Below are 115,343 nucleotides of genomic sequence, written 5' to 3'. Positions count from 1 at the left end.
GAAGCTGCTGAGTGAAACCACTACACAAGGTAACACTGCGGTGCTTTTGGTTACGCACAGCCCAGAATGCGCCAGCTTTATGCAGACAAAATTGGTGTTAGACGATGGTTGTTTAAGGAACGCAGATCTAACCCCAAGAGCAGCAACGTTGTGAGTCATTCAATGAAGCAAACTGGCTTCGCTCAGAACCAGCTCACACATACCAAACTGACTCTGAATCTATTCGCGGCACACTATCGTCAATCACCATTGCAAGCCGCAGCGATTCTGATCGGCATTGTGTTAGCGGTCACCTTGTTTGTCGCAGTGCAAGCCATCAACCTCAATGCCAAGCGCAGTTATGCAGAATCTACCGAACAACTTAGCGCCCAAGCGCAGAACCTTATCATTCCACCAGCAGGGCAAAACTATTTGTCGGAATCGCTCTACTTCAGCTTAAGACAAAGCGGATTAAGCGCAGCACTGCCTGTTATAGAAGGGCGAGTAAGAGACGAGCAAGGCCGACGCTGGTCAGTTCAAGGCAGTGAGCTAATCGCCGCCCTCACTTCAAGAGCTCGCCACGCTCGCATCGACGAACAAAGCAACACTCAAACCAAAGAACCAAACATTTCCCTGTTCGACAATGCCTTACCTTTGCCGCAACTCTTAGCGGGTGAACCCATTGTGATGATGAGCCAGTCGCAACACCATAACTTGGGAGGAGTAGACACACTCACTTTGGATGAAGTGCTCACCAAAGTCGTGGTATTGCCAGATGAATGGCAGCTCGGTAGCCGAATGTTGATGGATATTGGGTTCGCTCAGCAACTGCTTAACAAGCAAGGGCAACTGAGCTACATCGCTATTTTTGACACTAAGAGCGACACGAACAGCAATACTCAGGATAAATGGCAAAGCCTTATTGGCGAGCAAGGGCAATGGATATCCAACAACCAAAGCACGGATCTCGGTTCAATTACCGATAGCTTTCACCTTAACCTCACCGCCATGAGTTTGTTGGCGTTTTTAGTTGGCCTGTTCATCGCTTACAACGGTGTGAAGTACAGTTTGCTGAAACGTAATCGGCTGTTGGTACAAATTCAACAAGCTGGGATTGCGCCAAGCATCGTATTTTCAGCTCTGTTAGTCGAGCTGACTGTTTTAGTCACACTGGGCGCGTCGCTTGGTTTCATTCTCGGCATTCAACTCAGTCATTGGCTACATCCCACCGTCGCGATAACGCTTGAGCAACTGTATGGTGCAACACTGCTTCCCGGCAAATGGCAGTGGCAATGGTTAGTGCAGGCACTGCTGCTCACGCTGGCCGCAACGCTTGTCGCGTGTTGGCAGCACTTTAAACAGCGGGTGCGACAACCCCTCTCTTCCCATGGTGGTTTCTATCAAGCGCCGGAAGCGTCTAACGAAAATCAGCTGTTTGTTATAGGGTCAATATTAACCATTGTCGCGTTAGCAGGGTTATGGCTGAGCGAACATCACCGCTTCACCATGGTATGGCTCGGTGTGTTAGTGGTGTCGATTCCATTGTATTTGCCCAAAACGCTCAGCGTGCTAGCGAACTGGAGCGAAAAACGCACCCAATCGGGGTTAATACAATATCTGTTCGCTGAGCTGCGTGAACTTATCTCCCCGCTCTCCCTTGCCATGATGGCGTTGCTTCTCGCTGTCACCGCCAATGTGGGAATGAATACCTTAGTCGGCAGCTTTGAATCCACGTTAAAGCAATGGCTTGAACAGCGCTTACATGCCGATATTTACGTTAGCCCTGCCCAAGGTGAAATCGCGAATGTGGAACGTGCGTTAGAGCAGTTTGAAAATGTTGAAAACGTTTATAAGCAATATTATGTCGACGATAACTTGCAGGGCTTACCTACTTTGCTCGGCACCAAAGACAAAGACACACTTGAGCAAACCATGGTATTTCAATCCCACCTTGATGATTTCTGGACGCGCTTTTACCAAGGTGAATTCGTGGCGATCAGTGAACCCACTGCGGTGAAGCTCGGCTTGTCCCTTGGAAACCAACTCAAGCTCGACGCTATCCAAGACAAAACACTCATCGTCGGGGCGATTTTCCACGATTACGGCTCACCGAATGGCGAAGTGTTACTTGCACCTAATTTATGGCTCGAAAGCGGGTTTACTGACTTACCCTCCAGCTTGGGAATCAAAGTTTCTGGCGACCCACAAGTGGTGTACGAACAGCTACGCCAACAACTCAATCTGCACCCAAGTCAGCTTTACGATCAAGCGCAGATCAAATCGATCGCTTTAGATATCTTCTCACAAACCTTTGCTATCACTCGGGCGCTTAATGGCGTCACTTTAATGGTGGCGGTGATAGGGTTGTTCTGCGCCTGTTTCATGTTGCTCGATGCACGCAAAGCCGCCATTGCAAGGTTGTATGCACTCGGTGTTAGTCAGCGAAAATTGATGGCGATGGTGGTCGGGCAAATCGTTGTTCTGGTCACCTTCACTCTGGTTATCACTTTACCACTCGGCGCCATGGTCGGTTATGTGTTAACGGACATCGTCACCCTGCGCGCCTTTGGTTGGAGCTTAAATTACGTATGGAATTGGAGTGACGCACTCAGCATCGCAGCCATCACCATTCTTGTGGCTGTGTTTGCGACCTTGATTCCACTGTGGCGTTTGGTCAGTAAACCCGTGGTATCCAGTTTGCAAAGTGAGGTGTTGTGATGAATCGATCAATGAGAGTTTTCGTTCTCACACTTGGCATCTTGCTCCTTTTAGGGTGTGAGGAGTCCACTCAACCATCAGCTCAAAATATGGGTTCGATACTCGGTACTGAAACACAAACCGAGAATGAAACGGCAATCGATCAAGCGCAATTTTCTCCGGTAGTAAAAGGTATCGAGATCACCTTCCCTGCCGACCATCAAGCACACCCTAATTTTCGTCATGAATGGTGGTACTTAACCGCAAACTTAATTGATGAAGACGGCAATGCGTTAGGCGTGCAGTGGACACAATTCCGCTTCGCGGCTGCACCACTGGAAAGTGGCAATAGCACTAAGGAAACTACGTGGCAAAGTCAGCAAATCTACATGGCACACAGCGCAGTCACCACTAAAGATAAGCACTACGCCGATGAAAAGTGGTCACGTGACCAAGCTGAACTGGCGGGTGTCAGCACTTCCCCATTTCGTGTCTATCTTGATGACTGGCAATGGAACTCTTCAAGCGATGATCTATTCCCCGCAACCTTGGATGCTAATTCAGATCAGTTTGGCTACTCGCTTAAGTTAACCAGCAACGCGCCTTATCAAAAGCAAGGCGTACAAGGCTACAGCACTAAAAGTAGCGATGGCAAAGTGGCTTCCTACTACTACAGCCAACCATTCATTAATGTATCGGGCGAGGTAACTATTGATGGAGTAACCCATCTGGTTTCTGGCAAAGGTTGGATAGACAGAGAATGGAGCTCTCAGTTTTTACTCGACTCGCAACAAGGTTGGGATTGGTTTGCGCTAACGCTGAGTGATGAAACCAGTTTGGTGGTATTTCAACTTCGAAACTCAACAACAGGCAAAGCCAGTTATTCCCATGCAAGGCTGATGAAACAAAATGGCTCTGGCATCGCGATTAAGCAGCAAGACATCCGCTTAACCGCTATCAAGCAAACAGAAATCGACGGACGCGATTATCCAACAGAATGGCAAGTTTCGATTCCAACTCAACAAATCGAACTGACCGTCTCGGCACTCAATCCAGAAGCAAAAATGCCACTGTCTGTACCCTATTGGGAAGGGCCAATCGTTATTGAAGGAACACACTCTGGTACGGGCTATATGGAGTTGACTGGGTACTAAGCATACCGGCACGAGCACCATTACGATCCAAAGCTTTTGCTATACCGAAAATTTTACTACCGTGGATATAACTTTGTAGATCTCGACTTAATTCATTGTTTTGTCGAGGGAAAACGTGAAACCCATCGCAATACAACCCCTATTTCAAATACAACGATGTTTAAAGAGTAATACCCTAAGAACCTTCGCTAAGGCAAAGTCATATATTTCGAGAATATTGTTATTGTGCTAATGGACACTTACTTTTCTTACAAGACAAATAACGATAAAAAGGAGTTCGCAACAAATGAAAGCATCACTTAAATTTATCACTCTTTTGATCTTAGTTATTTCAATTCTAGGATGTGAAGATAAAAACGACGTCTATGCTGACCCTCCTAGCCATCTATTAGAGCAACTAGAAGCATACTTCCCACTGTCTATTAAGTATGTAAGAAAAAATGAACAAATAGCACTAACCCAAGGTATCCCTTTACTACCTCAATACGTTGAAATTGCACATAAGATTGGCATCAAATATCCTGAAAAAATCCGCGTACATTATGCCGATTCAATTCCTTTGCCTGAAAATGAATCGTTGCTATTTCAAATGCAACGTTTGGGGCTTGACTCTCCTTACTTTACGGGTTCAACATTTGGTTATGGCATTTGGATCGCTAACAAAGCAAAAGGTGACAAATTACTACTTTCTCATGAATTGATTCATGTAAAACAAGTCGAAGATTTGGGGCTTGAAGCATTTACTAAAAAGTATTTATTGCAACTAGCCATCTTTGGTTACGTTGAAGCACCGATAGAAATCGAAGCTTATGAAAATGCAGGTAAATACTTATAGCCTTATTCATTATTAAACTACTTGTCAATCGATTCAACGCACTCCAATAGCACTTTGTAATGATTAGTTTTTTTGGTTAGAGTACTCGCATATTTTTTTGCGTATATAACGTTTACGTATATAGCTTCGTCGTATAGTTTCCACAAATTGACAAGGCATTAGGTGTTCGAGAGAATTATGAGTGACTACCAACTGACTGTGATTAGCCAAGTTTGGGTTTTATTAGCCTTCTACCCCATGGTTTCTTATCTCTACTACTTAAATTCCAGGTCGATTGCTCAATCTGCTCACGGCCTATTATCCTTAGTTGGATTTTTTTATGCTGTTGTTGCATGCGAATTTACTCAGTTTGACCCCCTGTATTATTGGTATTGGCCTATTGGTCTGTTTTTTGTCCTATCTTTGCTTTCAACAATCTACTCATTTAAAGCCTTTAAAGGGAAGAAATTAGTGCATCTCATTCATGTGGTTACCATCCTCTCGAATGTACTGACCAGTTTTGTTTCGTTAATGGCGGTAGCCCATGATTGGATATAAGCGCCAAACAAATATTTAAGATTTCGAAGGTCTTGCCACGCGACTGCTTGCCAACCCACTCGTGATATGAAAAAGCCATCACGAGGATGGCAATTTACGATTAGAGATTATGGAGGCATACCTTCATAACGCTCGTCTAAACGCTATTTAGTCAAATCGGCTTTGATCTGATCAACTTGATTCGCCAAAGAAGTATCTTGGAAATATTCACTGTGTGTTTTTCCTAAGTACAACTTCTTATATGCTACTCGTTGATCCAACTTGTCTTTAACAATAGTGCCTTGTGCCAACTTATTGTTTAACTCAAGCGCAATTACGGAGCTGTCTGAGACTATACTTCCTTTCGTATCGTAGTAACGAACTTGGCTGATATTCGCATCAAATGGGTCACAGTAAGCCGCTCCCAAATCACCATTTTCAATAATGCTGCTGTATTGTGCTTCGCTGATAGGCGTCTCTTTGTTTAGTACGAACTGGCTCCCTCGTACACACCAATTAATTCTTGTTCCAACACCTGGGAAGTATGCCGAGATCAAGTTAACTGCATAGTATGTATCTGGGGCTGACTGGTTTAATTTTGCATATCTATCAATCACCTTACCGCCAACAACTTGGAACTCAACTTTGCCATTGTCATAAGACTCAAAGAAATAGCTATTTCTAAACATCTTGCTGAAATTGACGTTATCAACAAAGCGCCCACTGTCGGATGTGAAGCTTTTCAGTTGCTGCTTGTGTTGAATACTACCTGTTGTAATGTTCGTCACTAAACCAACCACTGTGTTTTTCGCAGCGTCACTTTGCCAAGCCGTATAGTTACTTATATTTTGTTGAGGTGTGCTTGTCTTAGCATCGGCATCTACACTGTACTTGTAACTAAGCTCGGTAATGTCCTGGCCTACTTTATTGACCTTGGCATATGACTTGTAACGACGCGCTTCGCAATCTTGAAAATTTGCATCATAGTAGAAATAACTGATCCAATCTTTAGCTTCGATAGCTTCGGTGGTGTGAGCAGAGTAATCGACAATTCCGTTTGCGCCATAAACACCATAGAAACCTTTGAGATCTTTTTGCTGCTTAGATGATAGCTCTTCATTAAATTCATCGTCCCAACCAATACTGTAAATATTAAACAGGTTTAGAGACTTGATACACTCTTTGATATCAGTACTACCTATAGCATTAGCTGTATACATGACGGGACTACTATAAGAGTTTTTTGCAACGTCATCTTTTGGATCTGCAACACTTCCTGATGCCGGGGTTATGGACATTTGAGGAACTACGGTTTTAGTCTTTTTAGGTGGTGGCGCAGCGCTATCGCTACCACCACCGCATGCAGAAAGTGTTACAGCTAATACTGATATCGTTGGGATAATAAATTTCAAATGTTTCCTCGGCATTTTGAGCAAGTGATTATATAAATGATCACTCAAATACGATCAAAAAACTAAATGCTTATATAACCAAATTCAAACCATTGACGAAACAGACGTGTACGTCCGCTATCAACACCGAATTTAATCTTTTAATAACAAAAACTTAAATATAAAAAGGGAAACATCAATTATTAATACATCGGATGAAAGAAACCAATCACAACAAACGGTTCTTATACTGTTCTGGCGTCTGGTTCGCGTAACGTTTGAACATTGTGATAAATGGGCTGGCTTGGTTATAGCCCAATGTAAGAGCCACCTCTTTGACCGATTGGCCGTTTCTTAACAAGTCCATCGAGTACAGATAGCGGACACGTAATCGCCACTCTGTAAAGCTCATTCCAAGCTCCGTCTGGCAGTGGCGAGAAAGGGTTCTTTCCGTGGTGTGGACACGTTCAGCCCAATCTTTCAGTGTCACTTCATCGGTTGGGTTTTCTTCAACAGAAGCCAATATAGGCGCGAGGTACTTATTGTCGGTCGAAGGCAAGAAGTGGTGTTCAACCTCACGCTGCGCAAGTTGGTCAAGCAGTACCTGAACGAGCCTTTGGTCTTGCTCTGTTTCCGCAACATTTATCCCACGATCGCGAAAATCATCGATGATAGAAGACACAATCGGCGTGATCTTTATAAGGCTGGTTTTATCTGGCAGGTGTTGCGTGAGTTCTGGGGCGATATTTAGCGAGCAGTAGTCCAAAGGCTTACGGTTATAACTGCAGTGCATCACCCCGGCCGGTACCCAAATCGCTAGATGTGGTGGCGCTAGAAATCGAGTGCTTTCCGCTTCCATCTCTAATATACCGCCACTGATCAATTGAACCTGTCCCCATGAGTGGCTATGAACTCGGGTTTCAGTGTTCGAAAGAAACGCTTCAAAATTCATAAATACGTTGGATGGTGCCTTATCAATTGATAAGGATGGATGAAGGTTTCTGGAGTGTTTTTTCAAACTTGTCTTCCTATCGCGCCTGATGTCTTTATAAAGATACTTGTAAGTATAACGACCTGTCAAACTAGCCGCATCAACTCATTCGCCACGGAATTCACATGCATTATCTCTTACCATTTTTTACAGTCTGTATCTGGGGCGCCAATGCAATCGTCAACAAGCTTGCTGCAAGCACCATAGAACCTAGCGCGATGAGTTTTTACCGTTGGTTTTTTGCGATGTTAATTCTCACGCCTTTCTGTATTCGCCCAGTAATGAAACAGTGGGCTGTCATTAAACCAAACCTATCAAAATTAGCGTTCCTCGGCTTTTTGGGCATGGTGTTGAACCAATCTCTAGGTTATTACGCGGGCTTAACCACAACCGCTTCTAACATGGCACTGATCACTTCTTTGGTTCCATTGATCAGTGTGTTTTTAAGCGTCCCTCTGTTGCACAAGTCGATTTCTAGTTTGAGTATTGTTGGCGGTGTGTTGTCACTGTCAGGCTTAGCTCTGATGTTAGGTAAAGGCGACCCGTTATTCTTCATGCATCAAGAATTGACTCAAGGCGATGGCTATATGTTAATTGCGGCCTTTGTTTATGCTTCTTACTGTGTGTTATTGAAACGCTGGAAAATGCCAATCAGTAGCTGGGTGGTGATTTACATTCAGGGTCTGTTTGCTGTCGCGATGCTTACGCCACTTTGGCTTACCAGCGAACAGCTTTTACCACCGCAACAAGCGATCCCATTGATAGCTTACGCCGCGGTGGCCGCTTCAATTTTAGCGCCTTGGATGTGGGTGAAGGCGATTGACACGATTGGTGCTGACTCAAGCGCGATGTTTATGAATTTGATGCCAGTTATCGCGATTGTATTAGCTTCCACCTGGCTGGGCGAAAAGATTAACCAGTTCCACATCATTGGTGGTGTGATGGTGATTTCCGGTGTCATCCTTGCTCAAATCAAAAGAAAACCAAGGCTTGAGGCTCCCTTACCTCAGCAGAACTAACCCCGCTTAACCTGCGACAATGCCCCATTCCATTTTCCACTCAGTACCTGCCTCGTTAGCAGGTACTGTTGTTTATTGTCGATTTCTCGATTCATGCTCTCTGATTTTATTTTTCGTTCATGAAGCTTTTAAGTACGCTTAATAATGGTGTTTACTATTGCAATATCTCAGCAGCTCCCGTTTAATGCACTAAGTACGGTTTAATTATTCAAAGCGTTAGAATAACTCTCCAGAAAGCAGGTAACTGTTGCTCTAATCGCTCTCCTATGGTCACACGGCTCATGTAACCCAGGTCACTATGAGCCATTTAGAAACGTTATAGCAACGAAAGAACCGTCTAGTTACTTTGGTTTATACAAAAGTGAATACTTTAAAATTGATACCAATTTAGTTTTAACACCTTAACTCCCCGACAAATACAGATTATTACTGCAAAATGCATTAAAAGAATTTTCTAGCAATAATAAGAAAGGAAATATCTACGCGAAGGTTCTATACTTTCCGAACAGAAAGTGAGCTGATAAGAAAACAAATCTAACTATCGTTTTGGGATTAATTAAGATACCATCACTTTAACTAAACCAGATAAGCGACGGTTAGTTGGCTAACTCAAAAAGGTACCGACATGAGTACCACACGGCTTAGAAACACCTAGCATTCCGCTAGGTGTTTTTTTTTCAATCGATCCTTCCGCCAACTTGCTCGATAGAGTACTCCTCTGTTGGAGCGTCACGTCCACCTCCTTTAAACATCAATAGTCATCAACTCGCCATCTGTTTTAAAAAATAGTCTTGTTCGTGAGATTATCCGCTTTAATTTATGTCATCTTAAGTATATTGTTATTAGCAAGTAACGAGCATGTTATTCAGAACAATAATAATGAAGGAAGATAGATGAGCAGTCACAATAGCCGACAAGATGGTAAACGAGACGTTACTCTGCGTTTTTTAGCTGAACCCGGGGATGTGAACTTTGGTGGTAAAGTTCATGGTGGTGCCGTAATGAAATGGGTCGATTTAGCGGCTTACGCTTGTTCTGCTGGATGGAGTGGTAAGTACTGTATTACCGCTTACGCTGGTGGTATTCGATTCGTTGCTCCAATCCATGTGGGTAACCTTGTTGAAGTAAGTGCGAAGGTCATTTATACAGGTTCATCTTCTATGCACATCGCTATCGATGTTCAAGCCAGCGACCCAAAAGAACTCAACAACCGCCTAACGACTCACTGTATCGTTATTATGGTCGCTGTTGATGAAAATGGTAACCCGACTAAAGTGCCAGAATGGGTACCAGAAACATCAGAAGACATCGAATTAAGAGATTCGGCTATTCGTCTAATGAACATGCGAAAACAGATCGGTGAAGAGATGGAAGCACACGTAAAGTATCTTAAATAGGCGCCACTAGCAGATCTACCCTACAAAACCTTATTACGATGCCAGGCAGTACTTACTTGGCATTTTCAATTCCCTCTCTATACCCAAGTAAATCCGTTACACACCTAATGCTGACTATAAAGCGTGATACCCAGTCAAAAGTTAAAATGATCCGATACTTGTTCACGGATTTATTTTGACTGTAATAAAGTCGTCATTTTGCTCTGTTTAAATACCGCCAATCATAATGGATGTATTTAAATTTCTTGGAGCCACTTTTGAGCACGACATTTCCCACCCTTTGCGAATCTACACTGACGAACTTGAAGGCAGTTGAGTATCAATGGGTTAGAAGTTTGTACGTCGAAGGCTACGACACGAATGAAATTAACCACTATATCCAAGCTTGTTTTGGCGGTGATCAGACGTTTGCGGATCTGTTTCGTCGCGTAGCTCTTTATCAAGACAGCATCTATGTTTTACTTCAGCATTTAGGTTGCGCACCTTCTAGCAAAGAGTTTTAGTCTCACATCACCTCTTCCTTTTCTTCTTCCATTTTGGAAAAATTTACCACCAAATCAATAACTACCGCGAATGGCAACCACAAAACGTTAACACGAGTCTGCCTTTGTAAGCACTTTCTGTGTAATCGACCGATCCGTTGCATCCAAATTATTGAAGTATCACGCATGGAAATATTACTCATATATCAATAGAGCTACGGCCCCCTATACTGAGTGTCTGATTTGTGAGACTCGTTGATGTCTTCAATTAGAGAGATGAAACCGGAAAAATCCAGAAAAAGGTGCTTCAGTATTTAATGACTGAAAGAAACCAAAAAGACTGAGATAGAGATAGAGATAGAGATAGAGATAGAGATAGAGATAGAGATAAAAGTAGCAGGCATAAAAAAACCCAAGTAAGTACCTGGGTTAGAGTTACAAAAACCACTAATCATTAATAGCGTAAGGAACCTGATTAGTAGCCAGCTATGCGTAACCTGAGGGTTATTTTTATTACTGATCGGCGGCCAAACCAAATGATGTAATAAAAATGCCAATATAGAGCGACCTAACGGTCGCTCTTTTGTCTTTCTTATAAGGACAGCTTATCCTTTTACACCACCCGACGTCAAACCGCCAACTAACCAACGCTGAGCCAGTAAGAACACGATAGTAATCGGAAGTGCGGAAAGTACCGCCGCTGCCGCAAAGTCGCCCCATAAGTAGTTCTGAGGATATAGGTACTGCTGCATACCTACCGCTAGCGTGTAAGAGTTCACGTCCGATAATAGGATGGAAGCAACTGGTACCTCACCAACAACACCAATGAAAGATAAAATGAATACAACCGCTAGGATTGGTACTGACAGTGGTAATAGAACCAATCTGAACGCTTGCCAAGGTGTTGCGCCATCTAATGCTGCAGCTTCTTCCAAAGAGTTATCAATCGTCTCAAAGTAGCCCTTAATCGTCCAAACGTGTAATGCAATACCGCCCAAGTACGAGAAGATCAGACCGCCATGCGTATTCAAGCCTAAGAATGGGATGTATTGCCCTAATTTGTCGAACAGTGCGTAGATAGCCACTAGAGCCAATACCGCAGGGAACATTTGAAAAATCATCATCGCTTTCAGGATAGTTTCTTTACCTTTAAAGCGCATACGAGCAAATGCGTAAGCCGATGTTGTCGACAGTGTAACAATAAGAATTGACGTAATACCCGCTACTTTTATTGAGTTCCACAGCCAAGTCAGTACTGGGAATGGAGGCGGAGTAACTGAGCCATCAGCATTCGTCACTGACATACCCAGAGCCAATTTCCAGTGTTCCAAAGATGGGTTGTCTGGAATCAAGCTACCGGTTGCAAAGTTACCTTCGCGGAATGAGATAGCAATAATCATCAGTAGTGGGAAAATAATTAGCGCTAAGAAGCACCACAGCGCAATATGCGTTGCCCATACTCGGTATTTAAGGCTCTTACCTTGTACCATAGCCATTGTCGTGCTCCTTAATCTTGAGTCAATTTAGTGAAACGAAGGTTTAGTAACGCTAGGGCACCAACCAATAGGAAGATAAGCGTTGCGATTGCACTTGCTAGACCAAAGTCTTGACCACCACCGCCTTCGAATGCAATTCGGTACGTGTAGCTTACAAGCAAGTCTGTGTAACCCGCTGGCTCAGAAGTACCAATCATGTTCGGGCCACCGTTCGTCAATAGTTGAATCATGACAAAGTTATTGAAGTTAAAGGCAAACGCTGCAATCAATAGCGGTGTTAACGGTTTTATCATCAATGGAAAAGTGATTCGCTTGAAGTTATCAAGGAAGTTAGCACCATCGATTGCTGACGCTTCGTACAAATCTTCAGGAATCGCTTTTAGTAGACCCATACATAGAATCATCATGTAAGGGAAGCCTAGCCAAGTGTTAACAATCAACACCATGGTTTTCGCTAAGATCGGGTCGGAGAACCAGTTTGGGCTTATACCAAAGATACTCTCAAGCACCATGTTAATCTCACCAAAGCTCTGGTTGAATAGGCCCTTAAAGATAAGAATCGAGATAAATGCTGGTACGGCGTAAGGCAAAATTAGTAGAACACGATACACAGCACGGCCTTTCAGCTCTTCCCACTGCACAACGTTTGCCAGAACCAAACCAATTGCAAGTGTGAAGGCTACCGTACAAATGGAGAATACAACCGTCCAAATAAAGATACTGATAAACGGTTCTTTGATGCCGTCATCTTTCCATACACGTTCAAAGTTGGCCGTACCAATGTCTACAACAAATCCTGGAGAAATGGTGTTACCGATAAACTCACCTTTCTCGTCAACCGGTTGGTAGAAACCCACTTCCATGTTTGGTTTCAATATTTCGCCAGATTCATTGTTGTATAACGTTTCCCCGTCATCTTGAAGAGTGTAAAGCGGTGCAACGGCAGCAAATTTACGTAAGCCGCTCATGCGGATGTCATCACCATTTGGCAGATGGAAATCGACACCACTGATCACAGAGCGATTTTGGATGATCGCTTTGATCTTCTCTTTTTCACCTTGTACAGAGTCAATTGCAGATAGGTCCATCTCTGTTGATGTCATGCCTTCCAGAGAAAATACATCAGTTGCTAACAGCTGGTCGCCATCTTTCACAACGATCTGGTGACCGTTATCTGTTTTGTACAAAGTGAATGGGTAGCTTTCACCGCTTTGGAATGAACGGTCTAAAAGAACGGTTTGAGTACGCTCTAGAGAGAGCTGGTTTTTTGCGCTGTAGTTAGTAAACGCAAGCCCTACGGTATATGCCAGTGGGAAAAGAATGAATAAGATCATTCCGGCAATACCGGGGTAAATATAACGGTGGGCGTAAGTTTTCTTACTACCAAAAATGTAAAGAGCCAAAGCCGTTAAAATCACAGTAAGCAGCGCAAATGCGAGCTCACCGCGAGAATACATTAAAATTGTAGCGTAGCCATTAATTAAGCCAACACTACCAAGCAACCCCCATTTGATGAAGACGCTTTTACTGCCTGGAAGGCTTGATGGTGCCGGGATCGCATCTGAACCTTGAACTGACTGCATAGAGGAACCTGCTAACGAGATATAAAAATAGAAAAGTAAGGAGAGGTTGCCCCCTCCTTAAAAGGTAGTGCTTGGTTGTTACTTAGTCATTCGAGCTTCAGCACCTTTTAGTGCTTGCTCTACTGATTGACGGCTATCAACTACGTTGCCAATAGCTTCTTCCATGCTGTACCAGAATGTTGTGAACTGAGGGATGTTAGGCATGATTTCGCCGTTCATCGCGTTATCCATTGTTGCTGCAATACGAGTGTCGCTGTCTAGTTGACGTTGGAAAGAGTTAAGAGCAACAGCGCCTAGTGGCTTGTCGTCGTTCAAGCTCTTCATACCTTCATCAGTTAGTAGGTAGTTTTCCATAAACTCAACGGCTAGATCACGGTTTGGAGAAGCGGTGCTGATACCACCAGCCCATACACCAACGAATGGCTTAGACGCTTTACCGTTGAACTTAGGCAATGTTGCTACGCCGTAATCTACGCCAGCTTTCTCGATGTTTGCCCAGCCCCAAGGACCGTTAATAGTCATTGCAACGTTACCCGCTACGAATTCAGACTCAGCAACTGAGTAATCCATATCCGCAGAAATAACTTTGTCTTTTACCATCTTCTCAATGAAACCTAGAGACTTCTGAACACCGTCAGTCGCTACGCCTGCATCTTTAATGTCGTAACCTTCCGCTGTTTGCTTGAACGCGTAACCGCCGTCAGCTGCAAGTAGAGGCCATGTGAAGTAAGCGCCACCACGTAGAGGCCACATGATTGCTTTCTTGCCATCTTTTTGAAGCTTAGCGTTAAGTGCAGGGATCTCTTCCCAAGACTTAGGTGGGTTAGGAACAAGTGCTTTGTTGTAGATAAGAGAAACTGACTCAACTGCAACTGGGTAAGCGATTGTTTTACCGTCGTAAGAAACAGCATCCCATGCGAAGTCTACGATACCTTCTTTAGTTTCCTTAGAAGGTTTGATATCAACAAGAAGACCTGCTTCTGCAAAACCACCAAAACGGTCGTGTGCGTAGAAAATCATGTCTGGGCCATCGCCAGCTGCTGCAACCTGAGAGAATTTCTCTTCTAGTTTGTCAGGGAAAGCGACGGTTACTTTAACACCAGTATCTTCTTCAAAGCGTTTACCTACTTCAGCCATTCCTTCATAAGCTTTGTCGCCACCAACCCAAATAGTTAGTTGACCTTCTTCGATAGCAGCGTTTGCACCAAAAGAACCCAGAGCAACGATTGTGCCTAGAGCTACAGCGCTTAGAGCGTTTTTCATGTCAATATCCTTTTTATATTTATACGTAGGGCGCATTCAATTAAGACGAGCCAGTTTTCGGAGGCTATGATCTGAGAAAATCAATGACAGCTCATCATCCTAGCCACTACGCCCTAGCTATTATGGCCTAATTTCGTGATCGTCATCCGGTAAGATTGGCGAGCGAAGTCACAAAGTAGATACTCATCGTGATCCACATCACCGTTATGCGGTGGATTTATTTGAACTGGATCGCCAGTTATAGATAACCCCCTTTATCTACTCCTCCCCTCCTACTCCCCCTAGTTAATTTTCTATTGGGAGGATGTACCATTACGCGAATTCACCGAAACTGCATTCATCCAAGAGTGGATAGTAAGAACCCTTTACCAGCGAATGTTATGCGTTGACGCATTGTTCATTTAGTTGGCTTCACTGCCCGCTGTTGTCTTTATTAAGCATCGAGCTAAATCTGTGATTGAATCACGGGGGAGATTTAGCTGGATGTGGGGGAAATAGGCACCAGCTTGGCTATGACGGGTGGGCTTGGTTAAAGAATTCAAGTCCCACCCACTTTTTTCTTACTCACTTAATACTTACCAATTCCTACAGTTACTGCTGACCCAAAAATTCCTTATAATGATAAGCAGTAAAACTTAAAATTTGATCGATCGAGGACAAGCTAGATGGCGAGTGTCACGTTAAAAAACGTTTATAAATCATATGGTGATGTACAGATTTCTAAGGACGTAACCTTAGACATCAACGAAGGTGAATTCGTAGTATTCGTTGGACCATCAGGTTGTGGTAAATCGACGCTATTACGCTGTATCGCAGGTCTAGAAGATATTACGTCTGGTGATTTGTACATTGGTGATCAACGCATGAACGATGTTGAGCCATCAAAACGTGGTGTAGGTATGGTATTCCAATCTTACGCGCTCTACCCTCACCTAAATCTCTACGACAACATGTCTTTTGGTCTTAAACTGGCAAACGCCGATAAAGCTGAAATTGACAAGCGTGTTGAACATGCTGCAGAAATCCTTCAGCTTGGTCACCTTCTTGAACGTCAACCTAAAGCATTGTCTGGTGGTCAACGTCAACGTGTTGCGATTGGTCGTACTCTGGTTTCTCAACCAAACGTATTCCTACTTGATGAGCCTCTGTCTAACCTGGATGCAGCACTGCGTGTTCAAATGCGTTCACAAATCACCAAGCTACAGCGTCAACTGGGCTGTACCATGATTTATGTAACACACGACCAAGTTGAAGCGATGACAATGGCGGATAAAATCGTTGTGCTTGATGGCGGTTTTGTTTCTCAAGTGGGTAAACCTCTTGATCTTTACCACTATCCTCAAAACCGTTTCGTTGCTGGCTTTATTGGCTCACCAAAAATGAACTTTATGTCGGTTCACATCGAACAAGCTGAAGCAGAACGCGTATTGGTACAACTTTCAAACGGTATGACTTTCTGGATCCCAGTTGATGGCACGACTGTCAACGCTGGTGACCGTATGTCTCTAGGTGTTCGTCCTGAGCACTTATTGTCTGCTGAAACAGGTGATGCGACGATTGAGGCTGATGTATTGATGGTCGAGAAGCTCGGTAACGAAACACAAGTTTACCTAAACCTCGACAGTGCCGATGCTGACGTTATCTATCGCCAGCCAGACACGTTGACGATTGAGTCTGGTGACAAGCTAGCGATTGGTATTCCTGCACACCGTTGTCACTTGTTCCATAGCGATGGTCGAGCATGTCGTCGCTTGTACAAAGAGTACGGCACCGACTAATCGGTTCGTCTTTTTAGGATATAACTTGCCCATATCGAATCCCTCTTACCTTATAAGGGGGATTTTCCGTTTAAGACAACCAGTTTTACTTTCACTAAATAGATCGCGCTTTGTCTGTTGTCTGTTGTCTGTTGTCTGTTGTCTGTTGTCTGTTGTCTGTTGTCTGTTCAGTATAAAAACAAAAAAGGCCTAGCGAATGCTAGACCTTTATCTGTTTGAGCTAAAAGCCATCCTATCTAAACGATAAAGATATAGGCTTGCTCAACTTTAATACCAATCGTAGTAAATAACTTAGTGAATTGGCGTATCACTTGTTTTATTGAACTGGCCAAAATGCTGTTCTAACACTTCAGGGGTCAGTTTGCCTTCCGCTTCTAGTCGCTTAAATTCAGCAACGATCGCTTTTTGCTCTTCAAGTGATGGAAGTTTCACTTCAGGCTCATCGCCCATCTCTTGAGTCATCTGCTCTAGTTCTTTTTCAAAATCGCTCATGATACTTACCTAAATATTAAACCTAGCGAGATTTTACTCATTTACGCTCTATGATGCTAGGGCGATTAGGTGCAAAGCCCGAAACCAGATCAAGTGAACATCAGCTTAAATGCAGAACTGCGGTCTGAATAGCGACGTTCAACGTAAAAAGCGATACCAAACGTAACAAGCTATACCAAACGTAAAAAGCAGTATCAGACGTAAAAGCCACACCAAACATAAAAAGCAGTATCAGACGTAAAAGCCATACCAAACGTAAAGTGCCATATCAACGAACAAACATGTTAGACGTAAAAAAGCCGGATTCACATGAAGTGAATCCGGCTCCAATTATAGTTCTGTATGTTTATTGGCTGTTAAAGCTTAAACGAGCCAACCATCTTATCTAGACGAGAAGAAAGCTGTTGAAGTTCTTGGCTCGCTTCAGCAAGCTGCTCTGCGGTTCCAGTCGTCACTTCGTTAATCGCGTTGATCTCTTCAATGTTCTGGTTGATGGTGTGAACTACGGTTGATTGCTCTTCCGTTGCCGTTGCCACTTGAGTGTTACGGTCAGTGATATCAACGATACGGTCTGAAATACCGCCCAGTACATCCACCGCTTCGTCCGACGCTGATACACCTTCAAGTGTAATCACTTTACCTGCACTCATCGCCGTTACGGCATCTTTAGCATCACTTTGCAGTTGGTTGATCATCTTCTGAATCTCTTCAGTAGAATCTGCGGTACGGCTTGCTAGGTTACGAACCTCATCGGCTACAACGGCAAAACCGCGACCTTGTTCACCCGCACGCGCAGCTTCAATAGCAGCGTTCAGAGCTAGTAGGTTGGTTTGTTCAGAGATGTCACGAATTACACCCAAAATAGAGCCAATGTCTTGAGTCGTTGAAGCTAACTGCTCTACCACTTGACCTGTACTTTCGATGTCTTGCGCTAAACGGCTGATCGCGTCTTTTGCTTTATTTACCACAGTTCGGCCTACTTCAGTATTGCCTGAAGCCTGTGTTGCCGTTTCCGCAGCCGTTGCCGCATTCGATGCAATCTCGCTGATTGTCATGCCCATCTGGTTAATGGCTGCAACTACCTGAAGAGTTTGATCTCGTTGCTCTTGGCTATTGTCGTGGGTGATGTGCGCTTTGTTAGAAACACTCTCAGCGGCGACTTGAAGTGCTTGGCTTGTAGAAAACACCTCTTTCATCGACTCGTGAATCTTTTCGATGAATCCATTAAAGCCCTTTGAAAGCTGTGCAATTTCATCGTTGCCTTTCACTTCGATACGCTGAGCAAGGTCACCGTCACCTTCGCCAAGGTCACCGAATCGCTTAGCCAAAAGTTTAATCGGTTGAGTAATACTGTTTGCTAGCACTACGCCCATCAGAATAAAGATTAACGCTACAACAGCGGTCATGATCAGCATCTGTTTAGCCGTTGCATCAAGCTCAGCAAAAACTTCGCTCGTCGGAACTTCACCAACAACGAACCAATCCATTGACGGCACATACAAACTCGCGACAAACAACTCTTGTCCTTTATGTTCCGTTGTAATCAGGTTAAATCCTGACTTGCTTAACAACTGACTAGATTGAGGACCGTAAAGTTGTTGAAGTGATGAATCACTAAGCGAACGTTCGCGATGAATTTGAACATCACCTTGGCTATTCGTTAAGAAAACAAAACCGGTATCTTCGATCTTAAAACTATTGAGTAGACTTACCATGTCACCCATCGATTTCGATAAGCCAGACATCGCTAAACCAGAAGGTTGTTGGTAGTTAGCGAACATTTTCACTTCACCTGTCGCTTCTTGGAACATACTGACCATTGTCTGCTGGCCAGATTGCGTAAAGCCAAAGAACCAACCATCTTGCTGTTGATTGAGTTGACGCAAGAAGCCATCTTGGTTCCAGTAGTAGGCCGTTTGACGGTTTGCTACCGAGGCATCATTTAGCTGGTATTGGTTACGAACATTGTTCAATTGCTTTACTAGCTTGTTCTCTAAGACGGCATCACGATCGGTCGATTCGATAGCGTCAGAAATGAATTCATTCGAAGCAATTTGTTCTGCAGCTAACAATAGCTGAGAGACTTCACGGTCAATTTCACCATTAATTCGCTCTAACATTCCCGGAAGCTCAATATCGACTAATCGATGACTCAAAACATCTCTTGCTTGCTTTTGTGCCATCGCACCGACAATCACCGTTGATGCAAGAACTGCGAAGGTAATTCCAAGTACAACTTTTTGTTTAATACTCAGAGAGTTAGTTTTCAACATATTTGGACCTTTAAAAAGAATCGCTCGTTATTTATATATCCTGAACAGGATTTTTTTGGTGCACTTAAACCAGTAGTGCACTCTCTCCACCATATATCGGCTAAACCCCATCAAACTAGAGAGGTATTTCGCAAAAATTTGTAAGCATGGTGAAACAAAGCAATCATTCTTCTATAGAAAAAACTATCAGCAAGACTAATGCAGTGAAACGTAACCATTCATTTTAATTATCTGGATAATAAGGTTCTACGAAGCTCACTTAACGACAGACCTCTGAAGCTTTGATATATAAAAAACAATTGATATGGTACAAACCATGGCTCAGTGGTTTTTTCTCGTTAACCGCTTGTAAATAATTCCAATTTTGAAAAAATAAATTCCACAAACGTACTGGAACTTTTTCCTAGTAATCAGTGACCAATACTCAAAATAAAAATCAAATGGATACCCAGAGAGTCCAAAATGCACAAAACAAATTTCGAAGTCCTTCAAAACTATTTAGAGTCTCAAATCATTGGTCAAAAAGAGCTTGTTAAGCAGCTGATGATAGCCCTTTTGGCCGATGGTCATATCCTCGTTGAAGGGCCTCCCGGGCTAGCAAAAACTCGCGCAGTAAAATCATTGGCTGACTGTGTCGAGGGAGACTTCCACCGCATTCAATTCACGCCAGATTTGTTACCTGCTGATTTAACGGGTACCGATATATTTCGTCCAGAAACGGGAGAATTCACCTTCCAATCGGGCCCGATTTTCAACTCGCTTATTCTGGCGGATGAGATCAACCGTGCTCCGGCGAAAGTGCAAGCCGCAATGCTAGAAGCGATGGCTGAGAAGCAGGTGACGGCGGGACGAAAAACCTATGCCTTACCCGATTTGTTTTTGGTAATGGCAACGCAAAACCCAATTGAGCAAGAAGGCACTTACCCGCTACCAGAAGCTCAATTAGACCGTTTCTTGCTGCATTTAGAAGTGGCTTATCCAGACATGGAAAGTGAGCTGGAGATTTTGCGCCTAAACAGAGGCGAAGCTCAAGGCAATCAACCAGTTCAACCAGAGCCTATTTCTCAACAAACTATCTTCGAAGCTCGCCAAGAAGTGCTCAACATTCACATGGCAGACACCATTGAGCAGTACATCATCAGATTGGTAATGGCGACGCGCCAACCTAAGCAATACAGCGACCAGCTTGATCAATGGTTAGACATGGGTGTTAGCCCGCGTGCAACCATCGCGTTAGACCGTTGTGCCCGCGCTCACGCTTGGCTTGCAGGACGAGATTACGTCACTCCACAAGATGTTCAAGCGATGGCATTCCCTGTACTGCGTCACCGCCTGCTTCGTAGCTACCACGCACAAGCCGAAGGGGTCACTGCAAACCAAGTGATCGCACACCTTTTCTCGTTGGTTGGTAGCGCATAGGGATACGCGCATGAAGAATCAATTACCCAACCATAGTGACGGCGTCACGTTAAACCTGGACGAACTGCTGCAATACAAAGCGCAGTCTGTTCGCTGGTTGCCTCCAGCCAAGAGCCTGTGGTCGCAACTTAACGGCCAGCACGAAAGCAATCGTAAAGGTCGCGGGATGAATTTCTCTGAGGTTCGTCAATATCAGGCGGGCGACGATATCCGCAGCATTGATTGGCGCGTCACGGCGAGAACAGGCAAGGCGCACACCAAACTGTTTTCTGAAGAAAGAGAACAGCCTGTGATTTTGTTCTTAGATCTGTCGAGCAGTATGATTTTCGGCTCAACCTTGTTGCTTAAATCGGTTCAACTCGCACACTTTGCCAGCCAACTTTGCTGGTTAACCGTCGCTCAAAAAGACCGTATTGGTGCAGTGATCGATACTGGCCAAGAGATCATTGAGATTAAACCCAGTGCTAGCAACCACGCTCCGCTGCGTATTTTACAAAAAGTCATAGAAATCAATAACGCAGCGCTGACTAACCCAAACAATCACAGCAACACAACCTTAGAGCATGGGCTGAAGTCTCTTCATCAGCTTTGCCCGAAAGGCAGCGATATCATTATGCTCAGTGATTTTGTTCGTTATAGCGAAAGTAATTACTCACTTATCAATCAAATACGTCGACATAATCGGGTTCGCTTGGTGCATTTTTACGATCCATTAGAGCAAGGTGTCACTGCTTTCAAAGGTTCAAAACAGATCACCGACGGCAATAAAACGCAATGGTTTAACTTTTCATCAAGCAAGGAAAAGGAAAAGCTCAGTCACGCATTTGATCAGAAGCAACAACAGCTTATGCAAATGAGCCTTTCTTTGGCGATCCCATACAGTTCATTGTCTTGTGCGCAATCGTTAATGAGCCAAGTATCAGGAGCTCAGTCATGAAACAGCCCTTAGATTTAAGTCCGGTTATTGCGCCAGATGCACCGACTTGGTGGCCTTTGGCGTGGGGTTGGTGGGCAGTGGTTATCACAGCCATTGCCCTGATTGCCTTGGTGTTTTTCATTCTAAAACGTAGAAAAAACAATCAACAGGCGAAGCAAGAAGCGCTGTCTTACTTCAGTAATCGTCAGTCTTCAAATCGCTTGTCTCCGAGCGAAGCACAACGCATCCTTCGTCAGGCAGCATTGAGCTACTTCCCACGAGAAAAAGTAGCAGGTCTAGCAGGCGATGATTGGTTGAAGTTCTTAGACGCACAATTGAAAAAGCCGTTGTTTGTAGCAAAACAGGCTCAGTGGCAACAAGCGCTCTATCAAGATGTAGCCCTAATGAACGACGAACAGAAAAAGGCTCAGCAGCAATTGATTAATGACTGCGAAATATGGCTTCGTAAAGCCCTTCCTCCTAAGCGAGGTCGTTATGAGTGATTTTCTAAGCCATATGTTTCTAAGCAGGGACTTGTTAAACATCGAGTTCGTTTGGTGGTGGATGTTCTTCATCGCGCCACTGCCATTGCTCGTTTACTTGTTCTCACCAAAGTCAGAATCAAGCAATGCCCTAAGGCTTCCGTTTTTGCCCGAGGACAGCAATACCAAAACACCGAGCAGTCGCTTACCCAAGGCGTTATCGGTCATCATCTGGCTTTTATTGGTAACGGCCATGGCACGCCCAGTTTGGTACGGTGAACCGGTTGAGTTTCAGCCGAAACACCGTGATTTGATGTTGGTTGTCGACCTCTCCTACTCAATGAGCCAAGAAGACATGCAGTTTAATGGCGAATACATTGACCGCTTATCTGCGGTGAAACATGTATTGAGTGACTTTATTGAGCGACGAAAAGGCGACCGAGTTGGATTGGTGCTATTTGCTGATCACGCCTACTTGCAGACGCCACTGACGTTAGATAGAGACACGCTTTCACAACAGCTCAATCAAGCAGTGCTAAAGCTGATTGGTACTCAAACTGCGATCGGTGATGGTATCGGCCTTGCCACCAAAACCTTTGTCGACAGCGACGCTCCTCAGCGTGTAATGATTCTACTCAGTGACGGCAGTAATACTGCGGGCGTATTAGATCCACTTGAAGCGGCGGATATTGCAAAGAAATACAACGCGACGATTTACACCGTGGGTGTCGGTGCGGGTGAAATGATGGTCAAAGAGTTCTTCATGACTCGTAAGGTCAATACTGCTCAAGACTTGGATGAACGTACTCTAATGGAAATAGCCAAACGCACTGGCGGTCAGTACTTCCGAGCGCGAGACAGCAAAGAGCTGGCAACGATTTACGACACCATCAACCAATTAGAACCCGTGACGAACGCCACTAAGATCTGGCGACCACAACAAGAGTGGTTTGTCTGGCCACTGTCGGCGGCAATGTTCTTCGCATTTATGCTGTTAGCCATTAGGAGAAACAATGTCTAACTTTACTTTTATCTACCCATATTGGTTCTTGGCTCTTGCCGTGCTGCCCGCTATTTGGTGGCTTAGCAAGAGACAATCCAAGCAAGGGTTATTGGCGTCACACATCGCCCGTTATTTGGCTCCTGAATCGAGCAAGCCATCGAAAAACCGCAGCACTTATTTCGGTGTTTGGTGGTTGGTCGGTGTCATCGCATTGGCCGGTCCAAGCTTTGAAAAAAATGAACAGCCAAGCTTTGAAAAAACGCAGGCACGAGTTGTGATCATGGATATGTCGATGTCTATGTATGCCACTGACATTAAACCGAACCGTTTAACACAGGCGCGATACAAGGCTCTGGATCTGCTTTCGTTATGGAAAGAAGGCCTAACGGGAATGGTAGCCTACGCAGGTGATGCTTACACCATTAGTCCGCTAACGTCTGACATCAACACCATCAAGAACCTCGTACCCAACCTATCACCAGATATCATGCCCTTCCAAGGCGGGGATGCTGCATCGGCAGTCAAACTCGCGATTGAGATGATGACTCGTGCCCATATCTATCAAGGCGATCTGGTACTGATTGGCGATGATATCGATGCTCAAGAGAAGAAAGAGATTGAATCGCTACTCTCTGGCAGCAATTGGACATTATCAGTCTTGGCTGTAGGCACGGAAAGTGGCGCGCCAATCTCTCTACCAAGTGGTTCGATGCTGCAAACCGATTCAGGACAAACCGTAGTTGCGAAAACCAACTTAGACAATATGCGCGACCTGACTCGTCGCTCTGGTGGCACATTCACCGAGGTGCAATTTAATAACTCAGATGTTGAGCACATCGCAAGTTATCTCGACCGAGTTGCTACAACATCAGAAGTCACCAAGACCAGTAACTCACTCAACACCAGAGTGAACAACGGTTTCTGGCTATTGCCGTTTCTGTTACTTCCTGCCCTTGGGCTATTCCGAAAAGGGGTCATTTGGTGTGGCCTAGCTGTGCTTGTATCGTTCAGCCAGCCGAATACTGCGTTTGCGAGCCCTTGGAAAACCGATGACCAAGTAGGTTATCAGTTGTATCAAGATGAGGACTTTCAACAAGCTGCAGAGAAGTTCGAGCAGCAAGAATGGAAAGGCATTGCGCAATACAAAGCCGGTGATTTCGAAGCGGCCGAACAGACGCTGCAAGGTCTTTCTGGCGAAAATGCTCGCTACAACCTCGCCAATGCACAAGCAAAGCAAGGCAAGTACGACCAAGCGATAAAAGAGTATCAACGTATTCTCGAAAGCAACCCTGAACATGCTTATGCGAAGAAGAACCTAGAGATTGTCGAACAGGCTCAGAAGCAACAGCAACAGCAACAGCAACAGCAACAGCAAGACGATTCTGAGTCCAAAGACCAAAACGAACAAGACCAGCAAGGTGAACAAGGTCAACAAGGTCAACAAGGTCAACAAGGTCAGCAAAATGATTCTTCGCAAAGCTCGCAGGATCATCAACAAAGCTCTACTGACAATGGGAAGTCGCAAAGTCAAAGCGGCAGCCAAGATCAAAGTGAAAACCAAGATCAGAATACCGACCAAAGCCAAGCTGATAGCCGCTCTGATTCCAAAACGGATGAAGAAAATGACAAGCAAGCTGAGCAACAAAACAAAGCGGGTCAAGCAGATAAGCAGCCACAAGATAAAGATGACTCAGCATCTCAAACTGCCCAAGCACAAGAGGCAGCTAAGGAAGACAGTGATAACAACACTCAACCAGCTGCAGCACAAGCATCAGGTCAACCTATGTCGAGCGATCCGGATATGCGAAAGCTTGAGCAAGTAGAAAGCGCCCGTGACCCGAGCCAACTGCTTAAAGCGCAAATGATTCTACAAGCACGCCAAAAAAGTGCTCCTAACAACCAAAACAAAAAGTGGTAACCATGCGATCTTTAAACAAGCCATTTTTCTCAATACTCCTGACTTTGTTGCTGGGAGCTTTCTCTTCCTTCTCTGCATTGGCAGCAACGGCCGTAGCGAGCGTTTCACAAAACAGCGTAACTAAAGATGAAGTCTTCCTACTTAGAGTCGCAACCGATGAAAAAGTATCGTCAGGTGCTTTAGATCTAACGGCTCTCCAACAGAATTTCTACGTCGGCACCCCAAGCTTTGGGTCATCGATGCGAATTATCAATGGTAGCCGCACTGTGTCTAGCGAGTGGAATATTACTCTTGCCCCACTTCGATTAGGCCGATTAGAGATTCCTAGCTTTGATATTGAAGGCGCAAAAACCCAACCTATCACCATCAACGTTTCAGTTAATAAAGCCGCTCCAAAGCAGAATGATATGGCCGAGTTTCAACTTAATCTGAGTAAAGACTCGCTATACCCTCAAGAGGTCGCCGAGCTTGATGTAAAACTTATCATCAAAGCGGATCCAAGAAGATTACAAGATCCCCAAATTTCTCTACCAAACTCATCAAATTTGGACGTGGAACCCATCGGTGAGTCGAAACAGTTCCAAGATGTTATCAACGGACAAGAAGTCACAGTTGTTCAGCAATCTTTCCATATATCGTCACAGCAAGCAGGACAATTTCAGCTTCAAGGGCCAAAGTTAACCGGTACTGTTGTTTACTCAACCAACAATTCAAGCAAAACTCGCCTTTTCCAGCTCGACACGCCTGTTGAAAGTCTGAATGTCACCGTCAAGCCTGTACCAGAAGGCTATCAAGGTGAGTGGTTACCGACCTCTGACTTCAAGTTGCTACAGAAATGGTCAGACAGCCATGGTAATGAGCTAACAGATAGCAATGGTTTCGGTAGTAATAAGCAAGGTTTTGAATTGGAAGCGGGCGATTCTCTAACTCGAACTATCACTATGACGGCTAGCAACTTAACACAACACCAACTGCCGAAACTGAACATCACCTACCCTAAATCGATACGTGTTTATGAAGAGAAACCGCAATTTGGCACAACCCAGTCTGGTGATGCTGTGGTCGTTTATAAGCAAGTATTGATTCCGAAAGAGGCCGGAAATATCTCGCTTCCTGATGTGTCTCAAGCTTGGTTCAACACCGATACGCAATCGGAACAAACCAGTAAAGCGCTTGGCTTAAAATTGTCGGTACAAGCTAGCGAGCAAGCTGCATCAAGTACGCCTCCTCCAGCGATTGAAACACCGGCACAACAAGTAAGCCCGACGGTTGTTAGCGTTGATAATCCAGGAGTATGGCCTTATCTCACTGCGCTATTTGCTATGTTGTGGTTAACCAGTTCTGCGATTGCTTTCTACTTCTGGTCACGCCGCGGTACAGCAGTAAAACCAAAGCAAAAAGATGAACGTCAATCCGATACGGCAGAAGCGCTTATTGCCGCTCTGAAAATGAAAGATGGTGTGAAGACGAGAACTTTGTTTGAGCAATGGAAAGCAGAAAATCCAGACTTGAGTGACGAGACAATAGAAGTGATCGAAGCTGAGCTCACCAAGCTAAATCAGAGCCTCTATGCTGAAGCTGGCTCACCAAGTCAGTCATGGGATCCTTCTGAGGCAATCAAAGCGGTTAAGAAACCAAAACGCATCTCGAACAAAGCACACAAGAGCACATTAGAACGGCTTTAATTAACCAGCGTTCTAAGTAAGCAGAAAGCTAGTTAAACAGAAAATCTAAGTAAACAAAAAAGAACGAAGCCGTGATGACCACATTGTGAACATCACGGCTTCAGTCGTTTTTGAGAGCAAAAAAATAAACGCCAAACTAAATCAGTGGCGTCGCGACCTTTCTTCGCTTTAGAGCAGAGACAATTCGATTTCGCCCTGAATCTTTGGCTTGATACAAAGCTTTGTCTGCCTTGCCATACAGTAGATCGAAGTCGAATTGGCGTTGATCAGAGGTGATTGAAGCATAACCCACAGACGCGGTTAAATATTGGCTAGTGCTACTTTTACAATGGAGAATTTTTGCATCTTCAATACTTTGTCGAATCGACTCTGCACGCTGCTTTGTTGTTGTGTGATTGGTGCCGATCATCAACAACATAAACTCCTCACCGCCGATACGGCAGAAGGTTTCTTGATCACCGTAAACATGAGTGCTCAGTATCTTGCCAATGGCACGTAAAGCGACATCCCCCTCAGTATGGCCATAGACACTGTTGTACAAACCAAAATGGTCAAGATCGACAAGAATTAACCCAAAGGTGACCTCATTCTGCGTAGCAAATGCACCTTGTTCCTCACAATTCAGATTATCTAAAACTTGTGACAGCATACGGCGGTTACCAAGGCGAGTCAGTGGGTCGAGTTTAGAAATTACATCGAGCTGTTCATTCGCATTTTCAAGCTCTTGAGTTCGCTTGCTAACCTCTTGTTCTAGGGTTTCATTGAGCTTTTTGATTTCCTCTTGCGCCATGGTTCTTTGTAAGACTTCAGCAAGGCTAGAGGCGAAGATACGTATCACTTCACGCAGTTGTGAAGTTAAAGGGCTTCGTGTTAGCAAATTATCCGCAGCGATAAACGCAATCGGAACGCCTGTATTTGTGGTGAGCATTGTCATTGCCGTCCAGCCAACTCCGACAATATTATAATCATGATAAATTGGGACCGATTCTTCAAAAGCAACTTGATTAGGGCAAGTGCGGGCCGCAGATACAATGTCGCGCTCTACCAGCTCTGATCGATAATAAGACTCATCGACAATATCGCCTTTTATATCGGTACCCCAAGTACCTTGCATGTAACTGCAATTTTTATCGGTAAGGAAAACGGCTAATCGATCAATGCCTAAATGCTGAATAGCAAAACTGACGGCGGACTTACACACAGCACTGACGCTATCGCAGCGAGATAACTCAACCATACTCGAATGCAGCATTCGGATGTTCAGTTCTTGGCGTTTACGAATGTATATCTGAGACAGCAGAGAGCCGAACGATTCAAGCATCTGCTTTTGGTAATTGGTAATTGGCGAGCGGTGAATGTAGTTGTCCATAGCAATCCAACCTACGGGTTTATCCCCTTCACGCAAGATAAGCATGCCATTCCACCCTTGCCCTACAACCTTACCTTCAGTGTAGAGTGGAGCATGTTCAATAACGACCAAGTTAGTGTGGTTGTCAGACAATGCCTCGATATATTCCGATTCAAGCTGATGCAGGTCATATTGAGTGTGATGTTCGCTGTTGGTTTTTCCTAGTTCATCGGTGCCGTAGGTGCCACTAAAGCAACGCTTTTTCATATCAAGCAACATAAATATGGCGCGATCAAAACCAAGTCTATCGCGTACCGCCTCTACCGATGCTTTGTAGAGTGCATCCAATGATTCAGGGTTCGAGAGCTCTAACGCCACCTGATGAACCAATTTCATATTCTCTACAAACAACTCTCGAAGCTTAATTTCATCAAGATATTGCGCTTCACGTGTGTCCCTATGCTTAATCTCGATAGCTGCATTTTTTTCTGCACGAATACACTGCCAGCGAGCGGCCGCTAGTTGAAGGACATCAAGATCTTGGTCGAACGTTTGGTTGATCTGCTGAGCATTGCAATTTTGAACAATTAAATAAGTTCTGCAGGCAGGCGCGTTGTCTAGCATCATGATGAACGACTCACCACCCAGCACCTCCATGTGTTCCCACTTACAAGTATTGATAGACATTGGAAGCACACCATCTGCGGTATCAAACTGGGAAACCCAAGGCCAAAATGTTGAGGGATACTTGTCGAGGGAGGTTAGCTCACCGCAAGAAAACAAGGGTAACGAATCGCCTTCTGGTGTTGGCTCGGCAAATACTCCTATCCCTTTTGGTGCGAGCACCTCAACAAGGTAACCAAAAAGAGATTCTGCCAACAGACGGTGGTCGCGAGTAGCAGATATTTGTTTTGCAAAGGCTTTAACAGGCACAGCTTCCGTCCATTGGCTAATGAGATTGAAGCAAAAATACCGAAGCCTTGATATGCAATCAATGTAACTAAAAATGAGATGTTAAGCGGGTCGCAATTTCACTTTTTACATTATCACAAGCATGAGAAGGACGACAAAAATGGGATTTCCTGCCCAAAATTTCATCGACATTAAGACTTTTTTAGCGACATAAAAAAGCCCCACATTAGAGTGGGGCAAAACTTCCATCGCTTATAGTTATAGTGATAATTCTGTCGATCTATTCGATTATCTAACCTGCGTTTCAGTTAGCGTGCTGTCCTTTAAAAAAACTAAAACAGCACTGAGTTAATCGAATTAACCAAAGTCACCGTTTACGTAACCTTTAGTACGATCATCTTTTGGTTCGCTGAAGATAACACTCGTTTCGTTGTGCTCTACAAGCTCTCCCATTAGGAAGAAAGCCGTGCGGTCTGAGATACGACGCGCTTGCTGCATTGAGTGCGTTACGATAACGATAGTGAAGTCTTTCTTCAGGTCTTCCATCAATTCTTCAATCTTGTGTGTCGCGATTGGATCAAGTGCCGATGTAGGCTCATCCATCAGGATTACATCCGGTTCCATAGCAATCGTACGAGCGATACATAGACGTTGTTGCTGACCACCAGACAAACCAAATGCGTGTGCTTTAAGACGGTCTTTCACTTCATCCCAAAGTGCCGCACTGCGTAGTGAACTTTCTACTACTTCATCAATGTGTTTTTTGTCTTTGATACCTTGAGCACGTAGTCCGTATGCCACGTTTTCATAGATACTCATTGGAAATGGGTTTGGCTTTTGAAAAACCATGCCGACTTTGATACGTAGATCAGCCACATCGATATTGCCGTAGATGTTATCGCCATCCATCTCAAGAAGGCCGGTGATTTTTACACCTTCAATAAGATCGTTCATTCGGTTCAAGCAACGTAATAGCGTTGATTTACCACAACCCGACGGGCCAATCAAAGCGGTCACTTGGCGCTCTGGCACGGGTAGGTTGATTGATTTAAGCGCTTGGTTTTCGCCGTAAAAAAGGTCTAGGTCTTTAATATTAAATTTGTTCATATTCGTAATCTCGTAATTCGTCAAAGTCTGTACTGTTTTTGTTTTAGGAGCTCATTTGGCTCTAGAAAACCCTGCTTAGTAAGTTGCAGTATTAAAACGTCTTGCGATCAACTTCGTGAGTGTGTTGATCAGCAGTACAAGAACAATCAGTACTGTTGCTGTGCCGTATGCTTGATTCCATTCTTCAATCGTAAATAGCTCAGTCGTTAACTTATATAAGTGAACGGTTAATGTACGGCCAGAATCCAATAATGAATCTGGGATACGAGCAACCATACCTGCGGTCAAGAATACTGGCGCTGATTCACCAATAACACGACCAATACTCAGAATAACTGAAGTGATAATACCCGGCATTGCACTTGGTAGAATCAAACGCCAGATTGTGTAGATTTTAGAAGCACCTAAACCATATGAGCCTTCACGATAAGTTTGAGATACCGCCATCAACGCTTCTTCAGTAGTACGAATAATCACTGGAAGAATCAAGATACTCAGTGTCAACGCGCCCGATAGGATAGAGAAACCTAAACCTAAAATAGCTACGAAAAATGTCATACCAAACAGACCGAAGATGATTGACGGAATACCTGCTAATGATTCGGTACAAAATCGAATGATCTTAACTAAGCGACTGCCTACTTTTGCGTATTCAGTCAGGTAGATTGCCGTCATGATACCCAATGGCGCCGCAACCGCAATCGAAGCAATAACCATGTAGATGGTCGAGATGATCATCGGAAAAATGCCGTGCTCATCGCCCGTTCGCGTGTAGTCATCCGTGATGAAATTCCAATCAACGTGCTGTAAGCCGTTTGAGAGGATGTACCACATAATCCAGAACAAGAAGCCCACCGTTAACGCGGCAGCAGCCCATATAAAACCACTCAGAACGGCGTCTTTACGTGCGCGGGCTTTCTTTAACGCGATTTTATTCATCGTCTTACCTTGCGGGTTCGTAGGATTAGTTTGAGGTGCTACGTTATTTTCTAAAGACATAATGTTACCTCGCCTTCTCACGGTTCAAGTAAAGGAGAATTGCATTCAGAGACATGATGAAAACAAGGAGAACAACACCCGTCGCATAGAGCGCACTTGCGTGAATACCACTCGCGTAAGACATTTCAATCGCAATGTTCGCGGTTAGTGTACGCGCTGAATCCAAGATACCTTCAGGCATTGCCGGCGCATTACCCATCACCATAATGATTGCCATCGTTTCACCAAGAGCACGGCCTATACCCAAAATTACGCCCGTCATAATGCCTGAGCGAGCAGCCGGAACGAGCAACTTAAAGATGGTAAAGATCTTTGAAGCACCTAACGCTAAAGAGCCTTCTTTGTACGTTCTTGGTACAGCACGGATTGAGGTTTCAGAAACCGTAATTACCGTCGGAAGGATCATCACTCCCAATACAATAATACCCGCCAAAATCGTGTTACCCGCAGGCACTTGAAATACGTTTTGAATCAGGGGAACGATAATAACGAGACCGAAGAAGCCGTAAACTACCGAAGGTATACCCGCTAGCAATTCGACAGCAGGACGAATGATGTCCGCCAGACGCTTTGGCGCGATTTCAGCAATAAAGATTGCCGTTAACACACCAATCGGCACACCGACCACTACTGCACCTAATGTCGATACGACAGATGCCACAATCATGGTAGCAACACCGTAAAGTGCTGGTGGTAGCCAGTTCTGTCCTAGCACGATGCCCGATAGGCCCGCTTCCTGGAACGCAGGGATACTTTCTCTAACGATGAAAAAAGCAATAACAGCAAGGGATACGATGCCGATGATTGCGCTAGTAAGGAATAAGCCGTGAAAAATACGCTCTTTCCAATCTACACGCTTCTTTTTACGTAAGCCGCGTTTCAGTTGAGTCGCTTCGCTATTCATAAGCTGTTCACTATTCGTTGCGATGGTCATAACAAGTCTCACATATCGAAATCCTTAACACGCTGTATAAGCGTACGGATTAACTCGAAGTGGGATAGAAAAGGCTCAGCCTGAAAAGGTAGGCTGAGCAATATTTAATTAATTGAGATATAGATTAGTTAACTGAGATGTAGCCTTTGTTCTCAACAAGAGATTGAGCTTCGTCAGTTAGCATCCAATCTAGGAACTTTTGAGTTTCAGAAGAAGGCTTACCTTCTTTGTAAAGTACTAGGAAAGGACGAGCTACTTTGTAAGAACCGTTCTTAACGTTGTCTACAGATGCTTCAGTACCGTCAATTGCAAGCGCGTTTACTGAGTTATCTACTGTACCTAAAGAGATATAGCCGATTGCGTAAGGGTTAGATGCAACCATTGTTTTTAGTGCACCGTTACCGTTAGCAACTTGAGCACGTTGAGAGATTGCTGATACTTTCGTGCCAGAAATCTTCATTTTAAGAGACATGATGTCTTCGAATGCACCGCGAGTACCAGATGCTGTATCACGAGTGATTGCTACGATTGGCTTGTCCGCACCACCAACGTCTTTCCAGTTTGTTACTTCACCTTTGTAGATAGCCGTTACTTGCTCAGCCGTTAGACCGTCAAGACCATTCTTAGGGTTAACCACGACTGCGATGCCGTCACGAGCAACCACTTCTTCAACTAGTGTTGTTTCTTTCTCGCTATCTTTAAGGTTACGAGAAGACATACCTAAATCTGCACTGCCGTTCTTCGCCGCTTTAACACCAGCAGACGAACCAGGGCCTTGTACTTCGATAAATACGTTTGAATTCGTTTTCATGTATGTTTCAGAGAAAACTTCCATCAGTGGCGTCACGCTGCTTGAACCAACTGCTGAAATAGTTTCTTTAGCTGAAGCTGGAGTCACTGTTAGTGCACCTAAAAGAGCGATTGCACCGATAACTGTCTTTTTCATCACAAATTTCCTTAAGTGGCGTTATTGCCGTTGTGTTTAACTTGAACGGTGCCCACTTTAGAATCTGAATGTGACAGTTGTGTTTCATTAAATTGAAGCCTATATGACAGCTGACATTTATTTTCGTCTTTTTTCGTGTCAAATAACCTTGAAGCAATAAGTTTAAATAACTCATAAACGTTAAACACTTATTTCAATCTATTTAACCCAAATCGTTCAACATTCCACCAATACCGAACATTACCAATTACAACACACCAAACCATAACGGGAAAACCATAGAGAAATAAAGAAAAACGCTCATCTTGCACAATAAATAACCGTAATTTATCAATTACCTATCGCATATATCTAAATCGAATGTATTACTGATTGAATTGTCATTCTCAGTAGTTAGAATCACGGGATAATTATAATAAAAGCAATTGCATCGGCTCATTTACTTATTTATAGAGGGACAATTCATGCGCCAACTTCTCAGTGGCTTATCAATTAAAATACAAATTCTTATTCCAGTACTCTTTTCCGTCGTATTACTTTTGACGGGTGTCATCATCGGTGGTGACAAGCTGGAAAACGCATTTAAAGATGTATCAACAGCAACAGATCAACTCATTCTACATAAAGAAGAACTCAGCGAAATCGTCGACAATAGTTACGGCATGCGCATCAAAGCAATCTATAGCTTGTTCAACCCTGATGATGTAAACACACTCGTTGAAACGCTTAATCAAAAACGCGATCAAAACTCACGCCTACTGAGCTCATTAGACACAGTGCCAGGTATGCAAGATGAAGTCGCAGCAATGAGCAAAGCGATGGACCATTACGTTAACTTTTCACGTAATACCATGCTTCCCCTGTTAAAAGCAAAACACGGTAATTCAGTGCTAACTTCTGACTTTGATACTCGTTACCAAACGGCAATTGACCAATACCGCCATGCAGGTAACGAAATGGTAAAAGCAATCGACAGTCTTTCTAAAAAGCTAAACTTGCTTGCTACTCAACAAGTCCATACCAATGGTCAGCAACACACTAGCACCCTAAATACTGCGACTATTGGGCTTTTAGTGATTCTTTCTATTGCTCTTGTTATTAGCTGGACACTGGCTGGCATCATTGTTAAACCAATCAACAATATTCAGGCAACCATGCGCGAAGTAGCAAAAGGTAACCTGCTAGTAAAAGCCGAAGAACATGGAGACAATGAGATCTCACGTCTTGCGCAAGACGTAAACAAATCCGTTGAGCAATTGCGTGACACGGTAAGTTCACTGTCTCGAATCAGCATCGAAGTTGCGTCAGCATCGACTGAACTAGCTGCTGTAATGACACAATCAAGTGCGAACTCAGACCAAGAGAAGCAAGAAGTGGAACAAGTTGCTTCTGCCGTGAATCAACTTGAGAGCACAGCAGCAAACGTCAACGAAAATGCAGTACAAGCCGACTCCGCGTCTAAGCAAGCTGACGAAATGGCGACACACAGCATGAGCTTGTTTAATGAAAGTAACCAAGCAAACGAGCAAATGGCGATTCAGCTTAGCGAAGCTGCGAACGTTGTTGGCACGCTAAAAGAGCACTCAGAGAAGATTGGTAATGTCATTGAGGTTATTCAAAGCATCTCAGAGCAGACTAACCTTCTTGCGCTTAACGCTGCCATTGAAGCCGCTCGTGCAGGTGAAAGCGGACGTGGTTTTGCGGTTGTAGCTGATGAAGTGAGAATGCTAGCAGCACGTACACAAGATTCGACCAAGGAAATCCAAACCATCATTGAAGGCTTGCAGGTTCAATCTGGAAACGCGAATGAGAGTATGAGCAGTTCGCTGTCTATGCTGGAGCATAACCAGACGCTTTCGGGTGAGGTAAGCTCTGCACTTTCCGGCATTGCGAACTCAGTAACGGATATCACGGAAATCAACACTCAGGTCGCCGCTGCTGCAGAAGAGCAAAGCCAAGTGACTTCAGACATTAACCGTAATATCTCAAATATCTACAGCTTAGTAAGCCAAAACGTAACCGGCATTACCCAAGCAGCAGCAGCAAGCCACGAGTTATCAAACCTCGCTGAACAACAAAAGCAGCAGTTGGGCTTCTTTAAGGTTTAAGGGGTAAGGGTTAAGGGTTAAGGGCGAATAATCTTTAAGGTTCAGCTGTAACGGCTTATGGTATAGGCTCTAGGATACAAAATTTAAGCCTTAAACTGTAAGCACTTACTTAACATGTACAGATTGCAGTAACCGACCTTCATTATTAAGCCAACTATTGAGTCATCAGTAGTTGGCTTTTTTAATTGCTGGAGATTACTGATCGCTCTCAGCAGCTCTGATTCTTTCAATCGCTTCGACTCTTCGAAGTTGTTCGGGCTGAAAATGCGTAGTCCGAAGCTGTGCGATAGTCTCTTGTTGCTCAATTTCTGAGAGTGCTGAGTCATTCAAAATGTCATTTCGTTCAACAAAGTAAATATCTAAAGCTCCATCAAAGTCCGCCCTTTGTTGATCAAGCGCTTCGAGCCTCTGTGTTGCTTCTTCTCCGACCAGTTCACTTCTTTTCAAGTATTTACCTTGTTCGTCTAGACCTTCTGAACTGGATAGCTGTGGGAGTAATACCTGATTCTGATGGCTCATTTGAACGTAATCTGGCTGTTCAGATAGATAAGACTCAAGCCTTTGCTGATATTCTGACTCGTCTAGCCCTTCTTGTTTCAGAAGTAACTTTTCTAAAGCGATTTCCCTCATTCTGTTGTCATGGGTAAACAAAATACTTATCTCGCTCTCACTGAAAAACTGTGCTTGAAGATCGAGGAGAGCTTGATTCAGTGCGCGTAAGTCCTCAGCGGATATAGAGGTGTTGTCGAATTGCACGTCTAATGCTGTCAGTGCCGCCTTGTACTCAAGATACTTGGCAAACAGTGCTTTATCGACAATCGTAGCTTGTGATTGCTCGTGGTGTTTTGCCACATTGTCGCGAATATCTTCGAGGGTTAATTCTGTATTGCCTGACACGAAATATTCCATCATGTCTTTAGCTGACGCACTATCGATTTCGGTATCTTGTTGAGAGCTAACCTTCAATGAAGAAGCGCTTTGTTCGCTGTTATTATATGAACTTGTATCTTCCTTCTTTAGATATAAAAAGACCGCCGCTGTACTCATCAGGGCTATCGTGGTTATCGACAAAATGGCGATCTTTTTCATCATACTTTCCTTATTCTCTTAATGAACGGTTAGTGCTACCTAAAGGCCAGCCAACTTCAATCGATTGGCATGCTGACGATATAAGGTCACTGGATCGGTCTCAAAAAGATGGTGGATACCCAATAGTCCATTGATCTCGTCTAGGTGATTCATTTTGTAATCATCACCAATCACTTTGCCCAAATGCGCGCTACATGCTCCCACTAACCCGTCATTAGGTTCATTAAAAGCTAAACCAAGGATTGTCATCGCTCCGTCGGTAGGATCAAGAAGGTTGGTAAAAGTGGAAGAGCCTGTCCATGAATAATAATAGACACCGTTGTTTGCTTGCCATTCACCATCACCACACTCAGACGTTGGCACGCCTTCAGGGTAAAACTGATTGAATGCAAGCGAACCTTCAGTGGTCAACGCTTCAAGAGATGCAAGCCCATCTTGATCTAGATCCGTTCCACCAGATAACAGGTTGATAAGCGCCGTTAATCCACCAGCCAACTTAACCGCAATACCTTCCGCGGCTGAACCTTCTGATACGGTTCCACGTACGAGGTCGGCTACTTTCGAGCCTTTATGAACACCACCAATGCTCGTCACCGAAGCAACAAGATCAGGTCGAACCGATGCGACATAGCGCGCAGTAGGACCACCGTGACTATGACCAACTAGATTCACTTTACTTGCGCCTGTCGCGGCTAACAGCGTCTCAACTTGAGCGAGTAACTGTTCACCACGAACTTCGGAACTGTTGGTAGCAGAAACCTGAGCAACGTATACGCTCGCACCATCTTTAGTTAGAGACTCCGGTACGCCATAGAAGTAATCCACGCCTGCTAATGTATCGAAACCAAACAAGCCGTGTACCAACATAATAGGGTATTTCGTTGCAGTGTATCCGCTGGTTTCTAATGCTGATGCGCTTGTTCCGGCATAGACACCAAAACTGGATAGGCAGGCTATCGTCCAAATTAATATCTTTTTCAATGCTCTTTCCTTAAACAGATTAGACCTCTGATGAGTAAAGAAACCGTAGATGATGATTTTATAAAACAAAAAGTAACAACTTGATATTTGTGATATTGAACTTGAATTAAACAATTGTGATGAACATAGAAAATGCAACGTCGCTTGATACTACCAACAGATAAACCACTGATTAAATTAAAATTTACCTCCCACCCTTCTGATAACGTTTTCATTTCGGCATTCAATAGACAAATCATCCCGTACAGGTCAATGACGACGTGTTTGCCTGCGATAGTTCGTTAAAATCAAATGTTAGATATTAGCTATCTCATTTCGAAGCCATTGTTTTTCAATCAAAAAGTGGTTGGAACTTTGACACTGATGCCAGTTATGAGCCGCTAATAAACTGAATGTATTGACGAGAGTTATTGGTTTTAGATATAGGTCATACCAGTTATTTGCAATTCAGTTATTAAAACAGCCACAAGCAACAACGTTTTGTTTGGCTCACAAAATATAAAAGAGAATACAGTGATGAAAAATACGGCTTTTATACTCGCGTTAACCCTGCCTTTTGGTGCTTATGCAGCTGAAGATTCAATACCGACACCTGAATCTATTACATCCGCACAAGTACTTAGTACACAAGGTTCAGAGACCTATTCTTATGTTCGATGCTGGTATCGAACCGATGCCTCACATGACTCTCCAGCCACCGACTGGAAATGGGCGAAAAAGGAAAATGGTGATTACTACACAATCAATGGATACTGGTGGTCTTCTGTATCCTTCAAGAACATGTTCTACAGTGACGCTCCTCAATCTGAAATCAAGCAGCGTTGTGAACAGACGCTCGACATCCAACATGACGCCGCAGACATCACTTACTTTGCAGCAGACAATCGCTTCTCTTATAACCACTCGATTTGGACAAATGACAACGTTGTCCAAGCGAACACCATCAACCGTATCGTCACCTTCGGTGATAGTCTTTCTGACACCGGTAACCTATTTAACGGTTCTCAATGGGTTTTCCCGAACGCTAACTCATGGTTTTTAGGGCACTTTTCAAACGGTTTAGTCTGGACAGAGTATTTAGCCAAGGCGAAAGATGTGCCTCTTTATAACTGGGCAGTAGGTGGGGCTGCTGGCACCAATCAATACGTCGCATTAACCGGAGTATATGACCAAGTCACCTCTTACTTAACCTATATGAAAATCGCCAAAAACTACCGCCCAGAAAACTCGTTGTTTACTTTAGAGTTTGGCCTCAATGACTTTATGAACTACAACCGAGAAGTGGCTGATGTAAAGGCCGATTTCAGCAGCGCTTTGATCCGCTTAACGGAATCTGGTGCAAACAATATCCTGCTGTTCACCTTGCCCGATGCAACCAAAGCACCTCAATTCAAATACTCAACTGAACAAGAGATCATTAAAGTTCGTGGCAAGATTTTAGAGTTCAATCAATTCATCAAGACGCAGGCCAAGTATTACCAAAGCATGGGTAAAAACGTGGTGTTGTTCGATGCGAGTGCGTTGTTCGCCAGCATTACCGATAATCCAGAGCAACATGGCTTTCGAAACGCGAGTGATGCCTGCCTTAATATCAATAGAAGCTCAGCAGCCGACTACCTAAAAAGTCACAGCTTAACCAATGATTGCGCAGCGTACGGATCAGACAGCTATGTCTTCTGGGGAGTAACACACCCAACGACCGCCACCCACAAATACATTGCCGACCATATTTTGGCGTATTCATTCTCAACCTTTGATTTCTAATGCTTTTCGAATGACTCTGAGTCCTGAGACAACACCTCTCAGGTGCAGAAACCAGATACAAAAAAACCGCCCTTCATCGGCGGTTTTTATTTACGCTAGTTTGTATAAAGATCTGTATTTATAAACATAATCTTTTAGCTCACGCGAGTTGATTACTCGTCGTCAGTTTTTGGCGCAACTTTCTTCTTAGGGATAAATACTGTATCACCCACTGCCACATTCTTGTGGAAGCTCTTATCACGCTTAACCGGTTTTTTCGGCGTTTTCTTAGCTTGAGTGTTGGTTTTCTTCTTCGCAGGACCGCCTTTAGCAAAAGCAGGTTTACGCGGCTTAATACCTTTGAATTTACCTTTTAGACCTTCAAGTACAGAGAAAGTAAGATCTTGTTGAAGGTAAAGCTCAACACGCTTAAAGCTATCCCAGTCTTTTGGACCAACCAAAGAGATTGCATCACCTTTGTTACCCGCACGACCAGTACGACCAACGCGGTGCACGTACTCTTCTGTATGCTTAGGCATATCAAAGTTGATAACGTGGCTTACGTTTGGAATATCGATACCACGTGAAGCAACGTCTGTTGTTACCAAGATCTTGTAAACCGCACGCTCGAACTGGCTCATGATTGCATTACGTTGCGTTTGGTTTAGGTTACCGCTCAATGCCACCGCTTTAAGCTTCTTCTCGTTTAGCTTCTCGGTTAGGCGATCAGTATCAGCACGAGTTGCCGTGAAGATCATCACCTGACGGTATTCAGCTTCTTCAATAACACGATCCAGAATTGCTTCTTTATGATCTAGATGGTCACATAGGTAAAACTTCTGAGTGATATCAAGGTGCTGTTCGTTAGAAACACCCACTGAGATGCGTTTAGGCGAATCTAGCATTTCATTTGCAATGTCGTTCACTTCCGCGTGATCAAGTGTCGCAGAGAACATCAACGTTTGACGGCGACGGTGTTTAGCTGCGTTCGCGATACGACGCAATTCAGGTGCGAAACCTAAATCTAGCATACGGTCAGCTTCATCAAGGATCAGCGTTTCAACACCATCTAAAAACAGTGAGCGGTGCTCAAGGTGATCCGCAAGGCGGCCTGGAGTCGCAACAATAAAGCGAGGGTACTTACGCAAAGCCTTAACTTGGTCGTTAAAGTTTTCACCACCCAAAATAAGTGTGGCTTCGTAAGATAGACCACCAAGCATGCTACGCAGCTCGCCATAAACTTGTTTTGCTAGCTCACGAGTAGGAGCCAAAATTACACCACGAGGATCTTTAGCAGAAAACGCTTTTGTTTTTAATGCCTTATGTATCATTGGCAACACAAACGCCAATGTTTTTCCTGATCCCGTTTTTGATGAAGCCAATAGATCCTTACCAGCAATAGCAACAGGGATCGCTTTTGATTGGATCTCTGTCGCCTTCTTGAAGTCGTAATGTTTTAAGTTCTTCAGTAAGCGGTTATCTAAGCCTAAATCTTTAAAGTGCAAAGGACTCTCCAGTCATGATGGTATTGAATAAAATTAATTTAACGTGACATGATACCGCGAAAGTACTTTATAAGGATAGAGATCACAGAAAATTTATCCCTTTATCTATCGTTTGCTAGAACATTGTATGCATTGCTCGCAAAGAAATAACTCTCCAAACACATCAAAACCGGCTCTCACCCCTCCATCTCATAAACGAGACATAACGTGACGCTCAGCTAATTACCTCAAAAATTTAGTAATTTCTCTAGTTATTGTTTTTGCAGTTAAAAAATTAGTCGCTACAATCATTAATGAAGCGACTATATGATAAAGAATGTATAGCGCATCTTTTGATGATAAATAAGCAAGGAGTTCTTATGAATAAGACGTTAATCGCAGCTGCAGCCTCAGTTTTCATTTTAGCTGGTTGTTCTTCTGAGCCAGAAGAAGCTGCAATGTCACAAATGGATCAATTGACTAACCAAGTTGCTGAGCTAACCAGTGAAGTTGAAGCACTTAAAGGCGATAAAGCGGCAGCTGAAATGAAAGCTCAAGAAGCAGCTGCAGCCGCTATGGCAGCAAAAGAAGAAGCGGATCGTGCTAACGACCGTATCGACAACATCGCAGAGTCTTACACTAAATAGTTTGAGAGCTCAGTGCGATTAAGCTGTAGATTAAATCAGTCGCAAAATGCAGTAAATAGACAGCACCACCTCTTAACGGATGTGGTGCTTTTTTTGGGCGTTACTAATTCGAGTAAACAAAGATAAACGCCCCTTATTACAGAAGAGGCAATCAAATTAGAACTCAATCACAGGTGGTGCTATCTCAACAGGCACGCCATTTTGAGCAAATATCACCGCTTTCGCTTTTGAATTTGGTAGATCTGCATCTTCAAGCCACCATTTTAATTCAACGGGGATTTGCAATAATTTCTTAGAGCCGTCGCTTCGCGTCAATGGTTCGTGAGCTTCAACAAACACGCTTCTATCAGGCTCTAAAGACACTTTGATAGGCTCATCGATTATTGTGACTTGCTCACCACGACTAACCTGTTCAAAAAGCCACTCAATATCTTTAGGTTCCATACGGATACAGCCGGAGCTGACTCGCAAGCCTATCCCAAAGTCTTTATTGGTGCCGTGTATCAGATAATCACCTGCACCATAAGCAAGTCGTAATGCATACTCGCCCAGAGGGTTTTCCGGCCCAGCAGGAACCACTTTTGGTAGCTCAATCCCTTTCTCTAGATACTCTTTACGAATTGAGTTTGGAGGCGTCCAAGTCGGATTGGGTCTTTTTTGGCTTATCTTAGTGATCATCTCTGGGGTATCTCGCCCCACTCGACCGATGCCAACAGGAAATACGTGCACCTGATTTTTCTCAGGTTCAAAGAAGTACAACCTTAACTCGGCAAGGTTAATCACAATGCCTTTTCTCGGCGTATCCGGCAGAATCAGACGACTAGGAATACTTAACACATAACCTTCAGCAGGAAGAAAAGGATCAACGCCTTTGTTTGCCGCCATTAAAGAGAGAAAACCAATATCGTATTGCTTAGCAATGATGGCCAACGTTTCGCCCGCTGCCACTTCATGCTGCTGTATTCTTCCGACAATACGACTTTCAGTTGGCGGCAACTCAAAAGTTGCAGCAGACACACACGACGAAGCCATCGCTGCCACAAACAAGGAGACCCTCACTAGAGGTAAAGCTACCTTACGTATCTGTGTTCTCATTGAGTGCAAAGGCGTCGAGTTAGCGCAATACGACATACAATTCCTTGGTTTGTCTTTTTATCAAAGTTTAGATTATCGCTGATCAAACGTCGCGACAACGTATTGTTGCTCCAAGCTGATATGCAACAGGCTTTTATTTGTCGTTTTTCGTCTGGACATAGCGTAATTTAACCACACAAAATCGATTGCCTCTAAACTTTCAACATATTTGGTTATCTATATGAATAATACTTTAAAGGTAGAGCAAATTTGTGACAAACATCTCACGGAGCCTCGTTTTAACTCGCTAATATTGCCTCAACAAAACGAATTCAATTCAACAGAATCGGTAATTAATAAAACCCTGTTCCTATAATTACCGTTAAAACTTTGGAGAACGACCATGGCTACACCTCATATTAATGCTCAAGCTGGTGATTTCGCAGAAACTGTACTTATGCCAGGCGACCCGCTTCGCGCAAAATACATTGCAGAAACATTCCTTGATGACGTGAAGCAAGTTTGTGACGTTCGCAACATGTTTGGTTACACAGGCACTTACAAAGGTAAGAAAGTTTCTGTAATGGGCCACGGTATGGGTATTCCATCGTGCTGCATCTATGTACATGAGCTAATTGCTGAGTACGGCGTAAAGAACGTTATTCGCGTAGGTAGCTGTGGTGCGGTACGTGATGACGTGAAACTAATGGACGTTGTTATCGGTATGGGTGCATCGACTGACTCAAAAGTAAACCGCATTCGTTTCAACAACCATGACTTCGCGGCAATCGCTGATTTCGGTCTTCTAGAAGAAGCCGTAAACCAAGCACGTGCACAAGAAGTTCCAGTTAAAGTTGGTAACGTATTCTCTGCAGACCTTTTCTACACTCCAGAAGCTGACCTTTTCGAAAAAATGGAAAAGCTAGGCATCCTTGGTGTTGATATGGAAGCAGCTGGTATCTACGGTGTTGCTGCGGATCTTGGTGCTAAAGCTCTAACTATCCTAACAGTATCTGACCACATCATCCGTGGTGAGAAACTAAGCTCTGAAGATCGTCAAAAATCTTTCAACGACATGATGAAAGTTGCTCTAGAGACTGCAATCAACATCTAACGAATTGATAAGATACATTGAAAAGCGTTACCCCGCAGCCAAGCTCACTTGGCTGCTCAAATAATCCCGAGGGGGAGATCGTGTCTAACGACAAGCTGCCAAAAGATGCGGATGGTTTGCAACTCAACTTTTGTAAAACATTGGCGTGTGACAACTTTGGCTTGAGCGATGCAAAACGGTATGTTTTGCAACACGCAAACCCTAAGCGTCCAGCGATGGTTTGTCATGAATGTGGAGCTTTCCCCCCCTTACTTAACAATCGTGAAGTGTTAAGCGAACTTCATCGCCTAAGACAACTTCACAGCGACGGGCTCCCTGCTTGTCGTAATGATGATTGCGATAACTTTGGCTTATCGGTTCATACCCACAAACATCTTTATCATGCCTTCGGCTACAGTGGCGATAGGCAGCGTTACAGATGCAAAGACTGCCAATCAACCTTCGTTGATAAGTGGTCAGGATCCAACAAAAAACTTCAGTTTCAAGAGAACCTCATGGGCTTATTGTTCATGGGGTATTCAGTACGTGAAATTTGTAGAAAGTTAGAGATCAATCCAAAGACTTTCTATGATCATGTTGACCATATCGCCAGTCGCTGTCGTCGCAAGTTAGCGATGATCGATGCTCGTTGGGTCAACCATGCTAAAGATTACGAATTCGCTTCTCACTACCAACGCCTGCAACCGAAAAGCAACAATGGTGTGGTATGGATAGCGACTGGCGAGGCACACTCTGGCTACATCCTTTGCCAACACGTCAATTACTCTCAAAATGAAGAACCATCTGGAAGTGCTGATCACAACCCTTATGATGACGTTGCACGCTTTGTGTCTAAAGAGCACTCTTCAGAAGCGAATCTCGAACTTCCTCAGCCGTCTGACAAACTGAAAGAGCGCATTGAGCAGCAATACCAAGTGATTCTTGCGAGAGGTAATGTCGAGGATCCAATGGGGAACCTCACGACATTCAGTTACCCTTCGAAGGGCGCGCTAATTCGACCGCCTTATACTTCCTATGCTCACTTCCTACACGTGCTTGATATGTGTGATGAGAATAAGCATGTCACGATCTATATGCCACAAGACCCATTACTAAGATCTGCCGCTCTAAGCGTTTGCTTGCCGCGTATTCAGAGTCAAAATGTTGACCTTATGTATGTAGAGGAAGACTCAGGTTGGCAAGATGACCAAAATTTTGAAAAGATCGACATCGTTCATATGAGTTGGTGGCGCGATCGTTGGGCTATCGCGAGTCAAGGTGACAGTCAAAAAGGTATCTGCTACCTAACGGGTAATAATCCAGAACCAAAACAGTGGTTTAATACAGCTTCAATTCAGCAAACAAAGTTCTATCAACAACGTTTTCAGTTGTTATTTGATAGCTTCATCAATGAGCCAAGACGTAAACTTCGTCCTGGGGGCATTCTTCCATTACTCGACATATTTAGATCTTGGCACAATCTGTGCTACCAAGATAAGCAAGGGTTGACGGCAGCACAACGCTTAGGTGTGACAGAGCAGCCATTAACTCTTAAGCAATTGCTTTCATAGAAATTTACCATCTAGACAAGCGCTCTAGAACTCATTGATTTCAAAGCAAAAGCATGAGATAACACCCAGAATTGGAAAAGATACGTGTCCCCTTTATGCTCAGCGAGAGATAATTGATGCTTATCATCAATCACACTCCTATAATGATTGTGTTATCAATATGTTCGATAATTATGGATCTAAGCCTTGGACAAAAATCAGTACCTTCTTGAAACCGAACTAGAACAACTCAAAACTCGCGTTGATTCTGAGCCATTGGTGATCCTAGAGATTGCACAACAATGCCTAGTCAGATCAGAGCAAGTTCTGTTTGAAGAGGGCGCTATCCAGTCATTCATGTTAATGGCGAGATGTTGTTGGAACCTTATGGATTACCAGAAAGGTTTAAAATACATCAAGGAAGCCTACAAACGCCAAAGCCGATTAGATACCGATCATTTTCTCCCTGAAATTCTCCACTTACACGCTCTCCAATTCTGGGGACAAGCCAAGTATTACTCCGCCCAACAGTTCTGGATCAATGCATTAGAACAATCTGCACTGGTTGATGAAGTGGAGATTCAAATTGAATGCCTCATTGGCCTTGGCAACATTTGGCGAATGACTCACGAATATAAACTTGCACGCTCTACCCACCAGCTCGCTGTAAAAGTAGCGAATAACAGCCGCATTGGTTGGTTAGAAGGCAAAGCAAGAATACTTCTCGCATGGGATTACTACCTGCTCAACAACTATGTTGAAATGCTATCGGTGCTCGACGGTGCAGAAGAAGCACTAAAAGAATATAAAGATAATACTTGGCACGCTGAAGTATGGGATTTTCGAGGCCTTGCCCTACTTGGCCTTGAACGTTTGGATGATGCAGAACGAGCCACAGCCAAAGCGCACAAGCTAGCAGTAGAGCACAACCTTGTATGGATGAAAGCGCATTCCTACATCAGTCGAGCTAGACTGGAGCTCTTAAGAAAGAGGCCAGAACAAGCCGCCGAGTTGCTAAGGCTGGCAGAAGAGTCAGCAAACGAATTCGATAATGGCGAACTGCTTAGCCAAATTTGTTATCAACAGTCTTTAGTCGCAGAAGAAAATCAAGATTTTGAAGCCGCATTGATCGCTTTTAAGAAGTATCGTCAATATTCTACCGGCATGCTTAAAGAACAAACAAATCGTGTCGGTTTAGACAAAGCGCGCAGTTCAAAACGCCAGCTTGAACAGAGAGCTCGTAAGCTAATTAACCGCATTCGAGGTCAACACGAACACGACCCGGAAAAGCACCTCTCTTATGTCGTTTCCGAAACCTTCTGGTGGGAAAAACTGGTACTATTTAAGACGGAGCTTAAACGCTCTAATCACTGCATCATCATGTTCCATCACATCGATACCGATTACTTAGATGTCTGTACCGAGATAGCACATACCTTGTGTAATCAGAACGACTTCATTGCAAGGCTAAGTTCGGAACGTGTGGCTCTTATGCTTTCCGAAAAAGACGAAGCTGCTGACCAGATCTTCAAAACTCTGACCACCATGCTAGATATCTATCCATGGCACAGAAAAGGATTAAAAGGTTCGAGACCGACCGTCAGCCTCAACGATATTTTGACGTTCCCGTTCACTCTTGAACAACTAGAAGAAGACGATGCTGAGGTAACAGAATGATGGAAACCCTATTAAGCAAGATTACAGATGCAGGTCTAGATCCTTCATCGGTATCGGGTGAAGAGGCGATCATATTCTGGAATCATATTCGCCAACACGTTTCGACGACACAAACAGAACAAGCACACTGTTACATCATCAGCTCTGAGTACCGCGCCGAGTTACAACAAAATCAAACCAGTATTGATGAGTTAAAACTGGCACTCGACCTACTCCACCTTCCTACAGATATAGAAGATATTCTTACGGTAAAGACCAGCTTAAGTAATCGCTTGGTTGAAATTGGTGATTACACGTCGGCACTGAATGAATTCGTCAGCTCATCGACAATCGCCGTTGAGCACGGACATATCGATGAATATGTAATGGCTATCTTAGGTATGGGGAACCTGTGTGACGCTTACGGAGACCACAGCAGAGCTCTTCGCTACTACCAAAAAATCAATAGCATAGATCACGCGATAAGCAGTCGATCACTTCGTCTTAAATTCAAGCTTTATATGGTAGCAAGTCTGCTACTGCTCAACCGAATAACGGCGGCCAGCGACTTACTGAACGAATGCGAAGAACTGAGCATTTTAGTGAGTGATAAGCTACTCACAGCTCAGATACTGTTGTATCAAGCAAAAGTGCTCCGTGCTAAGAAAAAGCACCATGAAGCGCTTCGTTGTCTGTCAAAAATTCAATATCCAGCCAACAGTACTCAAGCAAGTTGGCTCGCGACCATGACTCGTCTAGAGTTAGCACATTGCTTGAGTGCGACCGGAAAGCAAGACTATGCAAGTATGATCTTGTCGAGCACCCACAAACGTGTGAAGCCCGGATCGTCACCTGTGCTTGCGAAGCGCTTCTATGATTCTCTAAGTGATGTATGTTTGAATCAAGGTCGTTTTGAAGAAGCGCTGAGCTACGAGAAGAAAGGCTACCGAATTGAAACGGATCTGATGAAGCAGATCCCGATCAGCGAACTTGGTGCAAGCCAACTGCGCCGTCTATCACGGTTTGAATTACAACTTAAACTCATTCTCTCCGAACAAGAGAACAAAGAGCTAAAAGAGACAACAGAGCAGCACAAGAATACGGTTGCTCAACTACAACAAGATGTTTTCACCGATCCACTGACCGGGTTACACAACCGTCGCTGGTTAGATGTGAAACTGAAAGATCTACTGCTACACGAAACGCCTTTCGCATTAATGGTTATCGATATCGACCACTTTAAGTCAATCAATGATGAACTGAGCCACTTAGTGGGTGATAAAGCGATCGTCAGCGTTTCTCAAGAACTGCGTTCATACTTTAAGTTTAGAGGCGCGTCATGTGTCAGGTTTGGCGGAGAAGAGTTCCTCGTCATCCTTGAGAATACTGACCTTGCGAAAGCAGAAATGCACTCTGAAAATTATCGAGAGCGTATCTTCCAATTTGGGTGGCATGAAATACTCGGCGAGCGCGGTTTAACCGTTAGTATCGGTATCACTTTGCATCGCGATGGAGAAAATACTCAGCGTACCTTCTATCGTGCAGACAAGGCCCTATACCGAGCTAAAGCCAACGGCCGTAATCAAGTGTGTACAGAGTAGTAACATGTCTGTCTGTGGGTCTTTAGTTCTGTAGGTCTGTAGCTCTGTAGCTAAGCCCGCCTCTTATTGATAAAAGAACAAAGAAATTCCACCTAATGCGGCAAGTGTCCCGATGATACTTTGCTTTGACACCTTCTCTCCTCTAATCGCATAAATCACCAAAATAAAGACCGGGCTGGTCGCTATTAATGTTTGAGCAATCGCAGGGTTAGCATTTTTCAACGCCACTTGCTGAAGCCATAGAGCGAGAAACGTCCCGACAAAGATTGCCCCTAATAACCAAAGTTTATCGAGCTTGGTCATTGCCCATAAATCTCTTTTTATCGACGAGTACGGCTTCTTTTCAACGAAAGGGATAATCAGCATTACGGCAAACACGCCAATCGTCAGGCGAATCAAAGCACCTAACAATGGTGGAATGTCACCCGCCACCAATGCGTAATGGGAAATCACCACGCCCGACGCCTGACAAACGCTTGCCATAAGCCCATATCCAATGCCACCCCACTGTGCTTTGTCATTAGAAATATCATTACCGTTCGCTGATTTCGACGGCTGAAAGACCACAAAGGTCACCGCTAAGGTTGTTATCACAACACCGAGCCAACTTTGCAAAGTGAGTGCCGCGCCAAGAAACATTAATGCCAAAACACCAGAAAGAGGTGGAGCCAGAGATTCCAGCAACAAGGTCTTATTGGCACCAATTCTTTTTAATGCCGCAAAATAAGCACTGTCACCAACTGCGATACCAATGACTCCCGAGATCGCCAAGATCCCAAAATGGTTAGCACTCAGTTCGAATTCAGGCATCGGTATTAACGGCATGACCAACAGCATCATGCCAGAGGCTACAACCCCCTTAACAATGTTCAACTGCATCGCAGAGAAGCGATGCCCAAACTGCCCATAAATCCATGTCGCACATGCCCACACCATCGCAGCGCCAATGGCCGCTAATTCACCTATATACATCCGCATTTATCCTTTATTTATTGTTGTTATGGCTATGATTATGGCTATGCGCATCGTTTGAATCAGAACTGTCATCTTGTCAGCAAGAAATCCGAAATAACCTATTCAAGTTCAATTGGATTTTATAAGATCCATCAGTGATTTTATTCTCATTATTAGCAGCAACATATTATTTTCAGATTGGTAAATCATTTTTATAACAATTACTTGGATGATAGCGTAGTATATTTGTAACTAACATCTAACATTACAAGGATCTGTTATGTTTTTAGACTACTTTGCACTCGGTCTACTGATTTTCGTAGCATTAGTTATCTTTTACGGCATCATCGTTATTCACGATATTCCTTATGAAATTGCGAAAGAACGTAATCACCCTCATCAAGATGCTATTCATGTCTCAGGCTGGGTTAGCCTATTCACTTTACACACTATTTGGCCGTTCCTTTGGATTTGGGCTACGTTGTGGCGCAAAGATCGTGGCTGGGGCTTCGCTAAGCTTGAAGAAGAACAACATGATATTCATCACCGAGTCGACACTCTCATCGACCAAGTGAGTGCACTTCAGAACGAAATCGCACAGCTAAAGCAAGCGGGCACTGAGCAAAACAGCACAGAGAAACAGACAAACAACGTTCAAGATCAGGAGGCTAAGTAATGGATTTACTGCTGATAATGACCTACGCGGCGCTTTGTATTACGATTTTCAAAGTATTCAAAATCCCACTAAACAAATGGACTGTCCCCACTGCCGTACTGGGTGGTGTTGTCCTCATCGGTACTTTGATTCTATTGATGAACTACAACCACCCTTTCACACAAATCGGTAATCAAGTTTACTCAACGACACCGATTGTTTCAGGGGTTCGAGGCAAAGTCATCGAGGTTCCGGTTGAAGCAAATAAGCCTCTCAAGCAAGGGGATATCCTTTTCAAAATAGACCCGATTCCTTTTGAAGCTGAAGTTGCTAAGCTGCAAGCCAAAGTAAAAGAAGCGAGTCAAGGAGCCTTAGGTCTAGAGTCGCAAGTTGGAGAAGCTGAAGCTGCCAAAATAAAAGCCATTGCAGAAAGAGACAAAGCACAACGTGAATTCTCTCGATACAAGCGAGGCTTCGAAAGTGGCGCATTTACAGAGCAACAACTCGATACTCGTCGACAGGCATACAAAGCCGCAGAAGCTGCAGTGAAAGTAGCCGAAGCAAACCAACAACAAGCTCAGATCGCACTTAACTCTGAGATTGGCGGTGAGAATACAGCGGTTGCAGGCTTACTTGCTGATTTACGTAAAGCTGAATTCAATCTTGACCAAACGGTAGTAAGAGCACCAACCGATGGCTACGTAACTCAACTCGCTCTTCGTCCTGGTGTAATGGCTGTACCACTACCATTAGCGCCGGTGATGACCTTTGTTCACACTGAGGCGCAATTCTATACCGCAGCCTTTAGACAAAACTCACTACAACGCCTGCAACCTGGCTACGAAGCTGAGTTTCTATTTAGAGCACTACCAGGAAAAGTATTTAAAGGACGCATTGATGAAGTGATCCCAGCCATTGGTGAAAGCCAATTTCAAGCTCGAGGCACACTTCTAGGTACTGACGCACTGCGCACTAGCGGCCGTGTATTTGTTAAGCTGACCATCACAGATGATCTGTCTGAGTACCATTTGCCTATGGGTACTGCCGTCGAAGTGGCCGTTTATTCTGATAGCTTCACTCACGTATCTATCATGCGTAAAGTGCTTATTCGCATGAAGAGTTGGCAAAACTATCTATATCTAGACCACTAACTAGAGCTAGACCACTAAACGGTCGTAGATATACGACAACCCCGCTTAACACATTGTTAATATGAATCAAAAAGCCAGACTCGTTCTGGCTTTTTTGTTGCTTGATTAACCATAAAATTGCGCTTTTTACGTGATATTAATGCGTCTAGATGGAATTTTAGACATCTAGACACTTACCTTCCCTTATGGAAGGGTTCTACTGTATAATGCGCGCCTTATTTTTTATATTTGCCCAAAAAACGTTCTCATTGAGACGCATATTAATAATGGCGAATATTATGCTTTATTTTCAGTATTCGAGGTTATCTATGAACTTTTCAGCTAAAACAGTCGTCGTTATTGCTATTGGCGCGGCACTGTACGGCATTGGTGGTTTACCTATGTTTGGTGTCCCAGTGTTTGCTAACACGACATTGAAACCAGCAATGGCAGTCTTAGCACTGTTTTCTGTTTTGTTTGGCCCTATTGTTGGCTTCTTGGTTGGCTTTATCGGCCACTGGGTAACGGATTTGTTCGCAGGTTGGGGGGTATGGTTAACTTGGGTCTTAGGCTCAGGTATTGTCGGTATGGTTATCGGCTTATTCCCAATGATGACTAAGAACCGCCTTCAACAAGGCGAACTGCCAATGAAAGATTTTGCACTGTTCGTGGTACTTGCCCTTGCGGGTAACGTTGTGGGTTATGGAAGCTCCGCGTTCCTAGACACCATCCTATACGCAGAACCGTTTACTAAAGTCTTCACTCAACTGTCTATCATCGCTGCGGGCAACACTATTCTTATCGCAGTGGTAGGCTTCCTGATCCTAAAATCAGTCGCTAAACGTAACAAACAAAGCCGTAACCTGACCGAGGCATAAACGCTAATGACTATAGCATTTTCGAACTTCTCTTTTAGATATGAGTCGCTGGATAAACCGACGCTAAAAAATATCAATCTAAGGATAGAGAAAGGAGAGAAAATCGTCATTATTGGACCAAGTGGTAGTGGTAAATCTACGCTAGGTCAGTGTCTCAATGGTCTGATACCTCATGCAATTAAAGGTGAAGTGTCTGGTTCTTTAGAGATCAACGGCAAGAATGTGTCTGAGTTTTCAATGCACGACTATACCGAGCAAGTCGGCACAGTATTGCAAGATACTGACAGCCAATTTGTGGGGTTAAGTATCGGTGAAGATATCGCGTTCGCATTAGAAAACCAGTTGATGTCGAACATTGATATGTACCCGTTAGTTAAATCGACAGCAAAAATGGTCGACCTAGCGGATATGCTTGAGCGCTCTCCTCATGACCTTTCAGGTGGTCAAAAACAGCGAGTATCGTTAGCGGGTATTTTAGTCGATGATGTCGATATCTTGCTGTTTGATGAGCCTTTAGCAAGCCTTGATCCTAAAACGGGCAAAGCAACGATTGAGATCATCGACCAACTTCATAAAGAAACCAACAAGACTATCGTGATTATCGAGCATCGCCTTGAGGATGTTCTACATCGCGATATCGATCGTGTGATCTTAATGGAGCGCGGTGAAATAGTCGCGGATATGACTCCGGATGACATCTTAGCGTCCAAGTTACTTGAGACGCACGGTATTCGTGAACCTCTCTACTTATCTGCACTTAAAGCAGCGAAAGCCCCTCTGACTAACGAAGATAAACTTTCAAACCTCAAAGCTTTGGATTACAAAAGATTCCGCCCAGCGGTTCAAGCTTGGTTTGCTGAGCACCCGGCACCGGTAGCAGAGAAACAGTACCAGCCTTTGCTCGAAGTTCATGGCTTAACTTATTCTTACGACGGCGAAAAAAATGCACTCGAAGATGTGAGTTTCAAAATTGGTAAGGGTGAGTTTGTCTCGATTTTGGGCAAGAACGGTTCGGGTAAATCCACTATCACCAAACTCATCATGGGTGTGATAGATGCTGATTCAGGTTCTTCCTATCTAAATGGTCAAGACTTATCTGAACTTTCCATCTTTGAAAGAAGCCAGAAAGTCGGTGTGGTGATGCAAAACCCGAATCATATGATCTCACATCATATGATTTTTGATGAGATTGCTTTTGGTCTTCGTAACCGCGGTATGGCAGAACAGCTGGTCACAGAAAAAGTAGAGAACGTTCTTGAGCTTTGCGGGTTAAGTAAGTTCCGCCACTGGCCCATTGAAGCTCTGAGCTATGGTCAGAAAAAGCGTGTAACGATCGCGTCTATCTTAGTGTTGGAGCCCGAACTCCTCATCTTAGATGAGCCAACAGCAGGCCAAGACTACCGTAACTACACATCGATGCTGGCATTCATCCAAAAGCTTAACCGAGATTTGGGCATTACTGTTGTGATCATCTCACACGACATGCACTTGGTTCTAGAATACACCACACGTTCGATCGTAATCGCAGACAGTAAGTTAATTGCTAATGCAGCCATGACGGAAGTGTTTAGTCAGCCATCGCTTTTAGAACATGCGAACCTTTGTACTACCAGCATTTATGAACTTGCGACTATGATGAAAATCGACGACACCAACGCTTTTATGCAGTACTTCATCGACGACGAGAGAAGCTCGCTATGAATGCATCAAAAGTAAAATTTGGCATCAATTACATTGATACTAAATCACCGTTACACGCACTGAACGGCATCACTAAATTTGTACTTTTTCTTGCTTGGGTCACTGTGGTTTTAACTACGTTCGATCTGAGATTGATTGCGTTGCTTATTGTGACTGGTTTATTCCTGCTAAAGCTTACCAATGTGCCTGTGCGCGTTTATAAGCCTTTGTTATTGGGAACGGTGAGTGTATTAAGCCTAAATGCTTTGTTCATGTATCTGCTTGCTCCACAGCAAGGTACAGAGCTCATCGGCAGCGAGACTCTATTGCTGACATTGCCGGGTAACTACTCGCTGAGCCAAGAGACGCTGTTTTATTTAATCACTGTCACGCTCAAATACATGAGTATGTTCCCGATAGCGTTAATATTCGTCTTTACCACGCACCCGACCGAGTTTGCAGCAAGCCTCAACCGTATTGGCGTTCCATACAAAATCGCCTATGCTGTCAGCTTAACACTGCGTTATTTACCTGAAGTTAAAAAAGACTTCATCAATATCATGCACGCGCAACAGGCTCGTGGCGTTGAACTATCGAAGAAAGCACCTTTACTCACTCGCATCAAAAACGTAGCTAAGGTTCTAGGTCCGCTCATTTTTTCTAGTTTGGACCGTGCAGACGAGATTTCAAACGCAATGACGTTACGAGGTTTTGGCAGACATAAGTCACGGACTTGGTATAGCTATGCGCCTTTGAAACGTATCGATTACGTTTGGCTAATGGTTATCGCCTTTATCGTTGTGTTAGCGATCGTAAAACGTGTTTTAGAACCACAATTATTCTGGTATCCATTTTAGGTTTCTCATTGAAAGCGACGCTTAAAGAACGTGCTGCTTGATGTTCTACTTAACGAAATTCAAGCCGTTTTAGAGTGAAAATCGAAACAAAAAAAGGGAGCCTCAGGGCTCCCTTTGTCGTCTTTGTGATCACTTACTTACTGTGATTGTTATTAGTTTAATTTGTAAAACACCGTTGAAAGAGGTGGCAAACGCAGCTCAATCGACGTGTCCAACCCTTCGCTTGCTATTGATTCAACCTCAGCAACCTGCTTCACTTCAAAACCGCTGCCTGCGTAATCAGCCGAGTCAGTATTCAGCAATAGCGAGTACTGGCCTTGGGCTGGAACACCTAAGCGGAAACGCTCATGAGGAACGGGCGTAAAGTTAGAAACAACCAACACGCGTTCACCCGACTCACTAATACGTTCATGAGCTAAGATACTTGCTTCAGCAGAATCTTGTAGACGCCATTCAAAACCTTTCGGGTCGAAATCAAGATCGTGCATTGCCGCCTCAAAGCGGTATAGATTGTTCAAATCTTTCGTTAAGCGTTGAACACCTTGATGGCGTTCATATTCCAACAAGAACCACTGCAGTTGATCATCATGATTCCATTCAGCCGTTTGACCGAATTCAGCGCCCATGAAGTTCAGCTTTTTACCCGGTTGTGCATACATGTAACCCATGTAAGCGCGTAGGTTAGCCGTTTGCTGCCACTCATCACCCGGCATCTTATTGTGGATAGAGCCTTTACCGTAAACCACCTCATCGTGAGACAGAGACAATACGTAGTTTTCGCTGTGAGCATAAACCAACGGGAAGGTAATCGTATCGTGGTGATATTTACGGTTGATTGGATCTTCTTGAATGTAAGACAAGCTATCGTGCATCCAACCCATGTTCCACTTAAAACCGAAGCCTAAACCGCCCATAAAGGTTGGTGCTGAAACACCCGGGAAAGCCGTCGATTCTTCAGCAATTGTCATCGCATTCGGGAAGTGTTTGTACACTTCTTCGTTCATCCACTTAAGGGTCGCGATGGCGTCGTAATTTTCATTGCCGCCGTCTACATTCGGAATCCATTGATCATGGCTACGCGAGTAATCGAGGTACAACATCGAAGCAACAGCATCAACACGAATGCCATCGATATGGAATTGTTCGAACCAGTACAATGCATTTGCTACTAAGAAGCGACGAACATGCTCTTTACCTAAGTCGTAAATGTACGAGTTCCAATCTTGGTGCCAACCACGGCGTGGATCTGGATCATGGAACAAAGGCGTTCCATCAAAGTTAGCTAAGCCGTGATCATCACTTGGAAAGTGTGCAGGAACCCAGTCCAGAACAACACCTAAACCGGCTTGGTGACATTGGTCGACGAAGAATTTGAAATCATCTGGAGAACCAAAACGACTTGTTGGCGCAAACAAGCCTATTGGCTGATAACCCCAAGAGCCGTAAAACGGGTGCTCTGAAACCGGCATCAACTCTACGTGTGTGTAACCCAGATCCGTTAGATACGGGATTAGCTCTGCCGCTAGCTCACGGTAGTTTAGGAATTCACCTTCAGCATTGCGCTTCCAAGAACCGGCATGCAATTCATAGAATGAAAGGGCTTCTTTGCGCTTTTGCGTCACTGGGCGATTCTGCCATTGAGAATCTTGCCACTGGTAGCGAGCGTGATCGTAAGTCACAGATGAAAATGATGGGTACTGCTCAGAGTAGAAACCCCATGGGTCAGCTTTATGTGGCAAGCCTTCGCCATCGGGTCCTTTTAATTCAAACTTGTATTGTGCGCCTTCTTCCAGATCAGGAATAAATAAGCCCCACATACCATAATCTAGACGCTGCATTGGGTGGCGACGACCATCCCAAGCGTTGAAGTTACCCACCAAGCTAGCCGCTGTTGCATGCGGTGCGTACACCAAGAAACGCGTGCCTGAAATCGTCTGTCCATCACGCTCTAGCGTAATAAACTGAGCTCCCATGTGATGATACATATCTTTAGGTGTATGAAGATCCTCATAACTCGCGTACAGATCATGGTATTGGTATGGATCATCGATGATCTGCTCTACTCCATTCCAATCAACCGCAAGTTTGTAGTGAGTAAAACGTAAGTCTCTTTCTTGCTTAAGAATGAAACCACTTTCACCCTCTCGCGCTAACTTAATACGAGGTTCCTTTCCAACAATCAACTCGACTTTATCTGCCCCAGGAATCCACACTCGTAATGAACCTTGTTCAGAAGGTAAGTATGGCCCTAAAAACGCAAATGGGTCTGTGAAGCAAGCCTGTGATAGTTGGGTATATATTTGTTTTTGCTTTGAAATCGAACTTAGTTCCAAAACGCTTCTCCCTAACCAAACATCCAAAAAACATAATACAAAAATGCCCGCTATTAGTGCGGGCAATATAACGACGGTTTATTCTACCAGATGAGCATTCAATATTGAGTGACCGAGGTTGTAGTTTCGTACGGCGTAAGCAAAAAACCACCTCTTTTCAAGCCACTCGACTCCATTACTTAGCTGCTTTTTCTCGTACGTCAGTTAGCTTAGAGGCGATACGATTCACGCCTTCATGAGCGAAGATTTCGTCCAAGTTCATTGATAGTTTACGACGCCAGTTAGGGTACTCATCGACCGTACCAGGGATGTTAACGGGCTTATCCATCTCTAGCCAATCTTCCAACTGAACACTCAGGAGTGTTGAGCCACCAGCCGCAACGTGCAACTGAAGCGCTTCAGCAAGATAAGAATCCATCGGCACTTGACTTGCATCACGCCCAACACCTTCAGGTAGGAAGCCGTGCCATGCCACTGAGTCTAAGATACCTTGCTTGCACTCCAAGCGGCTATCGAACAAAGTTTCTAGCTGTTGTGCGTCTGGGTATAAACCAATCTCTTGACCCATTTTTAAGTCATCACAGTGCCAGAAGCCGCGAAGCGTTGGCATATCGTGAGTACACAGTGCTGCCATCGATTGTGACGCGTAGTGCTTCGGAGAAATAAAACCACCGTCATTTTCTGATGTTTCGAAGAAGAATACTTTGTAAGAATGCACGCCAGCATCAGCAAGGATGTCTACGATTTCATCCGGCACCGTGCCTAAGTCTTCACCGATAACACTGCATTGGTAACGGTGAGATTCAAGCGCCAGAATAGACAGCATGTCTTGCACTGGGTAGTAGATGTACGCACCTTTCGTTGCGTTCTCACCCTTTGGAATCCACCACAAACGCAGCAGACCTAAAACATGGTCAATACGCAATGCACCACAGTGCTTCATGTTGGCACGAAGTAGTTTGATGTAAGCGTCGTAGCTGGTTTCTTGAAGTACTTCTGGGTTAAGTGGCGGTAAGCCCCAGTTTTGGCCTAGAGGACCAAGAATATCCGGTGGAGCACCAATGCTCGCATCCATCACTAGGTTGCCTTCATCAGCCCATGTCTCGCTGCCAGAATCTGCAACGCCTACCGCTAAATCACGGTAAAGGCCAACCGCCATGCCTTTCTCTTCAGCAAGAGACTGTGCATCGTTGATTTGGCAATCGGCTAACCATTGTAGGTACATGTAGAGATGCACTTGATCTAGGTTATCTTTGATGTATTTCTGGGTCGCAGGGCTTTCAAATGTGCGGAATTTCTCTGGGAATACAGGCCAGCCCCACATACCTGAATCTTCAGCATGCAGTTCACCGTGCAGAGCATCAAACGCGGCTTGATGCATCAGGCTTTCACCGCCCTCTTCAACGAACGCTAAGAACGCTTGTGCGCGGTCGCTGTTTTTGTCTAGATGACGAGTCTTAAATTCTGCGAATAGCAGAGGTAAGATGCTCATCTTCAGCTCAGACACTTCAGTGTAATTCACCCAGTGCGCTTCACGAGCTTTCTGTAGGCGCTGCTGGAACTCGGCGCTGCCTACCGTTTGTTGCGCTTCCGCGCTTAATGCGAACTCAGGAACTGAACTCACATCAATGTATAAGACGTTCAACCAACGACGTGAAGACGGGCTGTATGGGCTCGCACCTTCCGGGTTCGCAGGGAACAGTGAGTGAATTGGGTTTAGACCAACAAAGTCACCACCGCGAGACGCGATATCCGAAACAAGCTGTTTTAGGTCACCGAAATCACCAATACCCCAGTTGTGCTGAGTTCTTAGCGTGTACAGTTGAACACTTGGTCCCCAAAGCTTTTTGCCTTGCTCAATGGGTGACTGCTTGAAGCACGCTTTTGGCGTAATAATCAACGTCATCTCGTAAGGTTTCTTACGGCGCTTACGACTCACAATGAGCTTGTGATAACCCCATGCCAAATCACTTGGCAATGCAAACACTAAAGGGCCACCCTCGGCACGCTCGTCACGAACGACTTGAGATTGAAGATAGCCTTCAAGTACCTCTCCTTGCTCGGTTTCTAAGCGCCAGCTGAACTCACTTTCACGAGCACTCACACCCAGATTGAGTGTCACTTCTACTGGCTCACCGTCACGCAAGACAAGAACCGGGTCTAGTACATCTTTTCTGTGCTTTCTTTCTGCAGATTTAAGCAGTGCATCATCGCTGCTTGTATCGTAGCCCAATGAAGCCAATAGAGACGTAATCGTCTCTTCTGATACTTGTGCTTCATCGCCCCACGCACTAACGTAACTATCGGCAATATTTGCCATTTCTGCGACTTGTTTTAATACGGTCTGTTCTTTCATCGCTCTCTCCGAAAACGTTCTGACGCTTTCAATTTTTGTAGGGTTGTCTATTTAATTTTTACTAATCAATTAGCTTGTGACAATCAGTTTGTAAGCATTGCTATCTGAATAAGCCGTCTATTTGCTCACAAGCTAATTGAGCCAAGGCAGAAACTGCCTTGGCTACTTTGCAACTATTAACGGTTAACCGCTTCAAGTTTCCAAATGTTGTTCACGTAGTCGCGAATTGAGCGGTCTGATGTGAACTTACCAACCAATGCCGTGTTAAGAATCGCTTTCTTAGCCCAACCTGCTTGGTCTTTGTATTGTGTACCCATGTCTTCATGTGCTTTCACGTAAGAAGCGAAGTCAGCAAGACATAGGTAAGGGTCACCACCGTCTAGTAGGCTATCAAACGTTGCACGTAGAAGACCTGGTTGACCTGGAGTAAACTCATCGCCAGTCAGTAGATCTAGAGATGCTTTCAATAGTGGGTCTGCATTGTAGTAGTCATATGGGTTGTAACCCTGAGCTTTCAATGCAACAACACCGTCAACTTCTAGGCCGAAGATGTAGATGTTTTCATCACCAACTTCTTCACGAATCTCAACGTTTGCACCATCCATCGTACCGATAGTTAGAGCGCCGTTTAGAGCCATCTTCATGTTGCCCGTACCTGAAGCTTCTTTACCAGCTAATGAGATTTGCTGAGAAACGTCTGCCGCAGGGATGATGATTTCAGCCATGCTTACACGGTAGTCAGGGATGAATACCACTTTAAGCTTGTTACCGATGCGAGGATCGTTGTTGATCTTCTCTGCAATCTTGTTAACCGCGAAGATGATTTCTTTTGCTAGGTGGTAACCCGGTGCTGCTTTCGCTGCGAAGAAACATACGCGTGGCTCACACTCGAAACCAGGTTCGTTAAGAATACGGTGGTACAGAGACAGAATGTGTAGCAAATCTAGGTGCTGACGCTTGTATTCGTGCAGACGCTTAATTTGAACGTCGAAGATAGCGTTAGTATCTAGCTCGATACCCATGTTCTCTTGAACCCAATCCGCAAGACGCTGTTTGTTTTCTTTCTTAACAGCCATAAATTCTTTTTGGAATTTCGCGTCTGTTGCAAACTTAGCGATGCCTTCTAGCTGCTCAAGTTTTGCTGGCCACTCAGAGCCAATCTTACCTGTGATTAGATTAGATAGACCTGGGTTACAGAACTTCAACCAACGACGTGGCGTGATGCCGTTCGTTACGTTAGTCAGTTTACCTGGGAAGATTTCGTTGAACTCTGGGAACAAGTCTTTCTTAACCAGTTGAGAGTGAAGTGCGGCTACACCGTTTACTTTGTAAGAACCAATCACACATAGGTTTGCCATGCGAACCATGCGGTGGAAACCTTCTTGGATGATAGAAAGCTTCGCTTGTTTCTCACCGTCACCAGGCCACATCTTGCGAACTTCTTGCATGAAGCGGTGGTTGATTTCAAAAATGATTTCCATGTGACGTGGAAGAAGACGGTTGATCAGCGATTCAGACCAAGTCTCTAGCGCTTCTGGAAGTAGTGTGTGGTTCGTGTACGCGAACGTATGTGCACTGATTTCCCATGCTTGATCCCAAGATAGACCTTTCTCGTCGATTAGGATGCGCATTAGCTCAGGAATCGCAATCGTTGGGTGCGTATCGTTAAGCTGAATTGTTTCTTGCTTAGGCAGATCTTCTAGAGAGAAACCTGCTGCTTCGTGACGGCGTAGAATATCGCGAACTGACGCTGCTGAGTGGAAGTACTGCTGCATTAGACGCAGTGTCTTACCTTTTTCGTGGTTGTCGTTCGGGTAAAGTACTTTAGTGATGTTACCTGCATCGATTAGCGAGTGTTGCGCTTCGAAGTAATCACCGTTGTTAAAGCTTGCTAGTGAGAATGGTGCAATTGCCTGACATTCCCAAAGACGCAATGGGTAAACCGTGTTTGACTCGTAACCTACGATTGGTAGATCCCAAGGCATTGCTTTTACTTCCATACCTGGAACCCAAGTACGAACTTCTTTACCGTCGATGAATTCAACTTCTACATGACCGTAAAAACCAATGTGTTGTGCTAGCTCTGGACGAGCGACTTCCCATGGGTAACCTTCAACCCCACGCCATGCGTCTGGTGCTTCTTGTTGACGACCATCTTGGAAAGACTGTTTGAATAGGCCGTATTCGTAGTGAAGACCGTAGCCTACTGTTGGGTACTCTTGTGCAGCACAAGAATCCATAAAACAAGCAGCAAGACGACCAAGACCACCATTACCTAGCGATGGGTCGCGTTCTTCTTCTAGAAGGTCAGTTAGGTTTTGGCCTAGCTCTTCCATTGCATGAGTAATCTGTTCGTACAGACCCATGCTGATCAGGTTGTTACCTGTTAGACGACCAATCAAAAACTCTAATGAAAGGTAGTTAGCGCTCTTCGCGTTTTTGATTTTTTCATCATTTTCAGTTTCTAGCAGGTCAAATGTTGTCAATTCTGCTAGCGCACGCCCCATAGCTAGGTACCATGCGCGGCTATCTGCGTTTTCAATCGTTGTTGCGTAAGTTGCAGATAAATGCTTTTTAACGCTTTCTTGGAACGACACTTTATCGAAAGTTTTTTGCTGAGTTGGTTTCATTTCAGAAATCTCGCTTTTAATAGTTCTAATTCATCTGTGACATATCGTGCATGGTCACCATTAACTAAACATCCTCCCGTTAATACGACTAACTAGGAGTAGATGAGAGGGCGTAGGGGGCGTACCGATGTAAGGTTAGTGATCTGACTCTCATGTTCTAACTTCGAACAAAAAGTTGGAGTGACTAAGATCACAAGCTCCCGTTCGATAACTTAACGTTAATTGATGTGAGTTTTATTTAACCGGAATAAACTGATTAGCAAATCTGAGTTTGAGATCACGAAATTATTTTCCATATCTCATCTTTTACATAAATCTCAGTGTAAGACCGAACAAAGTCACATTCACAAACCACCACGCAACGTGAGCAAAGTCCCAAATTAAGGGCGTAGAAAGCTAAAAACATGCAAGACCGCAAGGTTTCTGAGGAGAATCATAGTCGGTGCCATTTTTCTTCACGTAACATAAGCACAGACTTAAGTAATTAGGCAGATGTGATTGGGCAACTCTTTTACGGTTTTAGAATCCCCAGAACATAGGCCACGGAATAGGTGAAAAACTTCGACATGTGGATCCCTTCGAAACTGACTCGTCCCGGCCGCTTACATAATGCAATCCTACGACCTAGGGTTCTCGATCTGCTCCAGAACGCAGATTGCTATAAGCTTGTATTGTTCCGCTCTCCTGCGGGCTATGGCAAGACCACTATGGCTGCACAGTGGCTATTAGATAAGCCGAATGTGGGTTGGTACAGCATCGATGATAGTGACAACGATGCCTTCCGTTTTATCAACTACCTACTCCAATCACTCAATAAAGCGACTCAAAACTCCTGTCCCAATGCCCAAAAACTGGCAGAGAAACGACAATTTTCATCGCTGCATTCTTTATTGAGCGAAGTATTCGCCGAGATGTCGGACTATCATCATGAATGTTTTCTTGTTTTAGACGACTACCATTTAGTCAACAATGATGACATTCAAGAAGCAATGCGCTTTTTCCTCAAACACATGCCCGACAATCTTACGCTGGTTGTAACCAGTCGGGGTACACCACCCCTAGGTACGGCAAACCTGCGCGTTCGAGACTTAATGATCGAATTAGGTAATGACTCGCTGGCTTTTGATACCGAAGAGACGACGCGCTTTTTTAATCAGCGTGTTGCCGATGGTATTGATGACACAACGGCAGACAGTATTTGTACCTATGTAGAGGGTTGGCCTTCTGCACTTCAACTTATTGCGCTGCAAGCCCAACATCAAAAACGTACGCTTGCGCAGTCTGCTGAGTCCTTCTCCCACTTTAATCAAGCCCATCTTTGGGACTACTTGGTTGAAGAGGTTTTCGACCTGTTAGACAAAGAAACTCGACAGTTCTTGATGCAGTGTTCAGTGCTTGACCACTTCAACGACGAACTGGTTTGTGCGCTAACACAACGTGAAGACGCACTGGGTATGATCGAATCATTAAATCGATTCGGTTTATTCATCTACCCGCTTGAAGGCGAAAAGAACTGGTATCGTTTCCATAACCTGTTTGGTGAATTTTTGGCACATGAGCGTCAAGCTCGAATCCCTCAACAAGAAGCAGAATTGCACCGAAGTGCCGCGAAGGCGTGGATTAAACAAGACACACCACACCAAGCACTGCGCCATGCACAGCGCGCTGAAGACCCAGAGCTGATCATTCAAATACTGACAGACCACGGCTGGCCGATGTTCAACCAAGGCGAACTTTCCTCGTTAGAGATGGCGATCAAGCAACTGACTACGGATCAACTTTACAGCGACCCTAAACTGTCCATGTTACGAGCTTGGCTAGCACAAAGTCAGCACCGCTACGAACAAGTAGGGACATTATTGGAAGAGGCTGAAACACAATATCAAGCTCGAAATATTGAACTCGACACTCAACAGCAAGGGCAATACAACGCCCTACGCGCGCAAGTTGCGATCAACAGTAATGAACCTGAAAAAGCCTTGGAATTGGCAGAGCTTTCGCTAAGTCAGCTGAACACCACCGTTTATCGTAGCCGAATTGTCGCCACGTCTGTTGTTGGTGAAGTCAATCACGTAATGGGCAACTTGAGCCGTGCACTGCCAATGATGCAGCAAACAGAAAAACTTGCACGCCAGTACCAAGTTTACCACCAAGCGCTTTGGGCGATTCTACAACAGAGCGAGATCTTAATTGCACAGGGTTACGTTCAAGCGGCATTCGAGCTGCAAGACAGTGCGTTCAAATTGATCGAAGAACACCAGCTAAAATACGTGCCTCTGCATGAATTCTTACTGCGTGTTAGAGCTCAAATATTCTGGTGTTGGAACCGATTAGATGAAGCGGAAGAGTGCTGTTACAAAGGCTTGGATATCCTTGGTCACCATTCGCCAAGTAAGCACCTTCACAGCTATTCAATGCTGGCTCGTATTTCACTGAGTCGCGGTGAAATTGATAAAGCATCTAAGTTTATCGACCAAATTCAGCACCTATTGCGTCAATCAACTTACCACGTGGACTGGACGGCGAACGCTTCCCTTTCTTTGATTCTTTTTTGGCAAGTAAAAGGCAATAAAGAGGCGATACGTGATTGGTTGAATGTGGCTGTTCGACCTGAATCAGCAAGCAACCACTTCTGCCAACTGCAATGGAGAAACATCGTTCGCGCTCACATCATTCTCGAGCAGTATGAAGAAGCGGAAGAAGCGCTGACGTTCCTTAAGAGTGAAGCTCAGCGTTCACATCTGATTACAGACACCAACCGAAACTTGATCGTTGAAGCCGTGTTACGTACACAAATTAACGATGAAGACAGCGCACGCGTGCTACTTGAAGAAGCGCTTCATATGACTAACCAAACCGGTATGGTCGGCAACTTCTTAGTAGACGGCGGGACTATCGGACATATCTTGGATAAGTTGAGCAACAAGCCTGGCTTAGGTGACTTAGAACGCCATCGTGCTCAACAGATCATGAAAGATATCTCGACCACCCAACGCAGCCGCTCGGTTCACTTTGATGAAGACTTTGTTGAAAACTTAGTCAATCACCCAAACATTCCTGAACTTGTGCGCACGAGCCCACTCACCCAGCGTGAATGGCAAGTACTTGGTTTGATCTATTCAGGGTTCAGTAACGAGCAGATAGCTCAAGAACTCGATGTAGCAGGTACCACCATCAAGACTCACATCCGTAACCTTTACCAAAAGCTAAACATTGCTAACCGCAAAGAAGCGATCAGCACAGCGGAGAATTTACTGCAGTTGATGGGGTACTAAACGATTCGAGATTAATTCGAGAAAAGCTTAAGCTAGTTACCTATGGTGACTGGCTTTTTTTTCGTTTGGAGCATGGGGTTAATAGCAGATAACTGATCATAAAGAGCCAAACGACAGACAAAAAAATAGCCAACCGCAATAATCGCGATTGGCTCTATATATTTGTGAACAAATCATAAGTTCACTAACAACGTCAGTTGGCTAGGTGACCCTCGGCTTAAGAAGGGTCAATGTATATAATGCAGTTAGCGTGCCAACTTTAATTCAGCCGTTTTATACGCCCTACATCGCATAAAAACCTCTAATTCATGATGCGAATTGCAAAGTGCATTTGCATAATGCAACCAAGATGCAATATCGATAGAAAACAGGTTTCACTGCCGCCGATAATAATAAGACACCAAGCAGTTGTATTTTAAATGTAAGGCAGATGTTCACATCAACGTATTGCCTTACAATTAAAGAGGTAATAAAAGCACCTCGCCAAAGGCATATTCATACTTTTTTGACACTAAAGTTTGTATACTGCACAAAATCACCCTCAACTCTATGAAGCAATGAACTACTTAAGTACTTTTTTCAAAGGCATGGCAATGGGCGCAGCCGACGTTGTCCCTGGCGTGTCGGGCGGAACCATCGCATTCATCACTGGTATCTACGATACGCTACTAGAAAGCATTCGAAGAATTAACCCTAGCGTACTTGGACTATGGAAGCGTGAAGGTTTCAAAGCCGCGTTTAGCCACATCAATGGTTTTTTCCTAATTTCTCTGTTCGCAGGCGTATTCACGAGCATTGCGACATTTGCAAAACTGATTTCTTGGTTATTAGTCACCCACCCGGTTCCACTATGGTCTTTCTTCTTTGGCCTTATCTTGGTGTCGGTTTTCCATATTCTTAAACAAGTAGAAAAGCGCGATATGATTCGATTCGTATTTTTGCTGCTTGGTGTCGCCTTCGCTTACAGCATTACCGTGCTTAAGCCGCTGCAAATGGAACCTACCAGTATCAATATTCTCATTGCAGGTGCGATTGCGATCTGTGCGATGATTTTGCCAGGTATCTCAGGGAGCTTCATTCTGCTATTAATTGGAATGTACGGCCCGGTACTTGGTGCCGTTAAAGAATTTCAGGTTGATGTACTTGCCCTATTCCTTGGTGGCTGTGTGGTTGGCCTGCTGACTTTCTCTCACGTACTTTCTTGGTTATTGCGCTCATTCCGCGACTTCACATTAGTATTCTTGACTGGTTTGATGATCGGTACACTGCCGAAGATTTGGCCGTGGAAAGAAACGATCAGCTGGCGTACAAACTCTAAAGGCGAGCAAGTTCCTCTGATTCAAGAAAACTTGTCACCGTTTGATTTTGAAGCCATCACTTCTCAACCTTCACAGCTAGTAATGGCAATTGTGATGATGCTTGTAGCGATTGCTCTGGTCCTTGGGTTAGAGAAATTTGCAGAGCGCAACGCTGACTAATCATTCAGCCAACTTCTGGAAAGCGTTTAGAACGAATAATGCTTAGAAAGACTAAGCTCACGCCCCTATGACACAGACAAAAGCGAAGCCAATGGCTTCGCTTTTTTAGTTCTACCATACGCACAAAATTACTTTTTGATACAAGCACATATTGAGGGATATGATAACATCGCCGCTCTTATAAAATTAGATGAGAACACGACATGCACTCTGCATTAAAGGTTGCTGCTCTTGGGATCGCTCTCGTGGCAGGCTTTTATGGGCCGCAAGCAATTCAGCAATTTGAATCAGCGATGGAGCGAGCCTCTGCTGAGGTTAACTTAGATGATTACTGCATGCTTTCCACCACATCGTGTGAGCAAAATACAGTTACGATGACACTTGATCGCGAGACGGCTCAACCTCTGGCTCCCACCAAAATCAAAGTAGTGTGGGAAGGCGCAGCCTCTGACACATTAATGCTGTCGCTTACAGGTTTAGAGATGGAAATGGGCTCGGCACGTTTTCAATTAAAAAACATTGGCAATAATACCTATGAAGGTGATGTAATTTTACCTGTATGTACTTTAGACAAGATGACATGGATCGGTGAGCTCACTGATGGTGTCGATACTGTAAATCCGGCAATAAGGATGGCAAGATGAGTAGAAATTGGTCGTTAGCATTGGTTGTCGCTTTTGTCCTTGGCTTTGGCGTTAAAAGTTATCTTGATGGGCAAAACGAAGCTCAAAAACAACACGCGGCAAAACAACAATTCTCCGCGACAACCCTTTTCGGCAAAGATAACCAGCCAACGGAAATCTTTGACCAAACCGATGACAGAGTTCGTATCGTTTACTTTGGTTTCACACGTTGCCCAGATGTGTGCCCTACTTCTCTAGCAATGTTAGCCGGAGCACTTAACCAGATTTCTGATGAAGCAAAAGCCAAGATTCGCCCGATGTTTGTTTCTCTCGATCCAGAACGTGATGCCGCTGAAGCCTCATACGAATACGCACAATACTTCCACCCAATGATGGAAGGATTAAGTGGCCCGTTAGATGTGACAACAACGCTTGCACACAACTACGGTGTTATTTTTAGAAAGACCAAGCTTGAAGGTTCAGAGTTGGAATACACCCTAGACCACAGCTCATATTTCTATTTTTTAAAACCCGATGGCACGCTGATTACCAAAGTGCCGCATACGTTAACGCCAGCGCCAATTGTTGAAGCTATTAACACATTAACGCGCTAACGTACCAAGTCATCAGCGACGAGAAACAACGTGTACAAAAATAAAGAACTTAACGAATAAAGTTCGAACAAAAAGTCAGGTCCCAGACCAAAACAAAAAACTAAGGACAACAACATGAAGTTAAAAGCACTTGCTCTAGCAGGCTTATTGCTCACTCCTCTTGCTCAAGCGAATAGCGACATTATGGTTCATGACGCGTACGCGCGCGCAACCCCGCCTTCAGCAGTGAACAGCGCGGTATTCACGACTCTGATGAACCATAGCGATAAAGATCGCGCTATTGTTTCTGCAACAACACCAGCAGCAGGAAAGGTTGAACTTCATGATGTTATCGTTGATGGCGACGTAATGAAGATGCGTCAAGTTCAAGCGATCACCATCCCTGCAAATGGTAAAGCAGTACTTAAACCAGGTAGCTTACACATCATGTTGTTTGACTTGAAAAGCAGCCTAAAAGAAGGTGAACAAATCAAAATGACACTGACCTTCGCAAACGGTGAAACACAGACCTTTGATGCGCCAGTGAAGAAAGTGATGAGCGGTATGAAAAAGATGAATCACGATCATCATTAATCAGATTTACAACCGATGAAATAATTTAAGCCACGATGACTTCTCGCCATCGTGGCTTTTTGCTAAACTGAGCTCGCTTTTTATTCAAAGCCTGACCACATTAATAACCAAGGAGAATAGAAGATGATTGTAATGAAGACACTAAAACTGGCAGTAAAAGTAACGCGTTAACTTGTTTGGTTAATCCAACTTAAATACCGATCGACCAACTTATCGTCACTCTTTGACGACCGCACACTTTTACCCGGTTTACTATTGATCGTAAGTGATCAATTCCTGCATGCCTGTAAAGCATGACTCAATCCGGGGTCCTATCTATTTGAATTCGACCCAAACTCAAAACATTTTTGACGCTCGACGCTTTTAATCTCAGCAACTCTTTTTGGTCTCATTAACTCTTTTGATCTCATCAACAATAAGAGAGCTCACAAGAAGTTAATGCTCTCATAAGACTTTAATGCAGTGATAAGACTTTAATGCTCTCACAAGAAAAGAAAGCTCGCACGTCTGGGTAAATAGACATGAATTCACAAAACGCATTTTCTAATCCAATGTCACTTCAACAACTTGGATGGCAACCTGTATTCCAACAACAACTGACACTCGAAGACTATGACCAATCCGTCATTGCTCGTATTACCGCGCACCATCGCAGCGGCTATACACTAGCGTCAGAACAAGGCGAAATCGTTCTCCCTATCCATCAAAACCAACCCGCAATGACGGTTGGCGACTGGGTAATCTTGAACTCTGAACTGCAATTCGGCCGTTTATTAGACCGTCAATCACTCTTCAGCCGTAAAGCTGCAGGTAGCCGTGTCGCCGAACAATATATCTCAGCTAACATCGACACGGTATTTATCGTGGTTTCGTTAAATAACGACTTTAATCTAAGCCGTATTGAACGCTACCTAGCGCTCGCCAATGAAGCACAGGTTGAAGCCGTTATCGTACTCACCAAGAAAGACTTGTGTGATGACTACGAAGACAAAGTACAACAAGTGCAAAGCTTAGATTCTATGCTGATGATCGAAGCGGTGAACAGCCTAGACCAAGACTCAACTCAAGTTTTGTCGCCTTGGTGTAAAACGGGCAAGACTGTGGCTTTAATGGGTTCATCCGGTGTAGGTAAATCTACCTTAGTCAACTCATTACTTGGTGAGGCTGAACAAGCCACAGGTGGCATTCGTGAAGACGATAGCAAAGGCCGACACACAACCACATCACGATCGCTCCACTTGCTAACATCGGGCGGCTTACTGCTCGATACTCCAGGAATGCGAGAGCTACAACTTGCTGACTGCGCTGAAGGCGTGAGTGAAACCTTTTCTGATGTGGAAGAGTTAGCCATGCATTGCCGATTCTCTGATTGTCATCATGAATCAGAACCGGGTTGCAAGATACGCAAGGCGATTGAAAGTGGAGAATTGTCTGAGCGACGATTTGCTAACTATCGAAAGTTATTGCGAGAACAAGCCCGAAATGGCGCCTCGTTAGCGGAACAACGCGCCAGCAATAAGCAGCTTTCCAAGATGTACAAAACCGTACAATCAGAAGGCCGCAATCTTAAAAAAGCGTCTGACTAACGTTTAAGGTTTAAGGTTTAAGGTTTAAGGTTTAAGGTTAACAGCTATAAGCTGTATTTAAGATAACCTAACTTAAGATAACTTTAATTTAAGACAATGAGCCCCCATCGTGTTAATCACGTGGGGCTTTTTGTTTCAATTTGATAATGGTGTGGTTATTTATGCACACAATGTTCTTTCCTATAGCCGTTTACATTTCTACATTTGCAGTGTTTTGAATCTATCAAATGAGAATCAGCAGATTTATAGCTCAATCAAAATACATTTATTTAACATTTAGCTCTAAAAACACCACTTAGCGCAAACAATAACCCTAAAAGTAAACTATCCCTAGACACCCTCTTAGATCCCGCTAATATGACCGCCAATTCCGCTAGTGTATAGTTGGATTTGGTACAACTTCATAAAAAGATACATCACTATAATAAATTAACAATTGCAGGTATTTTATGCAAAATCACAACATGCTCGCCCGCATCGCTCGTGGAAATCTCGTTCTACAGATCCTTGCTGGTATTGTTTTCGGTGTCGTTCTCGCCATGGTTTCTCCTTCAGCAGCTCAAGATGCAGGCCTATTAGGTAGCCTGTTTGTTGGTGCTCTGAAAGCTGTTGCCCCAATTTTAGTATTCATTCTTGTTGCAGCTTCTATCGCAAACCAAAAGAAAGGTCAGCATACTCATATGCGTCCAATCATTGTGCTTTACCTGATTGGTACGTTCTCTGCTGCACTGACTGCTGTAGTACTGAGCTTCATGTTCCCAACCACTTTGACACTGGTTGCTGGCGCTGAAGGAGCTAACCCTCCTCAAGGTATTGCAGAAGTTCTTCATACGCTTCTATTCAAGCTTGTAGACAACCCAGTTAGCGCACTAATGAATGCGAACTACATCGGTATTCTTGCTTGGGCAATCGGTCTTGGTCTTGCTCTGCACCACGCATCTGCAACAACCAAAGCGGTTTTCGAAGACCTAAGCCACAGTGTTTCACACATTGTTCGCTTCATTATTCGCCTTGCGCCATTCGGTATCTTCGGTCTTGTTTCTGCAACATTCGCAACAACAGGCTTCGATGCACTGGCAAGCTACGGTCAACTTCTAGCAGTGCTACTAAGCTCAATGCTGATCATCGCACTTGTAGTTAACCCACTGCTTGTATTTATTAAAACAAAACAAAACCCATACCCACTCGTACTGCAATGTATTCGTGAATCTGGTGTAACGGCATTCTTCACTCGTTCAAGCGCTGCAAACATCCCAGTGAACATGAACCTTTGTAAGAAGCTAAAACTAGACGAAGATACTTACTCTGTATCGATTCCTCTAGGCGCAACGATCAACATGGCAGGCGCTGCAATCACCATCACTGTGTTAACGCTTGCTGCTGTACACACTATGGGTATTGAGATTGATATCTTCACTGCGATTCTACTAAGCCTTGTTGCTGCTGTATCAGCATGTGGCGCATCGGGTGTTGCTGGCGGTTCACTACTGCTTATCCCGCTAGCTTGTGGCCTATTCGGCATCTCAAACGATGTAGCGATGCAGGTTGTAGCGGTTGGTTTCATTATCGGTGTGATTCAAGATTCTGCTGAAACAGCGCTCAACAGCTCAACTGACGTAGTGTTCACTGCTGCTGTATGTAAAGCCGAGCAAAACAAAGAGCAATAAGCCTTTAGCTGCTCTGAACCTAAACAGTTCTAAGCTCTAAGCTCTAAGCTCTAAGCTCTAAAAAGCAAATCGTACATAAACAAAAAGGGAAGCAGATGCTTCCCTTTTTTTTGTTTGAGTGCTTTACCCGCCGCAGTCAATAATACCTACCGTATGACTTAGCGGCTTAATGCAGTCAGTTATAACATCTACACTCATATAACATCGTTGGATTTTTTAAATTGTAGAACTACTCGTTTCAGTCATGTACAGAATACAGGTAATAACTCATAAACACGGTTTATTAATTGCTCTTCCAGTTAGACTCGACTGCCGGTTGGCTAAAGTCCAAAGAACCGCTATTAGAGTTAGCTTGCTTATCTTGTGATGCTCGATTTACGCTTGCCTTGTCACCATCATGGTTTTCAGCCGCCTGTTGGTGATTGTTGCCATTTAAACCTTGAGCACTTGAAGCTTGAGCATTTGAGGCTTCAGTATCCAAATCCGCCTTATCGACACCTAACTCATCACCCTCTTCGTCAGAGGCTTCTTTCACTTTCTTATGTACTGGGATATCGCGTTTGTAGAGCTTGTTGAGCGCTTTAACGATAGAGTGCTTGGTGATTGCTTCTTGCGTCAACTTGGTCATTATTGGCTTAGTCAGAGCCTGTAATCCCACAACGGCATCAACACCAAGATCCCCACCAACTTTATCTCTCAAATACCTAGCATCCGCATAGCCAAAATGAGCCGATAAGAATAACCAGATATACGCGATAGCATTGCCGTGCTCACCATGGTCAATCCACGCCTCACCGGCTTTAAACATCGCTTCTGCACAGTTTTTTTCAGCTGCCGTTTCAAACCAGTAAACCGCTTCACGATGATTAGCGACAACACCAACACCGTTCAAATAGCTCATACCCAATTTGATTTTTCCGTCTAGGCTATTCTTTTCAGCCGCTTTTCTGTACCACATGAAAGAGCTTTCTGGAGAATAATCTGGGTTCTCTCTATCTAAACACCAATCCCCCATGAAAAGCATCGCTTCGGTGTTACCACTAACTGCAGACTCTTCAATATAGGCGCTGCCTTTCGGAAGGTTTTTCTCAACTCCGCGACCAAACACGAGTGCTTTACCCACCTCGAATTTTGCAAGCGGATCGTTATCCAGTGCTGATATCGCTAACTGCCAAAAATTGGCCTTTTCTCTTAAAATTAGGTCTTCTTTGCACTTCATACTCAGACGCACAATGCCGTACATGCCGTTGACATTGTCTAAATGGGCAGCTTTGTCGTACCAATACAGAGCTTCCTTAAGATTGACTCGTTCGGCCTCTTTCGCCAAATACAAAATCGACGGCACATGCCCTGTTTCAGCCTTAAATTGACGATCTTTTTGCTCTTGGATACGTGCTTTTTCAATCGCTTTCCGGTAAGCGACAGCGCGAGCTTTACGTTCTTGTTCCAAGCGCTTTTTTCTTAGCGACAAAGAGACCAACCAAACAGCAATCAGTATTAACGAAAGAGCGGTCGCACCAATTGCGATTCCCATTGTACTCATAAAATATTTTATCCTAACTCGGCTAATAGCACCCTACACAGGAAAGCAATCAACCTATAGCGAGCAGTATGTTTGAATGACAGGGAAAAGCGCAGTTATTAAAACGTTCCGCCCTAAAATGAATTTTGTTCAGTATCTCAGGAATACATAATGATAAAAAGCCTACGAGTATCTATCCGTCAGCACTCCATTAATGCTGTGATCCCGCTCGCTTTTTATCTATAAGTCTTGGGGCGTTACTTATTCTATCTTATCTATCTTATCTATCTTATCTATCTTATCTATCTTATCTATCTTATCTATCTTATCTATCTTATCTATCTTATCTAGCAGCTTATGGCCTAGCGACATAATTAACCTTGCTGCATCTTTTCCCAAATGGTCGGAGAGCCAATATAGTCTTGAACCGTAGTAATGAACTCTTTGACCAATTTGGTCTGCTTACGATGCGGATACACAGCATAAATAGCCGTATCAACCGTCGAGATTGCATAATCTGGAAGTAACGTAACCAAGCCCAATTCTTTCATTGAGGCATACAGGTTTGATTGATCAAGGAAGCCATAGCCTAGACCATCTTTCACACAAGACACCATAGTACGAACATCACTGACCTTATAGTTGCCACGAATCGTTAGGCTTTGGAAAGTGTTGCCATGCGGCTCTTCACTGATACGCAGATGATCAACCGTCATATCACCATTGGTATAGATAACCGCAGGTAAAGAGAGCAAATCTTGTGGCGTCTTCGGCTCACCGTGCTCTTTCACAAAGTCGTTCGATGCAACGAGCATAAAGTTACTGTCGGCAATCTTCTTGGCAATCAAGTTTGACTCAACGAGCTTACTGAAGCGAAACGCGATATCAAACTGCCCTGCAATGATGTTGGCGATCTTGTCGTCCAATGACAGCACAATCTGAACATCCGGATACTTTCTCATGAACTGAGTAATAATAGGTTGCAGATATTGCTGACCAAAATAGATCGGCGACGTAATTCGCAGCACACCTTTGGGTTCAGACTGATATGAATCTGCAATGCCCTGGATCTGATTAATAGTATCTTTCAGCACATAGGTTTGCGCTAAAATATCTTCCCCAGCCGACGTCAACGAGAACGAACGAGTAGATCGGTTGAGCAACTGAACACCTAAATCTTGCTCAAGCTTTTTGATCTGTTTAGAGAGCGATGAGTTGTCCATATCGTGTAAAGTTGCCGCTTTGGTAAACGACCCTTGTTGAACCACATCTAAGAACAACAACAACTGGTTAGTATTTGGCACTGCGCCTCTCCTGAAATAAAACTCGACTAACGTTCATCTTTGGGGGTGTCCATCACAACCATAGTCGTAATCGATTGCACCTGAGCACATTCCCCAAGCACATCGGCATGAAACTTCTTATAGCCCGGTAGATCTTTGGTTTCTACCCTTAGCAAGTACTCGTTGGCACCAGTAATGTTGTGGCACTCCACCACCTCTTTTTCCATACTGACGTGCTGTTCAAACTCTAGCTGAGCCGCTTTGCTGTGGCTCGATAAACCAATCGAAACGTAAGCAATAAAGCCAACGCCCATCAGGCCATTATCCAGAACTGCACGGTAACCTTGAATGATCCCTTTACGCTCAAGATCCTGTACTCGCCTTAAGGTCGCTGAAGCCGACAAACCAATTCGTTCAGAAAGCTCAATATTGGAGATTCTGCCGTCCAATTTAAGCTCTTGCAATATCCTTTCGTCAAATCTATCCATAAGTACTTATTATTGTGCATTTAGTGATAATAGAGGAAATAAAAGCACATAATTGCCTCACTTTCCACCTACTATGTTTCTCAACACGTGAAAGTCATGACCGGTCAGTCACTTCGTTCATTTTACTGCTGGAGAATCACAATGCCTTTAGAACAACTTAGCGCACTTGCCTTGTTTGCGTTTGTCTCGACCTTCACACCAGGTCCAAATAACATCATGCTCATGACATCAGGAGCCAATGTTGGCTTCGCCCGTACTATTCCGCACATGCTGGGCATTGCTCTGGGTTTTGCAGCCATGTTGCTATTGGTTGGCTTCGGCTTAATGGGGATTTTTAACGCCTATCCGGTCTCTCACCAAATCTTGAAATACCTGAGTCTTGCTTACCTCGTGTACCTTGCGATTAAGATAGCATTGAGCGGCAAAGCCAAAAGCACCGAGGCTTACAAACCCATGACTTTCATTGGCGCAGCGAGTTTTCAGTGGGTGAACCCTAAAGGCTGGTCAATGGCGCTGACGGCAATTTCAGTGTACAGCAGTGGTAGTTCATGGTGGGAGCTCGCGATCATCGCCAGTATATTCACATTAGCCAATTTGCCTTCTGTGACATTCTGGACAGCGGCAGGTAAACAGCTCCAGCATTGGCTAACAACACCCGTTCGAATCAAAAGCTTCAACTATGGTATGGCAGGGTTACTTTTAGCATCGACGATTCCGATGATCTAATCGACTTACTTTATCTATTGATGGTTAGTACACCGGTGCTAACCATCCGTTTCTTTAAAAGAGCTTAATAATCTCGCTTAGCCATTGACCAAATGTCACCTGCCCACTCGGCGTTAACGTCCAGACAAAAGCCACAACATTAAGTGACACCGTCACGAAAAATACAAATCTAAATGGTTGCTTCTGCGTTTTATGACGCAGTTTATCTTGAGCAATTAACGCCCCTAACCAACCACCAGCAACAGAAAAAATATGCAGAGTTTTCTCTGGTACACGCCAATTACCATTGATTGCCGCTCTCTTGTCCTTCGCGTACACAAAAAACGTCACTATTCCGATAACTAAATACCACACCAAGAGCGCTTTTGAACTTTCTGAAAACAACGCAGATACCGCTACCAATACCAGATAAGTAATAGCGATTTGAATAGATGAAGACAACATCAACTCCTTTGGATAATGAACAACATAGCGTCACCATTCCACATTAAAGACTCACTAAGGCATTTGAGGCGAATGAGTACAAACTTTTTTTGATAGGAAAAACAACCTACGAGTGAAGTGCCACTAAGCTCACATAAATAAGGCGTAGTTATCACCCCTAGCGACTACTCCTATCTTCTACGCCTATGGCTAACCAACTGTATTTTATGAGCTATTGAACCAATAAAAAAGCGCGTTAACCACCACAATCCGTGATATCGACACTAGGTTTCCTATTTTTACGGATTAAAAATAACTTAATACATAAGCGTCACAAATAGTGGAGCATCGTTAAGCCTAGGATATTCATCTTCGTAAAAAATATGGATATCAAAACGTGAACGAAATAAATACCAATAAACACGAGATTCTACAAAGTACCTTGAAGATTGCAAAAACAACGAGCTTCAATATTGCGCAAACAAACACCTTTAAACGTTCAGCTTTAGCTAAGGCGATATTGCCTCTCGTCACCGCGACCTTGGTAGCAGGCTGTGGAAGCGACACTAGCAAAACAAACTCTGACAGCAATAGTCTATATAAAGCCGCTGAAAACGAAGTTGTTATTTATTACAAACGAGATGTTGCAGCGGCTCGCGCTTCTGGCTCGACCTACGACGGCTGGGGGCTTCACCTTTGGAATGGTGAAGGTTGTACGAGCACTGACTTAGTCGGCATGGGATTAGGTAACAATGGGACTGACTGGGATGTACCTTATGAATTCAAGGGCATCAATGATACCTATGGCGCCTACTACGTGTTGAAAGTCGATCCAGATGCATCCGATCCTCATAAGTGCATCAACTTCATCTTGCATAATGGCGGCGATAAGGCGTTTGGCAGCGCCAACTCGAAAATTGATCTCACCAAACTGAGTCAATCTCAATCTGTATTCGGTTTCCATGGCAGCAGCGCGCTGTACTACGAACCGATTTCAGAACGCCCAGTTAAGATTGATGGCCAGAAGGCACATTGGTTGGACTCAAACACAATCGCTTGGGAAGCAGCAGACGGTGCCGATTCTCTAAAGTTGTTCTACGCACTCGATAACAGCATCACGATAAACGATGATAAGGCGATCGTCGGTGGGCAGGCCGTTGAACTCAAAAAAGATGGCAAGCTATCCTCTGCATTAAAAGAACGCTTCCGTCATCTAGCAAGCCTACCCGCTTTATCAATTGATGTTGACGCCAGCACGCTGCGCACCATCTTGAAATCTCAGATCATTGTTGTTGCGTATAATGCGAATGGCGACGTTATCTCTTCAACTGAAGTTCAAAAGCCCGGCGTACTTGATGCTGTATTTGCCAACGAAGAGGCCGGTAACGCAATCGGAGAAACACTGGGGGCGATTGTGGAAGGCAGCACGACGACCTTCAAGCTTTGGGCCCCTACCGCGCAAGATGTTGAACTCGTCCTCTACAGCGAAGACCGACAAAGTTCTAAAGTGATCCCAATGACGGAAAGCTTGGAAACAGGCATTTGGGCAACGGATTCAATTTCTAACGCCGTGAATAGTTATTACCGTTACCAAGTGAAGGTCTACCACCCAACCACTGGTAATATCGAAACTCGCCTTGTGACCGACCCATACTCACTCGGCTTGTCGAAGAATTCAGCATACTCACAAGTGATTGACCTTGATGATTCAACACTGATGCCACAAGGTTGGGCTGGGTATAAGCGCCCAACGGTGAAGAAAGACGAAGACCACGTACTTTACGAGTCACACCTTCGTGACTTTAGCTTCAGTGATAAGTTAGGTACAGCAAGTTTAAACGGCAAGTACCTAGCGCTAACAGAAGCCGATCGTGAGTCAGTAAAACACTTGAAAGCTCTGAAAGATGCCGGTTTAACTACGCTTCATATCTTACCTGCATTCGATATCGCTACCATCAATGAAGATGACGCGAGCCGCGTGGATATCACCGACACCGTTGGCAAACTCTGTAACGTAAAACCAACGGCGACTTTATGCGGCACCGAAGATGAAAACAAAACCATCGAAACCGTACTCAACAGCTATAACTCTTCAACAGGCGATGCCCAAGCTCTAATGAACGATCTGCGTATGCTAGATAGTTTTAACTGGGGCTACGACCCATTTCATTACACCGTTCCAGAGGGAAGTTACGCGACAGATCCTAACGGTTCAAAACGTATTCTAGAATTCCGTCAAATGGTTAAAGCTGCGCACGAAATGGATCTGAAACTGATCATGGACGTGGTTTATAACCATACCAATGCGTCTGGCGTGAACGATAAGTCCGTACTGGATAAGATCGTCCCTGGGTATTATCACCGCCTGAATGTGAACACTGGTGGCGTGGAAAGCTCAACGTGTTGTGACAACACCGCAACTGAAAACCTAATGATGGGTAAGTTGATGGTCGACTCACTCAAGGTATGGGCTGACGACTATAAGGTTGATGGTTTTCGTTTTGACTTAATGGGCCACCAGCCAAAAAGCGTAATGGTTGAAGCATTGAAAGAAGTGCGCAATATCGACCCAAATACCCTGTTCTATGGCGAAGGTTGGGACTTTGGCGAAGTAGCAAACAACGCTCGCTTCGAACAAGCCAACCAGATCAATATGGCAGGCACCGAAATTGGCACCTTCTCTGACCGTTTGCGTGATGCAGTACGCGGCGGTAGCCCATTTGATGGCGGTGTCGATTCTGAAGGTAAGCACCCACTTCGTTTTAACCAAGGCTTCGGTAACGCCGCGTTTGCCAACGAAGAAACCAAAGTTGATCAAGATTCAGTCAACGGTCGTTTACACAACCAAGATCTTGTGCGCTTAGGCATGGCCGGCAACTTAGCCGAATACGTATTACTGGATTACAAAGGCGATACCAAACTGGGCAAAAACGTCGACTACAACGGCGCACCGGCCGGCTACACCAAAATGCCGTCAGAGAACATCTCTTACGTTTCCAAGCACGATAACCAAACTCTTTGGGATAACAACGCTTACAAAATCGCCGAAGGCACAAGCTCTGCAGAACGTGCTCGTATGCAGTCTGTATCGCTCTCGACCGTCATGTTGGGCCAAGGCATCCCGTTCATCCACATGGGGTCTGAACTGTTACGTTCTAAATCGATGCAGCGTGATTCTTACGACTCTGGCGATTGGTACAACCGTGTGATGTTTGATGGTACTGGCAATAACTGGAATGTTGGCTTACCTCGTGAAGACAAAGATGGTGCCAACTGGGAACTCATCAAAACGATCATTGCCGACAGCACAGCCAAGCCTGCAAAAGAGGACATTGACCTAACCAAGCAGCAATTCCTAGAGCTGTTAAAAATCCGCAGCTCAAGTGAACTGTTCCGCTTAGACACAGCAGAAGAAGTCATGAAGCGTGTCGACTTCCGCAATGTGGGCAAAGATCAAATCGAAGGCCTGATCGTGATGTCAATTGATGACGGAATCTCCACGGGCAAAGACCTAGATACTACCGCTGATGCGATTGTGGTTGTTATAAACTCAACGAGTAAATCTCAATCGTTCAAGATCACGGGAGCAACGGGCTTTACACTCCATACCATTCAGCAGAACTCTGCCGATGACATCGTGAAAGGCGCCACCTTTTCCGCTGAGACTTTCACCGTACCGCCATTAACCACCGCTGTGTTTGTGCAAACTCAAGGCGCGTCACAAGGTGCTGGGTTATCGGTTGATAACTCACAAAAGGACGTATCTAAGATTCCGCCATATGGCAAAACGACCGTCTATGTACGTGGTGCAATGAACGGATGGAACCCGACGGACGCTTGGGCGATGAACTTCGTTGGTAACGGCGTTTACTCTGTCACTGGCGCTTTGGCTGTGGGTGAATATGGCTTCAAGTTTGGCGGTTCTACTTGGGGTATCTTGGATATTGGCTGTCACTCCGTCGACTTAGCTAAAGGCTCGATCAACATTGGCAGCGAAGGCGACTGTAAGTTGAATGTAACCGAAGCGGGCAACTACACATTCACACTGAATGCGATTCATCAACTCAATGACAGCGCAGAAAAAGCCGTGGTATCTGTGACGAAACAATAAGCTTCACATTCACATAATCATCACAGACGAGCCTGTTTTTTTGGGGAAAAGCGAGGGGAGGTATTAACCTCCCCTTTTTTTGAGCAGCCGCTCACATACCACAGCAACTACGCCCCGATTTTCTTACCCAAGGAGGATAAAGCCGCATTCTGATTAAGCTAGCCTCCTAACGATAACTTCTATATCAAATATAACGTCTATACCCAATATAACGTCTACACAGCACAACTAGAACGACAAAGCCCTACACCTCCACTTCTCGAGATGGAATACAAGTATGTACAACAAGAAACATTCAATCTATCAAGTTTTTACCCGTTTGTTCGGCAATCAGAATACACAGAACACACCTTGGGGAACCATTGAGCAAAATGGCGTGGGCAAGTTCAGTGACTTCACCAATAAAGCTCTGACAGAAATTAGAGAACTCGGCATCACTCATATTTGGTACACCGGAGTACCACATCATGCTGTGATCAACGACTACAAGCACATCGGCATCTCAGACGATCATCCAAGCGTTGTAAAAGGACGGGCTGGCTCACCTTATGCCGTCAAAGATTACTACTCCGTAAACCCAGATCTTGCTGACAACCCAGCGCAGCGTTTACAGGAATTCGAAGCCTTGATCAAAAGAAGCCATGAAAATGGTTTGAAAGTCATCATTGATATCGTCCCTAACCACATTGCCCGTAATTACCAAGGCTTGAATAACCCAGAGGGCGTGCGTGACTTTGGTGATCAAGATGACACGACGGTTGAGTATCATCGCAACAATAACTTCTATTACATTCCTGACAGCACATTTGAACTGCCCGAGATCGAACCTGCGTTCATTCCTCTCGGTGGCGAACAACACCCGAATTTAGACTCACCGTTTCTTGAATCCCCAGCCAAATGGACAGGAAACGGATCGCGTTTGAGCAAACCAAACTTCGATGATTGGTATGAAACCGTAAAGATTAACTATGGCGTGCGACCAGACGGTTCAAAAGACTTCCCTGAACTTCCGGACGATTATGCGATGCGTGATCACCTCGCCCACTACCATTTCTGGCAGCAAGTTGATGTGCCGGATTCATGGATTAAGTTTCGAGACATCGCCTTATATTGGTTAGAAAAAGGCGTCGATGGGTTTCGCTACGATATGGTAGAAATGGTACCGGTCGAATTCTGGAGCTATCTCAATTCATCAATAAAAGTAAAGAATCAAGACGCCTTTTTAATGGCGGAAGTGTATCAACCGGACCTTTATCGTGATTACATTCGCTTGGGTAAAATGGACTACCTGTATGACAAAGTTGATCTTTACGACGGCCTAAAAGCAGTCATGCAAGGTAAGGCTTCAACGGCAATCATCCCTGAGATCCAGCATCGAATGATGGATATCGAACACCACATGATGCACTTCTTGGACAACCACGATGAGCAGCGTGTCGCGTCTCCTGAGTTCGTTGGTAACCCACACATTGCCAAACCAGCCATGTTAGTCAGTGCGCTATTAAGTAGCTCTCCCACCATGATTTACTTCGGGCAAGAAGTCGGCGAACCAGGCGCGGAGAACGCAGGCTTTGGGCAACCTTCTCGCACGTCTATATTTGACTACATCGGTGTTCCTCAACATCAAAAATGGATGAACGGAGGAAAGTTCGATGGTGGGCAGCTCAACGATGACGAAAAGCAACTCAGACTCTTCTATCAACAAGTGATGACCTTTTCATTGAACCATTCATCGATGACCGGAGCGTACCAAGATTTACACAAATCCAATCAGCTAAGTGATTCAGTTTATGCTTTCTTGCGTTTTGATAATCAAGAACTGGTTATCGCCGCGGCTAACTTCAGCCAAAGCAAAACAGACCACATTCAGCTGAAGGTGACGGCAGAGGTTATTCAAAAACTAGGCATCGCTGACGGAAGCTATACGCTCAAAGAACATATTGAAGGCGTCCAACAACAGACTCTGTATGTGGAAAATGGTGTCGGTTATTTCAGTGCAGAATTAAAGCCCCTAGCCGCTTTCGCTTGGGTGTTAACCCTTTAATCAACCGTTCTAAAAGTAATAAAGGGATGACTCACAGTAAGGTTAGGATACCATTTATAGGAAGGTCACTTTTCAACATCATTAGAATAATATAAATAAAACAATAAATTATGGTCTTGTTTTTATTTTTCACGCCGCATGTCTTCCTTTTGGTATGCCGTATTTCTTCCTGTCATCATAAGGTTGCGTTATACTACCCACACGTATGAAAGCAGGAGGTTCAAATGACAGCAGTTGAACGCGTTTATCAAAAGATAAAGCGCTCAAGACGTTATGTTTTTGAGCGCAAAGACTTTGATGGTTTTGCTAGCTACGACCAAATCGGTCGAGCGTTAAGGCAGTTAGTTAAGCAAGGTGAGTTAATCAAACTTGGTTATGGTCTATACACAAAGGCAAGAATGAATAGTCTAACCGGCAGACCCATGCCCACAAACCCTGGCGGAAGCGATGCTTTGATGCGTGAAATTTTAAAGATGAAAGGTGTCGATTTTGAGATGGACAAACTGTCTTTACAAAGCCTAGCTGGTAAAAGCACCCAAATCCCATCCTCCATTCAATACTCGTGGAATCCTAAACAGTTTAATCGCAAGTTGGCTGTCGGTAACCGAGTATTAAACTCACCGAGTTAATATGGAAAAACTAAAACAACAATTCCTTGAGGTTTCAGATGCGCTTGAGCTCGGAAACCCAGCCATTATTGAAAAAGATTACTGGGTCGTCGCCTTGCTTGCCGAATTAGCGAAAGTGACTCCGGTGCATCATCAAATGGTTTTTTCTGGGGGCACTGCTCTAGCCAAGTCAAACGTTAAAATCCTGAGAATGTCAGAAGATGTGGATATAAAACTCATTCCCCACCAAGAATTTGGTGAGCTGAGTCGCGGCCAAAAGAAAACCGCCCGCAAGACATGCATTCACGAGATTGAAATGGCGATCACTCAAACAGAGCGATTTACAGTTGAGTCGCGTCTCGTTCGTGATGAATATCGCTATGTTGAACTTGAACTCAGATACCCGCAGCAGTTTAGCCAAGCGCCATGTCTTCGCCCCATCATTAAACTTGAGTTAATAGAGACGATTCCCTTACTGGATGTAGAACTTCGGCCGATCCAATCATTGGTAGCGGAACTGTATCAACAGCCACAAGAAGTAAAAGCGTTTGATTGCGTCTCTATTCAAGCGACCTTGGTTGAAAAAGTGATTTCGATGTTGCGCCGTACCATGTCCGTAAAGCGTGATGCGCAACGTAAGGATGATGCCACGCTTGTACGCCATATCTATGATGTTTACTGCATTTTAAAGACCGAGGCACAGTTGGAAAACTTCGACCTTACAGCAATGACAGCGTTGTTTAACAACGTATTGAAAGAAGATATCGATCGCTTTGGTAATCAACACGCTGAGTTTGTTGCTAACCCCAAACAAGAGCTACAGCTCGGGCTAAAAGAGCTTGAAGATAACCCAGTTTTTCGCCAACGCTTTCAGGACTTTGTTACCCCTATGGTGTTTAACACCGACCCCCATGATTTTGATACCTGCTTTGCCTCATTTAAACGCATTGCGCAGTCGTTAATTAAAACAATCTAACCGATTTGAGAACCCCTCATGCCACACACTAAAATCAATCAAGATCCGCTACACCAAGAACAAGTCAACAAACCGTAAAGTTAGCCCAACCCACTACTCTAGGGCGTTTACGAAGTCTCATTTTTCTACTTTGACTCACTTACTTCATGAGTCAACGAGCAGCGCAACATGCCTATGAGGCAAACCATTGCACTGTCGTGATGTAGTCTGACAGAATCGCTTGGTGATCACATGATAGAAAGGCGGTTAGCTAAATCACCTTTTCCCCAAAGTGTGTAACGACCGATGATTGACTCATTAATGGTGAGTTGATTTTGTAATACATATGCTAACGAACAATCCTAGAGTGCAGGTGTTTTTTTCGTAACCCATCACTCATGTGCGTACAAAAATCACATGACCATCATATATGGCTTGAGTTGCTTAAAAAGGTTGAGCAAGATAGACAGAAGCAAATGACTATATCCCGACTGAAAAGCGTTATGCACAGGGGCAATTAATGACGAAAGCGAAACAAGCATTAAGCATAAAAGGTGATACGTTTAACCCATTTCCAGAGCCATTTAAATCTCGCCTTGGTCAATCTGAATGCAGAAGTTTAGGTGATTCTTTTGGGCTCACTCAGTTCGGTGTGAATCTGGAAGTATTAGAACCGAATGCGCAGTCGGCTCTTCGCCATTGGCACACAAGGTCAGATGAATTTCTTTATGTACTCGATGGTGAGCTATGTTTAGTCAGTGATGACGGTGAGCAGACATTATTTGCAGGAATGTGTATTGGCTTCCCTGCTAGGGTCGAAAATGGTCATCATTTAATAAACCGCAGTAGCGAACAAGCTAAATTTATAGTTATAGGGAGCCGAGTTGCAAAAGACGAAGCCCATTATCCAGATGATGATTTCAAATGGATTGTTGAAAGTTCTGGTGAATGGACTCCCTCTAGAAAGGACGGCACACCATACTAGTTACTGTTAAATAGTAGGAGGGAGACTATGATTCCAACAGCGATTCTTATTCATGTTCAAAATGTCGCATTGGGCATCGAGTGGTATCAAAAAGCCTTTCCTACAGCTGTCTCTGTTTATCATCCTAGTTTCGACTTTACCGTGCTCAATTTAAACGGTTTTTCTCTTGAGATAGTACAAGCAGACGAAAAAGTAGGCTCGGGTAAATGCGGGACAGTTTTATATTGGTCGGTAAACAACTTAGATAAAGCACTGGATCATTTTGAAGAACTTGGTGCAAAACTGTATAGAGGCCCAATGGCAATTGAAAATGGGCTTTTTATGTGTCAAATCGAAGACCCGTTTGGCAACTTAATTGGCTTGCGTGGGGCGACCACGTTGCAAGTGGTTTAAATGGATTATAAAAGGCCTTATATGTCATATCAGTTTAGGAGGTAAAATGGACATTTTGATCGAACAAGAAATAGAACTCCATCAATACCAAACTCGTCAGAACAAAGCTGATCTTGATCGTTTAATACACCCTAGTTTTACTGAAGTTGGTAAGTCAGGAGATAGCTACGACTTTACATCCATTATTCAAATGATGGATTTGGAAGAACCTTCAGATATCCGCGTTCATTCTCAAAAGTATGAATGTATTCAACTTGAGCCTTCTATACAGCTTTTAAAGTATGAGTCTGCTCTTGTAAGCGAATCTGGAGAAGTTAGTGACTATGCCAAACGCTGTTCAATTTGGACATTTACGGGCACTTGTTGGAAGCTCAGGTATCATCAAGGTACGCAATGTAAACCTTTCAAACTCAGTTAGTAGTGATTATCCGAAATCTAACTATCTACTGAAGTTTGTCATTACGGGGGAGCTTAAAGTTTGTAACACGCCTCTGCCCCAAAGTGTGTTTAAAGCGCATGAAGCTATCATGTGCAGGTACAGAACTGAAGAACTTAAATCATTGTTATTTATATTAAAAAATATGTATCGTTTACGTCATTAAGATACTAGACAGAATAATTCTATATTTAAGTACAGAATTATTCTGTCTAATATAGCTTTTAGCACTCAGGAGGTATTCATTGAAAAAGTGTCAGCTGTGCCTTTGTAAGTCTGAGTTATGTAATTCACATGCAATACCTGATTCAGTATTTAGATCTTTATTTAAACAAGGGAATGGTCAGGCTATCGAACTTTCTTCTGGTGAGTTAATCCCCAATAGAAAGTCCCAGGACAGTTGGGCTACTGACCAGTTGTGTAGTGGATGTGAGGTAAAGTTAAACATTACCTATGATCAATATGGTTTGAACTTATTAAGAGGAAAGGTTGGAAAAGTTATTCGACATGAGGACGGCGTCCATTTTTCCGATATCGACTCTCTAAAATTTAAAAGCTTCGTGTTGTCTATCTTCTGGCGGGGTGCTGTTTCAGAGCATGAAAACTATAAAACAATTCAAGTTGCCCCACGTTTTTTAGAGCTAATTCGATCTAGTTTGGTTAGGCAGGATAATGTTTCAAAGAATTCATGTACTGTCATTGTGCAGAGATTGATTGATACAACAGATGGGGGGTTTGACGAAAGTCATCTCAGAAATTTTGTTGTTTCACCATTCCCTAGGAAATATGAAGTTAGAGGGCAATTTTATAGCTCCATCAGCATGATACTTTTAGGGTTTTACTTTGAGATTTTTTATAGTCATATACGTTTTTCTGAAAAAGTATCTAAGTTTGCTTTGGGTAGTCGCTCGACAACCTATATCGCGCCATATATTGAGGTCACTGAAATACCCGAGGTTTTTGATTTAATGGTTAACAGTCTTAGAAAAGAGCATAAAGGTTTAAGCAATTTGTGACTAAAAAAGAGTTCAACAAACTGTTCAAGAGGGATTCGCAACGCGTGGCATTTTCACTATGCGTTGTTTTTAGTGGTTAAGGTGGTATGCGGCGGCTTCGGTATTGCGTTGCTCACCCCTTAACAGGAAGTTAGCATTTCCTTGGTGGAATAATGGAAAATTATAAATATATAGTAGATGCTTTAAGCTCTACGGCAGCTTTTGTCGCAATACTGACTGTATTGATTAGTTGGTATAAAAATGCACAGCCTTCATTGAGAATTGAGCGTGTAGTCGTTCATAAAAGACAATCACATAGTGACTATATTATTGTTGTACGAAATCGAAAATCTTATCCAGTAACCATCAGCTCAATATCATGTTATAAAAAGTTATCGTACATGGTAGAAAAAGAGAATGGTCAACCACCTGAATACCGGGAAGCATTATCGGAATCTGATCGAGTATTCTCGAAAAATGAAGTGTGGGAGTTTGCTGCTAACGGGCATACTGACATTTGGATTAAAGGTGGTGTTATTACCGAGGATATATCCAAACTTTTGTTTTCCGCTCAAACTTCTCATGGATATCACAGGCAAGTATGCAAAGATATTTTGACTGTGAACATGACAGGAAAAACCAAAGTAATGGGTATGGAGGTCATGTTCAATACTGAGTCGAAACTAAAAGCAAAGGTAAAGTATGCATGGCTTAGTTTATGTAACATGTGTGCGCGGGAAAGATAACAAGAGACTATGGTTTCAAGATACTTTTTCATACCTGATCTTGATGCAACTAAGTCATTTCAGCCAAGAAGCTTTTGTCCAAAAACGTGCCAGCACGATCTCAGTTACCTCATCCCCTTTCTGATGTAAACCGCTCCCGATTACATTCCACTGGTTTACTGTTTTGCCATTCGCTTTTTATGGTTAAAATGCCTTATGGTACAAACAATCGAATTATCGATACTTGCGGCCTTTGCCACAGGTATTCCCCATTTACACGAAAAGACTGATTATGAATTTTGATATCAATGCACTGAAACACCACCAACTGGTCGAAGATGGTCAATTAGAAGGGTGTTACCTTCATCAGCCAGCACAGGGCAGCCAGCAAGACGATGACGCTGTTTTAGTAGAGCGCCAAGCACTAGAAAAATTGGGGTATAAGGTGGTACAGGTTCAAGCTAAAGGTGGGGCAACAACCTTTGCTGAGGCTATGCAAAAGTTTGCGAAGAAAACAGGTCACCAGACCAAAGGGTAGGCAAATGGCTAGTGCGGCTTACAACGTTCAGAATCGATAGATTAGCCGCCCTGATCAGCACTCGATGATACTAATCGCCTTAACGCCACAGCGCGTCCCTACTTTCTCCGCATTTTCTGGCTTCTAGCTTAATCAAAGTTGGCTTTTTGTAAGATCTCAATGAACGTCTTGATCTTGAGGTCTTCCGCTCCCTGTTTCGCGTAGAGGCCAACGTTTCCTAGCTTAAAGTCATCAATCAGTAAGGTTTCGAAGCCTTTGCCTTTCATCCAATCGCACATTTTATGACTGTATGGCATGACAGCATCAGACATTCTTAACATATCTAAGCTCGCAAAAAGAGAGTCAACGTCATAGACATCTCGCCCAACCTCCTCAGAATCACGCCCGCCAGGCTGTGAATTTACGTGATCAGACAGTACAGAGTTATGTCGAGAGTGATCGGGGGTCACTTGGAGTATTGGAAACGCCAACATCTCACGTCTTAACAAACTCGGGTCTAAGTGTTTCTTCGTTAACAATGGATGTTTAGCTCGAACAAACACCGCTTCTTTGTCTTGAAAGAGTGGGTAAAACGTTACTTTGCATCGCTCATGCAGCCCATAGATTTCATGGCCAACAAACAAGTCGATATCGCCTTGAACCAAGTGGTGCATCAAAGACAAGTTGTTACCGAACTCTAAATGTAGCGAGCCCGTTTTTTCTTGTTGCTTGTATTCCTCAACCGCCTTGCAAACAAATTGTTCCCACCAAGCTTCCCCAGTGCCGAGCTTCAATTTACCGGATTGGCGCTGCTGCATGTCGGTAAAGCGGTGCATTAACGACAGATGCTTTTCTTGCTGTTCTTGTGCAAACTCCCGAAACAACAACCCGTACTCGGTAAGCTCTACGCCTTTTGACTTACGAGTAAAAATAGCCACACCAACATCACTCTCTAATTTCTTGATCGCAGCGGTCAAGGAGGGCTGGCTAATATTCAGCTTTTCCGCGGCACCTTTAATACTGCCAGTATGCGCAACCATCAGAAAGTATCGGTATAGCTTGTTCATAGGATTCTCTTAGTTTGCATTCGATCACAAAATGCGAGGTTAGAAATTCAACAAATTAAACCACTGAACACAGTGCGCAGCGGATAGAGCTCATGATATAGGATTTTTCTATAGAGAGCATTAGTAATGCTATTTCCCAGTGTAAGATGAAATCACTATAGTAAGGTCAATTAACTTATTAAGTGGACATTGAGATGGAACAGAAATGGTGGCATGACGCAGTGGTCTACCAAATTTACCCGCGTAGCTTTTTAGACTCGAATAATGACGGTATCGGTGACCTAAATGGAATCATCAGCAAACTCGATTACCTTAAAGAACTGGGCATTAATGTCATTTGGCTCTCTCCTGTTTATCAATCTCCAATGGACGATAACGGCTACGACATCTCCAACTACCAAGCGATAGCTGAAGAGTTTGGCACGATGGAAGAGATGAAACGCCTGATGGATGAAGCGAAGAAACGTGACATTAAGATTGTTATGGATTTAGTGGTAAATCATACGTCAGATGAGCACCGTTGGTTCGAGCAAGCACGCTCTTCAAAAGACAATCCGTATCGAGACTATTACATTTGGCGCGATGCAAAACCAGATGGCAGTGCACCAGATGACCAAGGTTCTATCTTTGGCGGAAGCGCTTGGCAGTGGGATGAACTCACACAACAATATTACTTCCATCTATTCTCGAAACGTCAGCCCGATTTGAACTGGGAAAACCTGAAGGTTCAAGAAGAGGTTCATACTATGATGAACTGGTGGATTGACCTTGGCATCGGCGGCTTCCGCTTAGATGTGATTGATCTTATTGGTAAAGAGATCGATAAAGGAATCACTGGTAACGGACCAAGGCTGCACAAGCTATTACAACAAATGAATCAGGCGACCTTTGGTAACAAGGATTTGTTAACCGTAGGAGAAACTTGGGGCGCGACTCCAGAAATAGCCAAGCTATACAGCGGACAAGATAGAAATGAACTTTCTATGGTGTTCCAATTTGAGCACATTACCCTGACATGGGAGAACGGTGACAAATGGAACCCTATTCCGCTTGATCTTCGAGAGTTCAAAAATGTGCTGACCAAGTGGCAGCTAGAGCTGGCCGATGGTGGTTGGAATTCCCTTTTTTGGAACAACCACGATTTGCCACGTTTGGTTTCAAAATACGGTGATGACAAACATTTCCGAGTTGAGTCAGCAAAAATGCTGGCGACGTGTTTGCACTTCTTGAAAGGCACACCTTACATCTATCAAGGTGAAGAGATTGGCATGACCAATGTCGCTTTTGACAATCTAGACCAATATAAAGATATTGAAACGCACAATTTCTATAAAGTAAAAACGGAATCGGGTGTCACTCATGAACACATGATGGACGCCATTCACGAGAACAGCCGTGACAACGCTAGAACACCCATGCATTGGAACAACCAACCAAATGCAGGCTTCTCTGACGGAACACCTTGGATTGAGCTGAATCCAAACTACCCAGAGATCAACGTCGAAAGTGCGTTGGCTGATCCAAGTTCCATATTTTATCACTACAAGACATTGATAGAGTTACGAAAAGCTCACCCAGCGATTGTCTACGGTTCATTCATTCCTGTTTTTGAAGAACACGACAAGGTTTTCGCCTACGTACGTGAGTTGGATGGTGAAAAGCTGTTTATAGTTTGTAACTTCTCAAACGACAACCTGACACTGGATATGCCTGAACAATACCAAACTCAGACGCTTGATTGTCTGATCAATAACTATCAAACGGTCACTGAGTTGTCAGCCAAGCTTGAACTGGCACCGTATGAATCATTTGCTGTAAAACTGTAATCATACGTTAAATTCAACACACCAAAGGCAAGGTTCTCCTTGCCTTTTTTATTGCCCAAAGCCATCGATTCTCTCCAACATTTCACATCTTAACCTAAGCAACCTAACGCTTAGTTTTGGATGGCTTTCATCACCCAAAAATAGTTTGAGCCCGCCTTCACATTTCTCTATACGCGCCACTTCACAAAACTATGGCGATCGCCTGTAAAACAGCACTGTATCGGCATTGCTATAGCTTTTTACTATATCAAAGGTGCGTTTACCTATTTCTCAAAGGCTAAATTAGTCGATATTATTTTCAGCAGATAATAAGAACTGATAGAAGTGATTATCGTTATGGATAACCTTCTGAATATGGAATGAAATTATGAAACCTCTATTGAAAACACTGTCTATTTGTACCCTTGCTGCTCTTTTCAATGCACCGGCTTTTGCTATGGAAGAAGGTGAAATCACAATCTGGATCAATGGCGATAAAAGTTATGCCGGTCTTGCTGAAATTGGTAAACAATTCGAAGAAGATACTGGTGTAAAAATTAACGTTCAGTACCCAGACTCACTGGAAGCTAAATTCCAACAACACGCAGCAACAGGCGGCGGCCCTGACATCATTTTCTGGGCACACGACCGTTTTGGTGGCTACGCAGAATCAGGGCTACTTCACGAACTTAATCCAAGTAAAGAATTCAAAGAAAAGCTTGTCGACTTCAGTTGGGATGCGGTGACAGTCAACGGTAAAGTTGTGGGCTACCCTCTAGCAATCGAAGCACCTTCTCTAATCTACAACAAAGACCTACTTCCAAACCCACCAAAAACATGGGAAGAGCTTGCTGACATTCAGAAAGAGATGGCTAAGCAAAACAAAAAAGCCATCATGTGGGATGTGAAAAATGCGTACTTCACGTGGCCGATGATCTCTGCTGGTGGTGCCTTTGCGTTTGAAAAAACAGCAACAGGCTATGACGCTAAAAGCACAGGTGTTAACAATGCAGCGGGTGTTCGCGGCCTTCAATTCTTAGTTGACATGGTAAACCAAGGGGTAGTTAACCCGAATATGGATTACTCAGTCGCAGAAGCAGAGTTCACCAACGGCAATGTGGCAATGACCATTAATGGCCCTTGGTCTTGGGGTAACTTAGACAAGCTTGGTGTTAATTATGGCGTTGCGGAGCTGCCGACATTAAATGGCGGTAAAGGTAACCCATTTGTTGGAATCCTAAGTGCGGGTATCAATGCTGCGAGTCCAAATACTGATCTTGCTGTCGAGTTCTTAGAGAACTACCTATTCCAAGACGACGCTCTGAAAACCATGAATGATGACAAGCCTCTTGGCGCGGTGACACTAAAATCATTCCAAAAAATTCTTGAGAGCGATGATCGCATCAAATCAACCATGACGAATGCTGAAAACGGCGAAATTATGCCAAACATCCCGCAAATGACGGCTTACTGGTTCGCTGAAGGTGCGGCTATCGATAACGCAATGCAGGGCAAGCAAACCGTTAGAGAAGCACTAGACACAGCAGCGAAACAAATCACCAAATAACCTTTCTTTTTATTAATATCCTATTGTCCTTTGGCACAGCGCATGCTGTGCCTTTTTTGTTTTGGAAATCAACTCGCTATGCAAATCCCTACTCTTTACCTAAAAGGTACGTTCAATGGCTGGGGGTTAGACACCCCATTGTTCAAAGAACAAGACGGCTCCTACAGAGCAAACCTATGTTTATCTACCGACCTTTATCGCTTCAAAATTTCGGATTCAGATGGCACCAAGCAATGGACACTTTCAGGGCATGAAAGTGAAGCCACTCTCTGCGAATTGGAACAAGCAATGCCGCTTATCAATACACAAGGCATTGGCAATGATCTACTGCTCTCTCCCGCTGTCGCTGGTCAATACTCCTTGAAGGTGCAATTTGGCTCTTCGACGCCAACGATCACCGTAACCAAGGGGGAATACAATGATCTATCAACACCTCAACGTGAGCCTATTGATACTCACCTGATTGAGGCTGAGATTGAGGAGACGCTACCTCACTGGCAACACCCTGAATTTGCAATGCCACATGACCAACTATTCCAAAAGCTCACCATCACAGAGACACGGTCATTCCCGTTTGTGTTCGGGGATAATGTCGATGGTTACTATCATGGAGCAACCTATAGCTATGTAAACGGTGGTAAATATCGTCACCACCAAGGTTGGATACTGGGAACCTTCGCCAGCTATATCGACGGCAAGTTCAATAACAAGTTAGAGGCTAAGCGTGCCAGCCTGACGCCTTATGGTATTGAACATCATTATGATTATAGCCGAGAGTCGTTGAGCCTGATTCAAGGTTCCAGACTGGTATCACTCACTGTGTCGTCAAACAAACCGAGTGCTTTGAGCCTAATTCCAGAACTCAACATACCGACCACTCACTCTAAAGTTCATACCTCAGACTCAAACATCGTCATAGAACTCAGCCCTCAAGTTTGCCCAGACGGCTGCCCAAGGTTTGTCGCTATCGCGAGTAACCATGCTGTACATGCGCGAGAGGTATCGCTCAACGACCATCCTGAACTTCGCGACCTAGTTCAGCTCTCAGAGAGCAATACAAAACTCATGCTCACGACGTCAGATAAACAAACTGAACTTGTCGTCTACCTCGGCTTTGCTGAAACTCTTGAAACCGCTAGCTCATTGGTTAATCAAGCGATCAAAAATAGCGAACACGTTCTTCACCAACAGCGGATTTATGAGTTCTTAACCAATAATTATTTGTGGACCAACGACCTTGAATACAACCAAGCCGTCATGTGGTCGCGCCTTGCAAGCCGAACCTTTGTGAGTCATGAGTTCGGCACGGGCATTTGGGCTGGATTACCTTGGTTCAAGGACTGTTGGGGCCGTGACACCTTTATCGCTTTGTCGGGCACAAGCTTGGTTAATGGGCTGTTTAGTGAAGCAAAAGAGATCATTGAAAACTTTGCGTCCATGCAGATGCTCGACGAAAATTCCGCGAATTACGGGCGAATCCCGAATCGAGTGACGAGTAAAACGAACATCATTTATAACACCACCGATGGCACTCCTTGGATGATTCGTGAAGCCCTTGAGTACATCAACTACTCTGGCGATGTGGCGTTCGCTAAGGCCATTTATCCCACTCTCAAGCGTTTCATCACGGGTGTCGAAAAACACTACTTGAATGAAGATTATTTGAATAAAGACAGTCTGATGGCACATCGCCACCCTGATACGTGGATGGATGCAAAAATTGATGGGATGACACCTTGGTCTCCTCGCGGCCCTAAAGCCAATGACATCCAAGCTTTGTGGTTTGAAAGCTTAAACTGCGCTATTCAACTCGCTATTCTGGTGGGCGACTCTGAATCAGAAAAGAGCTGGACAATCCAAGCTGGAAAAGTGAAAGAGAGTTTCGCCACCAAGTTTTGGGATGATACAAACCATCGCCTAGCCGACCATTTATCGCAAGGTGATGTGCCTGATTATAGCGTGCGTCCGAATCAGTTGATGACGATTTCAATTCCTCAGAAAAGTCCGCTGAATCAGAATGAAAGAGAGCAATACATCGTCAAGAACGCGGTCGAAACGCTATTGTTTCCATGGGGGATCTGCTCGTTGCAACAAGAGCATGTCGATTTTCATCCTTATCACGACAATCAAGCCATGTACCACAAAGACGCGGCTTATCACAACGGGACGATCTGGGGGTGGAATGCGGGCTTTACCATTACGGCGCTCAATAAGTTTAAGCAGCAAGATCTCAGTTACCAACTATCCAAAAACTTGGCAAAACAGATCCTTACACAAGGCTGTAGAGGGACAATGAGTGAAAATTTGGATGCTTTCCAAGATAGTGACCGCGACCTTGTAGAATCAGGGACGTTTGCTCAGGCCTGGTCCGTTTCAGAATACGCTCGTAACGCGCAACAGGACTATTTGGGATATTGCCCACGCTTATTGGACAATCAGATACACCTAACACCAAACTTCCCAAGTTGTTGGAGCGAATTAGTGGCTTCGTTGCCTTTTGGTCAAGGAAACCAGCTACGACTGTCATTTGAATCTAAAAATGGGATTTCTCATTACAAGATTCAGTCAAATCTAGAAGATACGGTAAGTCCCGAAATCACGTTGGTGCTTACGCTAGACATAAACCATGAGTCTGTTGCCGTAATCTCGACACCATTAACACAATCGTTGGAGATCATGATCGACAGTCACCAACAACAGGTCACAGTTAACGACAAACAAGCGCAGTTTGAGATTCAGCTAAAGCCAAATAACGCCATCTTACGCGATTTACAGTTTGCCAAGCCCGACTTTGCAAGGCAACACAACAGCTTGATGAGCAAGGACTACTTGTTGAACAAGCGCAATAAGCAAAAATTGTCAGCAGCCAAGGACTAGCTTTGCTGATACTAAGCCTATCGCTTTATAGACGTATAAAGTGATACGGCTATAACGTGATAAAAAAGCAGGCCTAATACACCGTTTACGAAGACAAAACGGAGTTCGGCCTTCTTTTATTGTCTAAAAATAAAGTCGATGAAATCCGGGAATCGCAACGACCAAGCCAGTTCATTGTGTTGATGACCTTGCCCTTCTTGATAAAACAGCGTCACGTTCGGCTTTTGAGTGAGTAACGTGTTCATTGCCCTTGAACCACTCAGATAAACGTCAGCAAAATCTACGTTTGCCTCTTCACGAACTTCATTCGTTCCCATATCCATATATATTTTCGTTGGAGACAGAAAGTTAAACTCTTTCATATACTCGAAGTATGAGGATTTATTGAACCAAAACGCTGGAGAGAAGACCCCAAGCACGCCAAAAGTATTCTGGTACAGTGAGCCACCATATAAGCTAATTAGCCCGCCCATTGAACTGCCAGCAAGGTACGTAAACTCTCGGTTCGGCTTTGTTCTGTATGTTTGGTCTATATAGGGCTTCAATGTATGACAGATAAACGCCATGTACTCGTCCCCTTCACCACCAAATTTAAGTAGCTCATCACCAACACCCAACTCTTTTATCTCTTGGTTAGCGCGCCAAGGCGAATACTCATTGTAACGCTCCATGCCATTAAGCTCATGACTGCTGTCGATGGCGACAACAATTACCCCTGATAACTTACCGAGCCTTTGCATCTCATCGAGTGTCGTTTGTGCGTCCCAACACATCCCATACGTCGCTGTAGACTTCTCAAAGACATTCTGTCCATCATGCATGTATAAGACAGGATAAGCGTGCTCTGCTTGGTGATACCCCGCAGGAAGGTAAATGCGGAGCGTTCGAGTTCGATTCAACTGTGGAATAAAGAACTCATCGATAATAATCAATTCAGATTGCATAACGACCTCTAAATTTGAAGTGTCTATAAATTCAGATATAAAAAACGCCCCTTTAAAGGAGCGTTCTATCTTTATTTCTATCTCGATCTCTATCTCTATCTCTATCTAAGCGACTAAGATGCTGGACTGCTAAGCCATTAAGCCTACTAATCTATTAAACTAACTAACTAACTAACTAACAAGCGAACAAGCGAACAAGCTATTTTGCGTTGACGGCTCGCACAAAAGCTTCTTGTGCACCTTCAACATTAAGTGCCTTCGCTTCATCTAACAAACCTAAAGCTTTCGGTATATCACCTGACTTCACCGCATTTTGTATAGCAGACAAATAGAAGTCTTTTGTCTCTTGCTGCACACGTATCTGCGTGTCTGCTTTCTTCGGTACAACAGCTGTTGCAGTCGCTGCCATAGCGGCAGGGGCAGCAACGACTGGCGCTACGGCAGGTTTAGCACGGTAAGGGCGAAGTTTTAAAGTTTTAATTTCTAACTCTAAACGACCACCTAATTGATTGGTGTATACCGGATCGGTGACCATAGGCATCACCTCACCAAATTCTTTCGCTCTCACCTTTGCTGGGTGATCAACTTTCACCTTATTGCCAAGCTCATCAGCAGGCGTGTAGATAACAATATAAGGTGTCTTACTCGCATCAATACGCAAGCGCTCAATGTAACTCGTGCGAGTAAAAGCGTCTGATGCCTGAACCTTAAAGTCTTCAAACTTCAATGTTTGCACTGGCTTAAAGTTTTCATCTAGAAGCATGGCTTCTGGAGCAAAAACTGAATCATCGATCATCAAGCTCGATAGCTTAACGACCATCTCACCTGAGCGCTCGCTGAACTTGAACGCTGCAAAGTGGCTATTGCCTGTTGTAAATGTACCAACAGGTGATCCCAAGTCGATATCAAATTTTAAATCTTCATTATCATTCAATTGCGCGTATGGGAACTGCGAAAAATCGCTGCAGCATACTTCTGCATTAGTGGGTGCATCGAGTTTAGTTTGAACCTGAGCATCGGAAGCACAACCGCTTAGCAAGGCACCTAGTACCACGGCTAACATAGAGCTTTTATTTGTCATTGTAATCTCTCTCACTATTGGTTGTTGTTGGGGGAAACGGAAAAAGGCAGCCAATGGCTGCCTTATACTTTAAACGGTTTAGAACCAAATTTCAGTGTGTACACCGAATACAAATTCGTCTTTACCGTTATCGATACCAATTTGTTTAGCACTTGCTTCATCATCAGCTTTAATGTAGCTAATGTAAGGCTTAACTTGTGGACGACCGAAGTAGTCAGAGTTCGCTGTAAATGCAGTTGCAATTTCTAGGTTAAGAATATCGCTCTCTACAGCATCGCCAGTACGACCACCAAAGTAACCTTCATCACCCTCTTCGTGACCGTAAGAAGCCGTTGCTTCTAAACGAACGTTGTCGTTCAGCTTGTAAGAAGGACGAGCAGCAACCATGTAACGAGTCAAACCGTCAGCACCAAACAATTGGTCAAGAGCTGTAAAGTACACAGCTTCCGTACCTAGCTGCCATCTTTCTGAAATGTTTAGTACACCGTAAGAAGTTAAGAATAGAGACTCAGCTTTATCATCGCCGCCAGACCAACCACCGAAGTTAACACCACGGTTTTGCATTACACCAGAACCATAAGCAATGGCATTTTGAGTCCAACCGTCTAGACCATAGTAGCTTGTGTTTAGTGTTACAGCAGCTCCGAAACCATCTTGATCCTCACCATTATTAATGTGTTTCTGACCATATTTAAAGTCAAAGTCTAGGCTGCCGATACCCGCATCCACGCCGTAGTAGTACAAATCGATAGAAGAGAGAGTTTCTCTTTCTTTTGCACCGTTTTTATTAACTTTACATTTATTAGGATCTGTAGATGTAGTGCCATCTTTTTGCTTACAGTCAATCGCATAAGAATCTGCAGAACCTGCATCAGGATCAGCCATTACATAAGCGATACCAGCAGTATGTCCTGCAAGCTTAGTTTGAATACCTGCACCAATACCAGATGATTGTTTCCAAAACTCACCAGATAAAAGACCTGCTGCACGGTTTAGGTAACGTTGACCACCCCAAATAGAAGTGTCTTCACCTAAAATACCGCCGAGCTCAACGAAAGCTTCTTTTACTTCGAACTGAGAATCATCATTCTTCTTTTGTCCGCCTTCAGAAGAATAAGCGTATGAGTTACCGTTACCATATTCAGTACGAAGAACGTAGTCCGCCCACACACCATTTTGGTACTCAGAGTGCTTCTTAATTACAAATTCAACTTGGTTAGTACTCTTACCGTGAGTACCCGCTGTTTTGTAATCTGGCTTACCGAATTCAGTGTCTACTGTTTTACCATCTACAACACGAACGTTAGAAGACATGTAACCGTGAACTTCCCAGCCGTCAGTGATAACGTCAGTAGGGTTTTTCACCTCTACTTCCATTGAAGAGTCACCACTTGTTACATCAAGTGCAACATCATTTTCTGCGAACGCTGAACCAGCGACAAGTGCAGAAGCCACTGCAGCAGCAATCAAACTTACTTTTTTCATTCTTAACTCCATTAAGGACGATTTATTTTAGGTTTTATATTTTTGCTCTCTTGCGACAACCAAAGGCAGTAATGGTGGGCGTAAGATAGAGAGGTTTAGGGTTTCCCCTGATTCGTTTCAACGGAGCCAATATTAAGAGGGGATGACAAGTTTGACTTCCTCCACCCCGAACTAAATTAAGGGGGATGAGAAGGGAGTAGAGTTTATACAGAATGGTATTTTAAAGGGTTGGATCACTTAATCTAGGAGGAGTAGACAGCACACAGATCTAATTATTCAGCATAAGTGAGATCTACTTCAAATATATAATTTGAACTTCATCGATGAATTATTTTTCAACAAAATTTATTCTATGAAGTTGCTTGACCTTAATGGGACAAAGCCTTTTACTAATAGTTCACTGATGTTGATAAACGAACAAGAAATCAAGCAATGACTAGAACGCTCGCTCGCCCTTATCCACTAGGCGCAACGCTAGGTAACACTGGCTGTAACTTCTCAATTTATTCCCCTGACTGTAAATCCCTTTCTCTCGCTCTTTTTGACGAGAACGATGAGTTCACCACTTATAAATTGGAAAATGAATACGCTGATATCAGGTATGTATTTGTTGATGGTATTAAAGCGGGACAAAAATACGGTTTCATTGCTGAAACTGATAATGGCCCGATCTTACTTTCCGATCCTTACGCTAAAGCAATAAGCGAACCGCTCGATTACGCAACGCCATATACCAATGAAAAAAGCTTTTCGATGGCGAAGTGTCTCGTAGTTGATGACACGTTCGATTGGCAAGATGTCGAAAAGCCGCGTATTAGCCGCGAAGAGACCGTTCTTTTCGAAACCCATGTTAAAGGCCTATCTCAACTTCACCCAGAAGTCGCGACCAATACAAAAGGCCGTTATTTGGGGTTAGTTAGTCCCGAAATGCTTGCATTCTATAAACAGCAAAACATCAATTCTCTACAACTTTTACCTATTGCTGCATGTATGCATGAACCTCATCTATTGGACATGGATAAAGTGAACTATTGGGGTTACAACCCATACTTGTTCATGGTGCCAGACCCACGCTACGCAGAAAAAGACGCCGTTAATGAACTCAAAACCGCAATTCGTGAACTTCACCGCAATGGCATCGAAGTTATTCTAGACGTGGTGTACAACCACACGGCAGAAGGTGGCGAAGGTGGTACAACCTTCAACCTTAAAGCACTAGATAGCCGCTACTACATTAAACATGGCTGCCATTACGCGAACTTTACGGGTTGTGGTAACACAGTTGATCTCACCCACCAGCCAGCACTCAACTTAGTGATGGATACGCTTCGCTATTGGGTAAGTGAGTTCCAAGTCGACGGCTTCCGTTTTGATTTGGCTGCAACACTGGGGCGCGAAGGTGACAACTACAACCCTGAGGCTGCATTCTTTAAAGCTGTGGCTCAAGACCCTGTACTTAAAGAAACCAAGCTCATTGCAGAACCTTGGGACATCGGTCCGAATGGCTACCAAGTAGGTAATTTCCCGCTAGGCTGGAATGAGTGTAACGACAAACTGCGAGATATCACTCGTAGCTTCTGGCGTGGTGATCAAGGCTACTTGAAAGAGTTTGCGACTCGCTTAATGGGCTCTCGTGACATCTACAGTGCCGCACACTGGCCGTACAAATTAACCGTCAACTACATCACTTATCATGACGGCTTCACCATGCAAGATCTTGTTTCTTATAAACATAAGCACAATGAAGATAATGGTGAGAGCAACCGCGATGGACACGGTGATAACCGCTCTGAAAACTATGGTGTAGAAGGCAATACAGAAAACCTTTTGGTTATCGCAACACGCGAAAAGCAAAAGCGTAACTTCATGGCTAGCCTGTTATTTGCATTCGGTATTCCGCATATTTTGACGGCCGATGTGTTATCTCATTCTCAAAAGGGCAACAACAACGCGTACTGCCAAGACAGCGTCACTAGCTGGCTCAACTGGGAAGATTCCGAGCGTAAGGCTTATTTCAAGGCTTGGTTGTCTGAGATGATCTCCGCACGTCAGCAATACATGGTGCCGTTTATCAAGGCGTTCAGTGGCGATAAACGTAACTCTAACCGTATATTCTGGAGCCGTGTTGATGGCACAATCATGGAACATGATGATTGGAACCGTTTAAGCTCTGTAGCCTTACATTTAGGCATCGGCAAAGATGGCGACGAGTTGATTTATCTGATCAACCAAACCAACGCACCGGCTCGATTTTCTTTACCGAGTGACCGTCAGCAAAACTGGGTAACCATCTGTGATACCAACTTGCGAAACGTGAAACCGGGTCATGCCGAAGGTGAAATGCTGTTATCTCCCGTTTCAATGGCAATTTTGCACTATTCGCCAAACAAGACTGATTCGGTTTAGGTTTAGGTTTAGGTTTAGGTTAAAAGCCAAATCAGCTTAATAGAACACGCGAAGCCATAGAAGCCAGTTATGTTTATGACTGGCTTTTTTATTAGCTGAACGTCACAAACTCAATTTTTTATATGGAACATTTTGCATTGATGTGATTACGAAAACTGTTTAGTATGGCCGTACTATAAAAATGAATCTATAACGTCTTTGGATATCATGGCTTTACCTAAAACATTAATTCGGCTTTTTAAACCATACATTATTTTATTAACTGGAGGGATGCTCTATCTTGCTGCAGCTCAACTTGAAAAAGTAGAAACGACAGCAAAAGAACAATCACTATCAAATATTCGTATCGCAAGTTCCATCATCAATTCCAACATCGAAGCCACATTCGGCAAACTCTATTTTTTGGAAACCAGTTTAAGCTTATCTACATCAGGCCCCGTCGGTGAACAAAAATTCAGGGACATCAGTGACAATATTCTTAAGAGAACACCTAACTTCTCCGATATTGTTCAATACCAGCCTCAATCCCAACAATATATTTCAACTCGTGGCCTGCCTCTTTCTAATGAGCAGATCAATGCCATCCAGTGGAATCCAATAGATAGTGTTGTAGAAGGTTTTTACATCTCTTCTATCTATCAAAAACCCGATGGTCGTTGGGTTTTCGCGATCAAACACACGACGGAAAAGTTGAACAAAGAAATATGGATTGAGTTTGACCTTTTGCATACCACACAAGGCCTGAGAGACTTAAAGACATTAGACCGTGGCTATGTATTTGTGGTTGATAGAGCAACCGAACGACTGGTTTTCCATCCTGATCCGAAACGCATTGGCTCCAAATCCATCAGCTATCATGCAGGCATCAGCCACCAACTCTCTCAAGGTGAGACCGTCGGCCAACACGAATACTACTATCAAGATAATTTCAAAATAACGGTATTTGATGCTGACAACAGCTTAAACTGGGTATTCGTCTCGGGCACTGATCGTCACGACATACTCACCAGCTCACACCAATTTACGCTAACTGGCGTGGTACTCGGGTCACTGCTTCTATTATGGATTGGCGCACACTACCTAGCTCACCGCTTGAACATATCGTTATCTCAACTGAATAAAGTTGATGATCTCGCCAGCTTTAAACGAGAGTTAAAAGCCATATTCAATAGCTTTACCTATCAAAAAGGCATTCAATTCTGCCTTTATCAAGCAGAGAGCCATTCATTCAGTACTATCGATTATCATGGAAACAAATCAACGGTACATTCTGACAAAGCCCTTGCTGAGCGATTTTCTCCCGAAAACATGGCTTATCGAAGCAGCAAATACGCGGATCCATTGGCACGTAAACTCAAAATACTCCAACGCCACTACTGTATCCCTTTGCACTCTCGTAACCAGCTAATCGCGGTGATTTACGTCAATGCGCCCTTGCCGATCAGCCAAAGTATTTTACGTATGATCAAAGATTACACCGAAGTCTCGTTGTCTAACTTACTGCTCCACCATCAATTGAGCAGTAAAGATCTCATGACTCAGTTAGACAACAAAAGTAGTTTTAACATCGCGATCGACAACTACGCATGCGAACCCGATACCTATGTAGCTCTGCTCGATATCGATAACTTTGACCACGTAAATCGAGCTTACGGTGAAGCGATTGGCGACAAGATGATTAAGCTTGCCGCAGAAGCGATGCGTTCTTACTTCCCTAAGCCAAAAGGGCTTTGCCTTGCTCGAGTTGGGGATAAGGAGTTCGCCGTTTTATTCAAAGCGAATGATGCGAAGGATGCCAAGCACCAATTGGAACAATGTCGAGTCAGCATCGCCGAGAAAACCATAGTCACTCCGGATATCACATTGTCACTCAGTATCAGCGTCGGGTTTTCGCAAATAGACGGCGAAACTGACTCTGCTTTAGCCCTTGCGGAACAAGCAAAGCTTATCGCACTACAACTTGGAAAGAATCGAGTAGAAGGTCACATTAGAGGCGTAGCCAAAGCGTCGTAGACATTAGCTAACACGCTCGTATCACACCGATTGGTACGATACCGATAACGAAAAAGCACCTAGGATTAATCCCCTAGGTGCTTTTGTTTTTATGGAAAGTCATTACAATGCGCGTTCGATACAACAATACCCTTTTTTAACGATACGAGCCTTATGAAGCTAAGTAACCGACTGCAAACTCTCCACTCCCTTGTCAGTAATGACTACCAACATATTTGGGACTGTTGTTGTGATCACGGCTTCTTGGGTGTTCAGCTATTATCTGACCACAAAGCACCGCAGATTCATTTTGTCGATATTGTCCCTTCTCTGATGAATGAACTGGAGGGCAAGTTAACGCGTTACTTTCCCCAAGATAATTCAGACCAACAAGCGGTTACCAGCCAATGGCAAGTCTACTGCTTGGATGTCGCAGCGATTCCATTAGAAAAGCACACTGGCAGACATCTAGTCATTATTGCGGGGGTGGGAGGCGATCTAACACAAAAGCTCGTCGACGATATTCATTGTAAGCATCCAGACAAAGCGATCGATTTTTTGCTTTGCCCGGTTCATCAGCAGTTCGAGCTAAGAAATCATTTAAAGGCGCTCAATTTCGGCCTAATTGATGAAGTGTTAATTGAAGAGAACCGTCGTTACTACGAGATTTTATTGGTCAGCAATAACCAAGGTGAAAGCGACAGAAATCTAGATGATAACGGCAATAACCGAACGGTAACTGAGATATCAAACGTCGGTGACAAGATCTGGACACCAAACTGTGATGAACAAGTGAAGGTATCACAGCAATACAAAGCCAAAACATTGCAGCACTACTTACGCATCCATCAAGGCCAAGAGAAGCAAGGCAAAACCAGTGAGGTTAAGCACATCATTGAGGCTTACCAAGCGATTTAACGTCCTCACTCTTTGACCATCCTTGTTTTAGCGCTTTAGAACATAGTGAGCACTGACTGCACTGTTTGAGTAGACAAAGTCCAATCAATAAAAAAGCCGACAGTTCAATGAACTATCGGCTTTTTTGATGCTATCGATTTGGTATGAGCTTACTGTTCTTGTTTCTTATAAGCCACATCAGGTTCATCAGTCGTTTCAACCTCACAGGGCGTATTAACCGTATCAAGAGCATAAACCGTATCAAGATAGTCGTCTTTCTCTTTCCACGTACTATTCAGCCAACTGTGGAAACGACGTTTAAACGCTTTATCTTCAAAATAATTACCGTTCACGTTCTCATCCATTGGGTGCAGTTTAATACGCACCACCACCTTGGTCATTTTACCCTTCAGCATGTCTTCAAATGGAGAAGCCTGATTTTCTGGATAAGCCAGAGTGACATCTACAATACCATCCAAAATTGGGCCCATAGCAGACAGAGCGAACGCCACACCGCCGGTTTTTGGCTTGAGTAGATGTCGATAAGGTGTTTTCGCTGTCGCCAGTTTCTCGTGGTTTGCACGAGTCCCTTCCACAAAATTCACCAAGGTTGTCGGTGCCCATTTGAACTTAGTACATGCCTTATTAATTGCCTCGAAATCATCATTGCGACGCTCAGGGTTACGAATCAAAAACTCACGTGAGTGACGTCTCATGAAAGGCATATCCAAGCCCCAACAAGCCAAACCAACAAAAGGAACGTACAGCAATTCATGCTTAAGGAAGAACTTAGTCATTGGCATCTTGTCTTTCAAGATCGAAGACAAGATCACGATATCCGCCCAACTGAGGTGATTCGACATCATCAAGTACCATTGCTTAGTCGAGATGTCTTCCCCGCCCTCAACTTGCCACTCGATATCGTTATTCACATTCAACATCCAAAGGTTAAGCGAAGCCCAACACCAAAATGTGAAGTTCGCTAAACGAGTACATGACTTTTGAACAATAGAGATTGGAAGAATCAGTTTGATGAGGCCAAAGAAGCTCACGGTAAACGCAGTCATTGCGGTATTGATGGTCACGAACAACACGTTCAAGGCCATACGAAGATTATCAAGCATAAAACACGGCTATATTGAGATCGAAAGCCGCCATTATACTCATCTATAAAATATTCTCTTTAGTTATTGGTGAATACATTAAGGGTCAAACCACGGAACTAATTTTGGTCTGTGCCCATAGAGCAACTCATCGTTATTAATCACAAGGAATCACATCAAAAAACAACAAAGATGTCATTTAGACACAGCAGTACGAAGTCTATTTGACATCATTCAAGTTAATTTTTACCGAATAAACAGTATTGATAAGCATTCTCACTAATGGCATGGTACATGCAACTCCAAAGTGTAAATAGTTGAGTATCCTTAATGAGATAACTTCTCTAAGTAAAGGTGATGATATGACAGATATTCCTCATGGTTTGGTAACTGGCAAAGTCTTACATAAAACACAATGGACAGATCAGCTGTTCTCACTGCAAGTCAGTGCGCCAATCTCGCCCTATCAAGCGGGACAGTTCACGAAACTTGGTTTACTTAACAACGAGGAGGAGCTTGTCAGACGTGCTTATTCCATGGTGAATGCGCCAGAGCACGAACAAGGTCATCAACATCTGGAATTTTTGATTATTAAGGATCAGAACGGGCAGCTTTCACCTCAACTTCATGAGTTGAAGGTAGGCGATGACATATTTGTAGGCAAGGACCCAAGCGGCTTTATGACGCTAAATGAGATTCCAGAGATCGCCGAGGATCTATGGATGCTTTCAACCGGAACCGCCGTTGGGCCTTTTATCTCAATGCTCGAAAGCATGCAGATACAACAGCAAAACGGCTCTGAATCTGAAAAAATCACCTCGTTCAAAAACCTTGTACTGGTTCATGCCGTAAGAACAGAGCAAGACCTCACGTATCAAGATCGAATCAATCAACTCGTTGAACACTTTCAGGGGAAACTACAATATGTGCCAATTATTTCTAGAGAATCAGTCACCGGAACTTTGCGCGGACGAATCCCAAGCTTGTTACTTGGAGGCGACCTTGAGCAAACCACGTCTGTCACTTTCAATCAAACCCGCAGTTTTTTCTACCTTTGTGGCAATCCGCAAATGGTTCGCGACACAAGTGAAGCACTAACCAACTTAGGTTTCGAGAAGCACTTACGCCGAAAGCCCGGCCAATTCAGCAGTGAAAACTACTGGTAATCACGGTCACCAATTCAATCAAAGCTAAAGCTTGTATTCAAAATACAGACAAGAGGTTTTATATGAGTCATTTACGTATTCCGTCACACTGGAAAATTCAACGTTCAACGCCATTTTTCACCAAAGACAACATACCGGCTGCATTGCTTAATCACCACAACACCGCAGAAGGTGTATTCGGGCAGATCTGCGTAATGAAAGGCACCGTCACCTTCTATGGTTTTGCCGATGCCGACGCGACAGAACCAGAAAGTGTTATTACGATCCTGGCTGGGCAATTTGCCACAAGTCCACCTCAATATTGGCATCGAGTAGAGCTTAGCGACGACGCACAATTCAACATTAACTTCTGGTCTGAGAAAGAGACTAAGAAGATGTTCAACACCCGAAAGTAAGATCCATTCAATATTGATGAACTTATAAGCAAGCTGCCTCGTACTGTGATTTTTAGTGTTCAATAAGTGAAGACAACAGACCAAATAACCATAGTAATTACAGTGACTAATGGTGATAGACAAGACAAAAAAACTCTAGCACACTGAACAGAGTTGCAGGGCATGTTGACCTATCGAGCTGATTTTTGCAGCCGTTTGTGGGTTATTTATATTTTAGGTAAGAGAGGAAGCCATGCTCAACATTGCTTTTTTTAGCTCAAAATCATACGACGAAAAATCATTTGAACTGGCAAAAGGCGAACTCAACGCCGAGTTCCATTTTCACGATTTTCGACTCACTACAACAACAGCAAAAATGGCGCACGACAACGAAGTGGTTTGTGCGTTTGTAAACGATGACCTATCGCGAGACGTGTTAGAGATTCTTGCTAAAGGCGGTACCAAGCTGATCGCGATGCGCTGTGCGGGCTTTGATAAAGTCGACCTAGACGCAGCCAAAGAGTTTGGTCTGCAAGTGGTTCGCGTTCCGGCTTATTCTCCAGAATCAGTAGCAGAGCACACAGTCGGCATGATGATGTGTTTGAATCGTAAACTACACAAGGCATACCAACGTACTCGTGATGCGAACTTCTCTCTTGAAGGCTTGGTAGGCTTTAACTTCCACGGTAAAACCGTTGGTGTGATCGGCTCTGGCAAAATTGGGCTAGCAACCATGCGTATTCTGAAAGGTTTAGGCATGAACATCCTATGCTACGACCCATACCCGAACCCATTGGCAAAAGAACTGGGCGCTAAATACGTTGAGCTCGACGAGCTTTACCAAGAGTCTGACGTGATTTCTCTGCATTGCCCAATGAGTAAAGAGAACTACCACCTGTTGGATGCAACGGCATTTGAGAAAATGAAAGATGGCGTGATGATCGTCAACACCAGCCGTGGTGAACTACTGGATTCAACCGCAGCAATCGAAGCGTTGAAACAAAGCAAGATTGGCGCGCTTGGCCTTGATGTCTACGACAACGAGAAAGAGTTGTTCTTCCAAGACAAATCTAACGATGTGATTGTGGATGACGTATTCCGTCGCTTATCTGCTTGTCACAACGTATTGTTCACAGGTCACCAAGCCTTCCTGACTAAAGATGCTCTGTTCAACATTGCCAATACAACGCTCACCAGTGTTGATGCCTTTTTTACAGGTAACACCAGCGGCAACGAACTGGTTTAACAACAACTTGAGTTAATAGCAGACTGAGTTAGTAATAGACTCAATCTAGAAACACAAAGCCACGCTATTCCTAAGTGAACAGCGTGGCTTTTTCGTTTATCCAGTATTCTAAAACCGTTCCTAGACGCAGAAATGACAATCTTCGGTATCTAAGCCATAGACACCGTTTCTAATGGCAAGGTGCTCTTCCCCTGCTTTCACACCCATCTCATAACCTGCATTCAAGACCGTTTGATCCATTGTCAAACGCTTCACTGCAAACGCTTCTGGTGGCGCAATCACCTTGATGGTCGCATCTTTTGGAGGGTTACGAATGAACTCCAAAGACTGGTTATAGTTTTCGGCACGCACCGCCATCGACTCTGCAATATTCGGGAATTTCTTTAGCAGCTTTTTCAGCATCCACTGATACTTCTGCGGCTTCATTCGGTAGCTTAATGGGTGAGAAAGAATCACGGTAATGTCTCGTGCACCACGACGATAGGCTTCGCGAACCGGAATAGAGTCGGCTACACCACCATCGGTATAGCAACCACCAGAGAAGCACGGTGTTTCACGGTAAGCGATAGGTAGAGCTGTTGTTGCTTCAACCACGTTAGAAAGGTTTTCTGGCTTGATGTGATAGTAGTCTGCACTGCCAGTATCGACGTTAGTTACAGCAGCAATTAAAGGAACACTTGAGAACAGCTGACCGCAATCAAGCGGATAACGTTGGTTAGATTCATCCCACAACCACTTAACGTCGACCAAATTGCCACCTTTAGCAAAGCGAGCAGGGTTAAAGAACGTTTTATCGGTCGCCATAGTGGTGATCACGTTGTAGCTACGCTTCGGAGCTTGAGATAAGTAACCAACCAAATTGGACACACCTGCTGATACGCCGATGGCAAAATCATAAGGACGGAAATCGTCTTGCATAAAGGCGTCCAACACTCCGGCAGCGAAGATGCCTCTCATTGCCCCACCTTCAACGATTAATGCGCTCTTACTCATCTCAAACTCTTCTACTTTATAAACTGATAGTCGTAGAATAATCCGATCGTTCTTACAAAGATAATGGGATAAATTTATCAATTCGATAGGTAAAAACTATCAATGTGAATAGTTCAACTTTTCAATGATTTAGGGTTGCTTGATGATCAGCGAGATCAAAAAAGGCCATCGAGTGATTAACTCAACAGCCTTTCAACTATTTAAACGAGTGTATTGATTACGACTTAAATTCGCTCACGTCGATTTCAAGCAGTTTACCAATGCCTTCACCGTATGCAGGGTCGGCTTTGTAACAGTGTCTTAGGTGACGCAGTTGAATCTCTTTAGGAACGCCGCCTAGGTTACGAGCAGTGTTATCAAACAGAATCGCTTGTTTTTCTGGTGTCATTAGACGGAACAGATCACCCGGTTGCGAGAAGTAATCTTCGTCTTCGCGGTGATCCCAGTGCGCCGCAGCGCCATCTAGGTTCAATGCTGGTTCAGCAAAGTCTGGTTGCTCTGCCCATTGGCCTTCGTTGTTTGGCTCATAGCCAAGTGTGCTACCAAAGTTACCATCAACACGCATCGCACCATCACGATGGTAGCTGTGTACAGGACAACGAGGTGCGTTTACTGGGATATGCTGATGGTTAACACCCAAACGGTAGCGCTGTGCATCACCGTAAGCAAACAGACGGCCTTGTAGCATCTTGTCTGGTGAGAAGCTAATACCCGGAACCACGTTTGCCGGGTTGAATGCAGACTGCTCAACTTCAGCGAAGAAGTTTTGCGGGTTACGGTTCAATTCAAACTCACCCACTTCTATTAATGGGTAATCTGCATGAGGCCAGATCTTAGTTAGATCGAACGGGTTGTATGGCACTTTCGCTGCATCCGCTTCTGGCATCACTTGTACTTTCAACGTCCATTTAGGGAAGTCTTGGTTATCAATGCTGTCTAGCAAATCACGTTGGTGGCTTTCACGATCGTCACCGATCACTTGTGCCGCTTCTGCATCAGACAGGTTTTTAATACCTTGCTGAGATTTGAAGTGGAACTTAACCCAGAAACGCTCGTTGTCTGCATTAATAAAGCTGAATGTATGGCTACCAAAACCATGCATGTGACGGTAAGTAGCAGGAATACCACGGTCACTCATTACGATGGTGATTTGGTGAAGCGCTTCAGGTAGAGAGGTCCAGAAATCCCAGTTGTTCTTCGCACTGCGCATGTTGGTGCGAGGGTCACGCTTAACCGCATGGTTTAGGTCTGGGAACTTGAGAGGATCACGAAGGAAAAATACTGGGGTGTTGTTACCCACCATATCCCAGTTGCCTTCTTCGGTATAAAACTTCAATGCAAAGCCGCGGATATCACGCTCAGCATCGGCAGCACCGCGCTCACCGGCAACCGTAGTAAAACGTGCAAACAGGTCGGTCTTTTTGCCTATTTCAGAAAACAGTTTTGCCTTGGTGTATTTGGTAATGTCATGCGTAACAGTAAATGTACCGTAAGCGCCTGAACCTTTCGCGTGCATACGACGCTCTGGAATGACTTCGCGGTCAAAATGCGCCATCTTTTCTAAAAACCAAACATCTTGAAGAAGTTGAGGACCGCGCTTACCCGCAGTTTGAACATTCTGGTTATGAGCAACAGGACAACCCGCAGCTGTAGTTAGTTTTTTACTCATGATCTATTCCTTAAGGTCCAAAGGTGCAGCAATAGTGAGTGCACCTTGATATTTATACTGGCTTCCTTTCAAAAGCCCCTAAAATATTATGGATATAGAATAGACCTCTAATGGTATAAAATATAATCGTTTCTATTTATCGTTGCTATCTATAAAACCTATCGAACCATGATGTTAAGTAACCAATTGTCAAACCTCACTTTATTTCAAGATCGCATGGCCTACTTTCAGAGTCGCAGCGATATTTCTCGCCGTTCTGGTAAGGTTTAGTTCGGCTTCTAGCAGAACTTGGTCAAGTGACTGAGGAGAACGAACCGTACCAAACAAGCTGTTCATTTCACCATAAAGTGCTTCTACTTCTGTTCCCAGTGAGCCAGCAATGCCTATGATCGGAATGCCTTGTAAGCTCGCTCGTTTAGCAATGCCATAAGGCGTTTTCCCTTGCAGAGTTTGGTTGTCCATCTGCCCTTCGCCAGTAATCACCAAGTCGGCACCTTTCAATAGATCATCAGCTTGCAAAACATCGAGCACCATCTCAATGCCGGGTTTAATTTGGATATTGAATAACAAACCAAGCCCCATCGGCGTGCCACCAGCTGCGCCATAACCCACGCGCTTGTAAACAGGCTCATCGCCACCGGCATAACCTTGCGTTTCTGCAACTTGAGCAAAATTCTCAAGCGCCTTATCCAGCGTCACAACTTGTTCTGGGCTTGCGCCTTTTTGTGGGCCGAATATATAGCTGGCACCGTTATCACCACACAATGGATTATCCACATCGCACGCCACAATCAACTCAATATCGGAGCAACGAGAATCGACGCCTGTAAGATCAATTGAAGCCAAATCCGCTAGCACAGCGCCACCTCGGCTGAGCTCTTGCCCTGCACGATCAAGCAATTTACCACCTAACGCTTGTACAATGCCTGCACCACCATCATTGGTCGCACTGCCACCCAATCCAAGAATGATGGTTTGAGCACCCTGCTCTATCGCTTCTAATATCAGCTGTCCGGTACCAAAAGAAGAAGCAACCAAAGGATCGCGCTGTTCTGGTGTCAGCAAGTCTAAACCAGACGCAGCAGCTATCTCTATCAAAGCCGTTCTCTTGGAGCTCTGAACTGACGGTTCTAACATCGCCCATTCAGCACTAATCAATGTTCCCAATGGCCCTTGAACTTTATTTGTTCGCTTTTGTCCGGCTAAACCTTGTAGCAATACATCTACCGTACCTTCGCCACCATCGGCCAGAGGTAAAGTCACATAGTCAGCGTCAGGGAAGATTTCACGAAAACCCTTTTCAATACACGCCGCCACCGATACCGCCGATAAAGATTCTTTAAACGAGTCTGGTGCAATAACAATTTTCATAGAAGCTGGCTCCAATACTTCACAAATATCTACCAAGCAATAGTACAAAAACAACAAAACCACTATATAGAAGACGGGTCAACTGTGCGTACTTCCCTCTCCGAATTTGACCAACACCTCAGATTTCACCGCCACTATTTTATATTCAGTAAAGTTACGGTTGGTTAATAACCCATCTTTTGACAAGTTTAATCCCGCCAAATTGTCTAATTTCACCTCAATTAGTCGTAGAAACCAGATCCTGAACACGCTTTTTGTTTCGCATTGCGGAATCCTTAAATCTTTTTGTTCCACTTTTTAACCAGTTAACAGTTATTAGAGAAAAACTTAATAAGGAAATATTTCGTAACTTTGCTCACAGAATTTTTTCGGAATAAAAACAATAATTGATTCCGTATTATGGAATTCAAATTATCGGAGAACACAGATGCCTTTAGTATCAACAGAAAAACTACAACAAGAATACGAACGAATCCTTTTAGCTCGCGACATGAAGCCAGAGATGGCAACCAAGCTTGCGGCTGGTTTTGTTGAGATGGCAAACGAAGGCACATACTCACATGGCATCAACCGTTTTCCTGTATTCATTGACCAAGTAGATAAAGGTCAAATCAAACTCAATGCAGAACCAGAATGCGTTAACAGCATGGGTGCACTCGAGCAATGGGATTGTAACTACGGTCCTGGCGTTCTTAACGGTCTTATCTGTGCAGAACGTGCCATGGAATTGGCTCGTGACTACGGCATTGGCATGGTCGGTATGCGTAATTCTAACCACTGGATGCGTGGCGGTGCTTACGTATTGAAAATGGCTCGCGAAGGTTTTGCAGGAATTGCATCAACCAACTCAATCGCAGTGATGCCAGCATGGGGTGGTAAAGATCACCGTGTTGGTTCAAACCCTCTCATCATGGCGGTTGCGGGCGATCCACCGGTGGTTGTTGACTGTTCAATGAGCCAATTTTCTTACGGCCAACTACAAAACTTCGTGCTTGCTGACAAAGAACTACCTGTTGTTGGTGGCTTTGACAACGAAGGTGAACTCACTAAAGACCCGCATGTACTGTGGGAAAACAAACGCCTACTTCCAATGGGTTTCTGGAAAGGTTCATCAATGGCAATCGTACTTGACATGATGCTAACGGCAATCACTGGCGGCCACTCAGTACCAGCGCTGACTGAAGATATGGGTGGTGAGTTTGGTGTATCTCAATTCCTTATCGCTATCGACTTAAGCAAGACAATGGATCAAAGCACTTACGCACAAGAGATGAAGCGCATCCGCGATTACGTGCTTGAGTCAGAGCCTGCAGAAACGGGTTCAGTGATGATTGCTGGTTCTGAAATTGAAAACTTCATTAAGAAACACGAAGCAGCTGGCGGCATTGAAATTAACGATGGAATTTGGGAACAAATTACGTCTCTGTAATTAGCCAAAGGTAGGGAAAGCGTTATGCAAAGTGTATTAAAGAGTATTTGGAAAAGTATCGATGTCATCATGGCGGTCATTCTGACCTGTATGGTTGCGCTCGTATTTACTAACGTAGTTTTACGTTATGGCTTTTCTTCTGGTCTTCGTCCCTCTGTAGAACTATCTCGCCTTGGTCTTGTATGGGTTGTCATGCTCGGTGCCGCCGTTGTGCTGCGCCGAGGTGAACACCTCGCTGTTGCAGAGTTTTCTGAACGACTCTTCCCAAAAGCAGTACCCGTACTAAGACGTATCTGCTGGGTAATAGTACTGATTTCTGTCGGCATGCTTTACGTCGGTTCATACCGTCAAATGATGTCTAACTGGTCAGATATTTCTCAGCTTACAGGGCTTCCTTCAGCATTATTTTACTTAGCCGGTGTGGTGTCAGGTTTGTTAATGGGCGTGATTGCCTTTATGCGAATCTTCAAGCCCGACTGGCAGCTAGATAGCTTAGATGAGGAGAAAGAATAATGACGTTAGCCATTTTCTTATCGGTATTGATTGTCTCAATCTTACTTGGTCTTCCTGTTGCGTTTGCACTGTTATTGTCTTCAATGGCGCTGATGCTTCACATGGACTTCTTTAGTGCAGACATTCTTGCGCAGTCTTTAATTAATGGTGTCGACAGCTTCACTCTGCTTGCCATTCCATTCTTCCTCATTGCGGGTGAAGTAATGGCATCGGGTGGCTTGTCGCAGCGTATTGTTCGCCTAGCAACCACTTACGTTGGACATCGTCAAGGTGGCTTAGGTTACGTTGCTATCATGACTTCGGTACTGCTTGCTGGCCTTTCTGGTTCAGCTGTAGCAGATGCAGCAGCCTTGGTCAGTATTCTTTACCCAATGATGAAAGCAGCGAAATACCCAGAAGCACCTTCAATGGGCTTACTTGCTTCAGGCGGTATCATCGCACCCGTTATTCCACCTTCAATCCCTCTGATCCTTGTAGGTGTTGCTGGCGGTATCTCGATCAAAAACCTATTCCTAGGCGGCATCGTTCCTGGCCTGTTAATGGGTATGACATTGATGTTTGTGTGGCGCTGGACGGTTCGTAAAGAAAACTTAGAAACGTCTGAACGTGCAACAAAGGCTGAAAAACGCGCGGCACTTAAAGATGGCGTATGGGCATTGATGTTACCAGTCATCATCATTGTCGGTATTCGCTTTGGTATTTTTACACCGACAGAAGCCGCTGTAGTCGCCGCCACTTACGCTATTTTCATCTCAACGTTTGTTTATAAAGAACTCACTATTAAGAAGTTCTACCACATCGTACTCAACGCTGGTCGCTCGACCGCAATGGTTATGTTCTTGGTGGGTTGTGCAATGGTCGCTGCGTGGTTAATTACTGTTGCTCAGCTTCCTCAACAACTCGCAGAAATGTTAGGTCCACTGGTGGATAGCCCACGCCTATTAATGGCAGTAATTATGTTGCTCGTACTTTGTGTCGGCATGGTTATGGACTTGAGCCCAACGATTCTAATCCTTGTACCCCTTTTAATGCCTGTCATCAAGATGGCTGGGATTGACCCAACGTACTTCGGCCTACTGTTCGTTATCAACTGTTCAATTGGCTTGATTACGCCTCCTGTAGGCACCGTACTAAACGTAGTGTGTGGTGTAGCGAGAGTACCAATGTCGACTGCAGTGAAAGGTGTATTGCCCTTCATCGCGGCTTACATGGCTCTGCTCACACTGTTTGTCATCTTCCCAAGCATTATCACTGTGCCAATGTCGTTTGTCATTGGTTAATCCTCGACGGAGAAAATAATAATGAAAACCCTACTAAAACTTACTCTACTCGCTTCGACTATCGCAATGAGCTCTAGCGCTTTTGCCGCTACGACTCTAAAACTGGCGCACGCTGCACCAGAGTCGGATTTGCAACAAGACCTATCTTTGTTCTTTAAGAAAGAAGTAGAAGCTCGTTCAAACGGCGAAATCAAAGTAAACATCTACCCACAAGGTCAATTGGGCAGTGATAAGCAAATGATCGATGGTTCACGTGCTGGCATCGTCGATTTAGCGATGGTTGGCTTGAACAACTACAACGGCCTAATGCCTGAATCAGCGGCCTTCACTCTGCCGTTCATGTTCCCAGATCGTCAAACAGCATACAAAGTACTGGACGGCGAGCCGGGTAAAGAAGTGTTAGCGAACTTTGAAAAATTCGGTCTTAAAGGTCTTGGTTTCCCTGAAAATGGTTACCGCAACATGACCAACAACGAAAAACCTATTCGTGTTCCTTCAGATGTTGAAGGCCTACAAATGCGTGTGAATGGCTCGAAA

At 44.1% G+C, this 115,343-nt stretch carries 90 protein-coding genes (2 of these 90 cut by a window edge); 58 read left to right on the top strand and 32 right to left on the bottom strand.

The features are described 5' to 3' along the window. The 5 genes from AB4180_RS03680 to AB4180_RS03660 form a co-directional block, all read left to right on the top strand. On the top strand, positions 1–154 hold the 3' portion of the coding sequence (locus AB4180_RS03680; RefSeq protein WP_102249414.1) for an ABC transporter ATP-binding protein. Its footprint begins 545 nt before the window's first position; 154 of the gene's 699 nt are visible here — the last part of the coding sequence; the start codon falls outside the window, past its left edge; the stop codon is at positions 152–154. Positions 155–162: 8 nt separating this feature from the next. Continuing rightward, the gene (locus AB4180_RS03675; RefSeq protein ID WP_102249415.1) at positions 163–2,697 is read left to right on the top strand and encodes an FtsX-like permease family protein; all 2,535 of its coding nucleotides are present in this window, start codon (positions 163–165) and stop codon (positions 2,695–2,697) included. Continuing rightward, on the top strand, positions 2,697–3,830 hold the full coding sequence (locus tag AB4180_RS03670) for a lipocalin-like domain-containing protein (protein ID WP_102249416.1): 1,134 nt from the start codon (positions 2,697–2,699) through the stop codon (positions 3,828–3,830). Before AB4180_RS03675 ends, AB4180_RS03670 begins: the two co-directional genes overlap by 1 nt. Positions 3,831–4,116: 286 nt before the next feature. Then, positions 4,117–4,665, top strand: coding sequence for a hypothetical protein (locus tag AB4180_RS03665; RefSeq protein ID WP_102249417.1), 549 nt, complete (start codon positions 4,117–4,119; stop codon positions 4,663–4,665). 177 nt (positions 4,666–4,842) lie between these two features. Next, entirely contained in the window at positions 4,843–5,202 is a 360-nt protein-coding gene (locus tag AB4180_RS03660) for a hypothetical protein (RefSeq protein WP_017096226.1), read from the top strand. A gap of 143 nt (positions 5,203–5,345) precedes the next feature. Here AB4180_RS03660 and AB4180_RS03655 read toward each other — a convergent pair whose 3' ends face one another. Both AB4180_RS03655 and AB4180_RS03650 read right to left on the bottom strand, forming a co-directional pair. Next, on the bottom strand, positions 5,346–6,593 hold the full coding sequence (locus AB4180_RS03655) for a hypothetical protein (RefSeq protein ID WP_102249418.1): 1,248 nt from the start codon (positions 6,591–6,593) through the stop codon (positions 5,346–5,348). A 208-nt stretch (positions 6,594–6,801) separates the two neighbouring features. Then, positions 6,802–7,590, bottom strand: a complete 789-nt coding sequence (locus AB4180_RS03650) for a helix-turn-helix domain-containing protein (RefSeq protein WP_012600208.1) — start codon at positions 7,588–7,590, stop codon at positions 6,802–6,804. Between the two features lie 98 nt (positions 7,591–7,688). Here AB4180_RS03650 and AB4180_RS03645 point away from each other — a divergent pair, with 98 nt between their 5' ends. The 3 genes from AB4180_RS03645 (at position 7,689) to AB4180_RS03635 (ending at position 10,482) form a co-directional block, all read left to right on the top strand. Beyond that, positions 7,689–8,582: a DMT family transporter gene (locus AB4180_RS03645; RefSeq protein ID WP_012600207.1), complete on the top strand. Its 894-nt coding sequence runs from the start codon at positions 7,689–7,691 to the stop codon at positions 8,580–8,582. An 893-nt stretch (positions 8,583–9,475) separates the two neighbouring features. Next, positions 9,476–9,979, top strand: a complete 504-nt coding sequence (locus tag AB4180_RS03640) for an acyl-CoA thioesterase (protein WP_012600206.1) — start codon at positions 9,476–9,478, stop codon at positions 9,977–9,979. 230 nt (positions 9,980–10,209) lie between these two features. Then, a complete protein-coding gene (locus AB4180_RS03635; protein ID WP_012600205.1) occupies positions 10,210–10,482 on the top strand; it encodes a hypothetical protein in 273 nt (90 codons plus the stop codon). A gap of 584 nt (positions 10,483–11,066) precedes the next feature. Here AB4180_RS03635 and malG read toward each other — a convergent pair. The 3 genes from malG to malE (AB4180_RS03620) form a co-directional block, all read right to left on the bottom strand. Further along, the gene (gene malG, locus AB4180_RS03630; RefSeq protein WP_009845806.1) at positions 11,067–11,957 is read right to left on the bottom strand and encodes a maltose ABC transporter permease MalG; all 891 of its coding nucleotides are present in this window, start codon (positions 11,955–11,957) and stop codon (positions 11,067–11,069) included. Between the two features lie 11 nt (positions 11,958–11,968). After that, entirely contained in the window at positions 11,969–13,540 is a 1,572-nt protein-coding gene (malF, locus tag AB4180_RS03625; RefSeq protein ID WP_102249419.1) for a maltose ABC transporter permease MalF, read from the bottom strand. A 78-nt stretch (positions 13,541–13,618) separates the two neighbouring features. Further along, positions 13,619–14,803 (bottom strand): maltose/maltodextrin ABC transporter substrate-binding protein MalE, encoded by a 1,185-nt coding sequence (malE, locus tag AB4180_RS03620; RefSeq protein ID WP_009845808.1) that lies wholly within the window; start codon positions 14,801–14,803, stop codon positions 13,619–13,621. A gap of 665 nt (positions 14,804–15,468) precedes the next feature. On the opposite strand from malE (AB4180_RS03620), the gene malK reads away from it, so the two are divergent. After that, the gene (gene malK, locus AB4180_RS03615) at positions 15,469–16,581 is read left to right on the top strand and encodes a maltose/maltodextrin ABC transporter ATP-binding protein MalK (protein ID WP_009845809.1); all 1,113 of its coding nucleotides are present in this window, start codon (positions 15,469–15,471) and stop codon (positions 16,579–16,581) included. Positions 16,582–16,872: 291 nt separating this feature from the next. Here malK and AB4180_RS03610 read toward each other — a convergent pair whose 3' ends face one another. Further along, entirely contained in the window at positions 16,873–17,073 is a 201-nt protein-coding gene (locus tag AB4180_RS03610; protein ID WP_009845810.1) for a chromosome segregation ATPase, read from the bottom strand. 356 nt (positions 17,074–17,429) lie between these two features. Next, positions 17,430–19,346, bottom strand: coding sequence for a methyl-accepting chemotaxis protein (locus tag AB4180_RS03605; protein WP_102249420.1), 1,917 nt, complete (start codon positions 19,344–19,346; stop codon positions 17,430–17,432). Positions 19,347–19,808: 462 nt separating this feature from the next. Between AB4180_RS03605 and AB4180_RS03600 the strand changes: the two genes are divergently transcribed. Genes AB4180_RS03600 through AB4180_RS03575 form a run of 6 tightly spaced genes read left to right on the top strand, consistent with a single transcriptional unit; the run spans position 19,809 to position 26,769 of the window. Further along, positions 19,809–20,765, top strand: a complete 957-nt coding sequence (locus tag AB4180_RS03600; RefSeq protein WP_017101011.1) for a MoxR family ATPase — start codon at positions 19,809–19,811, stop codon at positions 20,763–20,765. Between the two features lie 10 nt (positions 20,766–20,775). After that, complete coding sequence (locus AB4180_RS03595) at positions 20,776–21,702, top strand: DUF58 domain-containing protein (protein ID WP_102249421.1); 927 nt, start codon at positions 20,776–20,778, stop codon at positions 21,700–21,702. After that, complete coding sequence (locus AB4180_RS03590) at positions 21,699–22,184, top strand: DUF4381 domain-containing protein (protein WP_102249422.1); 486 nt, start codon at positions 21,699–21,701, stop codon at positions 22,182–22,184. Before AB4180_RS03595 ends, AB4180_RS03590 begins: the two co-directional genes overlap by 4 nt. Further along, positions 22,177–23,184 (top strand): VWA domain-containing protein, encoded by a 1,008-nt coding sequence (locus AB4180_RS03585; protein ID WP_102249423.1) that lies wholly within the window; start codon positions 22,177–22,179, stop codon positions 23,182–23,184. The genes AB4180_RS03590 and AB4180_RS03585 overlap by 8 nt, the downstream gene beginning before the upstream one ends. Then, complete coding sequence (locus AB4180_RS03580; RefSeq protein ID WP_372081757.1) at positions 23,177–25,084, top strand: VWA domain-containing protein; 1,908 nt, start codon at positions 23,177–23,179, stop codon at positions 25,082–25,084. Before AB4180_RS03585 ends, AB4180_RS03580 begins: the two co-directional genes overlap by 8 nt. A 2-nt stretch (positions 25,085–25,086) precedes the next feature. Further along, complete coding sequence (locus tag AB4180_RS03575) at positions 25,087–26,769, top strand: BatD family protein (RefSeq protein WP_102249425.1); 1,683 nt, start codon at positions 25,087–25,089, stop codon at positions 26,767–26,769. A 136-nt stretch (positions 26,770–26,905) separates the two neighbouring features. Here AB4180_RS03575 and AB4180_RS03570 read toward each other — a convergent pair whose 3' ends face one another. The 5 genes from AB4180_RS03570 to AB4180_RS03550 form a co-directional block, all read right to left on the bottom strand. Beyond that, on the bottom strand, positions 26,906–29,050 hold the full coding sequence (locus AB4180_RS03570) for a GGDEF domain-containing protein (RefSeq protein ID WP_102249426.1): 2,145 nt from the start codon (positions 29,048–29,050) through the stop codon (positions 26,906–26,908). A gap of 336 nt (positions 29,051–29,386) precedes the next feature. Further along, positions 29,387–30,136: a phosphate ABC transporter ATP-binding protein PstB gene (gene pstB / locus AB4180_RS03565; RefSeq protein ID WP_102249427.1), complete on the bottom strand. Its 750-nt coding sequence runs from the start codon at positions 30,134–30,136 to the stop codon at positions 29,387–29,389. A 75-nt stretch (positions 30,137–30,211) separates the two neighbouring features. Continuing rightward, positions 30,212–31,075, bottom strand: coding sequence for a phosphate ABC transporter permease PstA (gene pstA, locus AB4180_RS03560; RefSeq protein ID WP_012600195.1), 864 nt, complete (start codon positions 31,073–31,075; stop codon positions 30,212–30,214). A gap of 64 nt (positions 31,076–31,139) precedes the next feature. Continuing rightward, entirely contained in the window at positions 31,140–32,069 is a 930-nt protein-coding gene (gene pstC, locus AB4180_RS03555; RefSeq protein ID WP_009845821.1) for a phosphate ABC transporter permease subunit PstC, read from the bottom strand. 124 nt (positions 32,070–32,193) lie between these two features. Beyond that, positions 32,194–33,015, bottom strand: coding sequence for a phosphate ABC transporter substrate-binding protein (locus tag AB4180_RS03550; RefSeq protein WP_009845822.1), 822 nt, complete (start codon positions 33,013–33,015; stop codon positions 32,194–32,196). A 464-nt stretch (positions 33,016–33,479) separates the two neighbouring features. Between AB4180_RS03550 and AB4180_RS03545 the strand changes: the two genes are divergently transcribed. Further along, a complete protein-coding gene (locus tag AB4180_RS03545; protein WP_009845824.1) occupies positions 33,480–35,123 on the top strand; it encodes a methyl-accepting chemotaxis protein in 1,644 nt (547 codons plus the stop codon). A 195-nt stretch (positions 35,124–35,318) separates the two neighbouring features. Here AB4180_RS03545 and AB4180_RS03540 read toward each other — a convergent pair whose 3' ends face one another. Continuing rightward, positions 35,319–36,212: a lipase secretion chaperone gene (locus tag AB4180_RS03540; protein ID WP_102249428.1), complete on the bottom strand. Its 894-nt coding sequence runs from the start codon at positions 36,210–36,212 to the stop codon at positions 35,319–35,321. Positions 36,213–36,251: 39 nt separating this feature from the next. Beyond that, positions 36,252–37,193 carry a triacylglycerol lipase gene (locus AB4180_RS03535; RefSeq protein WP_102249429.1) on the bottom strand — a complete coding sequence of 314 codons (942 nt, stop codon included), beginning with the start codon at positions 37,191–37,193 and terminating at the stop codon, positions 36,252–36,254. A gap of 516 nt (positions 37,194–37,709) precedes the next feature. Here AB4180_RS03535 and AB4180_RS03530 point away from each other — a divergent pair. Further along, a complete protein-coding gene (locus tag AB4180_RS03530; RefSeq protein WP_029223172.1) occupies positions 37,710–38,957 on the top strand; it encodes an SGNH/GDSL hydrolase family protein in 1,248 nt (415 codons plus the stop codon). 152 nt (positions 38,958–39,109) lie between these two features. Here AB4180_RS03530 and AB4180_RS03525 read toward each other — a convergent pair whose 3' ends face one another. After that, on the bottom strand, positions 39,110–40,441 hold the full coding sequence (locus tag AB4180_RS03525; protein ID WP_009845828.1) for a DEAD/DEAH box helicase: 1,332 nt from the start codon (positions 40,439–40,441) through the stop codon (positions 39,110–39,112). Positions 40,442–40,800: 359 nt separating this feature from the next. Here AB4180_RS03525 and AB4180_RS03520 point away from each other — a divergent pair, with 359 nt between their 5' ends. Continuing rightward, positions 40,801–41,067, top strand: a complete 267-nt coding sequence (locus tag AB4180_RS03520) for an Lpp/OprI family alanine-zipper lipoprotein (protein WP_009845829.1) — start codon at positions 40,801–40,803, stop codon at positions 41,065–41,067. A gap of 156 nt (positions 41,068–41,223) precedes the next feature. Here the strand turns inward: AB4180_RS03520 and AB4180_RS03515 are convergent, their stop codons facing one another. Further along, positions 41,224–42,198, bottom strand: a complete 975-nt coding sequence (locus AB4180_RS03515) for a L,D-transpeptidase family protein (RefSeq protein WP_017096243.1) — start codon at positions 42,196–42,198, stop codon at positions 41,224–41,226. Between the two features lie 346 nt (positions 42,199–42,544). On the opposite strand from AB4180_RS03515, the gene deoD reads away from it, so the two are divergent. From deoD to AB4180_RS03495, 4 genes are all read left to right on the top strand, one after another. Further along, on the top strand, positions 42,545–43,255 hold the full coding sequence (deoD, locus tag AB4180_RS03510) for a purine-nucleoside phosphorylase (protein WP_004732072.1): 711 nt from the start codon (positions 42,545–42,547) through the stop codon (positions 43,253–43,255). A gap of 80 nt (positions 43,256–43,335) precedes the next feature. Then, complete coding sequence (locus tag AB4180_RS03505; RefSeq protein WP_372081756.1) at positions 43,336–44,805, top strand: lactate dehydrogenase; 1,470 nt, start codon at positions 43,336–43,338, stop codon at positions 44,803–44,805. A gap of 186 nt (positions 44,806–44,991) precedes the next feature. Beyond that, positions 44,992–46,461, top strand: coding sequence for a hypothetical protein (locus tag AB4180_RS03500; RefSeq protein WP_009845832.1), 1,470 nt, complete (start codon positions 44,992–44,994; stop codon positions 46,459–46,461). Further along, positions 46,461–48,041, top strand: coding sequence for a GGDEF domain-containing protein (locus tag AB4180_RS03495; protein ID WP_029225485.1), 1,581 nt, complete (start codon positions 46,461–46,463; stop codon positions 48,039–48,041). Before AB4180_RS03500 ends, AB4180_RS03495 begins: the two co-directional genes overlap by 1 nt. 63 nt (positions 48,042–48,104) lie before the next feature. Here the strand turns inward: AB4180_RS03495 and AB4180_RS03490 are convergent, their stop codons facing one another. Next, positions 48,105–49,013, bottom strand: a complete 909-nt coding sequence (locus AB4180_RS03490) for a DMT family transporter (protein WP_029223175.1) — start codon at positions 49,011–49,013, stop codon at positions 48,105–48,107. 262 nt (positions 49,014–49,275) lie between these two features. On the opposite strand from AB4180_RS03490, the gene AB4180_RS03485 reads away from it, so the two are divergent. The 5 genes from AB4180_RS03485 (at position 49,276) to AB4180_RS03465 (ending at position 54,195) form a co-directional block, all read left to right on the top strand. After that, positions 49,276–49,671, top strand: coding sequence for a DUF3302 domain-containing protein (locus tag AB4180_RS03485; RefSeq protein ID WP_009845835.1), 396 nt, complete (start codon positions 49,276–49,278; stop codon positions 49,669–49,671). After that, entirely contained in the window at positions 49,671–50,801 is a 1,131-nt protein-coding gene (locus AB4180_RS03480; protein ID WP_017096246.1) for an HlyD family secretion protein, read from the top strand. The genes AB4180_RS03485 and AB4180_RS03480 overlap by 1 nt, the downstream gene beginning before the upstream one ends. A 308-nt stretch (positions 50,802–51,109) precedes the next feature. Then, the gene (locus AB4180_RS03475) at positions 51,110–51,658 is read left to right on the top strand and encodes an ECF-type riboflavin transporter substrate-binding protein (protein ID WP_009845837.1); all 549 of its coding nucleotides are present in this window, start codon (positions 51,110–51,112) and stop codon (positions 51,656–51,658) included. Positions 51,659–51,664: 6 nt separating this feature from the next. After that, complete coding sequence (locus AB4180_RS03470) at positions 51,665–53,359, top strand: ABC transporter ATP-binding protein (RefSeq protein ID WP_102249430.1); 1,695 nt, start codon at positions 51,665–51,667, stop codon at positions 53,357–53,359. After that, complete coding sequence (locus AB4180_RS03465) at positions 53,356–54,195, top strand: energy-coupling factor transporter transmembrane protein EcfT (protein WP_012600180.1); 840 nt, start codon at positions 53,356–53,358, stop codon at positions 54,193–54,195. Before AB4180_RS03470 ends, AB4180_RS03465 begins: the two co-directional genes overlap by 4 nt. Positions 54,196–54,347: 152 nt before the next feature. Here the strand turns inward: AB4180_RS03465 and glgB are convergent, their stop codons facing one another. The 3 genes from glgB to AB4180_RS03450 all read right to left on the bottom strand — a co-directional run bounded on the left by glgB (position 54,348) and on the right by AB4180_RS03450 (position 61,514). Next, positions 54,348–56,528 carry a 1,4-alpha-glucan branching protein GlgB gene (gene glgB, locus AB4180_RS03460; protein ID WP_102249431.1) on the bottom strand — a complete coding sequence of 727 codons (2,181 nt, stop codon included), beginning with the start codon at positions 56,526–56,528 and terminating at the stop codon, positions 54,348–54,350. Between the two features lie 175 nt (positions 56,529–56,703). Then, positions 56,704–58,884 (bottom strand): 4-alpha-glucanotransferase, encoded by a 2,181-nt coding sequence (gene malQ, locus AB4180_RS03455; protein ID WP_102249432.1) that lies wholly within the window; start codon positions 58,882–58,884, stop codon positions 56,704–56,706. Between the two features lie 176 nt (positions 58,885–59,060). Further along, positions 59,061–61,514 (bottom strand): glycogen/starch/alpha-glucan phosphorylase, encoded by a 2,454-nt coding sequence (locus AB4180_RS03450; protein WP_102249433.1) that lies wholly within the window; start codon positions 61,512–61,514, stop codon positions 59,061–59,063. A 566-nt stretch (positions 61,515–62,080) separates the two neighbouring features. Between AB4180_RS03450 and malT the strand changes: the two genes are divergently transcribed. The 7 genes from malT to sstT all read left to right on the top strand — a co-directional run bounded on the left by malT (position 62,081) and on the right by sstT (position 71,330). Then, the gene (malT, locus tag AB4180_RS03445; RefSeq protein WP_029223176.1) at positions 62,081–64,789 is read left to right on the top strand and encodes an HTH-type transcriptional regulator MalT; all 2,709 of its coding nucleotides are present in this window, start codon (positions 62,081–62,083) and stop codon (positions 64,787–64,789) included. A 557-nt stretch (positions 64,790–65,346) separates the two neighbouring features. Continuing rightward, positions 65,347–66,267 (top strand): DUF368 domain-containing protein, encoded by a 921-nt coding sequence (locus AB4180_RS03440; protein WP_032555152.1) that lies wholly within the window; start codon positions 65,347–65,349, stop codon positions 66,265–66,267. Positions 66,268–66,470: 203 nt separating this feature from the next. After that, positions 66,471–66,911, top strand: a complete 441-nt coding sequence (locus AB4180_RS03435; RefSeq protein WP_009845845.1) for a hypothetical protein — start codon at positions 66,471–66,473, stop codon at positions 66,909–66,911. Next, positions 66,908–67,504, top strand: a complete 597-nt coding sequence (locus AB4180_RS03430) for an SCO family protein (protein WP_065678498.1) — start codon at positions 66,908–66,910, stop codon at positions 67,502–67,504. The genes AB4180_RS03435 and AB4180_RS03430 overlap by 4 nt, the downstream gene beginning before the upstream one ends. 114 nt (positions 67,505–67,618) lie before the next feature. After that, a complete protein-coding gene (locus AB4180_RS03425; protein WP_017096254.1) occupies positions 67,619–68,077 on the top strand; it encodes a copper chaperone PCu(A)C in 459 nt (152 codons plus the stop codon). 521 nt (positions 68,078–68,598) lie between these two features. Beyond that, a complete protein-coding gene (rsgA, locus tag AB4180_RS03420) occupies positions 68,599–69,663 on the top strand; it encodes a ribosome small subunit-dependent GTPase A (protein WP_102249434.1) in 1,065 nt (354 codons plus the stop codon). A 449-nt stretch (positions 69,664–70,112) separates the two neighbouring features. Beyond that, positions 70,113–71,330, top strand: a complete 1,218-nt coding sequence (sstT, locus tag AB4180_RS03415; protein WP_009845849.1) for a serine/threonine transporter SstT — start codon at positions 70,113–70,115, stop codon at positions 71,328–71,330. Between the two features lie 283 nt (positions 71,331–71,613). Here sstT and AB4180_RS03410 read toward each other — a convergent pair whose 3' ends face one another. The 3 genes from AB4180_RS03410 to AB4180_RS03400 form a co-directional block, all read right to left on the bottom strand. Then, entirely contained in the window at positions 71,614–72,864 is a 1,251-nt protein-coding gene (locus AB4180_RS03410; protein ID WP_102249435.1) for a tetratricopeptide repeat protein, read from the bottom strand. 362 nt (positions 72,865–73,226) lie between these two features. Further along, entirely contained in the window at positions 73,227–74,156 is a 930-nt protein-coding gene (locus AB4180_RS03405) for a LysR family transcriptional regulator (RefSeq protein WP_017096258.1), read from the bottom strand. A 26-nt stretch (positions 74,157–74,182) separates the two neighbouring features. Beyond that, positions 74,183–74,623 carry an Lrp/AsnC family transcriptional regulator gene (locus AB4180_RS03400; RefSeq protein ID WP_009845852.1) on the bottom strand — a complete coding sequence of 147 codons (441 nt, stop codon included), beginning with the start codon at positions 74,621–74,623 and terminating at the stop codon, positions 74,183–74,185. Positions 74,624–74,764: 141 nt separating this feature from the next. On the opposite strand from AB4180_RS03400, the gene AB4180_RS03395 reads away from it, so the two are divergent. After that, entirely contained in the window at positions 74,765–75,349 is a 585-nt protein-coding gene (locus AB4180_RS03395) for a LysE family translocator (protein ID WP_029223716.1), read from the top strand. A gap of 54 nt (positions 75,350–75,403) precedes the next feature. On the opposite strand, the gene AB4180_RS03390 is transcribed toward AB4180_RS03395, so the two are convergent. After that, complete coding sequence (locus AB4180_RS03390) at positions 75,404–75,793, bottom strand: DUF1294 domain-containing protein (RefSeq protein WP_102249436.1); 390 nt, start codon at positions 75,791–75,793, stop codon at positions 75,404–75,406. Between the two features lie 376 nt (positions 75,794–76,169). Between AB4180_RS03390 and pulA the strand changes: the two genes are divergently transcribed. The 10 genes from pulA to AB4180_RS03340 all read left to right on the top strand — a co-directional run bounded on the left by pulA (position 76,170) and on the right by AB4180_RS03340 (position 87,562). Further along, positions 76,170–79,883: a pullulanase-type alpha-1,6-glucosidase gene (pulA, locus tag AB4180_RS03385; RefSeq protein ID WP_102249437.1), complete on the top strand. Its 3,714-nt coding sequence runs from the start codon at positions 76,170–76,172 to the stop codon at positions 79,881–79,883. A 277-nt stretch (positions 79,884–80,160) separates the two neighbouring features. Next, positions 80,161–81,927 (top strand): alpha-amylase family protein, encoded by a 1,767-nt coding sequence (locus AB4180_RS03380; protein WP_102249438.1) that lies wholly within the window; start codon positions 80,161–80,163, stop codon positions 81,925–81,927. Between the two features lie 224 nt (positions 81,928–82,151). Further along, positions 82,152–82,556 (top strand): DUF6088 family protein, encoded by a 405-nt coding sequence (locus AB4180_RS03375; protein ID WP_017104303.1) that lies wholly within the window; start codon positions 82,152–82,154, stop codon positions 82,554–82,556. A gap of 1 nt (position 82,557) precedes the next feature. Further along, complete coding sequence (locus AB4180_RS03370) at positions 82,558–83,511, top strand: nucleotidyl transferase AbiEii/AbiGii toxin family protein (RefSeq protein WP_102249439.1); 954 nt, start codon at positions 82,558–82,560, stop codon at positions 83,509–83,511. Positions 83,512–84,010: 499 nt separating this feature from the next. After that, positions 84,011–84,475 (top strand): cupin domain-containing protein, encoded by a 465-nt coding sequence (locus AB4180_RS03365; protein ID WP_017104305.1) that lies wholly within the window; start codon positions 84,011–84,013, stop codon positions 84,473–84,475. A 27-nt stretch (positions 84,476–84,502) separates the two neighbouring features. Beyond that, positions 84,503–84,868: a VOC family protein gene (locus AB4180_RS03360; RefSeq protein WP_017104306.1), complete on the top strand. Its 366-nt coding sequence runs from the start codon at positions 84,503–84,505 to the stop codon at positions 84,866–84,868. Between the two features lie 46 nt (positions 84,869–84,914). Further along, positions 84,915–85,286: a DUF4440 domain-containing protein gene (locus AB4180_RS03355; RefSeq protein WP_017097735.1), complete on the top strand. Its 372-nt coding sequence runs from the start codon at positions 84,915–84,917 to the stop codon at positions 85,284–85,286. A gap of 263 nt (positions 85,287–85,549) precedes the next feature. Beyond that, positions 85,550–86,320, top strand: coding sequence for a hypothetical protein (locus AB4180_RS03350; protein ID WP_102249440.1), 771 nt, complete (start codon positions 85,550–85,552; stop codon positions 86,318–86,320). Between the two features lie 152 nt (positions 86,321–86,472). Then, the gene (locus AB4180_RS03345) at positions 86,473–87,045 is read left to right on the top strand and encodes a hypothetical protein (protein ID WP_102249441.1); all 573 of its coding nucleotides are present in this window, start codon (positions 86,473–86,475) and stop codon (positions 87,043–87,045) included. A 271-nt stretch (positions 87,046–87,316) separates the two neighbouring features. After that, on the top strand, positions 87,317–87,562 hold the full coding sequence (locus AB4180_RS03340) for a hypothetical protein (RefSeq protein ID WP_102249442.1): 246 nt from the start codon (positions 87,317–87,319) through the stop codon (positions 87,560–87,562). A gap of 128 nt (positions 87,563–87,690) precedes the next feature. On the opposite strand, the gene AB4180_RS03335 is transcribed toward AB4180_RS03340, so the two are convergent. Then, complete coding sequence (locus tag AB4180_RS03335; RefSeq protein ID WP_102249443.1) at positions 87,691–88,608, bottom strand: LysR family transcriptional regulator; 918 nt, start codon at positions 88,606–88,608, stop codon at positions 87,691–87,693. Positions 88,609–88,802: 194 nt separating this feature from the next. Between AB4180_RS03335 and AB4180_RS03330 the strand changes: the two genes are divergently transcribed. The 3 genes from AB4180_RS03330 (at position 88,803) to AB4180_RS03320 (ending at position 94,857) form a co-directional block, all read left to right on the top strand. Continuing rightward, a complete protein-coding gene (locus tag AB4180_RS03330) occupies positions 88,803–90,434 on the top strand; it encodes an alpha-glucosidase (protein WP_102249444.1) in 1,632 nt (543 codons plus the stop codon). Between the two features lie 367 nt (positions 90,435–90,801). Beyond that, positions 90,802–91,980, top strand: a complete 1,179-nt coding sequence (malE, locus tag AB4180_RS03325; RefSeq protein ID WP_009845865.1) for a maltose/maltodextrin ABC transporter substrate-binding protein MalE — start codon at positions 90,802–90,804, stop codon at positions 91,978–91,980. Between the two features lie 30 nt (positions 91,981–92,010). After that, positions 92,011–94,857: an amylo-alpha-1,6-glucosidase gene (locus tag AB4180_RS03320; RefSeq protein ID WP_102249445.1), complete on the top strand. Its 2,847-nt coding sequence runs from the start codon at positions 92,011–92,013 to the stop codon at positions 94,855–94,857. 116 nt (positions 94,858–94,973) lie between these two features. Here the strand turns inward: AB4180_RS03320 and AB4180_RS03315 are convergent, their stop codons facing one another. The 3 genes from AB4180_RS03315 to AB4180_RS03305 all read right to left on the bottom strand — a co-directional run bounded on the left by AB4180_RS03315 (position 94,974) and on the right by AB4180_RS03305 (position 98,367). After that, positions 94,974–95,801, bottom strand: a complete 828-nt coding sequence (locus AB4180_RS03315; protein WP_017102315.1) for an alpha/beta hydrolase — start codon at positions 95,799–95,801, stop codon at positions 94,974–94,976. Positions 95,802–96,000: 199 nt separating this feature from the next. Then, positions 96,001–96,882 carry a MalM family protein gene (locus AB4180_RS03310; RefSeq protein WP_102249446.1) on the bottom strand — a complete coding sequence of 294 codons (882 nt, stop codon included), beginning with the start codon at positions 96,880–96,882 and terminating at the stop codon, positions 96,001–96,003. Positions 96,883–96,960: 78 nt separating this feature from the next. Beyond that, positions 96,961–98,367 carry a carbohydrate porin gene (locus AB4180_RS03305; protein ID WP_017100292.1) on the bottom strand — a complete coding sequence of 469 codons (1,407 nt, stop codon included), beginning with the start codon at positions 98,365–98,367 and terminating at the stop codon, positions 96,961–96,963. 432 nt (positions 98,368–98,799) lie between these two features. Between AB4180_RS03305 and glgX the strand changes: the two genes are divergently transcribed. The 3 genes from glgX (at position 98,800) to AB4180_RS03290 (ending at position 103,683) form a co-directional block, all read left to right on the top strand. Continuing rightward, positions 98,800–100,773, top strand: a complete 1,974-nt coding sequence (glgX, locus tag AB4180_RS03300; protein ID WP_102249447.1) for a glycogen debranching protein GlgX — start codon at positions 98,800–98,802, stop codon at positions 100,771–100,773. A 270-nt stretch (positions 100,774–101,043) separates the two neighbouring features. Then, complete coding sequence (locus AB4180_RS03295) at positions 101,044–102,786, top strand: diguanylate cyclase domain-containing protein (RefSeq protein WP_102249448.1); 1,743 nt, start codon at positions 101,044–101,046, stop codon at positions 102,784–102,786. A gap of 153 nt (positions 102,787–102,939) precedes the next feature. Then, positions 102,940–103,683, top strand: coding sequence for a tRNA (adenine(22)-N(1))-methyltransferase TrmK (locus AB4180_RS03290; RefSeq protein WP_102249449.1), 744 nt, complete (start codon positions 102,940–102,942; stop codon positions 103,681–103,683). 149 nt (positions 103,684–103,832) lie between these two features. Here the strand turns inward: AB4180_RS03290 and AB4180_RS03285 are convergent, their stop codons facing one another. Then, positions 103,833–104,786: an acyltransferase gene (locus AB4180_RS03285; RefSeq protein ID WP_102249450.1), complete on the bottom strand. Its 954-nt coding sequence runs from the start codon at positions 104,784–104,786 to the stop codon at positions 103,833–103,835. A 341-nt stretch (positions 104,787–105,127) separates the two neighbouring features. Between AB4180_RS03285 and AB4180_RS03280 the strand changes: the two genes are divergently transcribed. The 3 genes from AB4180_RS03280 (at position 105,128) to AB4180_RS03270 (ending at position 107,551) form a co-directional block, all read left to right on the top strand. After that, positions 105,128–105,931, top strand: coding sequence for a ferredoxin--NADP reductase (locus tag AB4180_RS03280; protein WP_102249451.1), 804 nt, complete (start codon positions 105,128–105,130; stop codon positions 105,929–105,931). 62 nt (positions 105,932–105,993) lie between these two features. Continuing rightward, positions 105,994–106,326, top strand: a complete 333-nt coding sequence (locus AB4180_RS03275; protein ID WP_102249452.1) for a DUF1971 domain-containing protein — start codon at positions 105,994–105,996, stop codon at positions 106,324–106,326. A gap of 232 nt (positions 106,327–106,558) precedes the next feature. Further along, a complete protein-coding gene (locus tag AB4180_RS03270; RefSeq protein WP_012600151.1) occupies positions 106,559–107,551 on the top strand; it encodes a 2-hydroxyacid dehydrogenase in 993 nt (330 codons plus the stop codon). Between the two features lie 120 nt (positions 107,552–107,671). On the opposite strand, the gene AB4180_RS03265 is transcribed toward AB4180_RS03270, so the two are convergent. The 3 genes from AB4180_RS03265 to AB4180_RS03255 form a co-directional block, all read right to left on the bottom strand. After that, positions 107,672–108,544, bottom strand: coding sequence for a patatin family protein (locus tag AB4180_RS03265; protein ID WP_017096279.1), 873 nt, complete (start codon positions 108,542–108,544; stop codon positions 107,672–107,674). A gap of 217 nt (positions 108,545–108,761) precedes the next feature. Then, positions 108,762–110,213 carry a catalase gene (locus AB4180_RS03260; RefSeq protein ID WP_017100300.1) on the bottom strand — a complete coding sequence of 484 codons (1,452 nt, stop codon included), beginning with the start codon at positions 110,211–110,213 and terminating at the stop codon, positions 108,762–108,764. A 201-nt stretch (positions 110,214–110,414) separates the two neighbouring features. Further along, positions 110,415–111,584 carry a glycerate kinase gene (locus AB4180_RS03255; RefSeq protein WP_102249453.1) on the bottom strand — a complete coding sequence of 390 codons (1,170 nt, stop codon included), beginning with the start codon at positions 111,582–111,584 and terminating at the stop codon, positions 110,415–110,417. Between the two features lie 427 nt (positions 111,585–112,011). Between AB4180_RS03255 and yiaK the strand changes: the two genes are divergently transcribed. The 4 genes in view from yiaK to AB4180_RS03235 are tightly spaced (at most 24 nt apart) and all read left to right on the top strand, a layout consistent with a single transcriptional unit that may run on beyond the window. Beyond that, positions 112,012–113,013 (top strand): 3-dehydro-L-gulonate 2-dehydrogenase, encoded by a 1,002-nt coding sequence (gene yiaK, locus AB4180_RS03250; protein WP_009845879.1) that lies wholly within the window; start codon positions 112,012–112,014, stop codon positions 113,011–113,013. 24 nt (positions 113,014–113,037) lie between these two features. Then, entirely contained in the window at positions 113,038–113,526 is a 489-nt protein-coding gene (locus tag AB4180_RS03245) for a TRAP transporter small permease (protein ID WP_012600147.1), read from the top strand. Beyond that, positions 113,526–114,806, top strand: a complete 1,281-nt coding sequence (locus AB4180_RS03240) for a TRAP transporter large permease subunit (protein WP_009845881.1) — start codon at positions 113,526–113,528, stop codon at positions 114,804–114,806. Before AB4180_RS03245 ends, AB4180_RS03240 begins: the two co-directional genes overlap by 1 nt. Positions 114,807–114,827: 21 nt before the next feature. Next, a protein-coding gene (locus AB4180_RS03235; RefSeq protein WP_012600146.1) for a DctP family TRAP transporter solute-binding subunit crosses the window boundary here: on the top strand, positions 114,828–115,343 show its 5' portion. 459 nt of this gene lie beyond the right edge of the window; the window shows 516 of its 975 coding nt (coding positions 1–516); the start codon lies at positions 114,828–114,830; its stop codon lies off the right edge, out of view.

It is taken from the genome of Vibrio sp. 10N.286.49.C3 (assembly GCF_041469545.1).
Lineage (GTDB): Bacteria > Pseudomonadota > Gammaproteobacteria > Enterobacterales > Vibrionaceae > Vibrio > Vibrio tasmaniensis_A.
This window is presented reverse-complemented; position numbering and strand designations above follow the sequence as displayed.

Excerpts from the sequence above, each read along its gene's own strand:
- AB4180_RS03270 (WP_012600151.1), top strand. The coding sequence starts at position 106,559 with ATGCTCAACATTGCTTTTTTTAGCTCAAAATCATACGACGAAAAATCA.
- malG (WP_009845806.1), bottom strand. The coding sequence starts at position 11,957 with ATGGCTATGGTACAAGGTAAGAGCCTTAAATACCGAGTATGGGCAACG.
- AB4180_RS03400 (WP_009845852.1), bottom strand. The coding sequence starts at position 74,623 with ATGGATAGATTTGACGAAAGGATATTGCAAGAGCTTAAATTGGACGGC.
- glgX (WP_102249447.1), top strand. The coding sequence starts at position 98,800 with ATGACTAGAACGCTCGCTCGCCCTTATCCACTAGGCGCAACGCTAGGT.
- AB4180_RS03395 (WP_029223716.1), top strand. The coding sequence starts at position 74,765 with ATGCCTTTAGAACAACTTAGCGCACTTGCCTTGTTTGCGTTTGTCTCG.
- AB4180_RS03665 (WP_102249417.1), top strand. The coding sequence starts at position 4,117 with ATGAAAGCATCACTTAAATTTATCACTCTTTTGATCTTAGTTATTTCA.
- yiaK (WP_009845879.1), top strand. The coding sequence starts at position 112,012 with ATGCCTTTAGTATCAACAGAAAAACTACAACAAGAATACGAACGAATC.
- pstB (WP_102249427.1), bottom strand. The coding sequence starts at position 30,136 with ATGAACAAATTTAATATTAAAGACCTAGACCTTTTTTACGGCGAAAAC.
- AB4180_RS03600 (WP_017101011.1), top strand. The coding sequence starts at position 19,809 with ATGCACAAAACAAATTTCGAAGTCCTTCAAAACTATTTAGAGTCTCAA.
- AB4180_RS03370 (WP_102249439.1), top strand. The coding sequence starts at position 82,558 with ATGGAAAAACTAAAACAACAATTCCTTGAGGTTTCAGATGCGCTTGAG.
- AB4180_RS03485 (WP_009845835.1), top strand. The coding sequence starts at position 49,276 with ATGTTTTTAGACTACTTTGCACTCGGTCTACTGATTTTCGTAGCATTA.
- AB4180_RS03590 (WP_102249422.1), top strand. The coding sequence starts at position 21,699 with ATGAAACAGCCCTTAGATTTAAGTCCGGTTATTGCGCCAGATGCACCG.
- AB4180_RS03355 (WP_017097735.1), top strand. The coding sequence starts at position 84,915 with ATGGACATTTTGATCGAACAAGAAATAGAACTCCATCAATACCAAACT.
- malK (WP_009845809.1), top strand. The coding sequence starts at position 15,469 with ATGGCGAGTGTCACGTTAAAAAACGTTTATAAATCATATGGTGATGTA.
- AB4180_RS03335 (WP_102249443.1), bottom strand. The coding sequence starts at position 88,608 with ATGAACAAGCTATACCGATACTTTCTGATGGTTGCGCATACTGGCAGT.
- AB4180_RS03660 (WP_017096226.1), top strand. The coding sequence starts at position 4,843 with ATGAGTGACTACCAACTGACTGTGATTAGCCAAGTTTGGGTTTTATTA.
- AB4180_RS03285 (WP_102249450.1), bottom strand. The coding sequence starts at position 104,786 with ATGCTTGATAATCTTCGTATGGCCTTGAACGTGTTGTTCGTGACCATC.
- AB4180_RS03390 (WP_102249436.1), bottom strand. The coding sequence starts at position 75,793 with ATGTTGTCTTCATCTATTCAAATCGCTATTACTTATCTGGTATTGGTA.
- AB4180_RS03365 (WP_017104305.1), top strand. The coding sequence starts at position 84,011 with ATGACGAAAGCGAAACAAGCATTAAGCATAAAAGGTGATACGTTTAAC.
- pstC (WP_009845821.1), bottom strand. The coding sequence starts at position 32,069 with ATGACCATCGCAACGAATAGTGAACAGCTTATGAATAGCGAAGCGACT.
- AB4180_RS03550 (WP_009845822.1), bottom strand. The coding sequence starts at position 33,015 with ATGAAAAAGACAGTTATCGGTGCAATCGCTCTTTTAGGTGCACTAACA.
- AB4180_RS03440 (WP_032555152.1), top strand. The coding sequence starts at position 65,347 with ATGAACTACTTAAGTACTTTTTTCAAAGGCATGGCAATGGGCGCAGCC.
- AB4180_RS03245 (WP_012600147.1), top strand. The coding sequence starts at position 113,038 with ATGCAAAGTGTATTAAAGAGTATTTGGAAAAGTATCGATGTCATCATG.
- AB4180_RS03345 (WP_102249441.1), top strand. The coding sequence starts at position 86,473 with ATGGAAAATTATAAATATATAGTAGATGCTTTAAGCTCTACGGCAGCT.
- rsgA (WP_102249434.1), top strand. The coding sequence starts at position 68,599 with ATGAATTCACAAAACGCATTTTCTAATCCAATGTCACTTCAACAACTT.
- AB4180_RS03635 (WP_012600205.1), top strand. The coding sequence starts at position 10,210 with ATGTATTTAAATTTCTTGGAGCCACTTTTGAGCACGACATTTCCCACC.
- AB4180_RS03380 (WP_102249438.1), top strand. The coding sequence starts at position 80,161 with ATGTACAACAAGAAACATTCAATCTATCAAGTTTTTACCCGTTTGTTC.
- AB4180_RS03255 (WP_102249453.1), bottom strand. The coding sequence starts at position 111,584 with ATGAAAATTGTTATTGCACCAGACTCGTTTAAAGAATCTTTATCGGCG.
- AB4180_RS03515 (WP_017096243.1), bottom strand. The coding sequence starts at position 42,198 with ATGTCGTATTGCGCTAACTCGACGCCTTTGCACTCAATGAGAACACAG.
- malE (WP_009845865.1), top strand. The coding sequence starts at position 90,802 with ATGAAACCTCTATTGAAAACACTGTCTATTTGTACCCTTGCTGCTCTT.
- AB4180_RS03465 (WP_012600180.1), top strand. The coding sequence starts at position 53,356 with ATGAATGCATCAAAAGTAAAATTTGGCATCAATTACATTGATACTAAA.
- AB4180_RS03310 (WP_102249446.1), bottom strand. The coding sequence starts at position 96,882 with ATGACAAATAAAAGCTCTATGTTAGCCGTGGTACTAGGTGCCTTGCTA.
- AB4180_RS03280 (WP_102249451.1), top strand. The coding sequence starts at position 105,128 with ATGACAGATATTCCTCATGGTTTGGTAACTGGCAAAGTCTTACATAAA.
- AB4180_RS03240 (WP_009845881.1), top strand. The coding sequence starts at position 113,526 with ATGACGTTAGCCATTTTCTTATCGGTATTGATTGTCTCAATCTTACTT.
- AB4180_RS03520 (WP_009845829.1), top strand. The coding sequence starts at position 40,801 with ATGAATAAGACGTTAATCGCAGCTGCAGCCTCAGTTTTCATTTTAGCT.
- AB4180_RS03495 (WP_029225485.1), top strand. The coding sequence starts at position 46,461 with ATGGAAACCCTATTAAGCAAGATTACAGATGCAGGTCTAGATCCTTCA.
- AB4180_RS03450 (WP_102249433.1), bottom strand. The coding sequence starts at position 61,514 with ATGAAACCAACTCAGCAAAAAACTTTCGATAAAGTGTCGTTCCAAGAA.
- malE (WP_009845808.1), bottom strand. The coding sequence starts at position 14,803 with ATGAAAAACGCTCTAAGCGCTGTAGCTCTAGGCACAATCGTTGCTCTG.
- AB4180_RS03545 (WP_009845824.1), top strand. The coding sequence starts at position 33,480 with ATGCGCCAACTTCTCAGTGGCTTATCAATTAAAATACAAATTCTTATT.
- AB4180_RS03675 (WP_102249415.1), top strand. The coding sequence starts at position 163 with ATGAAGCAAACTGGCTTCGCTCAGAACCAGCTCACACATACCAAACTG.
- AB4180_RS03375 (WP_017104303.1), top strand. The coding sequence starts at position 82,152 with ATGACAGCAGTTGAACGCGTTTATCAAAAGATAAAGCGCTCAAGACGT.
- AB4180_RS03275 (WP_102249452.1), top strand. The coding sequence starts at position 105,994 with ATGAGTCATTTACGTATTCCGTCACACTGGAAAATTCAACGTTCAACG.
- pstA (WP_012600195.1), bottom strand. The coding sequence starts at position 31,075 with ATGAATAAAATCGCGTTAAAGAAAGCCCGCGCACGTAAAGACGCCGTT.
- deoD (WP_004732072.1), top strand. The coding sequence starts at position 42,545 with ATGGCTACACCTCATATTAATGCTCAAGCTGGTGATTTCGCAGAAACT.
- sstT (WP_009845849.1), top strand. The coding sequence starts at position 70,113 with ATGCAAAATCACAACATGCTCGCCCGCATCGCTCGTGGAAATCTCGTT.
- AB4180_RS03410 (WP_102249435.1), bottom strand. The coding sequence starts at position 72,864 with ATGGGAATCGCAATTGGTGCGACCGCTCTTTCGTTAATACTGATTGCT.
- malT (WP_029223176.1), top strand. The coding sequence starts at position 62,081 with ATGTGGATCCCTTCGAAACTGACTCGTCCCGGCCGCTTACATAATGCA.
- AB4180_RS03575 (WP_102249425.1), top strand. The coding sequence starts at position 25,087 with ATGCGATCTTTAAACAAGCCATTTTTCTCAATACTCCTGACTTTGTTG.
- AB4180_RS03305 (WP_017100292.1), bottom strand. The coding sequence starts at position 98,367 with ATGAAAAAAGTAAGTTTGATTGCTGCTGCAGTGGCTTCTGCACTTGTC.
- AB4180_RS03360 (WP_017104306.1), top strand. The coding sequence starts at position 84,503 with ATGATTCCAACAGCGATTCTTATTCATGTTCAAAATGTCGCATTGGGC.
- AB4180_RS03340 (WP_102249442.1), top strand. The coding sequence starts at position 87,317 with ATGAATTTTGATATCAATGCACTGAAACACCACCAACTGGTCGAAGAT.
- AB4180_RS03490 (WP_029223175.1), bottom strand. The coding sequence starts at position 49,013 with ATGTATATAGGTGAATTAGCGGCCATTGGCGCTGCGATGGTGTGGGCA.
- AB4180_RS03330 (WP_102249444.1), top strand. The coding sequence starts at position 88,803 with ATGGAACAGAAATGGTGGCATGACGCAGTGGTCTACCAAATTTACCCG.
- AB4180_RS03260 (WP_017100300.1), bottom strand. The coding sequence starts at position 110,213 with ATGAGTAAAAAACTAACTACAGCTGCGGGTTGTCCTGTTGCTCATAAC.
- AB4180_RS03295 (WP_102249448.1), top strand. The coding sequence starts at position 101,044 with ATGCTCTATCTTGCTGCAGCTCAACTTGAAAAAGTAGAAACGACAGCA.
- AB4180_RS03475 (WP_009845837.1), top strand. The coding sequence starts at position 51,110 with ATGAACTTTTCAGCTAAAACAGTCGTCGTTATTGCTATTGGCGCGGCA.
- AB4180_RS03430 (WP_065678498.1), top strand. The coding sequence starts at position 66,908 with ATGAGTAGAAATTGGTCGTTAGCATTGGTTGTCGCTTTTGTCCTTGGC.
- AB4180_RS03585 (WP_102249423.1), top strand. The coding sequence starts at position 22,177 with ATGAGTGATTTTCTAAGCCATATGTTTCTAAGCAGGGACTTGTTAAAC.
- AB4180_RS03580 (WP_372081757.1), top strand. The coding sequence starts at position 23,177 with ATGTCTAACTTTACTTTTATCTACCCATATTGGTTCTTGGCTCTTGCC.
- AB4180_RS03610 (WP_009845810.1), bottom strand. The coding sequence starts at position 17,073 with ATGAGCGATTTTGAAAAAGAACTAGAGCAGATGACTCAAGAGATGGGC.
- AB4180_RS03290 (WP_102249449.1), top strand. The coding sequence starts at position 102,940 with ATGAAGCTAAGTAACCGACTGCAAACTCTCCACTCCCTTGTCAGTAAT.
- AB4180_RS03425 (WP_017096254.1), top strand. The coding sequence starts at position 67,619 with ATGAAGTTAAAAGCACTTGCTCTAGCAGGCTTATTGCTCACTCCTCTT.
- AB4180_RS03640 (WP_012600206.1), top strand. The coding sequence starts at position 9,476 with ATGAGCAGTCACAATAGCCGACAAGATGGTAAACGAGACGTTACTCTG.
- AB4180_RS03435 (WP_009845845.1), top strand. The coding sequence starts at position 66,471 with ATGCACTCTGCATTAAAGGTTGCTGCTCTTGGGATCGCTCTCGTGGCA.
- AB4180_RS03315 (WP_017102315.1), bottom strand. The coding sequence starts at position 95,801 with ATGCAATCTGAATTGATTATTATCGATGAGTTCTTTATTCCACAGTTG.
- AB4180_RS03670 (WP_102249416.1), top strand. The coding sequence starts at position 2,697 with ATGAATCGATCAATGAGAGTTTTCGTTCTCACACTTGGCATCTTGCTC.
- AB4180_RS03540 (WP_102249428.1), bottom strand. The coding sequence starts at position 36,212 with ATGAAAAAGATCGCCATTTTGTCGATAACCACGATAGCCCTGATGAGT.
- AB4180_RS03595 (WP_102249421.1), top strand. The coding sequence starts at position 20,776 with ATGAAGAATCAATTACCCAACCATAGTGACGGCGTCACGTTAAACCTG.
- AB4180_RS03645 (WP_012600207.1), top strand. The coding sequence starts at position 7,689 with ATGCATTATCTCTTACCATTTTTTACAGTCTGTATCTGGGGCGCCAAT.
- AB4180_RS03470 (WP_102249430.1), top strand. The coding sequence starts at position 51,665 with ATGACTATAGCATTTTCGAACTTCTCTTTTAGATATGAGTCGCTGGAT.
- AB4180_RS03605 (WP_102249420.1), bottom strand. The coding sequence starts at position 19,346 with ATGTTGAAAACTAACTCTCTGAGTATTAAACAAAAAGTTGTACTTGGA.
- AB4180_RS03265 (WP_017096279.1), bottom strand. The coding sequence starts at position 108,544 with ATGAGTAAGAGCGCATTAATCGTTGAAGGTGGGGCAATGAGAGGCATC.
- malF (WP_102249419.1), bottom strand. The coding sequence starts at position 13,540 with ATGCAGTCAGTTCAAGGTTCAGATGCGATCCCGGCACCATCAAGCCTT.
- AB4180_RS03530 (WP_029223172.1), top strand. The coding sequence starts at position 37,710 with ATGAAAAATACGGCTTTTATACTCGCGTTAACCCTGCCTTTTGGTGCT.
- malQ (WP_102249432.1), bottom strand. The coding sequence starts at position 58,884 with ATGAAAGAACAGACCGTATTAAAACAAGTCGCAGAAATGGCAAATATT.
- AB4180_RS03480 (WP_017096246.1), top strand. The coding sequence starts at position 49,671 with ATGGATTTACTGCTGATAATGACCTACGCGGCGCTTTGTATTACGATT.